This is a genomic window from Pseudomonas sp. B21-053, from assembly GCF_026016365.1.
Lineage (GTDB): Bacteria > Pseudomonadota > Gammaproteobacteria > Pseudomonadales > Pseudomonadaceae > Aquipseudomonas > Aquipseudomonas nunensis.
This window is the reverse complement of sequence record NZ_CP087205.1, coordinates 971,820-1,087,162: the sequence shown is the minus strand read 5'-3', so window position 1 is coordinate 1,087,162 and position 115,343 is coordinate 971,820. Positions and strand designations below refer to the sequence as shown.

Annotated in this window: 103 protein-coding genes and 1 pseudogene (1 of these 104 only partly in view); 52 read left to right on the top strand and 52 right to left on the bottom strand. The window is 59.8% G+C overall.

Annotated features, from left to right (window positions below; all coding sequences use genetic code 11):
* Positions 1-929, bottom strand: partial view of a MerR family transcriptional regulator gene (locus LOY68_RS04900; protein ID WP_163908466.1) — the 5' portion only. It extends 31 nt beyond the left edge of the window; 929 of the gene's 960 nt are visible here — the first part of the coding sequence; it begins with the start codon at positions 927-929; its stop codon lies off the left edge, out of view.
* Between the two features lie 234 nt (positions 930-1,163).
* Between LOY68_RS04900 and LOY68_RS04895 the strand changes: the two genes are divergently transcribed.
* The 7 genes from LOY68_RS04895 (at position 1,164) to LOY68_RS04865 (ending at position 5,735) form a co-directional block, all read left to right on the top strand.
* Complete coding sequence (locus tag LOY68_RS04895) at positions 1,164-1,733, top strand: antibiotic biosynthesis monooxygenase (protein WP_163908464.1); 570 nt, start codon at positions 1,164-1,166, stop codon at positions 1,731-1,733.
* Positions 1,734-1,892: 159 nt separating this feature from the next.
* Positions 1,893-2,603 (top strand): dihydromonapterin reductase, encoded by a 711-nt coding sequence (gene folM / locus LOY68_RS04890; protein WP_265043278.1) that lies wholly within the window; start codon positions 1,893-1,895, stop codon positions 2,601-2,603.
* A gap of 21 nt (positions 2,604-2,624) precedes the next feature.
* Positions 2,625-3,200, top strand: a complete 576-nt coding sequence (gene folE / locus LOY68_RS04885) for a GTP cyclohydrolase I FolE (protein WP_265043276.1) — start codon at positions 2,625-2,627, stop codon at positions 3,198-3,200.
* A gap of 2 nt (positions 3,201-3,202) precedes the next feature.
* Positions 3,203-3,574 carry a dihydroneopterin triphosphate 2'-epimerase gene (folX, locus tag LOY68_RS04880; protein WP_054049847.1) on the top strand — a complete coding sequence of 124 codons (372 nt, stop codon included), beginning with the start codon at positions 3,203-3,205 and terminating at the stop codon, positions 3,572-3,574.
* A 68-nt stretch (positions 3,575-3,642) separates the two neighbouring features.
* On the top strand, positions 3,643-3,939 hold the full coding sequence (locus LOY68_RS04875; protein ID WP_054049849.1) for a DUF1244 domain-containing protein: 297 nt from the start codon (positions 3,643-3,645) through the stop codon (positions 3,937-3,939).
* Positions 3,932-4,270: a HopJ type III effector protein gene (locus LOY68_RS04870; protein WP_163908458.1), complete on the top strand. Its 339-nt coding sequence runs from the start codon at positions 3,932-3,934 to the stop codon at positions 4,268-4,270. Before LOY68_RS04875 ends, LOY68_RS04870 begins: the two co-directional genes overlap by 8 nt.
* A 214-nt stretch (positions 4,271-4,484) precedes the next feature.
* Positions 4,485-5,735, top strand: a complete 1,251-nt coding sequence (locus LOY68_RS04865; RefSeq protein ID WP_265043271.1) for an aspartate aminotransferase family protein — start codon at positions 4,485-4,487, stop codon at positions 5,733-5,735.
* Between the two features lie 164 nt (positions 5,736-5,899).
* Here the strand turns inward: LOY68_RS04865 and trxB are convergent, their stop codons facing one another.
* On the bottom strand, positions 5,900-6,862 hold the full coding sequence (gene trxB / locus LOY68_RS04860) for a thioredoxin-disulfide reductase (protein ID WP_054049855.1): 963 nt from the start codon (positions 6,860-6,862) through the stop codon (positions 5,900-5,902).
* A 315-nt stretch (positions 6,863-7,177) separates the two neighbouring features.
* Between trxB and cysZ the strand changes: the two genes are divergently transcribed.
* Both cysZ and LOY68_RS04850 read left to right on the top strand, forming a co-directional pair.
* Complete coding sequence (gene cysZ / locus LOY68_RS04855; RefSeq protein WP_163908454.1) at positions 7,178-7,939, top strand: sulfate transporter CysZ; 762 nt, start codon at positions 7,178-7,180, stop codon at positions 7,937-7,939.
* Positions 7,940-7,968: 29 nt separating this feature from the next.
* Positions 7,969-9,168, top strand: a complete 1,200-nt coding sequence (locus LOY68_RS04850) for a glycosyltransferase family 4 protein (RefSeq protein ID WP_265043269.1) — start codon at positions 7,969-7,971, stop codon at positions 9,166-9,168.
* 101 nt (positions 9,169-9,269) lie between these two features.
* Here LOY68_RS04850 and LOY68_RS04845 read toward each other — a convergent pair whose 3' ends face one another.
* The 3 genes from LOY68_RS04845 to LOY68_RS04835 all read right to left on the bottom strand — a co-directional run bounded on the left by LOY68_RS04845 (position 9,270) and on the right by LOY68_RS04835 (position 11,663).
* A complete protein-coding gene (locus LOY68_RS04845; protein WP_163908450.1) occupies positions 9,270-10,373 on the bottom strand; it encodes an NADH:flavin oxidoreductase in 1,104 nt (367 codons plus the stop codon).
* Positions 10,374-10,573: 200 nt separating this feature from the next.
* Positions 10,574-11,056, bottom strand: a complete 483-nt coding sequence (locus LOY68_RS04840) for a glutathione peroxidase (protein WP_265043268.1) — start codon at positions 11,054-11,056, stop codon at positions 10,574-10,576.
* A gap of 121 nt (positions 11,057-11,177) precedes the next feature.
* Positions 11,178-11,663, bottom strand: coding sequence for an FKBP-type peptidyl-prolyl cis-trans isomerase (locus tag LOY68_RS04835; protein ID WP_145252538.1), 486 nt, complete (start codon positions 11,661-11,663; stop codon positions 11,178-11,180).
* Between LOY68_RS04835 and LOY68_RS04830 the strand changes: the two genes are divergently transcribed.
* Genes LOY68_RS04830 through LOY68_RS04820 form a run of 3 tightly spaced genes read left to right on the top strand, consistent with a single transcriptional unit; the run spans position 11,632 to position 15,036 of the window.
* The gene (locus LOY68_RS04830; protein WP_083471363.1) at positions 11,632-11,970 is read left to right on the top strand and encodes a DUF3565 domain-containing protein; all 339 of its coding nucleotides are present in this window, start codon (positions 11,632-11,634) and stop codon (positions 11,968-11,970) included. The genes LOY68_RS04835 and LOY68_RS04830 overlap by 32 nt on opposite strands.
* A 60-nt stretch (positions 11,971-12,030) precedes the next feature.
* Positions 12,031-14,130, top strand: coding sequence for a phosphate acetyltransferase (gene pta, locus LOY68_RS04825; protein WP_265043262.1), 2,100 nt, complete (start codon positions 12,031-12,033; stop codon positions 14,128-14,130).
* The gene (locus LOY68_RS04820) at positions 14,131-15,036 is read left to right on the top strand and encodes an acyltransferase (RefSeq protein WP_265043259.1); all 906 of its coding nucleotides are present in this window, start codon (positions 14,131-14,133) and stop codon (positions 15,034-15,036) included.
* 155 nt (positions 15,037-15,191) lie between these two features.
* On the opposite strand, the gene cysN is transcribed toward LOY68_RS04820, so the two are convergent.
* The 3 genes from cysN to LOY68_RS04805 form a co-directional block, all read right to left on the bottom strand.
* Positions 15,192-17,090: a sulfate adenylyltransferase subunit CysN gene (gene cysN, locus LOY68_RS04815; protein WP_265043257.1), complete on the bottom strand. Its 1,899-nt coding sequence runs from the start codon at positions 17,088-17,090 to the stop codon at positions 15,192-15,194.
* Between the two features lie 9 nt (positions 17,091-17,099).
* On the bottom strand, positions 17,100-18,017 hold the full coding sequence (gene cysD, locus LOY68_RS04810) for a sulfate adenylyltransferase subunit CysD (protein ID WP_054049875.1): 918 nt from the start codon (positions 18,015-18,017) through the stop codon (positions 17,100-17,102).
* A gap of 248 nt (positions 18,018-18,265) precedes the next feature.
* A complete protein-coding gene (locus LOY68_RS04805; RefSeq protein ID WP_054616127.1) occupies positions 18,266-19,024 on the bottom strand; it encodes a Nif3-like dinuclear metal center hexameric protein in 759 nt (252 codons plus the stop codon).
* 102 nt (positions 19,025-19,126) lie between these two features.
* Between LOY68_RS04805 and algW the strand changes: the two genes are divergently transcribed.
* Together algW and LOY68_RS04795 are read left to right on the top strand one after the other, a co-directional pair.
* A complete protein-coding gene (gene algW, locus LOY68_RS04800) occupies positions 19,127-20,281 on the top strand; it encodes a Do family serine endopeptidase AlgW (protein ID WP_265043255.1) in 1,155 nt (384 codons plus the stop codon).
* A 183-nt stretch (positions 20,282-20,464) separates the two neighbouring features.
* The gene (locus LOY68_RS04795; protein WP_265043253.1) at positions 20,465-20,854 is read left to right on the top strand and encodes a hypothetical protein; all 390 of its coding nucleotides are present in this window, start codon (positions 20,465-20,467) and stop codon (positions 20,852-20,854) included.
* Positions 20,855-20,981: 127 nt separating this feature from the next.
* On the opposite strand, the gene hisC is transcribed toward LOY68_RS04795, so the two are convergent.
* The 10 genes from hisC to LOY68_RS04745 form a co-directional block, all read right to left on the bottom strand.
* Complete coding sequence (gene hisC, locus LOY68_RS04790) at positions 20,982-22,034, bottom strand: histidinol-phosphate transaminase (protein ID WP_265043251.1); 1,053 nt, start codon at positions 22,032-22,034, stop codon at positions 20,982-20,984.
* Between the two features lie 2 nt (positions 22,035-22,036).
* Entirely contained in the window at positions 22,037-23,362 is a 1,326-nt protein-coding gene (gene hisD, locus LOY68_RS04785; RefSeq protein ID WP_054049882.1) for a histidinol dehydrogenase, read from the bottom strand.
* A gap of 126 nt (positions 23,363-23,488) precedes the next feature.
* The gene (gene hisG, locus LOY68_RS04780) at positions 23,489-24,124 is read right to left on the bottom strand and encodes an ATP phosphoribosyltransferase (protein ID WP_054049885.1); all 636 of its coding nucleotides are present in this window, start codon (positions 24,122-24,124) and stop codon (positions 23,489-23,491) included.
* A gap of 211 nt (positions 24,125-24,335) precedes the next feature.
* Positions 24,336-25,601, bottom strand: coding sequence for a UDP-N-acetylglucosamine 1-carboxyvinyltransferase (murA, locus tag LOY68_RS04775; protein ID WP_054049887.1), 1,266 nt, complete (start codon positions 25,599-25,601; stop codon positions 24,336-24,338).
* Positions 25,602-25,623: 22 nt separating this feature from the next.
* On the bottom strand, positions 25,624-25,863 hold the full coding sequence (locus LOY68_RS04770) for a BolA family protein (protein WP_046052891.1): 240 nt from the start codon (positions 25,861-25,863) through the stop codon (positions 25,624-25,626).
* A 115-nt stretch (positions 25,864-25,978) separates the two neighbouring features.
* Positions 25,979-26,284: a lipid asymmetry maintenance protein MlaB gene (locus LOY68_RS04765; protein WP_054049889.1), complete on the bottom strand. Its 306-nt coding sequence runs from the start codon at positions 26,282-26,284 to the stop codon at positions 25,979-25,981.
* Positions 26,281-26,922 (bottom strand): phospholipid-binding protein MlaC, encoded by a 642-nt coding sequence (locus tag LOY68_RS04760; RefSeq protein ID WP_054049891.1) that lies wholly within the window; start codon positions 26,920-26,922, stop codon positions 26,281-26,283. The genes LOY68_RS04765 and LOY68_RS04760 overlap by 4 nt, the downstream gene beginning before the upstream one ends.
* Positions 26,923-26,933: 11 nt before the next feature.
* Complete coding sequence (gene mlaD / locus LOY68_RS04755) at positions 26,934-27,401, bottom strand: outer membrane lipid asymmetry maintenance protein MlaD (protein WP_054049893.1); 468 nt, start codon at positions 27,399-27,401, stop codon at positions 26,934-26,936.
* Positions 27,401-28,198: a lipid asymmetry maintenance ABC transporter permease subunit MlaE gene (gene mlaE, locus LOY68_RS04750; protein WP_133838548.1), complete on the bottom strand. Its 798-nt coding sequence runs from the start codon at positions 28,196-28,198 to the stop codon at positions 27,401-27,403. Before mlaE ends, mlaD begins: the two co-directional genes overlap by 1 nt.
* Complete coding sequence (locus LOY68_RS04745; RefSeq protein ID WP_054049897.1) at positions 28,198-29,007, bottom strand: ATP-binding cassette domain-containing protein; 810 nt, start codon at positions 29,005-29,007, stop codon at positions 28,198-28,200. The genes mlaE and LOY68_RS04745 overlap by 1 nt, the downstream gene beginning before the upstream one ends.
* 275 nt (positions 29,008-29,282) lie before the next feature.
* Here LOY68_RS04745 and LOY68_RS04740 point away from each other — a divergent pair, with 275 nt between their 5' ends.
* The 10 genes from LOY68_RS04740 to LOY68_RS04695 all read left to right on the top strand — a co-directional run bounded on the left by LOY68_RS04740 (position 29,283) and on the right by LOY68_RS04695 (position 36,315).
* Positions 29,283-30,257, top strand: coding sequence for a KpsF/GutQ family sugar-phosphate isomerase (locus LOY68_RS04740; RefSeq protein ID WP_163908436.1), 975 nt, complete (start codon positions 29,283-29,285; stop codon positions 30,255-30,257).
* Positions 30,257-30,781, top strand: a complete 525-nt coding sequence (locus LOY68_RS04735) for a KdsC family phosphatase (RefSeq protein WP_265043238.1) — start codon at positions 30,257-30,259, stop codon at positions 30,779-30,781. The genes LOY68_RS04740 and LOY68_RS04735 overlap by 1 nt, the downstream gene beginning before the upstream one ends.
* Before the next feature lie 13 nt (positions 30,782-30,794).
* Positions 30,795-31,367: an LPS export ABC transporter periplasmic protein LptC gene (gene lptC / locus LOY68_RS04730; RefSeq protein ID WP_265045748.1), complete on the top strand. Its 573-nt coding sequence runs from the start codon at positions 30,795-30,797 to the stop codon at positions 31,365-31,367.
* Positions 31,354-31,902 (top strand): lipopolysaccharide transport periplasmic protein LptA, encoded by a 549-nt coding sequence (lptA, locus tag LOY68_RS04725; protein WP_163908432.1) that lies wholly within the window; start codon positions 31,354-31,356, stop codon positions 31,900-31,902. The genes lptC and lptA overlap by 14 nt, the downstream gene beginning before the upstream one ends.
* Positions 31,902-32,627: an LPS export ABC transporter ATP-binding protein gene (gene lptB, locus LOY68_RS04720; RefSeq protein ID WP_054049904.1), complete on the top strand. Its 726-nt coding sequence runs from the start codon at positions 31,902-31,904 to the stop codon at positions 32,625-32,627. The genes lptA and lptB overlap by 1 nt, the downstream gene beginning before the upstream one ends.
* Positions 32,628-32,811: 184 nt before the next feature.
* Positions 32,812-34,305 carry an RNA polymerase factor sigma-54 gene (locus LOY68_RS04715; protein ID WP_054616129.1) on the top strand — a complete coding sequence of 498 codons (1,494 nt, stop codon included), beginning with the start codon at positions 32,812-32,814 and terminating at the stop codon, positions 34,303-34,305.
* 73 nt (positions 34,306-34,378) lie between these two features.
* Positions 34,379-34,687: a ribosome hibernation-promoting factor, HPF/YfiA family gene (gene hpf / locus LOY68_RS04710; protein WP_054049907.1), complete on the top strand. Its 309-nt coding sequence runs from the start codon at positions 34,379-34,381 to the stop codon at positions 34,685-34,687.
* Between the two features lie 12 nt (positions 34,688-34,699).
* Positions 34,700-35,164 (top strand): PTS IIA-like nitrogen regulatory protein PtsN, encoded by a 465-nt coding sequence (ptsN, locus tag LOY68_RS04705; RefSeq protein WP_054049909.1) that lies wholly within the window; start codon positions 34,700-34,702, stop codon positions 35,162-35,164.
* A gap of 2 nt (positions 35,165-35,166) precedes the next feature.
* Complete coding sequence (rapZ, locus tag LOY68_RS04700; RefSeq protein WP_054616130.1) at positions 35,167-36,024, top strand: RNase adapter RapZ; 858 nt, start codon at positions 35,167-35,169, stop codon at positions 36,022-36,024.
* A gap of 15 nt (positions 36,025-36,039) precedes the next feature.
* Positions 36,040-36,315, top strand: a complete 276-nt coding sequence (locus LOY68_RS04695) for an HPr family phosphocarrier protein (protein WP_163908428.1) — start codon at positions 36,040-36,042, stop codon at positions 36,313-36,315.
* Positions 36,316-36,412: 97 nt separating this feature from the next.
* Here LOY68_RS04695 and LOY68_RS04690 read toward each other — a convergent pair whose 3' ends face one another.
* The 6 genes from LOY68_RS04690 to pmbA form a co-directional block, all read right to left on the bottom strand.
* Positions 36,413-37,306, bottom strand: a complete 894-nt coding sequence (locus LOY68_RS04690; RefSeq protein WP_054049914.1) for a ZIP family metal transporter — start codon at positions 37,304-37,306, stop codon at positions 36,413-36,415.
* Positions 37,307-37,336: 30 nt separating this feature from the next.
* Positions 37,337-37,948: a superoxide dismutase gene (locus LOY68_RS04685; RefSeq protein WP_054049917.1), complete on the bottom strand. Its 612-nt coding sequence runs from the start codon at positions 37,946-37,948 to the stop codon at positions 37,337-37,339.
* Position 37,949: 1 nt separating this feature from the next.
* Positions 37,950-38,390, bottom strand: coding sequence for a hypothetical protein (locus tag LOY68_RS04680; protein WP_163908422.1), 441 nt, complete (start codon positions 38,388-38,390; stop codon positions 37,950-37,952).
* Between the two features lie 27 nt (positions 38,391-38,417).
* Positions 38,418-39,794 (bottom strand): class II fumarate hydratase, encoded by a 1,377-nt coding sequence (locus tag LOY68_RS04675; RefSeq protein WP_265043223.1) that lies wholly within the window; start codon positions 39,792-39,794, stop codon positions 38,418-38,420.
* On the bottom strand, positions 39,787-40,182 hold the full coding sequence (locus LOY68_RS04670; RefSeq protein ID WP_163908419.1) for a FagA protein: 396 nt from the start codon (positions 40,180-40,182) through the stop codon (positions 39,787-39,789). The genes LOY68_RS04675 and LOY68_RS04670 overlap by 8 nt, the downstream gene beginning before the upstream one ends.
* Positions 40,183-40,429: 247 nt before the next feature.
* On the bottom strand, positions 40,430-41,776 hold the full coding sequence (gene pmbA, locus LOY68_RS04665) for a metalloprotease PmbA (protein ID WP_163908417.1): 1,347 nt from the start codon (positions 41,774-41,776) through the stop codon (positions 40,430-40,432).
* A gap of 108 nt (positions 41,777-41,884) precedes the next feature.
* On the opposite strand from pmbA, the gene yjgA reads away from it, so the two are divergent.
* Positions 41,885-42,409, top strand: coding sequence for a ribosome biogenesis factor YjgA (yjgA, locus tag LOY68_RS04660; protein ID WP_054049927.1), 525 nt, complete (start codon positions 41,885-41,887; stop codon positions 42,407-42,409).
* A 126-nt stretch (positions 42,410-42,535) separates the two neighbouring features.
* On the opposite strand, the gene tldD is transcribed toward yjgA, so the two are convergent.
* The 8 genes from tldD to mreB all read right to left on the bottom strand — a co-directional run bounded on the left by tldD (position 42,536) and on the right by mreB (position 54,003).
* Positions 42,536-43,978, bottom strand: a complete 1,443-nt coding sequence (gene tldD, locus LOY68_RS04655) for a metalloprotease TldD (RefSeq protein WP_163908415.1) — start codon at positions 43,976-43,978, stop codon at positions 42,536-42,538.
* Positions 43,979-43,996: 18 nt separating this feature from the next.
* A complete protein-coding gene (locus LOY68_RS04650; protein WP_265043217.1) occupies positions 43,997-44,845 on the bottom strand; it encodes a carbon-nitrogen hydrolase family protein in 849 nt (282 codons plus the stop codon).
* Positions 44,846-45,036: 191 nt separating this feature from the next.
* Positions 45,037-48,840: a YhdP family protein gene (locus tag LOY68_RS04645; protein WP_265043215.1), complete on the bottom strand. Its 3,804-nt coding sequence runs from the start codon at positions 48,838-48,840 to the stop codon at positions 45,037-45,039.
* Between the two features lie 75 nt (positions 48,841-48,915).
* On the bottom strand, positions 48,916-50,373 hold the full coding sequence (rng, locus tag LOY68_RS04640) for a ribonuclease G (RefSeq protein ID WP_163908409.1): 1,458 nt from the start codon (positions 50,371-50,373) through the stop codon (positions 48,916-48,918).
* A 57-nt stretch (positions 50,374-50,430) separates the two neighbouring features.
* On the bottom strand, positions 50,431-51,027 hold the full coding sequence (locus LOY68_RS04635; RefSeq protein WP_265043212.1) for a Maf family protein: 597 nt from the start codon (positions 51,025-51,027) through the stop codon (positions 50,431-50,433).
* A gap of 202 nt (positions 51,028-51,229) precedes the next feature.
* Complete coding sequence (mreD, locus tag LOY68_RS04630; protein WP_054049939.1) at positions 51,230-51,721, bottom strand: rod shape-determining protein MreD; 492 nt, start codon at positions 51,719-51,721, stop codon at positions 51,230-51,232.
* Complete coding sequence (gene mreC, locus LOY68_RS04625; protein WP_413787188.1) at positions 51,721-52,776, bottom strand: rod shape-determining protein MreC; 1,056 nt, start codon at positions 52,774-52,776, stop codon at positions 51,721-51,723. The genes mreD and mreC overlap by 1 nt, the downstream gene beginning before the upstream one ends.
* Positions 52,777-52,965: 189 nt before the next feature.
* Positions 52,966-54,003, bottom strand: a complete 1,038-nt coding sequence (gene mreB / locus LOY68_RS04620) for a rod shape-determining protein MreB (protein WP_002555108.1) — start codon at positions 54,001-54,003, stop codon at positions 52,966-52,968.
* A gap of 211 nt (positions 54,004-54,214) precedes the next feature.
* On the opposite strand from mreB, the gene gatC reads away from it, so the two are divergent.
* The 6 genes from gatC to LOY68_RS04590 all read left to right on the top strand — a co-directional run bounded on the left by gatC (position 54,215) and on the right by LOY68_RS04590 (position 59,445).
* Positions 54,215-54,502: an Asp-tRNA(Asn)/Glu-tRNA(Gln) amidotransferase subunit GatC gene (gatC, locus tag LOY68_RS04615; protein ID WP_007901429.1), complete on the top strand. Its 288-nt coding sequence runs from the start codon at positions 54,215-54,217 to the stop codon at positions 54,500-54,502.
* 16 nt (positions 54,503-54,518) lie between these two features.
* A complete protein-coding gene (gatA, locus tag LOY68_RS04610; RefSeq protein ID WP_265043191.1) occupies positions 54,519-55,970 on the top strand; it encodes an Asp-tRNA(Asn)/Glu-tRNA(Gln) amidotransferase subunit GatA in 1,452 nt (483 codons plus the stop codon).
* Positions 55,971-55,980: 10 nt separating this feature from the next.
* Positions 55,981-57,426 carry an Asp-tRNA(Asn)/Glu-tRNA(Gln) amidotransferase subunit GatB gene (gene gatB, locus LOY68_RS04605; protein ID WP_054049945.1) on the top strand — a complete coding sequence of 482 codons (1,446 nt, stop codon included), beginning with the start codon at positions 55,981-55,983 and terminating at the stop codon, positions 57,424-57,426.
* Positions 57,427-57,574: 148 nt separating this feature from the next.
* A complete protein-coding gene (locus LOY68_RS04600) occupies positions 57,575-57,949 on the top strand; it encodes a septal ring lytic transglycosylase RlpA family protein (protein ID WP_163908404.1) in 375 nt (124 codons plus the stop codon).
* A 57-nt stretch (positions 57,950-58,006) separates the two neighbouring features.
* Positions 58,007-59,068, top strand: coding sequence for a calcium/sodium antiporter (locus LOY68_RS04595; protein ID WP_265043187.1), 1,062 nt, complete (start codon positions 58,007-58,009; stop codon positions 59,066-59,068).
* Positions 59,065-59,445: a carboxymuconolactone decarboxylase family protein gene (locus LOY68_RS04590; protein WP_054049951.1), complete on the top strand. Its 381-nt coding sequence runs from the start codon at positions 59,065-59,067 to the stop codon at positions 59,443-59,445. Before LOY68_RS04595 ends, LOY68_RS04590 begins: the two co-directional genes overlap by 4 nt.
* Positions 59,446-59,601: 156 nt before the next feature.
* On the opposite strand, the gene LOY68_RS04585 is transcribed toward LOY68_RS04590, so the two are convergent.
* The 5 genes from LOY68_RS04585 to kdgD all read right to left on the bottom strand — a co-directional run bounded on the left by LOY68_RS04585 (position 59,602) and on the right by kdgD (position 66,167).
* Entirely contained in the window at positions 59,602-60,543 is a 942-nt protein-coding gene (locus LOY68_RS04585) for an AEC family transporter (protein WP_163908400.1), read from the bottom strand.
* Positions 60,544-60,702: 159 nt separating this feature from the next.
* Positions 60,703-62,256 carry a galactarate dehydratase gene (gene garD / locus LOY68_RS04580; protein ID WP_054049954.1) on the bottom strand — a complete coding sequence of 518 codons (1,554 nt, stop codon included), beginning with the start codon at positions 62,254-62,256 and terminating at the stop codon, positions 60,703-60,705.
* Between the two features lie 11 nt (positions 62,257-62,267).
* Positions 62,268-63,635, bottom strand: a complete 1,368-nt coding sequence (locus LOY68_RS04575) for an MFS transporter (RefSeq protein ID WP_163908398.1) — start codon at positions 63,633-63,635, stop codon at positions 62,268-62,270.
* A gap of 115 nt (positions 63,636-63,750) precedes the next feature.
* Positions 63,751-65,196, bottom strand: a complete 1,446-nt coding sequence (locus LOY68_RS04570) for an aldehyde dehydrogenase family protein (protein ID WP_054616142.1) — start codon at positions 65,194-65,196, stop codon at positions 63,751-63,753.
* A 59-nt stretch (positions 65,197-65,255) separates the two neighbouring features.
* The gene (gene kdgD, locus LOY68_RS04565; RefSeq protein ID WP_054049959.1) at positions 65,256-66,167 is read right to left on the bottom strand and encodes a 5-dehydro-4-deoxyglucarate dehydratase; all 912 of its coding nucleotides are present in this window, start codon (positions 66,165-66,167) and stop codon (positions 65,256-65,258) included.
* Positions 66,168-66,405: 238 nt separating this feature from the next.
* On the opposite strand from kdgD, the pseudogene LOY68_RS04560 reads away from it, so the two are divergent.
* Positions 66,406-67,705 (top strand): annotated as a pseudogene (locus tag LOY68_RS04560) (phospholipase).
* 15 nt (positions 67,706-67,720) lie between these two features.
* Positions 67,721-67,912: a hypothetical protein gene (locus tag LOY68_RS04555; protein ID WP_265043178.1), complete on the top strand. Its 192-nt coding sequence runs from the start codon at positions 67,721-67,723 to the stop codon at positions 67,910-67,912.
* Between the two features lie 127 nt (positions 67,913-68,039).
* Here the strand turns inward: LOY68_RS04555 and LOY68_RS04550 are convergent, their stop codons facing one another.
* The 4 genes from LOY68_RS04550 to LOY68_RS04535 form a co-directional block, all read right to left on the bottom strand.
* Entirely contained in the window at positions 68,040-68,789 is a 750-nt protein-coding gene (locus LOY68_RS04550) for a FadR/GntR family transcriptional regulator (protein ID WP_054616145.1), read from the bottom strand.
* A gap of 187 nt (positions 68,790-68,976) precedes the next feature.
* The gene (locus LOY68_RS04545; protein ID WP_265043174.1) at positions 68,977-70,704 is read right to left on the bottom strand and encodes an ABC transporter ATP-binding protein/permease; all 1,728 of its coding nucleotides are present in this window, start codon (positions 70,702-70,704) and stop codon (positions 68,977-68,979) included.
* Positions 70,705-70,801: 97 nt separating this feature from the next.
* Positions 70,802-71,362: a response regulator transcription factor gene (locus LOY68_RS04540; RefSeq protein ID WP_265043171.1), complete on the bottom strand. Its 561-nt coding sequence runs from the start codon at positions 71,360-71,362 to the stop codon at positions 70,802-70,804.
* Positions 71,355-72,617 (bottom strand): ATP-binding protein, encoded by a 1,263-nt coding sequence (locus tag LOY68_RS04535; protein WP_054049967.1) that lies wholly within the window; start codon positions 72,615-72,617, stop codon positions 71,355-71,357. Before LOY68_RS04535 ends, LOY68_RS04540 begins: the two co-directional genes overlap by 8 nt.
* Before the next feature lie 404 nt (positions 72,618-73,021).
* On the opposite strand from LOY68_RS04535, the gene LOY68_RS04530 reads away from it, so the two are divergent.
* From LOY68_RS04530 to LOY68_RS04485, 10 genes are all read left to right on the top strand, one after another.
* The gene (locus LOY68_RS04530; protein ID WP_054049968.1) at positions 73,022-73,741 is read left to right on the top strand and encodes an SIMPL domain-containing protein; all 720 of its coding nucleotides are present in this window, start codon (positions 73,022-73,024) and stop codon (positions 73,739-73,741) included.
* Between the two features lie 842 nt (positions 73,742-74,583).
* Positions 74,584-76,185 carry an ABC transporter substrate-binding protein gene (locus LOY68_RS04525; protein WP_265043168.1) on the top strand — a complete coding sequence of 534 codons (1,602 nt, stop codon included), beginning with the start codon at positions 74,584-74,586 and terminating at the stop codon, positions 76,183-76,185.
* 259 nt (positions 76,186-76,444) lie between these two features.
* Positions 76,445-78,070, top strand: coding sequence for an ABC transporter substrate-binding protein (locus tag LOY68_RS04520; RefSeq protein ID WP_054049975.1), 1,626 nt, complete (start codon positions 76,445-76,447; stop codon positions 78,068-78,070).
* Positions 78,071-78,372: 302 nt separating this feature from the next.
* A complete protein-coding gene (locus tag LOY68_RS04515; RefSeq protein ID WP_054049977.1) occupies positions 78,373-79,974 on the top strand; it encodes an ABC transporter substrate-binding protein in 1,602 nt (533 codons plus the stop codon).
* Positions 79,975-80,146: 172 nt separating this feature from the next.
* The gene (locus LOY68_RS04510; protein ID WP_163908383.1) at positions 80,147-81,559 is read left to right on the top strand and encodes an OprD family porin; all 1,413 of its coding nucleotides are present in this window, start codon (positions 80,147-80,149) and stop codon (positions 81,557-81,559) included.
* A gap of 79 nt (positions 81,560-81,638) precedes the next feature.
* Entirely contained in the window at positions 81,639-83,234 is a 1,596-nt protein-coding gene (locus LOY68_RS04505) for an ABC transporter substrate-binding protein (RefSeq protein ID WP_054049980.1), read from the top strand.
* Positions 83,235-83,308: 74 nt separating this feature from the next.
* Positions 83,309-84,319 carry an ABC transporter permease subunit gene (locus LOY68_RS04500; protein WP_054049982.1) on the top strand — a complete coding sequence of 337 codons (1,011 nt, stop codon included), beginning with the start codon at positions 83,309-83,311 and terminating at the stop codon, positions 84,317-84,319.
* Between the two features lie 13 nt (positions 84,320-84,332).
* Positions 84,333-85,244 (top strand): ABC transporter permease subunit, encoded by a 912-nt coding sequence (locus LOY68_RS04495; RefSeq protein ID WP_054050199.1) that lies wholly within the window; start codon positions 84,333-84,335, stop codon positions 85,242-85,244.
* A 10-nt stretch (positions 85,245-85,254) separates the two neighbouring features.
* Positions 85,255-86,223 (top strand): ABC transporter ATP-binding protein, encoded by a 969-nt coding sequence (locus LOY68_RS04490; RefSeq protein WP_054049984.1) that lies wholly within the window; start codon positions 85,255-85,257, stop codon positions 86,221-86,223.
* A complete protein-coding gene (locus tag LOY68_RS04485) occupies positions 86,223-87,203 on the top strand; it encodes a peptide ABC transporter ATP-binding protein (protein WP_222589761.1) in 981 nt (326 codons plus the stop codon). The genes LOY68_RS04490 and LOY68_RS04485 overlap by 1 nt, the downstream gene beginning before the upstream one ends.
* A 186-nt stretch (positions 87,204-87,389) precedes the next feature.
* Here the strand turns inward: LOY68_RS04485 and LOY68_RS04480 are convergent, their stop codons facing one another.
* Together LOY68_RS04480 and LOY68_RS04475 are read right to left on the bottom strand one after the other, a co-directional pair.
* Complete coding sequence (locus LOY68_RS04480; protein WP_054049986.1) at positions 87,390-87,644, bottom strand: hypothetical protein; 255 nt, start codon at positions 87,642-87,644, stop codon at positions 87,390-87,392.
* Positions 87,645-88,017: 373 nt separating this feature from the next.
* Positions 88,018-89,601, bottom strand: a complete 1,584-nt coding sequence (locus LOY68_RS04475; protein WP_054049990.1) for a peptide chain release factor 3 — start codon at positions 89,599-89,601, stop codon at positions 88,018-88,020.
* A 490-nt stretch (positions 89,602-90,091) separates the two neighbouring features.
* On the opposite strand from LOY68_RS04475, the gene LOY68_RS04470 reads away from it, so the two are divergent.
* From LOY68_RS04470 to LOY68_RS04450, 5 genes are all read left to right on the top strand, one after another.
* Entirely contained in the window at positions 90,092-90,808 is a 717-nt protein-coding gene (locus LOY68_RS04470; RefSeq protein WP_054049992.1) for an ABC transporter permease, read from the top strand.
* Between the two features lie 20 nt (positions 90,809-90,828).
* Positions 90,829-91,722: a glycine betaine ABC transporter substrate-binding protein gene (locus LOY68_RS04465; RefSeq protein ID WP_265043158.1), complete on the top strand. Its 894-nt coding sequence runs from the start codon at positions 90,829-90,831 to the stop codon at positions 91,720-91,722.
* A gap of 9 nt (positions 91,723-91,731) precedes the next feature.
* Positions 91,732-92,385, top strand: coding sequence for an ABC transporter permease (locus tag LOY68_RS04460; RefSeq protein WP_054049996.1), 654 nt, complete (start codon positions 91,732-91,734; stop codon positions 92,383-92,385).
* Complete coding sequence (locus LOY68_RS04455; protein WP_010463440.1) at positions 92,382-93,539, top strand: betaine/proline/choline family ABC transporter ATP-binding protein; 1,158 nt, start codon at positions 92,382-92,384, stop codon at positions 93,537-93,539. The genes LOY68_RS04460 and LOY68_RS04455 overlap by 4 nt, the downstream gene beginning before the upstream one ends.
* A 464-nt stretch (positions 93,540-94,003) precedes the next feature.
* Positions 94,004-95,167 (top strand): type III PLP-dependent enzyme, encoded by a 1,164-nt coding sequence (locus LOY68_RS04450; RefSeq protein ID WP_054049998.1) that lies wholly within the window; start codon positions 94,004-94,006, stop codon positions 95,165-95,167.
* A gap of 52 nt (positions 95,168-95,219) precedes the next feature.
* Here the strand turns inward: LOY68_RS04450 and LOY68_RS04445 are convergent, their stop codons facing one another.
* The 4 genes from LOY68_RS04445 to LOY68_RS04430 form a co-directional block, all read right to left on the bottom strand.
* A complete protein-coding gene (locus LOY68_RS04445) occupies positions 95,220-96,113 on the bottom strand; it encodes a hypothetical protein (RefSeq protein ID WP_265043151.1) in 894 nt (297 codons plus the stop codon).
* A gap of 120 nt (positions 96,114-96,233) precedes the next feature.
* On the bottom strand, positions 96,234-98,498 hold the full coding sequence (locus LOY68_RS04440) for an alpha-xenorhabdolysin family binary toxin subunit A (RefSeq protein ID WP_265043149.1): 2,265 nt from the start codon (positions 98,496-98,498) through the stop codon (positions 96,234-96,236).
* Positions 98,499-98,725: 227 nt separating this feature from the next.
* The gene (locus LOY68_RS04435) at positions 98,726-99,478 is read right to left on the bottom strand and encodes a tetratricopeptide repeat protein (RefSeq protein ID WP_265043147.1); all 753 of its coding nucleotides are present in this window, start codon (positions 99,476-99,478) and stop codon (positions 98,726-98,728) included.
* Positions 99,475-100,155, bottom strand: a complete 681-nt coding sequence (locus LOY68_RS04430; protein WP_054050003.1) for a Fe2+-dependent dioxygenase — start codon at positions 100,153-100,155, stop codon at positions 99,475-99,477. The genes LOY68_RS04435 and LOY68_RS04430 overlap by 4 nt, the downstream gene beginning before the upstream one ends.
* Before the next feature lie 207 nt (positions 100,156-100,362).
* Between LOY68_RS04430 and LOY68_RS04425 the strand changes: the two genes are divergently transcribed.
* Together LOY68_RS04425 and LOY68_RS04420 are read left to right on the top strand one after the other, a co-directional pair.
* Positions 100,363-102,621 carry a TonB-dependent receptor gene (locus LOY68_RS04425; protein ID WP_054050004.1) on the top strand — a complete coding sequence of 753 codons (2,259 nt, stop codon included), beginning with the start codon at positions 100,363-100,365 and terminating at the stop codon, positions 102,619-102,621.
* Positions 102,622-102,876: 255 nt separating this feature from the next.
* Complete coding sequence (locus LOY68_RS04420) at positions 102,877-105,402, top strand: sulfite reductase flavoprotein subunit alpha (protein WP_265043144.1); 2,526 nt, start codon at positions 102,877-102,879, stop codon at positions 105,400-105,402.
* A gap of 151 nt (positions 105,403-105,553) precedes the next feature.
* Here LOY68_RS04420 and LOY68_RS04415 read toward each other — a convergent pair whose 3' ends face one another.
* The 4 genes from LOY68_RS04415 to ptsP form a co-directional block, all read right to left on the bottom strand.
* Positions 105,554-107,095 (bottom strand): alkaline phosphatase D family protein, encoded by a 1,542-nt coding sequence (locus LOY68_RS04415; protein WP_265043142.1) that lies wholly within the window; start codon positions 107,093-107,095, stop codon positions 105,554-105,556.
* Between the two features lie 164 nt (positions 107,096-107,259).
* Positions 107,260-108,999 carry a PTS fructose-like transporter subunit IIB gene (locus LOY68_RS04410; protein ID WP_265043140.1) on the bottom strand — a complete coding sequence of 580 codons (1,740 nt, stop codon included), beginning with the start codon at positions 108,997-108,999 and terminating at the stop codon, positions 107,260-107,262.
* A gap of 11 nt (positions 109,000-109,010) precedes the next feature.
* Positions 109,011-109,952, bottom strand: a complete 942-nt coding sequence (pfkB, locus tag LOY68_RS04405) for a 1-phosphofructokinase (protein WP_265043138.1) — start codon at positions 109,950-109,952, stop codon at positions 109,011-109,013.
* Positions 109,952-112,813 carry a phosphoenolpyruvate--protein phosphotransferase gene (gene ptsP / locus LOY68_RS04400; protein WP_265043136.1) on the bottom strand — a complete coding sequence of 954 codons (2,862 nt, stop codon included), beginning with the start codon at positions 112,811-112,813 and terminating at the stop codon, positions 109,952-109,954. Before ptsP ends, pfkB begins: the two co-directional genes overlap by 1 nt.
* A gap of 290 nt (positions 112,814-113,103) precedes the next feature.
* On the opposite strand from ptsP, the gene cra reads away from it, so the two are divergent.
* A complete protein-coding gene (gene cra, locus LOY68_RS04395) occupies positions 113,104-114,099 on the top strand; it encodes a catabolite repressor/activator (protein ID WP_054616158.1) in 996 nt (331 codons plus the stop codon).
* Positions 114,100-114,102: 3 nt separating this feature from the next.
* On the top strand, positions 114,103-114,879 hold the full coding sequence (locus LOY68_RS04390; protein WP_265043134.1) for a TatD family hydrolase: 777 nt from the start codon (positions 114,103-114,105) through the stop codon (positions 114,877-114,879).
* On the opposite strand, the gene LOY68_RS04385 is transcribed toward LOY68_RS04390, so the two are convergent.
* The gene (locus LOY68_RS04385) at positions 114,880-115,275 is read right to left on the bottom strand and encodes a hypothetical protein (protein ID WP_265043132.1); all 396 of its coding nucleotides are present in this window, start codon (positions 115,273-115,275) and stop codon (positions 114,880-114,882) included.
* Positions 115,276-115,343 lie beyond the last annotated feature (68 nt).

Genomic DNA, 115,343 nt, shown 5'->3' with positions numbered 1-115,343 from the left:
TTCAGACGCTGGCGCATCAACAAACCTTCGTTACCCAGACAGCCGATCGACGACCCGGCCAGGTGCTCCTGTGCCAGGTCGGACGCATCACCGGCGAGCATCAGTTGGCAATCCAGGCTCATGGCCAGGCGATTCAAGCGTCTCGGCAATTCAGGGGCAGGCACATGATTGGAAAACAGCACCAGCGCCTGGGGTTTGATTCTTTCGCAGACCAGGGTCAGCTCATCGAATGGCTGGCCGATCGTCAGCACACGCACACCCGAATCCGCCCCGCTCAAAAACAGCGCCGCCACCAGCAATTCCAGTTCATGACACTCACCAGCCAGCGCGCTGACAACTACCCGGCGCGGTGACGTGTCTCGAATCAGCAACAGTCGTTGCGCCACTCGTGATCGCAGGAACGCATCGAAGAACAACCATTCGCTGGTCTGGCCGAACGCTTCCTGACGCTGCAACAGTTGCTTCCAGAGCGGCATCAGAATGTCCTGGAACACCACCGGCAGTGAGTAACTGGAAAAAATCTGCCCGTAGACCCGCTCCAGCTGCACGTCGTCAAACGCACTGACCGCTGCCTCGACCTGTTGCCGCCATTGGTGGTAGTCGGCAAGCACCAGTTCATCGGGAAAGATGTGCGAGAGCACTTTGAGCGGTTCGGTCTTGGCCAGTATCTTGCCAACCTTGCTGACCGCCACACCACGATCGATCCAGCCCAGAATGCTGCGAACCGTCTCGATATCGACCATCGAGTACAGCCGATGCCCACTTTCGGTGCGCGTCGGCTGAATCAGGCCATAACGACGCTCCCAGGCGCGCAGGGTCACCGGGTTGATACCGGTCAAGCGAGCCACTTCTCGAATCGGGAAAAGTTCTTCCCGTTCAAGGGAAGCCGCTGGCAGCAAGCCAGGGCCAAAGTCAGTCAGGGCCGGCATTTGGGGGAGATCATCCGTGGTCAAATTGGATCCTATACTAGCGCTTATTTTTCTCACTCATTCAAGCCATTGATGGATAACACACAAGAAATTGATGAGTCGACAAACGCCACTGGTTTAATTTTCATATTCGGGAATAATCCTTGCTTGTCTCAGGACGCAGCCCATCACCCCGGCGCTGTGTCTGGCGAAACTCCTACCCGGAGCGACGCAACTGCCTTACGGAGATACACAATGTCTACCTCACCCGTCACGCTGATGGTGGCGCGTCGCGTTGCCGATGGTCGTTATCAGGACCTGATCGCCTGGTTGCGTGAAGGCGAACAATTGGCCACCGACTTCCCTGGTTATCTTGGTTCAGGCGTGCTCGCTCCGCCACCCGATGATGACGAATTCCAGATTATCTTCCGCTTTGCCGACGAGCAAACCCTGCACGCCTGGGAACATTCCGTCTCGCGCACTGCCTGGTTGGGCCGTGGCAGCGACTTGTTCGCGCATCCGACGGAACATCGGGTCAGCGGCATCGAAGGCTGGTTCGGCGCAGTTGGTCAACGCCCGCCCCGCTGGAAACAGGCCGTGGCGATCTGGCTGGCATTCTTCCCGGTTTCGCTGTTGTTCAATTTTGTCCTTGGGCCGTTGCTGGGCGAAATGAGCCTGCTGCCGCGCGTGCTCATCAGCACGTTGTGCCTGACGCCATTGATGGTCTATTTGTTTATTCCCTTGTCGACCCGTTTGCTGGCCAACTGGCTGCACAGCACGCCGGCGCGGCCGTTGCCTGCGGCGCCCACCACCCAGAATCACTGATCCCCCCTGTAGGAGCGAGGCTTGCCCGCGAAGGCCGCGACACAGTCGACATCACGGTTGTCTGACACAACGCCTTCGCGGGCAAGCCTCGCTCCTACAAAAGCCACCTCACGCTTCGTCGCTGGTATAGTTTTGCTCTAACCGCGACGCGAGCCGTTCATGACCTCTTCCGCAGCCCCAATCCTCATTACCGGTGCCGGCCAGCGTGTCGGCCTGCATTGCGCACAGCGTTTGCTCGAAGACGGCCATCGGGTGATCTTCAGCTACCGCAGCGAACGCCCCGGGGTGCAAGCGTTGCGCGATCTGGGCGCGACGGCGGTGTTCGGGGACTTCTCCAGCGAAGCCGGCATCCTCGCGTTCATCAGCGAACTCAAGACCCACACCGACAGCCTGCGGGCGATTATCCACAACGCCTCCGAATGGCTGGCCGAAACGCCGGACAGCGACGCCCAGGCTTTTACCCGAATGTTCAGTGTGCACATGCTCGCGCCCTACCTGATCAACCTGCATTGCGCCGACTTGCTCGAACGCTCTAGCCCCGCAGACATCGTGCACATCAGCGACGACGTGACCCGCAAGGGCAGCAGCCAGCACATCGGCTACTGCGCCAGCAAAGCCGGACTCGACAGCCTGACCCTGTCCTTCGCCGCGAAATATGCACCAACGATCAAGGTCAACGGCATCGCGCCAGCCCTGCTATTGTTCAATCCCGACGACAACGCGGCGTACCGCGCCAAGGCTTTGGCCAAGTCCGCGCTGGGCATCGAGCCCGGCAGCGAAGTGATCTATCAGAGCCTGCGGTATCTGCTCGACAACCCTTATGTCACCGGCACGACCCTGACCGTCAACGGCGGACGGCACGTCAAATAAGCCGCCCCGCGAGGATGTTTCATGACGTTATCCCTGCCCCAGAACGACTTGTCCCAGAGCTATCGTGAAATCCTCATTAGGCTGGGTGAAAACCCCGACCGCGAAGGCCTGCAAGACACACCGATGCGCGCCGCCAAGGCCATGCAGTACCTGTGTCATGGCTACGAGCAAAGCGTCGAGGAAATCGTCAACGGTGCGTTGTTTTCATCGGATACCGACGAGATGATCATCGTCGCCGACATCGAGCTCTATTCGTTGTGCGAGCACCACATGCTGCCCTTCATCGGCAAGGCGCATGTGGCTTATATTCCGACGGGCAAGGTGCTGGGCCTGTCGAAAATTGCGCGACTGGTGGACATGTTCGCCCGTCGCCTGCAAATTCAGGAAAACCTCACCCGGCAGATCGCTGAAGCGGTGCAAACTGTGACAGACGCCGCCGGTGTCGCCGTGGTGATCGAGGCCAAGCACATGTGCATGATGATGCGCGGCGTCGAGAAACAGAATTCGACCATGAACACCTCAGTGATGCTCGGCGCCTTCCGCGAGTCGAGCAATACCCGCCAGGAGTTCCTGCAATTGATTGGACGGAGCAAGTAGCAATGCCACAACTTCAACCAGGAATGGCGCGCATTCGGGTCAAGGACCTGTGCCTGCGCACCTTCATCGGCATCAACGAGGACGAAATCCTCAACAAGCAGGACGTGTTGATCAACCTCACCATCCTGTACGCGGCGCAAGAAGCGGTGCGCGACAACGACATCGATCACGCGCTGAACTACCGCACCATCACCAAGGCGATCATCGCCCACGTGGAAGGTAATCGCTTTGCCTTGCTCGAACGCCTGACCCAGGAAATTCTCGATCTGGTCATGGTCAACGAATCGGTGTTGTACGCCGAAGTGGAAGTCGACAAACCCCATGCGCTGCGATTTGCCGAGTCGGTGTCGATTACCCTGGCCGCGAGCCGCTAAGCGCGTCTGGCGCATTAACCGTCAGGCTTTTATCATCCGCGTCACGATTTGATTGCACAGAGCCCGCCATGACCGATCAACAACGCCTGGAACTTGAAGCCGCCGCCTTTCGCCGGCTGGTCGCCCATCTGGACAGCCGCAAGGATGTGCAGAACATCGACCTGATGAACCTCTCGGGTTTCTGCCGCAACTGCCTGTCCAAGTGGTACAAGGCCGCCGCTGACGAACGCCAGATCGAAGTCACCCTCGACGACGCCCGTGAAGTGGTTTACGGCATGCCTTACGCCGAGTGGAAAGCCCAATACCAGCAAGAAGCCAGCGCCGAACAACAAGCGGCGTTCGCCAAAGGAAAACCCAATGAGTGATTTGAACACCCTGCGCGCCAGCCTCAACAGCGGCGAACACGCTTTCGCCGACACCCTGGCCTTCATCGCCGCCGGTTACGACTATCAGCCGCAAGCCTTCAACAACGGTGGCGTGGAAAACGCCGCCGGGCAGAACGAGGGTTCGTGCAAGACGCTGGGTCTGGCGTTGCTGGAAGGCTTGAGCGATGAAGAAGCGCTGCTGGCGTTTGGCGAACATTATCGTTCGGTGGTGGCCACGCCTGAGGGCAGCGACCACGGCAATATCCGCGCGCTGATCGCGCATGGTCTGGCCGGCGTGAAATTCACTCAGCAACCACTGACCCGCCGCTGATTCACGAAAGATCAAAATCAAAAGATCGCAGGCTTCGCCAGCTCCTACAGGGTGTACGTCTTCCCATGTAGGAGCTGCCGAAGCCTGCGATCTTTTCGCTTCTACAACACATCCCGACTTTTAAGATTGACCCGGCGACTTTATTTCGTTTGCCGGTGCCCCCTGCTCACGGCTTAGATAAAAAGAAGCATCCCTTCTTCTGAGTCAGGTATCCATGAGCAGCGAAACCATCAGCCAGTCGATCAACGTCGTGCATCCCGTCACGCTCAGCCACGGCAAAAACGCCGAGGTCTGGGACACCGAGGGCAAACGCTACATCGACTTTGTCGGCGGCATCGGCGTGCTGAACCTCGGCCATTGTCACCCGCGCATCGTTGAAGCCATTCGCGAACAAGCCACCCGGCTGACCCACTACGCGTTCAACGCGGCCCCGCATACGCCCTACCTCGAACTGATGGATCGTCTGACGGCGTTCATTCCGGTGAGCTATCCGGTCAGCGGCATGCTCACTAACAGTGGCGCAGAAGCGGCGGAAAACGCCCTGAAGATCGTGCGTGGTGCCACCGGCCGCACGGCTGTCATCGCGTTTGATGGCGCCTTCCATGGCCGCACGCTGGCCACCCTCAACCTCAATGGCAAAGTCGCGCCCTACAAACAGAAAGTCGGCGTGCTGCCGGGCCCGGTGTATCACCTGCCCTTCCCGAGCAAGGACAACGACGTGACCTGCGCCGAAGCCTTGAAGGCGATGGATCGGCTGTTCAGCGTCGAGATCGACGTCAATGACGTGGCGTGTTTTATCGTCGAGCCGGTGCAGGGCGAAGCGGGTTTCCTGGCGCTGGACGTGGAATTCGCCCAGGCGTTGCGGCGCTTCTGTGATGAGAAAAACATCCTGCTGATCGCTGATGAAATCCAGTCAGGATTCGGCCGTACCGGTGAACGTTTTGCCTTCTCGCGCCTGGGCATCGAACCCGACCTGATCCTGCTCGCTAAAAGCATCGCCGGCGGCGTGCCACTGGGTGCGGTGGTCGGGCGCAAGTCCTTGCTCGACACCTTGCCCAAGGGCGGACTCGGTGGCACCTATTCAGGCAACCCGATTGCCTGCGCGGCAGCACTGGCAACCCTGGACGAGATGACCGATGCGAACCTACGTACCTGGGGTTCGCAGCAGGAAGAGGCCATCGTCAGCCGCTACGAGTCTTGGCGCGCCAGTAAGCTTTCGCCTTACCTGGGGCGCCTGACCGGCGTTGGCGCCATGCGCGGCATCGAGTTGAGCAACGCCGATGGTTCACCGGCCTCAGCGCAATTAACGCAGTTGCTGGCCCTGGCCCGGGATGCGGGTTTGCTGCTGATGCCCAGCGGCAAGTCGCGAAACATCATTCGGCTGTTGGCACCGCTGACCACCGAGGCCAGTGTGTTGGAGGAAGGCCTGGACATCTTCGAGGCGTGCCTGAAAAAACTGACCTGACCACACATCCCCCTGTAGGAGCTGCCGCAGGCTGCGATCTTTTGACTTTGCTCTATAAGGTCAAGGTCAAAAGATCGCAGCCTGCGGCAGCTCCTACAGGGTTCAGCGTATTTGTCGCGGACACAAAAAAACCGGCCGAGGCCGGTTTTTTCATTGCTGCGAAATCAGAACTTAACGTTCTGCAGATCGTCGAGGTAACGCTCGGCGTCCAGTGCGGCCATGCAGCCTGCGCCAGCGGAGGTGATCGCTTGACGGTAAACGTGGTCAGCCACGTCACCGGCGGCGAAGATGCCTTCCAGGTTGGTTGCAGTCGCGTTGCCTTCACGGCCGCCGTGCACTACCAGGTAGCCATCTTTCAACGTCAGTTGGCCTTCGAACAGCGAAGTGTTCGGGGTGTGGCCGATGGCGATGAACACGCCGTCAACTTTCAGCTCGTCGAAGCTGCCGTCGTTGTTCTTCAGGCGAGCACCGGTCACGCCCATGTTGTCGCCCAGGACTTCGTCCAGGTTCGAGTTCAACTTGAGGATGATCTTGCCTTCAGCCACACGGGCATTCAGCTTGTCGATCAGGATCTTCTCGGCGCGGAAGGTTTCGCGACGGTGGATCAGGGTCACGGTGCTGGCGATGTTGGCCAGGTACAGCGCTTCTTCCACAGCGGTGTTACCGCCACCGACCACAGCCACTGGCTTGTTGCGGTAGAAGAAACCGTCGCAGGTTGCGCAGGCCGAAACGCCTTTGCCCATGAACGCTTCTTCCGACGGCAGGCCCAGGTAACGAGCGCTGGCGCCGGTGGCGATGATCAGGGCGTCGCAGGTGTAAGTCGCGCTGTCACCGGTCAGGGTGTACGGCTTGGCAGCGAAGTCCACGGCATTGATGTGATCGAAGACGATCTCGGTTTCAAAGCGTTCAGCGTGCTCTTTCATCCGCTCCATCAGCGCCGGGCCGGTCAGGCCGTGGACGTCGCCCGGCCAGTTGTCGACTTCGGTGGTGGTGGTCAGTTGACCGCCAGCCTGCATGCCAGTGATCAGCAGAGGCTTGAGGTTGGCGCGGGCGGCATACACCGCAGCGCTGTAACCGGCAGGGCCGGAACCGAGAATAATCACTCGCGAATGACGGACTTCAGACATGACCTGCTCCTGTTAACCGGCCCGAATATCTGGCGCGGAACGCCGGGTTTGCCGGCGGGAATAAAAAAGGACTGTTGAAAGCACTTGGGGAAGGCTTGAGCTCGACAGTCCTGTAAAAAGAATGGGTGCAGCGTATCGAGGGGGCGAAGATTAAGGAAATACGGTTTAACAATCCAGCTCATAGGCGGTCTCTATCCCGTTACCGTGATTTTATAGACGCCTTTGTTACAGTGAATGTCGACGCCGATGCCGCGCTTTCACCCGCCCGGCAAAGTCGGTAAGGTCGGCGCGTTTACCCTCTGCTCGGAGCACCCTATGCCCGCCCCTGTTCTGTCCGGCCCGCAATACCTGCGCGAAGGCCTCAAGCTGGTCCTGAGCCCGGGCCTGCGTTTGTTCGTGTTGTTGCCGCTGATGATCAACCTGGTGCTGTTCGTCGGATTGATTTATCTCGCTGGCCATCAATTCAGTCTGTGGGTCGACACACTGATGCCGTCCCTGCCCGACTGGCTGAGTTTCCTCAGTTACATCCTCTGGCCGATTTTCGTGGTGCTGGTGGCGCTGATGGTGTTCTTCACCTTCACCATGCTGGCCAACGTCATCGCCGCACCATTCAACGGCTTCCTCGCGGAGAAAGTCGAAGTGGTGGTGCGCGGCACCGACGACTTCCCTGCTTTCAGCTGGGGCGAATTGATCGAAATGATCCCGCGCACCCTCGCTCGGGAAATGCGCAAGCTCGGCTACTTCCTGCCGCGTGCCATCGGGCTGTTCATCCTCTCGTTCATCCCGGTAGTGAACATCATCGCCGCGCCGCTATGGCTGCTGTTCGGCGTATGGATGATGGCGATCCAGTACATCGACTACCCGGCGGATAACCACAAGCTCGGCTGGAACGAGATGCTCGCCTGGTTGCGTGAGAAGCGCTGGCAGAGCATGAGTTTTGGCGGGAGCGTGTACCTGGTGTTGCTGATTCCAGTGGTCAACATCCTGATGATGCCGGCGGCCGTCGCCGGGGCGACATTGTTCTGGGTGCGTGAGCGTGGCGCTGAAAATCTGGTGCCCCAGCGTACGACGTCATAAATCCATCATCGCAATGACACAATGACGACATGGCCTCAGCCGACACTGAGGCCATGACGACAGCTCTGCATATCACTCTGATCACCGAAACCTTCCCTCCGGAAATCAACGGCGTGGCCAATACCCTTGGCCGCTTGTGCGATGGTTTGCGCGCGCGCGGGCATCAGGTCGAGCTGGTGCGACCGCGCCAGGGCTGTGATCGCCAGATGGGCAGTGACGATGAGTTGCTGCTGTGTCGCGGCTGGCCGCTGCCGGGTTATCCGGGGTTGCAGTGGGGTCAGTCGTCGATGCACAAGTTGCTGCGCCGCTGGAAACGCCATCGCCCCGATGTGCTGTACATCGCCACTGAAGGGCCGCTGGGTTTGTCGGCCTTGCGTGCGGCGCGACGCCTGGGGATTTCGGTGGTCAGCGGTTTTCACACCAACTTCCAGCAGTACTCGAGTCAGTACGGGCTCGGCCTGCTGACGCGGCTGCTGACCCACTACCTGCGTTGGTTTCACAACCGCTCGACCCTGACCCTGGTGCCCAGCGTCAGCCAACGGCTGGAACTGGAACGTCGGCAGTTTGAACGCCTGGCGCTGTTGTCCCGAGGCGTTGACAGCCAACTGTTTCACCCGGCCAAACGCCTGAATGCGCTACGTGAGCAATGGGGATTGGCGGACGATGACGTTGCTGTGATCCATGTCGGTCGCCTGGCACCGGAAAAGAATCTGGGATTGCTCAAACGCAGCTTCGAAACGTTGAAGGAGACTTATCCACAGCGAAACCTGAAGCTGATCGTGGTCGGCGACGGTCCGTTGCGGATAACCCTGGAGAAGGAATTGCCGGAGGCGATTTTCTGCGGCTCACAGCGCGGTGAAGCCTTGGCCAGTCACTACGCGTCAGGGGATGTTTTTCTGTTTCCGAGCATGACCGAAACCTTCGGCAATGTGGTACTGGAAGCGCTGGCCTCGGGGCTGGGTGTGGTGGCGTACGATATGGCGGCGGCGGGTCAGCACATTCGCCACGGCTATAACGGCGTGTTGGCCATGCCCGGGGATGAAGAGGCGTTCTGCGATGCGGCACGCTGGTTGCTGGAGGAACGGGAAACCTTGCGCTGCGTGCGTTTGAATGCGCGCCAGCATGCGAGTCGCCAAGGGTGGCCGGCGATTATCGAGCAGTTTGAGGGGCAGTTGCGCGGGGCTTGCGTGGGAGAGCAGGTAGTGCCGAATGCGCCGACCTTGCCTTGATTTTTGGTGACTGTCAGTAAGCCTTCGCGAGCAAGCCCGCTCCCACATGGGATCAACTGTGGGAGCGGGCTTGCTCGCGAAGGGGCCCTTCAGATCGCGGCTTAAACCAACGTCATCAACGCCTCACGGCTGAACGGCAGGATGTCTTCCTCACGACCATCACGCACCTTCTGCGCCCAGTCCGGGTCCACCAACAGCGCACGACCGACAGCCACCAGATCAAACTCATCGTTGTTCAAACGCTCCAGCAGTTTTTCCAGGCTGGCTGGTTGGGCGATCTTGTCGGTGTTGACCATGAATTGCAGGAACTCGCCATCCAGGCCAACGCTGCCCACGGTGATCGTCGGTTTGCCAGTCAGTTTGCGGGTCCAGCCAGCCAGGTTCAGTTCGGAACCGTCGAACTCCGGCTCCCAGAAACGTCGCGTCGAGCAGTGGAAAATATCCACGCCAGCGTCGGACAACGGCTTGAGGAATTCACCCAAGGCTTCCGGGGTTTGCACCAGGCGTGCGGTGTAATCCTGCTGCTTCCACTGCGAGAAACGGAAGATGATCGGAAAACCTTCGCCCACCGCCGCGCGCACGGCTTGAATCAATTCGATGGCGAAGCGCGAACGGTTGGCCAGGCTGCCGCCGTATTCGTCGGTGCGCTGGTTGGTGCCTTCCCAGAAAAACTGATCCACCAGATAGCCGTGGGCGCCGTGGATTTCCACGCCGTCCATGCCGATGCTTTGCGCGTCTTTGGCAGACTGGGCGAACGCGGCGATCACGTCCTGGATATCTTGTTTCGTCATGCCGTGAACCACGACCTGACCGTCCTTGAGCTTTTCCGACGGGCCGTAACCTGGAACGCTCGCATCCGGCTCGGTGCCGATACGACGCACACTGCCCACATGCCACAGTTGCGGAACGATCTTGCCGCCTTCGGCGTGCACGGCATCAACGACTTTCTTCCAGCCGGCCAACGCAGCGTCACCATAGAAGTGCGGCACGTTCGGGTAGCCGTTCGAGGCTTTGTGGCCGACGGTGGTGCCTTCGGTGATGATCAGGCCCACACCCGCAGCGGCGCGGCGACGGTAGTACTCGATCACTTTGGAATTGGGAACGCCACCCGGGGAAAAGGAGCGGGTCATCGGCGCCATGACGACGCGGGTCGGCAATTCGAGGGTGCCGAGGTGGAACGGTTTGAACAAGGCTTTGACGGGCATGGGACGCTCCACGGGGAAATGACTTTATGACGGCGATAATATGGAGAGTTGCCAGCCTTGAACAGCACTATTGATTTAAGTGATTAAGGATTAGAAACGAAAAGATCGCAGCCTTCGGCAGCTCCTACATGGGAATGTGAACACCCGTAGGAGCTGCCGAAGGCTGCGATCTTTTGATCGTGTTTTTTATTTGCGAACTATCAGCTCAGTGCTTTCTCGATCGCATGGATGATCGTCGGATCATCCGGTGCCGTGCGTGGCGAAAACCGCGCCAGGACACGCCCGTCTTTGCCGAGGAGGAATTTTTCGAAGTTCCAGGTGATGTCGCCTGGAAACTCCGCGCCCTCGCCCGCCAGCAAACGGTACAACTGATGACGCTCATGACCGTTGACTTCCAGCTTGCTGGACAACGGAAAAGTCACGCCATAGTTGAGGCTGCAGAATTCCTGGATCTCTTGCTCGGAGCCCGGTTCCTGTCCTGCAAACTGGTTGCACGGCAAGCCCAGCACGCTGAAGCCTTTACCTTTGTATTGCTGGTAGAGGTTTTCCAGCGCCGCGTACTGTGGGGTCAAACCACATTTGGAGGCAACGTTGACCACCAGCACGACGTGCCCCTTGAAGGGCGCCAGAGGTAGCTCCTGACCATCCAGGGCTGTCAATTTAAGGTCGTGAAAAGCACTCATGACGAACTCCAAATTCCCGTGTTCTTCTCGAAACAGCCACTTGGCGGCGCCGCCTGGGTCAGCCGCGGACTAAAAAGGCGCCCTCGGGCGCCTCTCCAGTTCTCTGAGCTTAGCGCAGAAATCAGTGGTGATGGCCACCTTCGCCATGGACGTGACCATGAGCGATTTCTTCCTGGCTGGCATCACGGATGTCGACGATCTTGACCTGGAAATTCAGGCGTTGACCGGCCAACGGGTGGTTGCCGTCGACGGTGACATCGTCGCCGTCCAGGTCACGGATGGTGACAATTTGCATCTGGCCGTCCGGAGCGGAAGCGTGGAACTGCATGCCCACTTCCAGTTCGTCGACGCCTTCGAACATGCTGCGGCTCAGGGTGCTGACCAGTTCAGCAGCGTATTCGCCGTAGGCATCTTCAGGTTCTACGGCAACGGTCAGTTCGTCACCGACGGTTTTGCCTTCCAGGGCTTTTTCCAGGCCCGGGATAATGTTACCTGCGCCTTGCAGGTAGACCAGCGGCGCGCCGCCGGCGGAGCTGTCGATGACCTCACCAGCGTCGTTGGTCAGGGTATAGTCGATGGAGACAGCCTTATTGGCGGCGATCAGCATGGGGCGAGACCTTTTGCAGAAGAATATAGAAAGAACGAGTTTAGCGAAGCAATCGCCCGAAAGCGAACACAACCCGGACAGACGGATCGCCATGAAACCCTCAACGGTCACAGGCTTTCATCAAGACGAGGATGGACATTGGGTGGCCGAGCTTTCCTGCGGCCACACCCAACACCTGCGCCATCAGCCGCCCTGGCAGTCCCGGGCCTGGGTCCTCGACCCGGCACAACGTATTGAAAAAATAGGCCAACCCTTTGCTTGCGGTTGGTGCGCACAAGGCTCGGTTAGCGATAACCTTGGCGACTGAATTTCGGTAGACGGCCAGCCATAGGCCGCAGCCATTGCCATGCACCTCCAGAGAATCCGCATGCAAACTTTTTTTATCGCGCCCACCGATTTTGGTGTGGGTCTGACCTCCATCAGCCTCGGGCTGGTGCGTACCCTTGAGCGAGCCGGGCTGAAAGTCGGCTTTTTCAAACCGATCGCCCAGCCGCATCCGGGCGACACCGGCCCTGAGCGTTCCACCGAACTGGTGGCGCGCACCCACGGCCTCAAACCGCCGCAACCGCTGGGCCTGGCCCATGTCGAGCGCATGCTCGGCGACGGTCAGCTGGATGAGTTGCTCGAAGAAATCATCACCCTGTATCAGCAGGCGGCCATCGGCAAAGACGTGCTGATCGTCGAAGGCATGGTGCCGACCCGCAGCGCGAGTTACGCCGCGCGAGTCAATCTGCACTTGGCCAAGAGCCTCGACGCCGAAGTGATCCTGGTCTCGGCACCGGAAAACGAAGTGCTGACCGAGTTGTCCGGCCGGGTGGAATTGCAGGCGCAATTGTTCGGCGGGCCGAAAGACCCGAAAGTCCTCGGCGTGATCCTCAACAAGGTCAAGACCGATGAAAGCATGGAAGCCTTCGCCTCGCGCTTGAAGGAACACTCGCCGTTGCTGCGCAGTGGCGACTTCCGCTTGCTCGGCTGCATTCCGTTCCAGCCGGAACTGAACGCCCCGCGCACCCGCGATGTGGCCGACCTGATGGGTGCGCAGATTCTCAATGCCGGCGACTACGAAACCCGGCGCATGACCAAAATCATCATCTGCGCCCGCACCATGCGCAACACCGTGGAGCTGCTCAAGCCCGGTGTACTGGTGGTGACGCCGGGCGATCGCGACGACATCATCCTCGCGGTCAGCCTCGCCGCCATGAACGGCGTGCCCCTGGCCGGCCTGTTGCTGACCAGCGACACCCTGCCCGACCCTCGGATCATGGACCTGTGTCGCGGCGCCTTGCAGGCTGGCCTGCCAGTGTTGTCGGTGAGCACCGGCTCGTATGACACCGCCAACCAGTTGAACGGCCTGAACAAGGAAATCCCGATCGACGACCGCGAGCGTGCGGAGATTATTACCGACTTTGTCGCCAGCCACCTCGACGCCAAGTGGCTGCATCAGCGTTGCGGCACGCCACGGGAAATGCGCCTGTCGCCCGCCGTGTTCCGTTATCAATTGATCCAACGCGCCCAGGCCGCCAACAAGCGCATCGTGTTGCCCGAAGGCAGCGAGCCGCTGACCGTACAAGCCGCCGCGATCTGCCAGGCCCGCGGCATCGCCCGTTGCGTATTGCTGGCGAAACCGGAAGATGTTGAAGCCGTGGCACGCGCCCAAGGCATCGAGTTGCCGCCGGGGCTGGAGATTCTCGACCCGGACCTGATTCGCGGCAATTACATCGAACCGATGGTGGCCCTGCGCAAAAGCAAAAGCCTCAACGCACCGATGGCCGAGCAGCAACTGGAAGACACCGTGGTGATCGGCACCATGATGCTGGCGCTGGATGAAGTCGATGGCCTGGTGTCCGGGGTCATTCACTCCACCGCCAATACCATTCGCCCGGCCCTGCAATTGATCAAGACTGCGCCGGGCTGCACGCTGGTGTCGTCGGTGTTCTTTATGCTGTTCCCGGAAGAAGTGCTGGTCTACGGCGACTGCGTGATGAACCCGCACCCGAGCGCCAGCGAACTGGCCGAGATCGCGTTGCAAAGCGCCGACTCGGCAGCGGCGTTCGGCATCATTCCACGGGTGGCGATGATCAGCTATTCCAGCGGTGAATCCGCCAGCGGCGAAGAAGTCGAGAAGGTCCGTGAAGCAACGTTGCTCGCCCACGAACAACAAAACTCACTGCTGATCGACGGCCCGTTGCAGTACGACGCCGCCGCCAACGAAACCGTCGCGAGGCAATTGGCGCCGAACAGTCAGGTGGCCGGTCGCGCCACGGTGTTCGTGTTCCCCGACCTCAACACCGGCAACACCACTCACAAAGCCGTGCAACGCAGCGCCGATTGCGTGAGCCTCGGCCCGATGCTGCAAGGCCTGCGCAAACCGGTGAACGACCTGCCGCGCGGCGCGCAAGTCGATGACATCGTCTACACCATCGCGTTGACCGCGATTCAAGCTGCCAACCGACCTATGGATCTTTAAATGCTGGATTTCCTGCCTGCCGCCGTGCGCGGTGTGATTGCCTCTTTGTTGTTGGCGCTGAACACCATTCTGCTGTGCTCGTTTCTGTTCATCGTGGCGCTGTTCAAAGTGCTGCCCTTCGCCCTCACCCAGCGCTTCACGCGTTGGCTGATGAGCCACACCCACGAAGCCTGGATCAGCAATAACAAAGCGTGGATGAACCTGGTCTGCCGCACCCGCTGGCACCTCAGTGGTCTTGAAGGGCTGGACTATCAGCACTCGTACCTGATCACCAGCAACCACCAGAGCTGGGTCGACATCATGGTGCTGCAATACGTGCTCAACCGACGCATCCAGCCGCTGAAGTTCTTTCTTAAACAAGAGCTGATCTGGGTCCCGGTGATAGGCCTGGCGTGGTGGGCGCTCGGCTTCCCGTTCATGAAACGCTACACCAAGGCCTACCTGGAAAAGCACCCGGAGAAGAAAGGCAAAGACCTGGAAACCACCCGCAAGACCTGCGACAAATTCCGCAACAACCCGGTGGGGATCTTCAACTTCGTCGAAGGCACGCGCTTCACCGAGGGCAAGCACGCCCAACAGAAATCGCCGTTCAAGTACCTGCTCAAGCCCAAGGCCGGTGGCATTGCGTTTGTGCTGGATGCGATGGGTGAACAGCTGGAGTCGATCGTCAACGTGACCATTCACTACCCTGCTGGTCGTCCCGGGTATTGGGATTTGCTCTGCGGGAACGTGAAAGACGTGGTGGTGCATTTCCAGGAGCTGAAGATACCGCCGCAGTTCATTGGCAAGAATTACGATCAGGACGGCGAGTACCGATTGCAGTTCCAGGGCTGGATCAATCAGCTGTGGGAAGACAAGGATGCGTTGCTGGGGCAGATGCATCGCGAGTTCCCAGCCAAGTCTTGAGTCGCCTGTTCTGGCCTCTTCGCGGGCAAGCCTCGCTCCTACAAGGACATCACCGATCCCGTAGGAGCGAGGCTTGCCCGCGAAGGCTATTTCAGAGACACAAAAAAACCCGCCGATGATCACTCATCGGCGGGTTTTTCATTGGCGGCTAACGCTTAGATCGCGCCACGCTGACGCAGCAGATCCAGCACTTGCTTGACGCTTTCTTCCAGCGACAGCGACTGGGTGTCGACCACAAGGTCGGCGTCCAGCGGCACGTCGTACGGGAAGGAGTCGCCCGGAATGTTGTCGCCACCGGCGGCATACAGCCCTTGCGGATCACGCTCGGCACAGACCGCCGGCGAGGCCTGGACGTAGACCGTCAGCAGACGCTCCTTGCCGATCAGGTCCTTGGCCTGCTCGCGACCTTCGGCACTCGGCGCAACGAATGCCGCCAGCGTCAGCAAACCGGCTTCGTTGAACTGACGCGCAACGTGCGCCGCACGACGCCAGTTCTCGGTACGCCCGGAACGATCATGCGGCAGACCTTTGTTCAGGTCGTGACGCAGGTTCTGGCCATCCAGTACAAACACCGCACGCCCCATGTCGAACAACTTGCGTTCAACCGCATAAGCCAGGGTGCTTTTGCCCGCGCCGGACAAACCGCTGAACAACACGGTGGCCGGTTGCTGGCCGAAGCGCTGGGCACGCTCTTCGGTCGCTACATGGGCCGTCTTGCCATGGTGAGTGCTGCTGCCATGGGCCAACGGCTGAGCGATGATCATGCCAGCGGCGACGGTGCCATTGGTCAAGCGATCGATGACGATGAACGAACCGGTGGTGCGGTTGCTCGCGTAGCCGTCCAGTGCGATGGCAGCGTCGAGGCTGACCTTGACCCGACCGATTTCGTTCAGGTTCAACGAACTCGCCGGACCTTCTTCCAGCGTGTTCACGTCAACGCGGTTGACGATGCTGGTGATCGAACCCGGCACGTAGGACGTGGCGCGCTTGATGTCGTATTTCTTGCCCGGCAGCATCGGTTCTTCGGCCATCCACACCAGCATGGCGTCGAAGGCGTCAGTCACTTGCGGCAGGTTGTCGGCGTGCACCAGCAAATCGCCGCGAGAGATATCGATCTCGTCTTCCATGGTCAGCGTTACCGCCTGACCCGGACCTGCGTGCTCCAGCTCACCTTCGAAAGTGACGATGGATTTCACGCGGCTGCTCTTGCCCGACGGCAGCACCACGACTTCGTCGCCCTTGTGCACGATGCCGCTGGCCAGGGTGCCGGCGAAACCACGGAAGTTCAGGTTCGGACGGTTGACGTACTGCACCGGGAAACGCAGGTCGGTGTAGTTGCGGTCGTTGGCGATCTCGACGGTCTCGAGAATTTCCATCAGCGACTGGCCGGTGTACCACGGCGAGCGCTCGGACTTGTTCACCACGTTGTCGCCCTTCAGCGCCGACATCGGCACGAACGCCATGGTGGTCGGCTTGAATGCGATGCCTTCGGCGAACTTCAGGTAATCGGCCTTGATCGACTCGAACACGCTTTCATCGAAGCCGTTGATGTCCATCTTGTTGACGGCAATCACGATGTGCTTGATGCCCAGCAACGAGGCGATAAAGCTGTGGCGACGGGTCTGGGTCTGCACACCGTAGCGGGCGTCGATCAGGATGATCGCCAGGTCACAGGTGGAGGCACCGGTGGCCATGTTGCGGGTGTACTGCTCATGGCCGGGGGTGTCGGCGATGATGAATTTACGCTTGGCGGTGGAGAAGTAGCGGTAGGCAACATCAATGGTGATGCCCTGCTCACGCTCAGCCTGCAGGCCGTCGACCAGCAAGGCCAGGTCGATGTCGTCGCCGGTGGTGCCGGACTTTTTCGAGTCGCGGGTGATGGCTTCCAGATGATCTTCGTAGATCATCTTGGAGTCGTGCAGCAAGCGCCCGATCAGGGTGCTCTTGCCGTCGTCGACGTTGCCACAGGTCAGAAAGCGCAGCATTTCCTTGCGTTCGTGCTGGCCCAGGTAGGCGAGGATGTCCTCGCTGATCAAATCAGATACGTGCGACATGACAACCCCTTAGAAATAACCCTGACGTTTCTTTTCTTCCATCGAGCCTGCGCCATCGTGGTCGATGACCCGGCCCTGGCGTTCGGAAGTTCGCGTCAGGAGCATTTCCTGAATGATGTCGGTCAGGCTGGTGGCCTCGGACTCGACCGCACCGGTCAACGGGTAGTCGCCCAGCGTACGGAAACGCACCTTTTTCTTGACGATGCGCGCCTTGTCTTCATCGCTCAAGTGATTGAGCAGGCGTTCGTCGTCGATCATGATCCAGGTGCCATTCATCTCGATAACGTCGCGCTCGGCGGCGAAATACAGCGGCACAATCGGGATGCCTTCGAGGTAGATGTACTGCCAGATGTCCAGTTCGGTCCAGTTCGACAATGGGAACACACGAATGGATTCGCCCTTGTTGACGTTGCCGTTGTAGACGTTCCACAACTCTGGACGCTGGTTTTTCGGGTCCCAGCGGTGCTTGGTGTCGCGGAAGGAATACACGCGCTCTTTGGCACGGGACTTTTCTTCATCGCGGCGGGCACCACCGAAAGCGGCGTCGAAACCATACTTGTCGAGGGCCTGTTTCAGGCCTTCGGTTTTCATGATGTCGGTGTGTTTGGCACTGCCGTGGGTCAGCGGGTTGATGCCCTGCGCGACGCCATCGGGGTTGACGTGGACGATCAGGTCCAGGCCCAGTTCTTCGACCATGCGATCGCGGAACGCGTACATTTCCTGGAACTTCCACCGGGTGTCGACGTGCATCACCGGGAACGGCAACTTGCCTGGGAAGAATGCCTTGCGCGCAAGGTGCAGCATCACGGCGGAGTCTTTACCGACGGAGTACAGCATCACCGGGTTATCGAACTCGGCGGCGACCTCGCGGATGATGTGGATGCTTTCGGCCTCCAGCTGTTTCAGATGCGTCAGTTTGTCGACCATGGCTACTCACGAAAACGATCTTATGGACGGCCAGCGGGCCGTGTTCGAGCGGGGAATCCTAGCACAGCGGCCCCCTTCTAATCAGGACGCCAACTAGATCGAAAGGGTATATGAATATACCCCCTCGTTTGGGCTACGGCCCTTGTAGGAGCGAGGCTCGCCCGCGAAGAATGATAACGCGGTTTACCTGAGGCACCGTGTAATCGTTCTTCGCGGGCAAGCCTCGCTCCTACAGGGGGACGGTGATGTCAGATCGGGTTCGGGCAGTCGATGAAGATGTGCTCCAGCGCAAACCGTCGTGCGAGGTAATCGCCCAAGGCCTGAACCCCGTAGCGCTCGGTGGCGTGATGCCCGGCGGCGATGAAGCTGATGTCGTTTTCCCGGGCGCTGTGGAACGTCTGTTCGGACGCTTCACCGCTGAGGTACAGATCGACCCCCGCCAAAACAGCCTGATCGATATAGCCCTGACCGCCGCCCGTGCACCAGCCGACCCTACGAATCATTTCGCTGCCTTCAATCAGCAACGGTTCGCGCCCCATGACTTCCTGCACGCGACGGGCAAAGTCGCGGGGGCTCATCGGTTCGCTCAGCGAGCCGACCAGTCCGACGACTTTCAGGTTGTCGGGGTCCAGCGGGCCTTCGACGGTGATGTCCAACTGACGCGCAAGCTGTACGTTGTTGCCGACGTCCGGGTGCAGATCCAGCGGCAAGTGATAAGACAGCAGACTGATGTCGTGCTTGAGCAGGGTTTTCAAGCGGCGCTGCTTCATGCCGGTGATGCACGGGTTCTCGCCCTTCCAGAAATAGCCGTGATGCACCAGCACCAGATCGGCCTTGGCCTCGACGGCCGCGTCCAAAAGCGCCTGGCTGGCAGTGACGCCGCTGACGATGCGCATCACCTGCGGACGGCCCTCGACCTGCAAGCCATTCGGGCAGTAGTCGGCAATCTTTGAACTGTTAAGGTAACGGTCGGCTTCTTCGACCAGGGTGCTCAGGGCGACGGCCATAAAAGACTCCTAAATATCCCGTTCAGAGGCGCGCTCGCCTCGTATAATGCGCGACATTATGGGCGGTCTCATACCACCTGCAACCTTTCCAGGACTTGCTTAATGCTTAAGGCGCTGCGTTTTTCCGGCTGGCCGCTGTTGGCCGGCGTGCTTATCGCTCTGTTGATAATCCAGCGTTACCCGCAGTGGGTCGGGCTTCCGAGCCTTGATGTCAATCTTCAACAAGCACCGCAAACCAACAGTGTGCAACAGGGCCCGGTGTCTTATGCCGATGCCGTGGTCATTGCCGCGCCGGCGGTGGTCAACCTGTACACCACCAAAGTCATCAATAAACCGAATCATCCGTTGTTCGAAGACCCGCAATTTCGCCGCTTCTTCGGCGACAACTCGCCCAAACAGAAGCGCATGGAGTCGAGCCTGGGTTCCGGCGTGATCATGAGCCCGGAAGGCTACATCCTGACCAACAACCACGTGACCACCGGCGCCGACCAGATTGTGGTCGCGCTCAAGGATGGCCGTGAGACTTTGGCGCGGGTGATCGGCAGCGACCCGGAAACCGATCTCGCGGTTCTGAAAATAGACCTGAAAACCCTGCCGGCGATCACCATCGGCCGTTCCGACAACATTCGCATCGGTGACGTCGCGCTGGCCATCGGCAACCCGTTCGGCGTCGGCCAGACCGTAACCATGGGCATCATCAGCGCCACCGGGCGTAACCAGCTGGGCCTGAACAACTACGAAGATTTCATCCAGACCGACGCCGCGATCAACCCCGGCAACTCCGGCGGCGCGCTGGTGGATGCCAATGGCAACCTGACTGGCATCAACACTGCGATCTTCTCCAAATCCGGCGGCTCCCAAGGCATCGGCTTCGCGATCCCGGTCAAACTGGCGATGGAAGTGATGAAGTCGATCATCGAGCATGGCCAGGTGATTCGTGGCTGGCTCGGGATTGAAGTGCAGCCGCTGACCCAGGAACTGGCGGAATCGTTTGGCCTGTCCGGGCGTCCGGGGATTGTGGTGGCGGGGATTTTCCGTGACGGTCCGGCACAGAAGGCCGGTCTGCAACTGGGTGACGTGATCCTCAGCATCGACGGCGAACCGGCTGGTGATGGCCGCCGCTCGATGAACCAGGTGGCGCGGATCAAACCGACCGACAAGGTCACGATCCAGGTGATGCGTAACGGCAAGGAAATCAAGCTGGTCGCCGAGATTGGCTTGCGTCCACCGCCGGCGCCGGTCAAGGAAGAGGAATAAGTTCGTCTCCGGCAGGCCTGGCCCTTGGGCTTGCCGGACTCATCCTGATTTTTCTCGATAACATGACGCTGAATGCTGCAAAAAAGATCTTGAAGACTGGTATTTCTGACAGTCGTTATTGCGCACTGAAAAACCTAGGCTGACTCCGACTTATTGAAATCAAACTTCTCGGAGGAGTCAGTCATGAGTATCGATAACGCCAGTTCTGAGTACTACTTAACGTTTGGGCGGAAGGGGCAAGAAGCGCTCACCGCGGTCGACCCTGGGTTCATGAATGGTCTTAACGGATTGATGATCGCAGGCAGTGTCGGTGGAAGTAATCGGGCAGGCGTTGCTTTCGGGTTTCCAAGGCAAGATGAAGACGGCAAAGAAAAGATAATTAATTACGCTCCTGCAACATGGGAGCAGATGAGATGGCAATTCACAGAACCAGACGGTCAGTTTTTTGAAGTCCAGAGCGGGCATCTGGTAATAAAACTTGAAAACAAGATGACACTTATCACTGGCTCGCTTTACTTCAAGCTTCAGGATGAATCAGAGGTTGAAGGGACGTTCCGCCTGCTCAAACGTTAGTGACATACACACCCTAAGTTCCTGTAGGAGCAAGGCTTGCCCGCGAAGAACGATGACTCGGTGTGACAGATACACCGTGTGATCGTTCTTCGCGGGCAAGCCTCGCTCCTACAGGAGGTTGCGCTGTTTAGAGGTCGCCGAGGCCGTCGATCAGCGCCTGGTTCTGCTCTGGCGTGCCGATGGAGATTCGCAGGAACTGGGCAATCCGCTCCTGCTTGAAGTGCCGGACAATCACACCCTGCTCACGCAACTTCGCCGCCAAACCCGCCGCATCGTGCTGCGGATGCCGGGCGAAAATGAAATTGGCCGCTGACGGCAGCACTTCAAAACCCTTCGCTTCCAGCTGCGCGACCACCTTCTCGCGATTCTCGATGACCAAGCGGCAAGTCTTGTCGAAATACTCGCGATCCTCGAACGCCGCCGCTGCCCCGACATTCGCCAGGCGATCCAGCGGGTAGGAGTTGAAGCTGTTCTTGATCCGCTCCAGCGCTTCGATCAGGTCCGGATGCCCTACCGCCAGACCGACCCGCAGGCCCGCCAGGGAACGGGACTTGGACAGGGTCTGGGTCACCAGCAGGTTCGGGTAACGGTCCACCAGGCTGATCGCGGTTTCGCCGCCGAAGTCGATATACGCTTCATCAACCACCACCACCGAATCCGGGCTGGCCTTGAGGATTTGCTCGACGGCGTCCAGCGCCAACAGGCAACCGGTCGGCGCGTTCGGATTCGGGAAAATGATCCCGCCATTCGGCTTGGCGTAGTCGGCCGGGTTGATCTGGAACTGCGCGTCCAGCGGCACCGCGTCGAAGGCAATGCCGTACAACCCGCAGTAGACCGGATAGAAGCTGTAGCTGATGTCCGGGAACAACACTGGATTGTCGTGCTGCAACAAGCCGTGAAAGATGTGCGCCAGGACTTCATCGGAACCGTTACCGAGGAACACCTGATTGCTCTGTACGCCGTAGTACTTGGCCACCGCGCTCTTCAGCAGATCGCTGTTCGGGTCCGGGTACAGGCGCAGGTTGTCGTTCAGTTCGGTCTGCATCGCGGCCAAGGCTTTGGGCGATGGGCCGTACGGGTTTTCGTTGGTGTTGAGCTTCACCAGTTTCGCCAGTTTCGGCTGCTCACCTGGCACGTAAGGCACCAGACTCTTGACGAAGGGGCTCCAGAATTTACTCATAATCAGTCAACCTTCTTATCGTCAACGATGCGGTATTCGGCGCTGCGGGCGTGGGCGGTCAGCGACTCGCCACGCGCCAGCACGGAAGCGGTCTTGCCCAGTTCGGAAGCACCCTGCTCAGAGCAGAAGATGATCGAAGAGCGTTTCTGGAAGTCATACACACCCAGCGGCGAAGAGAAACGCGCGGTGCCGGAGGTTGGCAACACGTGGTTCGGCCCGGCGCAGTAATCGCCCAAGGCTTCGGAGGTGTGGCGGCCCATGAAAATCGCACCAGCGTGACGAATCTGCGGCAACCAGGCTTGCGGATCAGCGACCGACAACTCCAGGTGCTCCGGCGCGATGCGGTTGGCCACTTCGATGGCTTGTTCCATGTCGCGCACGAGGATCAAGGCACCACGGCCGTTGATCGAGGTTTCGATGATCTCGGCGCGCTCCATGGTCGGCAGCAGCTTGGCGATGCTCGCCGCGACCTTGTCGAGGAACTCGGCGTCCGGGCTGACCAGGATTGCCTGCGCATCTTCGTCGTGCTCAGCCTGGGAGAACAGGTCCATGGCGATCCAGTCCGGATCGGTCTGGCCGTCGCAGACGACGAGAATTTCCGACGGACCGGCGATCATGTCGATGCCGACCTGGCCGAACACGTGGCGCTTGGCGGTGGCAACATAGATGTTGCCTGGGCCGACCACCTTGTCGACCTTCGGCACGCTTTCGGTGCCATAGGCCAACGCCGCTACCGCTTGGGCGCCGCCGATGGTGAACACCCGGTCCACGCCAGCGATGCAGGCTGCGGCCAGCACCAGTTCATTGAGTTCACCGCGCGGGGTCGGCACGACCATGACCACTTCGGTCACGCCAGCGACCTTGGCCGGAATCGCATTCATCAGTACCGACGATGGGTACGACGCCTTGCCGCCCGGCACGTACAGGCCAGCGCGATCCAGCGGCGTGACCTTTTGGCCGAGCACCGTGCCATCGGCTTCGGTGTAGCTCCAGGAGTCCTGTTTCTGTTTTTCGTGGTAGCTGCGCACCCGCGCCGCGGCTTTTTCCAACGCTTCGCGCTGGGGCACGGTGATGCGGGTCAGGGCCAGTTCCAGGCGTTCGCGCGGCAAGATCAGGTCGGCCATGGACGCAACTTGCAAGCCGTCGAACTTCTGGGTGAATTCCACCAGCGCCGCATCGCCGCGCTCGCGCACAGCCTTGATGATGTCCAGCACCCGCTGATTGACCGAGTCGTCAGACACACTTTCCCAGCTCAGCAGATGATCCAGATGATGCGCGAAATCCGGGTCAGCAGCGTTGAGTCGGCGAATTGCAGTCGGTGCGGTCATAGCGAGAGCCTCATAGGAATGGCAAAAACTCAGGCGCCCTAACTTAGCAGTCGTTTCCGCTTGGGCACCTGAGAATTCTGGCTATGAGGCGGATAGACGGGCGCGACTTAACGTCGCGCAGGTGAATCAGCCGCGGTGTCGAGACTCCACTGCCTTGCGCAGGGTGTCGATCAACGCCTGGATACGGGCGTGCTGCATTTTCATCGAAGCCTTGTTGACGATCAGCCGGGAGCTGATGTCAGCGATGAATTCCTGTGGCTCCAGGCCATTGGCCCGCAGCGTGTTGCCGGTGTCGACCACGTCGATGATCTTGTCGGCCAGGCCAATCAGCGGTGCCAGTTCCATCGAGCCGTAAAGCTTGATGATGTCGACCTGACGACCCTGCTCGGCGTAGTAGCGCTTGGCAACGTTGACGAATTTGGTGGCGACGCGCAGACGGCCCTTGGGCTCGATGGCGCCGACCTTGCCGGCGGTCATCAGTTTGCACAGGGCAATCCGCAGGTCCAGTGGCTCATAGAGGCCCTGGCCGCCGTATTCCATCAACACATCTTTACCGGCGACGCCCAGGTCCGCGGCACCATGCTCGACATAGGTCGGCACGTCGGTGGCGCGCACGATCAGCAGACGGACGTCCGGCTGGGTCGTGGGGATGATCAGCTTGCGGCTCTTGTCCGGATTCTCGGTCGGCACGATGCCCGCTTCAGCCAGAAGCGGCAAGGTGTCGTCAAGGATGCGGCCCTTGGACAGTGCGATGGTCAACATGGGAAACGTCAGTCCTTATCAAGGTACTCATGCCCGGTCGCAAATGGCGCCGGACACACATCGAGGCCATCACAGCCTCGATGAAGCAAATCAGTTAACGGCAAACTGTGGCGAGGGAGCTTGCTCCCGCTGGGTCGCGAAGCGGCCCCAACAGCGGGACTGCTGCGCAGTCCAACGGGAGCAAGCTCCCTCACCACAATTGCAGCAGAAACTAGCCTGGTACGCGGCGGATCTTGGCGCCGAGCATCTGCAGTTTCTCTTCGATGCACTCGTAACCACGGTCGATGTGGTAGATGCGATCGATCAGGGTGTCGCCTTCAGCGATCAGCGCCGAGATCACCAGGCTGGCCGAAGCACGCAGGTCGGTGGCCATGACTGGCGCGCCCTTGAGCTTCTCGGTGCCGGTAACGATGGCAGTGTTGCCCTCGACCTGGATCTTGGCGCCCATGCGGTGCAGTTCATACACGTGCATGAAACGGTTTTCGAAAATCGTCTCGATCACCGCACCGGTGCCTTCGGCAATGGCGTTGAGGGAGATGAACTGCGCCTGCATGTCGGTCGGGAACGCCGGGTACGGAGCGGTCCGCACGTTGACGGCTTTTGGCCGCTTGCCGTGCATGTTCAGCTCGATCCAGTCGTCGCCGCAGGTGATTTCGGCACCCGACTCACGAAGTTTTTCCAGAACGGCTTCGAGGATGGTCGGATCAGTGTCCTTGACCTTCACACGACCGCCGGTCACGGCAGCCGCGACCAGGTAGGTGCCGGTTTCGATCCGGTCCGGCATCACTTTGTAAGTGGCCGGGTGCAGACGCTCAACGCCATCGATGGTGATGGTGTCAGTGCCGGCGCCGGTGATCTTGGCACCCATGGCGATCAGGAAGTTCGCCAGGTCGATGACTTCAGGCTCGCGCGCGGCGTTAGCCAGGACGCTGCGGCCCTTGGCCAGTGCAGCGGCCATCATGATGTTTTCGGTGCCGGTCACGCTGACGGTGTCGAAGAAGAAGTGCGCACCGCGCAAACCACCTTCCGGCGCCTTGGCCTTGATGTAGCCGCCTTCAACGTCGATGACCGCGCCCATGGCTTCAAGACCACGGATGTGCAGGTCAACCGGACGCGAACCGATGGCGCAACCGCCAGGCAGTGCGACTTCGGCTTCACCGAAACGGGCAACCATCGGGCCCAATACCAGGATCGAGGCACGCATGGTTTTCACCAATTCGTACGGCGCGATCAGGGTCTTGATGGTGCGCGGGTCGATTTCAACGCTCAGCTTCTCGTCGATCACCGGCTCGATGCCCATGCGACCGAACAGCTCGATCATGGTGGTGATGTCGTGCAGGTGCGGCAGGTTGGCCACGGTGACCGGGCCGTCGCACAGCAAGGTGGCGGCGAGGATCGGCAGGGCAGAGTTCTTTGCCCCGGAGATGCGGATTTCGCCATCAAGACGAACGCCGCCAGTAATAATCAATTTATCCATAAGAATCTCGACGCCCTTGGGCTCAGGTGCGCTCGGCCCAGGCCGCGCTGCTGAAAAATTTCATAGTGACCGCATGGATGCTGCCATCGGTGATCCATGGGTTCAAATGGGCATAGATCTGCTGCTGACGCTTCACCGGGCTTAACGCCGCCAGTTCATCGCTAATCACGTTCAGCTGAAAGTTGCAGCCTTCGCCTTCAACTTCGACTTGAGTTCCCGGCAGCTTTCCTTCGAGAAAGCTCTTCACTTCTACGGCCTGCATGCTCAACCTCAATCGGCGCCCTGTGCGCGCGGGTCGGACATCATACAAAAAAGCCCCGCGCCTGCGAACCCCGCATTCACAGGACTCTGACGGGGGGCTTCTTTAATGGATGTCGTTAGGGGTGCGCCAACAGCTCGGTCAATTCGCTGACCTGAGCGATTTCACGCATGTCTTCGGGCATTGCGCGGATGCTCAGGGCCTTGCCGGCCGCCTGGGCATCGCGCATGAAGCACAGCAGCAGCGACAAGCCGACACTGCTGGACTTCACCACTGCCGAACAATCAACCACCACGGCTGCGGCATTGCTGGACTTGATCAGCGCCTGGCCCTGCTTGCGCAAGTCAGGGCCGGTGCGGTAATCCAGCACGCCGCTGAGCAGCAACTCGCCGGTTTCGCTCATGCGAACGGCCGACTCGCTCATTGTGCTTTCTTCTCGGTGGCTTCCTTGGCTTTAGCGACTTCCCCGGCCCAATTGTTGATGGTCTTGTCCAGGTCGTTGCCATTGCGCTGCATCGCGTCAGCGAACTGATCGCGGAACAGCTTGCCAATGTTGATGCCGTTGATGATCACGTTGCGCAGTTTCCACTCGCCATTGATCTTCTCGAGCGTGTACTGCACAGGATAAACCGCGCCATTGCTGCCCTTGACCGTCATGCCAACGCTGGTGCGGTCGCCCGACTCGTCCTTGGCAGGTTCAACGGTGATGCCCTGGTTGTTGTACTCAAGCAAGGCGTTGCCATAGAACTGGAACAGGCCTTTCTTGAAGTTTTCCTGGAACGTCTGCATCTGCGCTGGTGTGGCTTTGCGCGAATACTTGACCGTCATGATGCTCTTGGAAATACCTTCGGCATCCACCACAGGCCCGACGATGGTGTTCAGCGCCGTGTAAAAGTCTGCGGGATCCTGCTTGTACTTCTCTTTATTGGCCGACAGGTCGGCGAGCATCCGGGTCGTGGTGTCCTGAACCAGATCGTGCGCCGAAGGCGCCGCCACGGCGTTAGCCATCAACGGCAGGGCCGCCAGTACAACCAACAGGCCACGTCGCAAGGTAGAGATCATTCAAAAGCTCCTCATTTGGCGTCTTTGCTAACGGTATTGAGCAGGAATTTACCGATCAGGTCCTCGAGCACCAGCGATGACTGGGTGTCATGGATAGTCCCGCCATCCTTGAGCAAGGCTTGTTCCCCGCCCACGCTGATACCGATGTACTTCTCGCCCAACAGGCCAGCCGTCAGGATAGATGCAGTGGAGTCAGTCGGCAGATTATCTACGCGCTTTTCCAGTTGCATGGTCACCCGGCCGGTGAAACTGTCGCGGTCCAGATCGATTGCCGTGACCTTGCCGATGGTCACACCGGCCATGGTCACTTTAGCTCTGACAGTCAAACCGGCGATATTGTCGAAGTACGCATAAAGTTTATACGTTTCGGCGTTTGCAGTCGGGGACAGGCCACTGACTCGCAGCGCAAGCAGCAGCAAAGCCAGGATGCCAGCCAGCAAGAAAAGGCCGACACCGATTTCCAGGGTGCGGTTTTGCATCAGAAATCTCCAAACATCAAGGCGGTCAGAATAAAGTCCAGGCCGAGCACTGCCAAAGAGGCATACACCACGGTCTTGGTTGTGGCACGACTGATCCCCTCGGAAGTGGGCTCGCAGTCATAGCCTTGGAATACGGCAATCCAGGTCACGACAAACCCGAAAACGATGCTTTTGATGATGCCGTTGAGCACGTCGCCATTGAACGTCACGCTGTTTTGCATGTTCGCCCAGTAGGAGCCGTCATAGACGCCCAGCCAGTCGACTGCCACCCACGAACCGCCCCAGATCCCGACGACGCTGAAAATCATCGCCAGCACCGGCAGGGAAATGAAACCGGCCCACAGGCGCGGGGCAACGATGTACTTGAGCGGGTCGACGCCAATCATTTCCAGACTGGACAACTGCTCGGTGGACTTCATGTTGCCGATTTCGGCAGTCAGGGCCGAACCGGCACGCCCGGCGAACAGCAATGCCGTCACCACCGGTCCCAGTTCACGCAGCAATGTCAGGGCAACCATCTGCCCGACAGCCTGCTCCGAACCGTAGCTGGACAGGATGTTGAAGCCTTGCAGCGCCAACACCATGCCGATGAACACCCCGGAAACCACGATGATCACCAGGGACATCACGCCGATCGAATGCAGCTGTTTGATCAGCAAGCCGAAACCGCCGCCAATACCGCCGCGCCCCAGCAACGCATGAAACAGGAAAATCGCCGCACGCCCGAACACCCCGACGGCATCGATCGCCGCCCGGCCGAACCGGCGCACTCTTTCTATTAGTGAAATCTTGCGCATCAGCGCTTCCCCAGAAGATCTGCGCGGTAATCCGTCGCTGGAAAGTGATAAGCGACCGGACCATCGGGTTCACCTGTCATGAATTGACGGATTCGCGGTTCTTGCGAGTTCATCAGTTCTTCAGGCGTGCCCTGCCCCAACACTTGGCCCTCGCCCACCACATAGATGTAGTCGGCAATGCTCGCGGTCTCCGCCAGATCGTGGGAAACCACGATACTGGTGATGCCCAGCGCGTCGTTGAGCAGGCGGATCAGGCGCACCAGCACGCCCATGGCGATCGGGTCCTGCCCCACAAAGGGCTCGTCATACATGAGGATCTGCGGATCAAGGGCAATGGCCCGGGCCAGCGCGACACGACGTTTCATGCCGCCGGACAATTCGTCCGGCATCAAGTCGATGGCGCCACGCAAACCCACGGCCTGCAATTTGAGCAGGACGATGTCGCGGATCATTTCTTCCGGCAGCTCGGTATGAACGCGCAGCGGAAAGGCAACGTTCTCGAACACATCGAGATCGGTAAACAGCGCGCCGCTCTGAAACAGCACGCCCATGTGCTTGCGCGCATCGAACAGGTCGCTGCGAGACAATTTGGGTAAATTTTGGCCGTTGACCCAGACTTCGCCGCTGGTAGGTCGCAACTGTGCGCCCATCAGCCGTAACAGCGTGGTCTTGCCACACCCGGAAGGACCCATGATGCCGGTGACCTTGCCGCGCGGGATGCGGATATCGACGTTATTGAAAATGCTGCGCGTACCGCGCTTGAAGGTCAGTCCCTTCAGCTCGACCGCGTAGGCGTTATCGGCACTCATCTAAACTCCTTGCGATGCAGCCTCTCACTCGGACGCCTGACTTTCTGACGAAAGCACATACCTCCCCGGGCAGGCCGAACTGGCGGCGAACTATATCACTGCAACGGGCAAGCGCCAAAGGCCCAAGCCGGCGCATGTTCAGCAACATGACAGGCGAAAACGCTTATTTGGAGGGTTTCCGTAACAGGGATTTACAAAGCACGACGAACTAGCGTGAGGGTTTCGATCATTACCGCTATAATCGCCGCCTTTTCATCGGGCTATACGATTCTGACATGAGCCAATCCAGCGAGCTGATTCAATCGGCACAACGCACTATCCGCCTCGAAGTGGAAGCCGTAAAAGGCTTGTTGCCCCATATCGACGCAGATTTCGTACGCGCTTGCGAGATGATTCTGGCCAGCAAAGGCCGCGTGGTCGTGCTGGGCATGGGTAAATCCGGGCACATCGGCAACAAGATTGCCGCCACCCTGGCCAGCACCGGCACCACGGCTTTCTTCGTTCACCCGGCCGAAGCCAGCCACGGCGACATGGGCATGATCACCCGCGACGACATCATCCTGGCGCTGTCGAACTCCGGCTCCACCAATGAAATCGTCACCCTGCTGCCGCTGATCAAGCGCCAGGGCATCAAGCTGATCAGCATGACCGGCAATCCAGACTCACCGCTGTCCAAGGCTGCCGAGATCAATCTCAACGTTCACGTGGAGCACGAAGCCTGCCCGCTGAACCTGGCGCCGACCTCCTCGACTACCGCCGCACTGGTGATGGGCGATGCCCTGGCCGTTGCGCTGCTGGAGGCGCGTGGCTTTACCGCTGAAGACTTCGCGTTTTCGCATCCGGGAGGCGCGCTTGGCCGACGCCTGCTGCTGAAAGTCGAAACCGTCATGCACGCCGGCGCAGAATTGCCCCAGGTGCAACGCGGCACGCTGCTCAAGGACGCCTTGATGGAAATGACCCGCAAGGGCCTGGGCATGACCGCGATTGTGGAGGCCGACGGTAAACTGGCCGGGATCTTCACCGACGGCGATTTGCGCCGCACCCTCGACCGGACCATCGACATCCACCACACGACCATCGACGAAGTCATGACTGTTCATGGCAAGACCGCACGGCCCGACATGCTGGCAGCCGAAGCCCTGAAAATCATGGAAGACCATCGAATCAACGCACTGGTAGTCGTCGACAAGGAAGACCGCCCGGTAGGCGCGTTCAACCTCTCCGATCTTCTGCGTGCAGGAGTAATGTAATGAGCGACGACCTGCTGCAACGCGGCAAGAACATCAAGCTGGCGGTTTTCGACGTCGACGGCGTCCTCACCGACGGGCGCCTGTACTTCCTCGAAGACGGCAGTGAATTCAAGACTTTCAGCACCCTCGACGGCCAGGGCATCAAGATGTTGATGGCAGCCGGCGTGCAGACCGCTATCATCAGCGGCCGTAAAACCCCGGTAGTCGAACGTCGAGCGAAAAACCTCGGCATTCCACATCTTTACCAGGGTCGCGAAGACAAACTCGTTGTACTTGACGAGCTTCTTGGCCAACTCAACCTAAGCTATGAACAGGTTGCCTACCTCGGTGACGATCTGCCGGACCTGCCGGTGATTCGCCGCGTCGGCCTGGGCATGGCGGTGGCCAATGCCGCCAGTTTTGTGCGCGAACACGCCCACGGTGTCACCCAGGCCCGTGGCGGCGAAGGTGCCGCCCGCGAATTCTGCGAACTGATCCTTCGCGCCCAAGGTCGCCTGGATGCGGCCAACGCCGCGTATTTGTGAGCCAATTATGTTTATTCTGAGCAAAAAGTTTCGCAGGTTCATGCTCTTCGGTTGCATCGCTGCGATATTCGCCGCGGTCGGCTACTGGAACATCAGCCCGGAACGCTTCCTCGACCAGCCGGTGGCAAAAGTCGATGAAACCGCAATCGACTATTACGCAGTAAACGCTCACAGCGTTCAGTACCTGCCCGACGGCGGCTTGCAGTACGACCTGACGTCCGACAAGGTCGAGCACCTCAAGGCGACCGACGTGTCGCTGCTGACCAACCCGGACTTGAACATGTATCGCGGCACCGAATTCCCGTGGCATGTCACGAGTTTGCGTGGCGAAGTGAATGCCGACGGCACCCAGGTAGAGCTGATCGACTCGGTCCGTATTGCACGCACCGATGAACAGAAGCGTGAATTGATTGTTACCAGCACCCGTATGACAGTGTTCCCGCAACAGCAATATGCGCAGACCGACCAACCCGTTAGAATCGACGGCGCTGGCGGTGTATCGACTGGCAACGGAATGAAAGCGTATTTGAAAGAAAGCAGGATACACCTGCTATCGAACGTAAGAGGACAGTATGAGGCTCGTTAAAACTCTCCCTATTTTGCTCAGTCTGGGCGCAGCACTGGGAAGCGTGAGCGCCTGGGCTCTGCCGAACGATCAAGAGCAGCCTATCCGCATTCAGGCCGACGATGCCCAGCTGGACGACAAGAACGGCGTTGCCACCTATAAAGGCGACGTGATCATTACCCAGGGCTCGATGAAGGTTACCGGCAACACCGTGACCATCACCCGCACCCCGGCCGGTGACATCGACGTGGTGACCTCGGTGGGCAACCTTGCCTACTTCGAGCAGCTGCAGACCGCTGGCGACACCAAGCCTGTGCAGGGCTGGGGCGTGACCATCCAGTACCACGCCGCGCAAAACCGCGTCGTGCTGATCGATAAGGCCAAGGTTGTCGACAAGGACAACAACACCACCCAGGGCGAGAAAATCGTCTACGACACGGTCAAGAAACTGGCGAGCGCCGGCCGTGCCACGGGTAACAAGGTCACCGAGTCGCGTCCGCGCATTGACATGGTGATCCAGCCGAAGCCGAAAACCGACCAGAAAAAGGCCAATTAATGGCAACCCTGAAAGCTCAGCATCTGGCCAAGAGCTACAAGAGCCGCCAGGTCGTGCGTGATGTCAGCCTGTCCATCGACAGCGGTCAGATCGTCGGCCTGCTGGGCCCGAACGGCGCCGGCAAGACCACCTGTTTCTACATGATCGTCGGCCTGGTACAGGCTGATCAGGGTCGCGTACTGATCGACGACCTGGACGTCAGCCACCAGCCGATGCACGGTCGTGCAAAGGCCGGTATCGGCTATCTTCCGCAGGAAGCGTCGATCTTCCGCAAACTGTCGGTGGCCGACAACATCATGGCCATCCTCGAGACCCGCAAGGAACTCGACAAGGCCGGTCGCCGCAAAGAGCTGGAAAGCCTGCTGCAGGAATTCCACATCAGCCATATCCGCGACAACCTGGGCATGAGCCTGTCCGGTGGTGAACGCCGCCGGGTAGAAATCGCCCGCGCGCTGGCCACCAACCCGAAATTCATCCTGCTCGACGAACCTTTCGCCGGCGTGGACCCGATTTCGGTAGGCGACATCAAACAGATCATCCATCACCTCAAGGCCAAGGGCATTGGCGTGCTGATCACTGACCACAACGTCCGTGAAACCCTGGATATCTGCGAAACCGCGTACATCGTCAACGATGGCCAACTGATCGCCGAAGGTGACTCCGCCACCATCCTGGCCAACGAACTGGTCAAGGAAGTGTACCTGGGCCATGAGTTCCGCCTTTAAGCACTGAGGTGTCTGGCTGGTTGTCCAAGCGCTTGTATCGATAAAAAATCAACATTTTTTTATTGTTACAGCGCTCTAGGCAAACCCTGCAGTATCGGGCATATAATTTGCTTAAGTTTGGCGCTCCGGCGCCCTGTAGTGGATGGCGCATGCGCGCCGGCGAATAAGGTGTTAAGCCCCTGCCATGAAACCATCGCTAGTCTTGAGAATGGGCCAGCAGCTGACGATGACACCTCAGCTGCAACAGGCCATCCGCCTGCTCCAATTGTCGACCCTGGACCTGCAACAGGAAATCCAGGAGGCCCTGGAGTCCAATCCGATGCTCGAACGCCAGGAAGAAGGCGACGACTTCGATAACGCCGACCCCTTGGCCGACAAAGCCGAACAGCAACCCAACGCCGATGTTTCGGAACCCTCCTACCAGGAAACCGCCCCGACGGTGGATAACCTCGAGGAAGGCGACTGGAACGAGCGCATTCCCAACGAGCTGCCCGTCGACACCGCGTGGGAAGACGTCTACCAGACCAGCGCCAGCAGCCTGCCGAGCAACGATGACGACGAGTGGGATTTCACCACCCGCACATCCGCCGGCGAAAGCCTGCAAAGCCACCTGCTCTGGCAACTCAACCTGGCACCGATGTCCGACACCGATCGCCTGATCGCCGTGACCCTGATCGATTGCATCAACAATCAGGGCTATCTGGACGAAACCCTCGAGGAAATTCTCGAAGCCTTCGATCCGGAACTGGACATCGAACTGGACGAAATCGAAGCCGTCCTGCACCGCATCCAGCAATTCGAACCGGCCGGCATCGGCGCCCGCAACCTGGGCGAATGCCTGTTGCTGCAATTGCGCCAACTGGCCGCCAAGACGCCCTGGCTGGCCGAGGCCAAGCGCCTGGTCACCGATTACATCGACCTGCTCGGCAGCCGCGACTACAGCCAGTTGATGCGCCGCATGAAGCTCAAGGAAGATGAACTGCGCCAGGTCATCGAACTGGTCCAGAGCCTGAACCCGCGTCCGGGCTCGCAAATCGAGTCCAGCGAAGCCGAATACGTCGTTCCCGACGTGATCGTGCGCAAGGACAACGAGCGCTGGCTGGTGGAGTTGAACCAGGAGTCGGTGCCACGGCTGCGGGTCAACGCCCAGTACGCCGGTTTCGTACGCCGCGCCGACACCAGTGCCGACAACACCTTCATGCGCAATCAGTTGCAGGAAGCCCGCTGGTTCATCAAGAGCCTGCAAAGCCGCAACGAAACCCTGATGAAAGTGGCCACCCAGATCGTCGAGCACCAGCGCGGCTTCCTGGAATACGGCGACGAAGCCATGAAACCGCTGGTCCTGCATGACATTGCCGAAGCAGTGGGCATGCACGAATCGACGATTTCACGGGTAACCACCCAGAAGTTCATGCATACCCCTCGGGGCATATATGAGCTGAAATACTTTTTCTCCAGCCATGTCAGCACCTCTGAAGGCGGTGAATGCTCGTCCACAGCGATCCGCGCGATCATCAAAAAACTGGTTGCCGCGGAAAATCAGAAAAAGCCGTTGAGTGACAGCAAGATCGCTGGTTTACTGGAGGCACAAGGCATTCAGGTGGCTCGCCGCACCGTCGCCAAGTACCGCGAGTCCCTCGGGATCGCGCCTTCGAGCGAACGCAAGCGGTTGATGTAAGCCACAGCACAGCGTTCCAGTGGCAGGTACCTCTACCTGCCGCTTTATGCACTGGCAACGAAGGAGAAGCTGTATGCAAGTCAACATCAGTGGACACCAATTGGAAGTGACCGAACCCCTGCGCGCCTACATCGGCGAAAAACTCGAACGATTAGAGCGGCATTTCGACAAGATCACCAACGTGCAGGTGACGATGACGGTCGAGAAGCTGAAGCAGAAAATCGAAGCCACCCTGCATATTCCCGGCAGTGAAGTGGTCGCCAACGCGGAACATACCGATATGTACGCGGCGATCGACTCACTTACCGACAAGCTGGATAAACAACTCAAAAAGCATAAGGAAAAGACCCAGAGCCTCCTCCAGGGCGCGACCGGTCGTTAACACTCCCTACCCATGATCCGACTTGAAAATATCCTGACCCCCGGCCGTTCCCTCGTGAACGTGCCGGGCGGCAGTAAAAAGAAAGCCCTCGAGCAAATTGCCAACCTGATCGCCCGGGAAGTGCCGGATCTGGAGATGCAAGATGTCTTCGAGGCTCTGATTGCCCGTGAAAAACTCGGTTCGACCGGTTTTGGCAACGGCATCGCCATCCCCCACTGTCGCCTCAAGGGTTGCAACTCACCCATCAGCGCCCTGATGCACCTTGATGCACCTATCGATTTCGACGCCATCGATGGCGCCCCGGTTGACTTGCTGTTTGTCCTGCTCGTCCCGCAAGCCGCCACCGATGCGCACCTGGAGTTGCTGCGCCAGATCGCCAGCATGCTCGATCGCAAGGAAGTACGCGAAAAACTGCGCAGTGCCCCGAGCAACGAAGCCTTGTATCAGGTTGTCCTGGACGAGCAAAACGGTCACTAATCATGCGCCTGATCATTGTCAGTGGCCGTTCCGGCTCCGGTAAAAGTACCGCGCTCAATGTCCTTGAGGACAACGGCTACTACTGCATCGACAACCTGCCCGCCGGTCTGCTGCCGGAACTGGCCGAACGCGCCCTGATTCATACCGAGCTGGCACAGCCGCTGGTCGCCGTGTCCATCGACGCGCGCAACCTGCCCAGCCACCTCTCGCGTTTTCCCGAATTACTTGAAGAAGTTCGCAGCAGGCATATCCAGTGCGATGTGCTGTACCTGGACGCCGATGAAGAAACCCTGCTCAAGCGTTTCTCGGAAACCCGTCGCCGTCATCCGCTGAGCAACGCCAATCGCTCACTGGCCGAGGCGATCGAAGACGAGACTCAGTTGTTGGGGCCGATCGCCGACCTGGCCGACCTCAAGATCAACACCACCAGCCTGAATCTGTACCAGTTGCGCGACACCATCAAATTGCGCCTGCTGAACCAGCCGGAGCCCGGCACGGCGTTCCTGGTGGAGTCTTTCGGGTTCAAGCGTGGCATGCCGGTAGATGCCGACGTGGTGTTCGACGTGCGCTGCCTGCCCAACCCGTACTGGAAACCGGAACTGCGAGCGCAATCCGGGCTCGATCAACCGGTGGCCGAGTACCTGGCGGCGCAGCCGGACGTCGAAGAGATGTTCCAGGATATCTACGGTTACCTGTTCAAGTGGCTGCCGCGATTTGCCGCCAGCAACCGCGCCTACGTCACCATTGCCATTGGCTGCACCGGCGGTCATCACCGCTCCGTCTACCTGACCGAACGTCTGGGTCAGGCCCTGCAACAATCCCTGAAGAACGTCCAGGTTCGCCACCGCGACCTCAGCTAAAGGATTCACAACGCGATGCCTGCTCTGGAAATTGAAATCATCAACAAGCTGGGCCTGCACGCCCGCGCTTCTGCAAAATTCGTTGGCGTTGCCGGTGAGTTCAAGGATTGCTCGATCAGAGTAGGACGCACGCCGGAATCCACAGTCGACGGTAAAAGCATCATGGCCATGATGATGTTGGCGGCTGGCAAAGGCACAAAAATCCACCTGAGCACTGAAGGCGAACAGGCTGAAGAGGCGTTGCAGGCATTGGTAGCACTGATCAACGACTACTTCGGCGAAGGTGAGTAAAGATCAAGTTCAAGATCAAAAGATCGCAGCCTTCGGCAGCTCCTACAGAGGAACACGATCCATGTAGGAGCTGCCGAAGGCTGCGATCTTTTGATGTTCAGGCGAGTGCCGTATCCATCACCATCATCAAGCAAAACCCCATCAACAATCCCAGGCTAGCCAGTTTGTCGTGACCATTGCGGCGCGACTCCGGGATGACTTCATGGGTCACCACCAGCAGCATTGCCCCGGCCGCCAGCGCCAGACCCAACGGCAATAGCAACTCCGCAAGGCTGACCAGCCACGCACACAACAATGCGAACACCGGTTCGACCAACCCTGATGCGGCACCGATCAGGAACGCCTTGACCCGCGACATCCCCGCCCCGGCCAACACCAATGCAATCACCAGTCCTTCGGGAACATCCTGCAAAGCGATGCCCATGGCCAGGCTGTCGGCATCGGGCATTCCGCCTCCGGCCGAGACCCCAACCGCCATGCCTTCGGGAATGTTGTGGGCAATGATGGCAAACACAAACAGCCAGATTCGCGGCGGGATCACCGGTCGCTCCAATGTACCGACAAGCATTTCCGGGCTGGCACCGGAGACTTTGCGGTCCACCAGAAACAACCCGAATGCGCCAAGCATGATGCCGAAGCTGATCAGGCCGCTGGCCGCCCAAGGTGTCAGCCCCAGGCTTTCGGCCGCGGAAATGCCCGGCACGATCAGCGAAAACGCCGTCGCCGCGAGCATCACCCCGGCACCGAAACCAAGCAAGGTATCGCTGAGCGCTTGAGGCATGCGCCGAATCACCAGGACCGGCACCGCTCCCAACGCAGTGCCCAAGGCGCAAATCGCCCCGCCCTGCAAGGCGCGTAGCAGTTTCGGCTCAAGGTCCAGCCATGCCAATCCCTGGGCACCCAACAACGTCATACCCGCCAGCAGTAACAGCGATCCCAACGCGTAACGAAACATTCGTCCGCTGCCAATCGCCAGTGTTTCAGTGCCCATAGTCAGCCTTGGATTGTTTTTATAGATGACTTAAACCAGCGCAGCCTGATAGCGCGCTGCGACTTCAGGCCAATTGATCACGTTGTAGAACGCGTTGATGTATTCCGGACGACGGTTTTGATAACGCAGGTAATAGGCGTGTTCCCAGACGTCCAGACCGAGGATCGGCGTGTTGCCGTTCATCAGCGGACTGTCCTGGTTGCCACTGCTTTCCACGACCAGAGTCTTTTGCGGCGTGACGCTCAACCACGCCCAGCCGCTGCCGAAGCGAGTCAGCGCGGCTTTGGTGAAGGCGTCCTTGAAACTGTCGAGGCCGCCCAGTTGTTCATCGATGGCCGTGGCCAGCGCACCGTCAGGTTTGCCGCCGGCGTTGGGCGCCATGACTTCCCAGAACAGCGAATGGTTGGCGTGGCCGCCGCCCTGGTTGATCACTGCAGCGCGCAGTTTTTCCGGGAGTTGCTCGACGCTTGCCACCAGTTTCTCCACCGACCACTCGGCAAACTCGGTGCCTTCGACCGCAGCGTTGAGGTTGTTGATATAGGTCTGGTGGTGCTTGGTGTAGTGGATTTCCATGGTTTGCGCATCGATATGCGGTTCCAGGGCGTCGTAGGCATACGGCAAGGCAGGCAGGGTAAAAGCCATTTCAATGGACTCCATGTTGAAGGGGGACAGGCTGATGCCGGGGCGACGCAGCATCCATGTGCAGCAAACGATGGGTGCGCGGGTATTCGCCGTGTTCACTGATGAAATTCAGCAATTCGACGTAGGTTTTGCTGCTCTGGCGCAATGCGGCCTCGCGCAGGGCCGGTGCCAGTCGCGGGTCCTGCATGGTCTGCAACAGCCGTTGATGGATCGCGCACAGGTACTCGGCGCTCTCCTCCGGCTGGTTCAGACGCAAATGCAGGTCCGCCAGGTTGTGGTGGGAAATCACGCAAGCGGCCACCGCTTCGTCGGCATCCGCCCAGCGCTCGAACAACACCTGGGCCAGCGCCAGTGCCTGCAAGTAAGCCTCGCGGGCATCGACAAACTCGCCCTGCATGAAATGGCGATTGGCCCTTTCGATCGTGCGTTTCCAGTGCTCCATGGTGTGCCTCCAAAGCGGTAGCGGTGATTACACGCCGCCTGCGGTGAGCTTCTCTGGGTTGAGTAATTCTTCCAGTTGGCTGCGCGACAGGTCGGTGTGTTCCAGGGCGACATCAATCACCGGACGGCCCTGCTGATACGCCTTCTTGGCGATCTCCGCGGCTTTTTGGTAACCGATGATCGGGTTGAGTGCGGTGACCAGAATCGGATTGCGTGCCAGCGCTTCCTTGATCCGGGCCTCGTTGACCTTGAAGCTGGCGATGGCTTTGTCACCCAGCAGGCGGCTGGAGTTGGCCAGCAGCTCGATGCTGCTCAGCAGGTTCTGGGCGATGATCGGCAGCATCACGTTCAGTTCGAAGTTGCCCGACTGACCGGCGATCGTGATCACGGTGTCGTTGCCGATCACCTGAGCGGCGACCATTGCCGTGGCTTCCGGGATCACCGGGTTGACCTTTCCCGGCATGATCGACGAGCCCGGCTGCAAGGCTTCGAGTTCGATTTCGCCGAGGCCGGCCAATGGCCCGGAGTTCATCCAGCGCAGGTCGTTGGCGATTTTCATCAGCGACACGGCGGTGGCCTTGAGCTGACCGGACACCGCGACCGCCGTGTCCTGGGAGCCGATCAGCGCAAACAGGTCCTTGCCTGGCTGGAATTGCACCTGGGTCAGTTTGCTCAGTTGCTGACTGAACAGCGCCGCGAACTGCGGATGCGCGTTGATCCCGGTGCCGACTGCGGTGCCGCCCTGGGCAAGGGATTGCAGGCTCGGCAGCAGGTCTTGCAGATGGCCAATATTCGCCTTGAGCTGTTGCGCCCAGCCATTCAGCACCTGGCTCATGCGCACAGGCATGGCGTCCATCAGGTGCGTACGGCCGGTTTTGACATGGTGATGGACCTGCTCGGCCTTGTGCTCAATCACTTGCACCAGGTGCACCAGCGCCGGCAGCAATTGTTCATGCAAGGCCAGCGCGGCACTGACGTGGATGGTGGTCGGGATGATGTCGTTGCTGCTTTGGCCACAGTTGACGTGATCGTTAGGGTTCACCGGCTCGCCGAGCAAACGGCTGGACAGGGTGGCGATCACTTCGTTGGCGTTCATGTTGGAACTGGTGCCGGAACCGGTCTGGAAGATATCCACCGGGAAATGCTGCATGAAGTCGCCTTCGAGCAAGCCTTGCGCCGCATCGACGATGGCTTTGCCTTGGGACTCGCTGATCTGCTTGAGCTCGACGTTGGCCCGGGCAGCGGCGGCCTTGGCCAGGATCAATGCGCGAATGAACTGCACCGGCATCGGTTGGCCGCTGATCGGGAAGTTATCCACCGCACGTTGGGTTTGCGCGCCGTAGAGGGCGACCTCCGGGACTTGCAGCTCGCCCATGCTGTCGCGTTCGATACGAGTGTTACTCATCGGGAAATCCTTGCACCAGTTCTATGAGGGGAATCGAGGGCTGCAACTCGCAGGTCGCCAGTTGCCAGGTGTAGCTCTGCCAGCGTTTGAGCCGGCATTTACACAGGGAGAGACGTTCAAGTTCGCGCAACGGGCGCCAGGCCTGGTCGAGACAATAAGTGCGCCAGTGCCACGGCAGCGCGACATCGGCGGCGGTGTCGAGCAGCAAACGGAAGGAAGTTTCAGCGATGGTCCAGGGCGAGGTTGCCGTACAACAGGCCAGATACCGGCCTTCGGCCAAGTAATGTTCGATCAGGCGCGGCTCATCGGGATCCATCGCGCAACGGATCTGGCGACTCATCCAGCGCCAGCTTTCGAGGTACGGCTGCTCGTGCAAGGCAGAACTCATAATCCGGGCTCATTCGGTAATGAGATTTATTATTAGATGATAATGAGAACCAAAACAACCCCGAAGACATACACAGATCCATGTGGGAGCGGGCTTGCTCGCGAAGGCGGTGTGTCAGTCACCATCATTTGCGGCTGACCCGCCGCCTTCGCGAGCAAGCCCGCTCCCACATGGGGACTCGTGTATGGCCCATAAAAAAGGCGCGCCATCCGATGGGATGGCGCGCCTTTTGTGTAACGGTCGGGGCTTAGCTACCCGCCACCGTCATCCGCTCGATCAACACCGAACCGGTGCGAATGTTGCTGCGCAGTTCCAGATCATTGCCCACCGCAACAATCTGCTTGAACATGTCGCGCATGTTGCCGGCGATGGTCACTTCCTGGACCGCGAACTGGATTTCGCCGTTCTCGACCCAGAAACCCGCCGCGCCACGGGAGTAATCGCCCGTGACCATGTTCAGGCCCTGGCCCATCAGTTCGGTGACCAGCAAGCCACGGCCCATGCGGCGCAGCAGCGCGGCCTGGTCTTCGTCGCCATGGGTGACGAACAGGTTGTGCACGCCGCCGGCGTTGGCGGTGCTCGGCATACCCAGTTTGCGACCGGAATAGGTGCCGAGGATGTACGACACCAGCACACCATTTTCGACGAATGGTTTGGCGTAGGTCGCCAGGCCATCGCCATCGAACGCCGAGCTGCCCATCGCGCGCATCAAGTGCGGACGCTCATCGAGGGTCAGCCATTCCGGGAACAGTTTCTGCCCAAGGGTGCCTTCAAGGAACGACGATTTGCGGTACAGGCTGCCGCCGGACACCGCCGACAGGAAGCTGCCGAACAAACCACCGGCCAGTTCCGCCGAAAACAGCACCGGCACTTCGCAAGTAGGCACTGGACGCGCGCCCAGACGGCTCGCCGCTCGTTGTGCGGCGCGTTGACCGATGCTCACCGGGTCGGCCAGCAAGCTGCCCTGACGGCTCACGTCGTACCAATAATCGCGCTGCATCTGGCCTTCGGCCTCGGCGATCATCACGCAACTCAAGCTATGGCGGGTCGACGCGTAACCGCCGATAAACCCGTGGCTGTTGCCGTAGACGCGGCAACCCTGATGCGTGCTGAGGGTGGTGCCGTCAGCGTTCTTGATCCGGCTGTCGGTGGCAAACGCCGCCGCTTCACAGCTCAGGGCCATCTCGATGGCTTGCTCGGGAGTGATATCCCACTCGTGGAACAGGTCGAAATCCTGCAGATCCTTGGCCATCAGCGCGGCGTCTGCCAGGCCCGAAGCTTCGTCTTCAGAGGTGTGCTTGGCGATGGCGAGCGCGGCGGCCACGGTTTCGCGAATCGCGTCGGGACCGCTGGCCGAGGTACTGGCCGAACCTTTGCGCTGGCCGACGTACAAGGTGATGCCAAAGCCCTGGTCACGGTTGAATTCGACGGTTTCGACTTCCCGCTGACGCACCGACGTGGACAGGCCCTGCTCCAGCGACACCGCGACTTCACAGGCACTGGCACCCTGGCGCTTGGCTTCAGCGATGATCTGCTCGACTTGCTCTTGCAGTGCCGGCAACGCTTGTGGGCCGACGCTTTCAACTGCACTCATGCTGTTCTCCACTCAAATTCTGCTTTCGGCTGGGGCCTTCGAGCGACCGGGCCGGACAAGCGGCCCCCGACTGGTTATCATGGCGGCGTTTCTTTGCGGACGGCCACCATGGTTGATTCTTACGACGACTCCCTCGATACGGGAGAAAAAAGCAAATCCCAGGTTAAACGCGAGCTGCATGCTCTGGTTGACCTCGGCGAACGCCTTACAACGCTCAAGCCTGACTTGCTGGCAAAACTGCCGTTGACCGACGCTATGCGCCGGGCCCTGGCCGATGCGCCCAAGCACACCGCGAATATCGCGCGTAAACGGCACCTTATGTTCATCGGCAAGCTGATGCGCGATCAGGACACTGACGCCATTCTGATGTTGCTCGATCAACTCGATGCCTCCACCCGGCAGTACAACGAACGTTTCCATGGCCTGGAACGCTGGCGCGATCGCTTGATCGCGGGCGACGATGCAGTCCTGGAGAAGTTCGTGCTCGACTACCCGGAGGCTGATCGTCAACAGTTGCGCTCCCTGATCCGTCAGGCCCAGCACGAACTGGCGACCAACAAGCCACCGGCATCGAGCCGTAAAATCTTCAAGTACATCCGTGAGCTGGACGAGACTCAACGCGGTCTTCGTTAACGTCCGACGGCATCTCGTGTAGGAGCTGCCGCAGGCTGCGATCTTTTGATCTTGCTTTTGATTTTGCAAAGATCAAAGTCAAAAGATCGCAGCCTGCGGCAGCTCCTACATGGGATACGTATTTCTTCATGCGCCTGTGCCACCCACAGTAATCGCATCGATTTTCAGCGTTGGCTGGCCGACACCCACCGGCACCGACTGCCCATCCTTCCCGCATGTCCCCACACCGCTGTCCAGCGACAGATCGTTACCGACCATCGACACCTTGCTCATGGCTTCCGGCCCGTTGCCGATCAACGTCGCGCCTTTGACCGGGGCGGTGATCTTGCCGTCTTCGATCAGGTACGCCTCGCTGGTGGAGAACACGAATTTGCCGCTGGTGATGTCCACCTGACCACCGCCGAGGTTGGCGCAGTAGATGCCACGTTTCACCGAAGCGATGATTTCTTCCGGGTCGCTTTCGCCCGCCAGCATGTAGGTGTTGGTCATCCGTGGCATCGGCAGGTGCGCGTAGGATTCACGACGACCGTTACCGGTGCGGGCCACGCCCATCAGGCGCGCGTTGAGCTTGTCCTGCATATAGCCCTTGAGTACGCCGTTTTCGATCAGCGTGGTGCACTCGGTCGGGGTGCCTTCGTCATCGACGCTCAGCGAACCACGGCGACCGGCCAGGGTGCCGTCATCGACGATGGTGCACAGCTTGGACGCAACCATCTCACCCATGCGCCCGCTATACGCGGAGCTGCCCTTGCGGTTGAAGTCGCCTTCCAGGCCATGGCCAACCGCTTCGTGCAGCAGCACACCAGACCAGCCCGAACCCAATACCACCGGCAACGTACCGGCCGGCGCCGGAATCGCTTCCAGGTTCACCAGCGCCTGACGCAAGGCTTCACGGGCATAACCCATGGCGCGGTCATCGCTGAGGAAATAACGGTAATCGGTACGCCCGCCGCCGCCATGACCACCGCGCTCGCGACGGCCATTCTGCTCGACGATCACGCTGACGTTGAAGCGCACCAGCGGTCGCACATCCGCCGCCAGGCTGCCGTCGGTGGACGCGACAAGAATGCGTTCCCAGACCCCAGCCATGCTCACGGTGACTTGCTGGATACGCGGGTCGAGGGCGCGGGTCGCGACGTCGATGCGCTTGAGCAGGTCGACTTTCTCGGCGCGGGTCATCACTTCCAATGGGTTGTCCGGCCCGTACAACTGGGCGACATCCTGTGTGGTGAACGCTTGCACCGTGCCGTTCTGCCCGGCACGAGAAATCGAACGGGCCGCACGCGCCGCCGCGCCGAGCGCTTCGAGGGTGATGGCATTGCTGTAGGCAAAACCGGTTTTCTCACCCGATTGCGCGCGCACGCCGACGCCTTGGTCGAGGTTGAAGCTGCCTTCCTTGACGATCCCGTCTTCCAGCGCCCAGGACTCGGAAATCTGGCCCTGGAAATACAGGTCGGCAGCATCGATACCCGGGCCGGCCAGATCACCGAGCACACTTTGCAGGCTCTCGATGGTCACGCCGCCGGGCGCTAACAGGTGGTCACTGACTGAGGACAACAACTCGCTCATATGCTTTACGCCTTAAATTCATCGTTCTGAGGCAGGTCGCTGGGCGCCCTGCGAGAAAAAGCGCCGGTGACTGGACACCGGCATCCGCGCCCTGATCGACGCCTGTTCGCTGCTATCGCGTTCGGCCAGCAGCACGGCCTCGCCTTGATCCTGTTGCGCCACCACGCGACCCCACGGGTCGACAATGGCAGCGTGTCCATAAGTTTCACGCGGCCCCGGATGGGTACCACCCTGGGCGGCCGCGAGTACATAACACTGGGTTTCGATGGCCCGTGCGCGGATCAGCACATCCCAATGGGCCGCGCCGGTCACGGCGGTGAAGGCCGACGGCGCGGTGATCAGCTCCGCTCCGGCGGCACGCAATTCGCTGTACAGCTCAGGGAAGCGCAGGTCATAACACACCGTCAGGCCGACCCGACCGACGGGCGTGTCTGCCACCACCACGCCACTGCCATAAGCATAGTCATCGGATTCACGGTAACGCCCGCGATTGTCCGCTACGTCCACGTCGAACAGGTGCAACTTGTCATACCGTGCAACGGTTTCGCCCTGGTCATTCACCAGCAGCGAGCAGGCATGCACTTTCGCCATCGGTTGATCCACCGGCGGCAACGGCAAAGTGCCGGCGACTATCCATAACTTGAGGGCGCGGGCGGTCTGTTTCAACCACGGCAGGATCGGACCTTCACCCAACGCCTCGGCGCGGCCAATATCGGCGATGTCGCGACGGCCCATGGCCGCGAAGTTTTCCGGCAGCACCGCGAGCCTCGCGCCAGCGTTCGCCGCTTGTTCAAGCAGACGACGGGCCTGGGCCAGATTAGCCAGCACATCGCTCTGGCTGACCATTTGAATCACCGCTACAGACATGGCCATTTCCCTATTCGAATCAACACAAGACCTGTAGGAGCGAGGCTTGCCCGCGAAGGCGTCTTGCCTGATACACCGCAGTGCATCGATTCGCGGGCAAGCCTCGCTCCTACAGGGGTTAGCGTTGGAGCATTAGAATCTTACGGCCATGCTACTCCATAGCCCCGGAGAGTGGCTTTTGAAAAAGAGCATCAAAAAGGCTTGTCCAGGGTGATCTTCGGTTCTTTCCATGGGCCTTTGACGGTGTATTTGACGCTGGCAAAACGCGCCACGCGGTCGCCAATCAGCTTGTCGATCAGGAACAGCGCGCCACCAATGGCCGGCGCGCCGACAATCAGCGCGGCAATCGGCAGGTTGTTGGTCAGTGGCAAGGTCACCAGCAACTTGGCATCGACCTGATCGCCGACCAGATCGAGCGTGCCATTGAGCTCAAGGTTGCTCGACGGGCCAGTCAACAGGATCGGCTCACGGGTCACGTAAACCCCGTTGCTCGCCACTAGCAGGCCTTTGACCCGGTCGTAACTCAGGCCCTTGCCAAACAGGTCGGAGAAGTCCAGACGCAGGCGGCGGCCGATGGAATTAAAGTTGAGCAGGCCAAACACCCGCAACGCCTGGGCGCTGCCCTCGACTTCAACGAACTGACCTTTGTTCAGCGAAGCGTCGAGGCTGCCGGAGAAACGCTTGGTGGCCAGCCACGCCGGCGAACCGGGCCAGCGACCGTCGACGTCCATGTGAAACTCTTCACTGGTCACGCTCGGCGCAAAGCCCCAGCCCTTGAGCACGTCGGCCAGGTTTTTGCCGCTGATCCGGCCCTTATACCAACTGCTGGTGGCGCCCGGCGTGCCTTCCCAACCACCGCTGCCCTGCAACAGGATGCCTTTGAGGCCCATGTCCAGCGTATTAAGCGCGATGCCCTTGGCGGTCGGCCGGACTTTCAGCGACCAGCCGCCCATCAGGTCAGTGCCCTGGAACAGCTGATTGATCGTGATATCCAGCGCCGGGATCTTGCTCGGGTCCACGGACGCCAAGGGGTCTGGCGAGTTTTCGTCGGCCAGCACGGTCGGATCGGGCGCCGGCAACCGCACGTATTGCAGATTGATCGCAATCGGCGCGGCTTTCGCGTCGGGGATGTTCACATTGCCCTTGGCCTGCTGACTGTCGAGTTGCAAAGCCCAGGCTGACGGCTTGCGGGTCAACTGCACCGAGGCTTGATCGAGGGTTGTACCGAAGCCGCTGAGCTTATCGACCTTGAAGTCCGCGCCGCTGAGCAACTGCTTGGCACTGCCGCCCGGATCCTGGCCGGCATACTTGTCCGCCAGATCCTTCCACGGGCCGACATCCAGCTCCGACAGCACACCACTGACGCGCAGGCCTTTGTTCGCCGGCAACACGGCATTGCCGCCACCGAGGAACAATTCGCCGCGACCGTCGGCAAAATTACCGGCAGGTGCTGCGAACGTGAAGTTCGCCAAGTCGCCATACGTGACCCAATAACGCCGCTCCGGCCCTTGCAGGGTCATGCGGAACACCGTGTCACGGCCCACGTCCGCCGCCATGCCGAACGGCGCAGGCAAATCGACGGCGACGCCTTTGAGGTTAGAGCTGACGATCAATTGACTGTCGGCGCCATTGAGGTTCAGTTGCATCTGGTAAGGAACGACGCCGGATACCGGTAACGGCTGAGTCACGTTCAACCAGTCGGTGAGTTTCTTCACCTCGACCTGACCGGAGGCGGTGACCCGGGTATCGAGCTTGCCCGGACTGCCATCGGCGAAAATTTGCGCGGTGACCGGTTTGTCGAACGCCTTCGCAGTGATGTTCTGCCCGCTCAGGCCCTTGCTGCTGTCGAAGCGGAAATCGCCCTTGAGCTGCGTCAGTTCCAACGTCGGTTCGGCCAGTTTCAGCCGCGCCTTGTTGGTCTTGAAGTCGACAATAATCTTGGGCTGATCGCCCTTGGCCAGCGGGATATCGAGCTTGAGTTTGCCCTGCAAATCGCCCTCACCTTCCCAACCGGCGAAGGTGTCGGCGGTGCCGATTGGCGCTTGCTGCAGAATCTTCAGGCCATCGCCCAAGCCGCCGGCAAACCCGCCATCGAGGAACATGTGGACGTTCTGCCCGGCCGGCGCGTGTGGAATATTGACGTAGACATCGCTGACCTGGGTGTCGAGCAACTGGCCTTTGCTGGCCAGAATGCGCACGCCGCTGTCTTCGATAAACACATCGCCACTGACCTTGCTGACATGCGGCCAACCCGGCTGGAACGCCAGTTCGGCGTCGTGCACCTTGAAGAAGAGGCTGATGCTGCGCGCGGTATCTTCGGCGCCATGGTTCAGCGAACCCTGGTACTGGAAGAAACCCTGATCCACCGCGCCTTTGAGGATTGCCGTGCGCAGCCATTCGTCCAGCGCCGGGCTGAGCACGGTCGGCAGGTACTTGGCGGTGTATTTGCCGTCGCCGTCCACCAGGCCGACCCGCAGGTCCATGTAGTCTTCCTGGGTGTGGTCGAAATGCAGGCGGATCAGGAAGTCGCCGGCAATCTTGCCCTCTTCGCCCAACACCTTCAGGTACGGCGCGATCAGGGTGAAGCCTTCTTTATCAAGCTTCCAGGTCAGCCGGGCATTGGCCTGAATGTATTGCCATGGCTTGGCGAAAATCGGGTCCAGGTGCAGGGAAAAATCCTTGCTGTCCATGCGCAACTCGCCGTGACCAAGGTCGCCGCTGATGCTGCCACTGACATTCCGCGCCGCCGGTGCGCCGTGATAGGCGTTGAAACCGACCCGCTCCAGGTTGGCGGCGAAACTGAATTTGCTGTCGTCAGTGGCGTTGGGCCGCATGTCGATCAGCACGTTGCGCAATGCACCGGTGACCTTGAGTTTATCCACTGCGGTGGCAACGCCTTCAGGCAACGGTCCCAGTGCATTGAGCAGCGGCGTGAGCGGCGTAAGGTCCAATCGATCGGCTTGCAGGTGCCAGAGTTCTTCGGTTTTGTCGGTAGCGACGCTTTGCTTGAGTTGCAGATGGGTTTCCCAGCGGGTGTCGCCAAAATTCATCGACAGGGAATCGAGGGTCACCAGAGCGCCTTCGTCGCTGCGCTGGAAGTAAGCATTGAGCGCGAGGTTGTTGAGCTGGATTGGCTTGCGCTCGGCGTAGGCACCCTTGATTTGCGGAGCATTCAGGCGAATCGCCGCGCTTTGCACAGCACCTTTGTCCCAGTTCAGCCACAGCTCGCCACCGGCCTTGATCTCGGAGAAATTCCATTGCCGGGTCAGGCGTGCGGGCAACCATTTCGACCAATCGCTTTGCGGCAGGCTCAGGTAAGCCTCCGCCGCACCGTCCTTCCAGGCGCTGGCCCGCACGCGGGTGCGCAGGCTCATGGCCACGGGTTGACCGTCGGGCAGGGTCAGGCGCGCATCGAGGCGTTGACGAGAGGCGCCGGTTTTCAAATTGATGCCAACGTAGGTCAACGTCAGCGGAGGATGATCCACCGGTTGCAAGGTGATCTGGCTATCGAGAATCGACAGCTGTTCGACCATCTGCATGCGATTGAGCAACTGCTCCGGGTCCATTGGCTGGTCTTGCTGCACCGGCAGACCTTCCAGCGCCCATTTACCATCCTCGCCTTCCTTGAGGCTGATCTTCAGGCCATTGAGCTCCAGGTGAGCAATGCGCACTTCACGGGCCAACAAACTGGCCCAAAGGTCGGGCACGGCACGCACGTTATCCAGGCGCAGGGCATTGGTGCCCGCACCGACCGTCACGTCGTGGGCCAGCAGAATGGGTGCAAAACCGCTCCAGTTGCCCTCAAGCTTGCCGATTTGCAGCGGCATGCCCAGCGCGGCACTGGCCTTGGTCTCGACGTCGGCGCGGTATTCGGCCACCAGCGGCGTCAGTTCCCGACCGAGGCTGACGTACAACGCCATCAGCACCAGAACCAACGCACACAGGCCCAGTCCCCAGCGGGTCAGTGCGGCCAAAATGCGTGTCAGACGGTCCATGTCAGGTGGCTCCCATGGCAAAAATACTGCAAAAAGCTGAGGCCAGCCGTTCTAGTCGCGGTGAAACCTGGAGATTCAGAGCAGCACCACGTCGTATTGTTCCTGGGAATACATGGTTTCGACCTGAAAACGAATGGTGCGACCGATGAACCCTTCCAGTTCGGCAACGTTGCCCGACTCTTCGTCGAGCAAGCGATCCACTACTTTCTGATTCGCCAATACACGATAGCCTTCCGCCTGATAGGCGCGGGCTTCGCGGAGGATTTCGCGGAAAATTTCGTAGCAGACCGTTTCCGGTGTCTTCAGCTTGCCGCGCCCCTGGCAACTGCTGCACGGTTCGCACAACACTTGCTCAAGACTTTCGCGGGTGCGCTTGCGGGTCATCTGTACCAGGCCCAACTCGGTGATGCCGATGATGTTGGTCTTGGCGTGATCGCGTTCCAGTTGCTTCTCGAGCGTGCGTAATACCTGGCGCTGGTGCTCTTCGTCTTCCATGTCGATGAAGTCGATGATGATGATCCCGCCGAGGTTGCGCAGGCGCAGCTGACGAGCGATGGCGGTGGCAGCTTCGAGGTTGGTCTTGAAGATGGTTTCTTCGAGATTGCGATGGCCGACGAACGCCCCGGTGTTGACGTCGATGGTGCTCATGGCTTCCGCCGGGTCCACCACCAGATAGCCGCCAGACTTGAGCGGCACTTTGCGCTCCAGGGCTTTCTGGATTTCGTCTTCGACGCCGTACAGGTCGAAAATCGGCCGCTCGCCCGGATAATGCTCAAGGCGATCAGCGATTTCCGGCATCAGTTCGGCGACGAACTGTGTGGTTTTCTGGAAGGTTTCCCGGGAGTCGATACGGATCTTCTCGATCTTCGGGCTCACCAGGTCACGCAAGGTACGCAGGGCCAGGCCGAGGTCTTCGTAGATCACGCTCGGCGCGCTGATGGTTTGGATCTGGGCGTTGATCTGGTCCCACAGACGGCGCAGGTAGCGAATGTCCATGAGGATTTCATCGGCACCGGCACCTTCTGCGGCAGTGCGCAGAATGAAGCCGCCGGCTTCCTTGATGCCCTCTTTGGCCACGCAGTCGGTGACCACTTGTTTGAGGCGTTCGCGCTCGGCTTCGTCTTCGATTTTCAGGGAAATGCCGACGTGCGCCGTGCGCGGCATGTACACCAGATAGCGCGACGGAATCGACAGCTGCGTGGTCAACCGCGCACCTTTGGAGCCGATCGGGTCCTTGGTGACTTGCACCACCAGGCTCTGGCCTTCGTGCACCAGGCTGCTGATGCTTTCCACCGCAGGGCCTTCACGCAGGGAGATTTCCGAAGCATGAATGAACGCGGCACGGTCCAGGCCGATGTCGACGAAAGCCGCCTGCATGCCCGGCAATACCCGCACAACCTTGCCTTTATAAATGTTGCCGACGATGCCGCGCTTTTGTGTGCGCTCGACGTGAACTTCTTGCAGGACACCGTTTTCAACCACCGCCACGCGCGATTCCATCGGCGTGATGTTGATCAGGATCTCTTCACTCATGGCAGGGTCTCGTTCAGGCATGTTCACGATAATGGCCGCATCTAGTCAGTACGACGCTCAGCGCGCGTTAAGGGTTTGCCAACAGGGTATGCCGAAATGGCCGAGCAGTTCTGCGCTTTCGCACAGCGGCAATCCAACCACCGCCGAATAGCTGCCATCGAGCCCGGCGACAAACACTGCGCCCAACCCTTGAATGCCATAGCCGCCGGCCTTGTCCCGGGGTTCGCCGCTGGCCCAGTAGGCCGCCGCTTCCTCGCGACTGATGCTGCGAAAACGCACCAGGCTGCGCACCACACGCGATTCGCAACGCTCGCCGTCAAGCACGGCAATCGCCGTCAGGACTTCGTGCTCCTGCCCCGACAACATCATAAGCATGGCGCACGCATCGGCTTCGTCCACTGGCTTGCCGAGAATTTTCCCGTCCAGCACCACGGCGGTATCCGCACCCAATACGCAAAATGCTGTGTCGGACGCGACCGTAAGGCGCCCGGCCTCGGCCTTGCCGCGCGCCAGACGCTCGACATAGGCCGATGGGGTTTCGTTGTGCAAAGGGGTTTCATCGATGTCCGCACTGATGGCGGAGAACGGCACGCCGATCTGCGTGAGCAGTTCACGTCGACGCGGCGAGCCTGAGGCGAGGTACAGCAATTTCATCCAGACATCTCCCTGTTTAGTGCCCTGCCTCACAAGTACTGTTCCTTTTTGGCGGCGTCTGTTGTTGCCATACTGCGTTGCCGCTCCTCGCCATAGCCAGCTATGACTCGTCGCGGCGCCTTGTTTGGCAACAACAGCCACTCGCCAAAAAAGGAACGTACTTGCGAGGCAAGGCACCGGTACGGGCACATGCCTGACCGAATTAGTTGATCTTGTAGCGCCGACGCAAGCCACGCAAACCGAAGCTGATCCACGGCCAGAGCAGTGCGCTCACCAACGCTGGCAGCACCAAAGCCAAGGTTGGCTGGCGGTTGCCGGTCAGGGCGCTGAGCCACAACTGGACCAGTTGGGCCAGGCCGAAGATCACCAGAAGCACCAGGCACTGCTGCCACATCGGGAACATCCGCAGGCGCTGTTGCAACGCCAGCACCAGATAGGTGATGAGCGTCAGGATCAACGCGTTCTGGCCAAGCAAGGTGCCATAGAGCACATCTTCAGCCAGCCCCAGGCAAAACGCGGTGACCATGCCGACTTTCTGCGGCAGGGCCAACGCCCAGAATGCCAGCAGCAACGCCAGCCACAGGGGACGCAGGATTTCCATGAATTGGGGCAACGGCGAAACGCTGAGCAGCAGGCCGATGGCGAAGGTCAGCCAGACGATCCAGCCGTTCCGGGATGAAGTAGCACCCGCCATTATTCTCTTCCCCCAGTGGTGGCCGGTGCAGAGACAGGCGGTTTGGCAGCGGGCTTCGCAGCAGCCGGTTTGGCGACAGGCTTGGCCGGATGAGTAGGCTTGGCCGGTGTCGTTGCCGCAGGTGGCGTGGCTGCTGGCGCGGTGGCCGGCGCAGCAACGGCCGGGGTCGGCACGACCGCAGGAATCGGTTTAGGCACCGTGGCCGGAATGATCGGCCCGCCACCGTGCTGATCCAGCGCTTCCTGAGCCTGGGCGGCGTCATTGGCGCGTTCTTCTGCAGTGCGCCCATCGCTGAACACCAGCAGCAGATAACGGCTGCGGTTCAAAGCGGCGGTCGGCACGGCGCGGACGATAGCAAATGGCTGGCCGGAATCGTGGATCACTTCCTTGACCGTCGCCACCGGGTAACCCGCCGGGAAGCGCTGGCCGAGGCCGGAGCTGACCAGCAGATCGCCTTCTTTGATGTCGGCGGTGTCGGCCACGTGACGCAGTTCGAGGCGCTCAGGATTACCGGTGCCGCTGGCAATCGCCCGCAGACCGTTGCGGTTCACCTGCACAGGAATGCTGTGAGTCGTATCCGTCAGCAACAGCACGCGGGAGGTGTACGGCATCAACTCGACCACTTGGCCCATCAGGCCACGGGCGTCGAGCACCGGCTGACCGAGGATCACACCGTCGCGCTCACCTTTGTTGATGATGATGCGATGCGTGAAGGGGTTGGGGTCCATGCCGATCAACTCGGCCACTTCGACCTTCTCGTTGACCAGCGCGGAGGAATTGAGCAACTCGCGCAGCCGGACGTTCTGCTCGGTGAGGGCGGCAAGCTTTTGCATGCGACCCTGCAACAGCAGGTTTTCGGTCTTGAGTTTTTCGTTCTCGGCAACCAGTTCGGTACGGCTGCCAAATTGGCTGGCCACACCTTGCCATAGCCGCTGCGGCAGGTCGGTGATCCAGTAAGACTGCATCAGCACCAGCGACATCTGACTACGCACTGGCTTGAGCAGTGTGAAGCGGGCATCGACGACCATCAGCGCGACCGATAGCACGACCAGCACCAACAAGCGCACGCCCAGTGAGGGGCCCTTGGCGAAAAGCGGTTTAATAAGCCGCTCCTCCCAGGCAAATGTTCTCTTTATTCATACGGCATCAAACCGGCCTGGATGCAGACTGACAGAAGATAAACGCAACAGGCAGCACTGCAAAGTGCTGCCTGCGCGCTCACAGCATAGATGCAACCCAACGACTTATTCGCTGGAGAGCAGGTCCATGGTGTGTTTATCCATCATTTCCAGGGCACGACCACCGCCGCGAGCCACACAGGTCAGCGGGTCTTCGGCAACGATCACCGGCAGACCGGTTTCCTGGGCCAGCAACTTGTCGAGGTCGCGCAACAAGGCGCCACCACCGGTCAGTACCAGGCCACGCTCGGCGATATCGGAAGCCAGTTCCGGCGGCGATTGCTCCAGGGCACTTTTCACAGCCTGAACGATGGTGGCCAAAGACTCTTGCAGAGCTTCCAGCACTTCATTGGAGTTCAGGGTGAATGCGCGTGGAACGCCTTCGGCCAGGTTACGACCACGTACGTCGACTTCACGTACTTCGCCGCCCGGGTAGGCCGTACCGATTTCCTGCTTGATGCGCTCGGCGGTGGATTCGCCGATCAGGCTGCCGTAGTTGCGACGCACGTAGGTGATGATCGCTTCGTCGAAGCGGTCGCCGCCAACGCGTACGGATTCGGCGTAAACCACACCGTTCAGGGAGATCAGCGCGATTTCAGTGGTACCGCCACCGATATCGACAACCATCGAACCGCGTGCTTCTTCAACCGGCAGGCCGGCACCGATCGCAGCAGCCATCGGCTCTTCGATCAGGAACACTTCACGCGCACCGGCACCAAGGGCCGATTCACGGATGGCACGACGCTCCACCTGGGTGGATTTGCATGGAACGCAGATCAGCACACGAGGGCTAGGCTGCAGGAAGCTGTTTTCGTGAACCTTGTTGATAAAGTACTGCAGCATCTTTTCGCAAACGCTGAAGTCGGCGATAACGCCGTCTTTCATCGGACGAATGGCTGCAATGTTGCCCGGCGTACGGCCGAGCATGCGCTTGGCCTCGGTGCCGACAGCAACGACACTTTTCTGGTTACCGTGTGTCCGAATAGCCACAACCGATGGCTCATTCAGGACGATTCCGCGCTCGCGCACGTAAATAAGGGTGTTGGCAGTGCCCAGGTCAATGGAAAGATCGCTGGAAAACATGCCACGCAGTTTCTTGAACATGGGAAAGGGACCCTAGGCAACGCGTGGGTAAAAAAGTGCGGCAAACTCTAACAACGACAGGGATTTTGGGCAAGGCGCCAATATGTTAAATTGGCCGCTTTTCTGTGCACCAACCCCCACAATCGCGGCCTTATGACCGTAGAAATGCGGTAGTGTTCCGACAATCTAACACACGGACGCCGTCCGTTCTGTTTTCCACTGGAGAATCGCAATGGCGCTTGAACGCTCCGACGTGGAAAAAATCGCTCATCTGGCCTGCCTTGGCCTGAATGATGCCGATCTTCCACACATCACTTCGGCCCTGAACAGCATTCTCGGGCTGGTCGACGAAATGCAGGCAGTCAATACCGATGGTATCGAGCCGCTGGCCCACCCACTGGAAGCCAGCCAGCGCCTGCGCGCAGACGTCGTGACCGAGACCAATCATCGCGAGGCCTATCAGTCCATCGCACCAGCGGTCGAAAACGGCCTGTACCTGGTTCCGAAAGTCATCGACTAAAGGGAAAGAGCCTGCAATGCATCAAATGACTCTGGCCGAGATCGCCCGCGGACTCGCCGATAAAAAGTTTTCTTCCGAAGAGCTGACCAAAGTCCTGCTGGCGCGCATCGCCCAGCTCGATCCGCAGCTCAACAGTTTCATCAGCCTCACCGAAGACCTGGCGCTCCAGCAGGCGAAAGCCGCTGACGCACGCCGGGCCAATGGTGAGAGCGGCGCCCTGCTCGGCGCGCCGATCGCCCATAAAGACCTGTTCTGCACCCAGGGCATCCGCACCAGCTGCGGCTCGAAAATGCTCGACAACTTTAAAGCACCGTACGACGCCACCGTGGTTGCCAAACTGGCCGCCGCCGGTGCCGTGACCCTTGGCAAGACCAACATGGACGAATTCGCCATGGGTTCGGCCAACGAGTCGAGCTACTACGGCGCGGTGAAAAACCCGTGGAACCTGGAGCACGTGCCGGGCGGTTCGTCCGGTGGTTCGGCAGCCGCTGTTGCCGCTCGTCTGTTGCCAGCCGCGACCGCCACCGACACCGGCGGCTCGATCCGCCAACCGGCTGCGTTCACCAACCTTACCGGCCTGAAACCGACGTACGGTCGTGTTTCGCGCTGGGGCATGATCGCTTACGCCTCCAGCCTTGATCAGGGCGGCCCATTGGCGCGCACCGCCGAAGACTGCGCGATCCTGCTGCAAGGCATGGCCGGTTTCGATGCGAATGACTCCACCAGCATCGACGAACCCGTGCCGGATTACAGCGCCAGCCTCAATGGCTCGCTGCAAGGCCTGCGCATCGGCGTGCCGAAGGAATACTTCAGCGCCGGTCTCGATCCGCGCATTGCCGAGCTGATCCACAACAGCGTCAAGGAGCTGGAAAAGCTCGGCGCCGTGATCAAGGAAATCAGCCTGCCGAACATGCAGCACGCGATCCCTGCGTACTACGTGATCGCCCCGGCCGAAGCTTCTTCCAACCTGTCGCGTTTCGACGGCGTACGTTTCGGCCATCGCTGCGAAGACCCGAAAAGTCTGGAAGACCTGTACAAGCGTTCCCGTGGTGAAGGTTTCGGCGCGGAAGTGCAACGCCGGATCATGGTCGGTGCCTACGCGCTGTCCGCCGGTTACTACGACGCCTACTACCTGAAGGCGCAGAAAATCCGTCGCCTGGTGAAGAACGATTTCATGGCCGCTTTCAATGAGGTCGACATCATCCTCGGCCCAACCACGCCGAACCCGGCCTGGAAGCTCGGCGCCAAGAACAGCGACCCGGTCGCTGCCTATCTGGAAGACGTCTACACCATCACCGCCAACCTCGCCGGTCTGCCGGGCTTGTCCATGCCAGCCGGTTTTGTCGATGGTCTGCCGGTCGGCGTGCAATTGCTCGCCCCGTATTTCCAGGAAGGCCGTTTGCTCAACGTTGCGCACCAGTATCAGTTGAACACTGACTGGCACACCCGCACCCCAACCGGCTTCTGAGGAGAAACACATGCAATGGGAAGTCGTGATCGGGCTGGAGATTCATACCCAGCTCACCACCCGGTCGAAAATCTTTTCCGGTAGTTCCACCACGTTCGGCTCCGAGCCGAACACCCAGGCCAGCCTGGTAGACCTGGGCATGCCCGGCGTACTGCCGGTGCTGAACCAGGAAGCGGTGCGCATGGCGGTGATGTTCGGCCTGGCCATCGATGCCGAGATCGGCCAGCACAACGTGTTCGCCCGCAAAAACTATTTCTACCCGGACCTGCCGAAGGGTTACCAGATCAGCCAGATGGAATTGCCGATTGTCGGCAAGGGCCACCTGGACATCGCCATGGAAGACGGCACGATCAAACGTGTCGGCGTAACCCGTGCGCACCTGGAAGAAGACGCCGGTAAAAGCCTGCACGAAGAGTTCAACGGCGCCACCGGCATCGACCTGAACCGAGCCGGCACGCCGCTGCTGGAAATCGTTTCCGAGCCGGACATGCGCAGCGCCAAGGAAGCCGTGGCCTACGTCAAGACGGTCCACGCGCTGGTGCGTTACCTGGGCATCTGCGACGGCAACATGGCCGAGGGTTCGCTGCGTTGCGACTGCAACGTGTCGATCCGTCCGAAAGGCCAGGTTGAATTCGGCACTCGCTGCGAGATCAAGAACGTCAACTCGTTCCGTTTCATCGAGAAGGCGATCAACAGTGAGGTGCGTCGCCAGATCGAGCTGATCGAAGACGGCGGCAAAGTGATCCAGCAGACCCGTCTGTACGATCCGAACAAGGACGAAACCCGTCCGATGCGCAGCAAAGAGGAAGCCAACGACTACCGTTACTTCCCGGATCCGGACCTGTTGCCCGTGGTCATCGAGAACTCGTTCCTCGACGACGTGCGCGCCACCCTGCCGGAATTGCCACCGCAGAAGCGCGAGCGCTTCCAGGCGCAGTTCGGTCTGTCGGTGTATGACGCGAGCGTCCTGGCCACCAGCCGCGAGCAAGCCGATTACTTCGAGAAAGTTGCGAGCATTGGCGGCGACGCCAAACTGGCAGCCAACTGGGTCATGGTTGAACTGGGCAGCCTGTTGAACAAACAGGGCCTGGACATCGACCAGTCGCCGGTTTCCGCCGAGCAACTGGGCGGCATGCTGCTGCGCATCACCGACAACACCATCTCCGGCAAAATCGCCAAGGTTGTGTTCGAAGCGATGGCCAACGGCGAAGGCAACGCGGACGAGATCATCGAAAAACGTGGCCTCAAGCAAGTGACCGACAGCGGCGCGATCTCTGCGGTGCTCGACGAGATGCTCGCGGCCAACGCCGAACAGGTTGAACAGTACCGCGCGGCAGACGAAGCCAAACGCGGCAAGATGTTCGGCTTCTTCGTCGGCCAGGCCATGAAAGCCTCCAAAGGCAAGGCCAACCCGCAACAGGTCAACGAACTGCTGAAAAGCAAGCTCGAAGGCTGATTGCAATGGAGCCAGATCTCAAGCCTGGCTCCATTCCCTGTGGGAGCGGGCTTGCTCGCGAATGCGGTTCGGCACTCAATACAGAGTTGACTGTCAGAATGCATTCGCGAGCAAGCCCGCTCCCACATTTGTTTTTGGAAGCTTTCAAATGAAGCGTCTACTCGGCGCCTGCGCCCTACTCTCTTTACTGGCCGGTTGCGCCAGCAACGACATCATCGATCCACACGGTTACGACAAGACCGGCACGGCGTCCTATTACGGCGCCAAACACCAAGGCAAACGCACCGCCAGCGGCGAGCGTTTCGACAAGAATTCCCTGACCGCCGCGCACCGCCAGTTACCGTTCGGCACGCGGGTGAAGGTCACCAATCTGAATAACGACAAATCCTGCGTGGTGCGGATCAACGACCGTGGGCCGCATACCCGTGGGCGCCTGATCGACGTGTCCCATGCCGCTGCAGTGCGGCTCGGCATGATCGGCAGCGGCACCGCCAAGGTTCGCGTGCAGGCCCTCGATGACTGACCCCCGTCACCACGGAGCCCGACCATTTACGGCCTAGAAGACATCCCCCTGCTGAGCGTGATCGAACTGCTCAGCGGCCTGTTTCTGCTGATCGCCGGCGCCGAGCTGATGGTGCGCGCCGCCGTGCGCCTGGCCGCGCGCCTGCATGTGCGGCCGCTGATCATCGGCCTGACCATCGTCGCCCTCGGCAGCAGCGCCCCGCAAATGGCCGTCAGCCTGCAAGCGATGCTCGCGCAAAACGCTGACATTGCCGTCGGCAGCGTAATCGGCAGCAGCATCTTCAACATCCTCGTCACCCTCGGCCTGTCGGCGCTGATCATTCCGTTGCGCGTGTCGCGGCAGTTGGTGCGTCTGGACATCCCGCTGATGATCGGCGCCAGCCTGCTGGTCTGCGTATTGGCCTGGAACGAAGAACTGACCCGCACCGACGGCGTGATCCTGTTGGGAGCACTGGTGTTGTACTTGGGTTTGCTGCTGCGCCAGTCGCGGCACTCGGCCCGGCCGCCATCGAGCGATGAATCGAAGGCGCAGGCGCCGTGGGTCAGCAGTCTGTTGATGATCGTCGCCGGGCTGGCGATGCTGGTGTATGCCGGGCATTTGTTGCTAGGGGCCGCGGTATCGGTCGCCACCGACCTGGGGCTGTCGGAGCGCATCATCGGTCTGACCATCGTCGCCATCAGCACGTCCCTGCCGGAACTGGCCACCTCGTTGATCGCCGCCTTGCGCGGTCAGCGCGAGATCGCCGTGGGCAACGTCATCGGCAGCAATCTGTTCAACCTGCTGGGCGTGCTCGGCTTTACTGCGCTGGTGGCGCCGTCGCCGCTGTCGGTGTCGCCTAACGCCCTGGCTTTCGACTTGCCGGTGATGCTCGGCGTCGCCGTGCTGTGCCTGCCGGTGTTCTATTCCGGTTATCGGGTGACCCGCGCCGAGGGCCTGCTGTTTCTCGGTTTGTACCTCGCGTACGGGCTGCATGTGGTGTCGTTCACTACTGGCATGCCGCTGGCCGGCAAGCTTGAACACTTGATGCTGATTTTCGTCCTGCCGGCGCTGGTGGCGTTCTTGCTGTTTACGTCGCTGCGCGCCTGGCGTCGCCAACACCACAAGAGGGATGTGCCATGACCGAAAACAAAAAGCCCGGCGTTGAAGTCCGCCGCCAAGTGATGGGCGATGCCTTCGTCGACCGCGCGCTGGGCAATGCCACCGAGTTCAGTCAGCCGCTACAGGATTTCGTCAACGAACACGCCTGGGGCAGCGTCTGGAATCGCGAAGGCCTGCCGCTGAAAACCCGCAGCCTGATCACCCTCGCCGCGCTGACCGCGTTGAAGTGCCCGCAGGAGTTGAAAGGTCATGTGCGCGGTGCGCTGAACAACGGTTGCACCGTGGAAGAGATTCGCGAGGCGTTGTTGCATTGCGCGGTGTATGCCGGTGTGCCAGCGGCGATTGATGCATTTCGCGCGGCGCAGGAAGTGATCGATAGTTATCAGAAGCCTGAGTAAATCGCAGGCATTTGTGGTGACTGTTCCGCCGTCTTCGCGAGCAAGCCCGCTCCCACAGTAGATCGAACCGAACACAAATTTTGTGTCCACTGGAGATCCACTGTGGGAGCGAGCTTGCTCGCGAAGAGGCCCTAAAGAACACCAAAGATTCTGAAGCTAGATCCACCCACCCCACTGCAACACAAAGATCCCGATATTGGTGGTGATCGCCGCCATCAATGTGGTGATCACAATGATCGCCGCCGCCAGTTCATGGTTGCCGTTAGCCTGGCGCGCCATGACAAAGCTCGCCGCCGCCGTCGGGCTGCCGAAGTACAGAAACAGAATCCCCAATTCTGCCCCGCGAAAGCCCCACAACCACGCGCCGACGGTCGCGAATACCGGCAGGCCGATCATCTTCACCAGACTGGAACTCAGCGCCATGCTGCCGCTCTTGCGCAATGCCGCGAGCGACAAGGTGCCGCCGATACAGATCAGCGCCAATGGCAAGGTGGTTTGCGCCAGGTACTGGCCGGACGTTTCCAGCCACCCCGGCAAACCGATTTTGAAATAGGCAAACGGCGCCGCCGCAAACACGCTGATGATCAACGGGTTGCTGAACACGCTTTTGCAGATGCTCCACGGATCGGACTTGATCACCGGGCTGTACACCGCCAGCACGATGGTCGAGAGGGTGTTGTAGAACAGGATCACCAGCGCCGCGAGAATCGCCCCGAGGGAAATCCCGTAGTCGCCGTACATGCTTGCCGCCAGCGCCAGGCCGATCACGCCGTTGTTGCCGCGAAACGCGCCCTGGGTGTAGATGCCGCGATCTTCGCGCGGGCACTTCCAGATCGCCCAGCCCCAGGCGCCGGCAAAACTCACCAGCGTGGCCAACGAGAAATAGATCAGCAGCGCCGGTTGCAACGCGGCGTGCAGGTCGGCATGCAGGATGCCCAGAAACAGCAACGCCGGCATGGTGACGTTGAACACCAGGGCCGACGCGGTGTGGATGAAGTTGTCGTTGATCCAGTCGATGCGCTTGAGCAGCACACCCAGAAACAGCATGGCAAACACCGGCGCGGTGATGTTCAGGGTTTCGAGGAAGATTGCCAGCATGCCGGGGAGAACCTTGGGTGGGTGTCGTTAGTGGGCTAATGATAAGCCACCGAGGACTTCGGCGTCTGGTCGGCCGCCTTCGCGAGCAAGCCCGCTCCCACAGGGGAATGCATTTCAAATGTGGGAGCGGGCTTGCTCGCGAAGAACGATAACGCGGTCTCAGGTAATCGGCGCCGGGTTAAACAACGTGATGTCGTTATGCAGTTTGTGCTGCTCGGCCCACGTTTGTTTCTTGCCGCTGGCCACGTCCAGGTAGTAGTGGAACAACTCCCAGCCCAGATCCTCAATCGAAGCCCGGCCAGTCGCAATCCGCCCGGCATCGATATCGATCAGGTCCGGCCAGCGCTGCGCCAGTTCGGTTCGGGTCGAGACCTTCACCACCGGCGCCATCGCCAGACCATACGGCGTACCGCGCCCGGTGGTGAACACGTGCAGGTTCATCCCCGCCGCCAGTTGCAACGTCCCGCAGACAAAATCACTGGCCGGGGTCGCGCAGAAAATCAGCCCTTTGCGCTTGAAGCGCTCGCCAGGGCCGAGCACGCCATTGATCGCGCTGCTGCCGGATTTGACGATCGAGCCCAGGGACTTCTCGACAATGTTCGACAACCCGCCCTTCTTGTTCCCCGGCGTAGTGTTGGCGCTGCGGTCCGCTTCGCCCTTGGCCAGGTAACGGTCGTACCAGTCCATTTCCCGCACCAGTTCCTCGGCGACTTCCTTGGTTTCGGCACGCGAGGTCAGCAGGTAAATCGCATCGCGCACTTCGGTGACTTCGGAAAACATCACCGTCGCACCGGCCCGCAGCAACAGGTCCGAGGCATAGCCCAGCGCCGGGTTGGCGGTGATGCCGGAAAACGCATCACTGCCGCCGCACTGCATGCCGAGGATCAACTCGGACGCCGGCACGGTTTCCCGGCGACGTTGATCGAGCTTCTTCAGACGGGTTTCGGCCAGCGCCATGATCTGTTCGATCATCTCGGTAAAACCGTGACTCGAATCCTGCAAGCGATACAGCCACGGCTCGCTCAAATCCACCGAGCTGTCGTTGTCGTGCATCACCTGCCCGGCCTGCAACTTCTCGCAACCGAGGCTGATCACCAAGGCTTCGCCGCCCAGGTTCGGGTTGCGCGCCAGGTTACGCACGGTGCGGATCGGGATGTAAGCGTCGGTGGCCGTGATCGCCACGCCACAGCCGTAACTGTGGGTCAGCGCCACCACGTCATCGACGTTCGGGTACAGCGGCAGCAACTCGTCCTTGATGCGCTTGACCGCATGATCGAGCACACCAGTGACGCACTGCACGGTCGTGGTAATCCCCAGAATGTTGCGCGTGCCGACGGTGCCGTCGGCGTTGCGATAACCCTCGAAGGTGAAGCCTTCCAGCGGTGCCTGGCTCGCCGGCACATCGGTGGACAGCGGCAAGCTGTCCAGCGGTGGCGCGGTGGGCATGCGCAGTTGATCTTCCTTGACCCAACTGCCGCGCGGAATCGGCTGCAAGGCGTAGCCGATGGTCTGGCCGTAACGAATCACCTGACCGCCCTCGGGAATATCCTCGAGGGTGACCTTATGGCTCTGCGGCACAAAATCCACCGTCACCAGGCCATCGGGAAATTCGGTGCCGGCCGGCACGCCCTGGTCGTTGACCACGATCACCACATTGTCCCGCTCGTGCAGGCGGATGTAGCGCGGCGAGTCGGAATGTTCAATCAACTGCATGACGCCGCTCCTCAGGAATGCGCTTGAGACAATTTGTTGGTCACTTCAGGACCATTGACGGGTGGCTCTTTCAACACCACGCGTTTGATCGGGCCAACGATCACCAGGTAGCTGAACACTGCGACCAGTGCGTTGCAACCGACAAACACCAGCGCCCATTTGAACGAACCGGTGGAGCTGATGATGTAGCCGATGACGATCGGCGTGGTGATCGAAGCGATGTTGCCGAAGGTGTTGAACAAGCCACCGCTGAGACCGGCGATCTGTTTTGGCGAGGTGTCGGACACCACCGCCCAACCCAGCGCACCCACGCCTTTGCCGAAGAATGCGAGGGCCATGAAGCCAACGACCATCCATTCAACATCGACATAGTTGCACGCCACGATGCTGCTGGAGACCAGCAGGCCGGCGATGATCGGCGCCTTGCGGGCGAAGGTCAGGGAATGGCCCTTGCGCAGCAGGTAATCGGAAATCACTCCGCCGAGCACCCCGCCAATAAAGCCGCAGATCGCCGGCAACGAGGCAATGAAACCAGCCTTGAGGATGGTCATTCCGCGTTCTTGAACGAGGTACACCGGGAACCAGGTGAGGAAGAAGTAGGTGATGCCGTTGATGCAGTACTGGCCCAGATACACGCCGAGCATCATGCGGTTGGTCAGCAACTGGCGGATGTAGTCCCACTTCGGACCGTCAGCCTTTGTACCTTTGCCCTTGTCCTGGTCCATATCGACCATGCCGCCGTTATCAGCGATGTGCTTGAACTCGGCTTCGTTGATCATCGGGTGCTGGCGCGGGCTGTGGATAACTTTCAGCCAGATCAGCGAGAACACGATGCCGATGACACCCATCACGATGAACACGTGCTGCCAGCCGAAGCTGTAGACGATCCAGCCCATCAGCGGTGCGAACAACACGGTGGCAAAGTATTGCGCCGAGTTGAAGATCGCCGAGGCGGTGCCGCGTTCAGCGGTCGGGAACCAGGCGGCCACGATACGTGCGTTACCCGGGAAGGATGGCGCCTCGGCCAGGCCCACCAGGAAGCGCAGCATGAACAGCGCAACGATGGCCGTGGACATGCCGAATTCACCGACATAACCCTGCAACACGGTGAACAGCGACCAGGTGAAGATGCTCAGTGCGTAGACTTTTTTCGAGCCAAAACGGTCGAGGAGCCAGCCACCGGGAATTTGCCCGGCCACGTAGGCCCAACCGAATGCAGAGAAGATGTAACCGAGGGTGACCGCGTCGATGCCGAGGTCTTTTTGCAGGCTGGAGCCCGCGATGGCGATAGTAGCCCGGTCGGCGTAGTTGATCGTGGTCACCAGGAAAAGCATGAGCAAAATCAAATAGCGGACGTGGGTCGGCTTGGTCGCTTGCATGTAGATGTACTCCCACTGATTATTTTTATGCGCGGGTGAAACTTGGTGTGTTCCCTGCCGGACCTACGGTCCTATAGGCCAGCAGGGTTGCGGTATCCGGGGATACCGCGATGTATCAGGAGCCGATGTAGCTGGTTTTCACGACCGTGTAGAACTCTTGCGCGTAGCGACCTTGCTCGCGGGAACCATAGGATGAACCTTTACGCCCACCGAACGGAACGTGGTAATCCACGCCGGCGGTCGGCAGGTTGACCATCACCATCCCGGCCTGGGAGTGGCGTTTGAAGTGGTTGGCGTATTTCAGCGAGGTGGTGGCGATGCCCGCCGACAGACCGAATTCGGTGTCGTTGGCCATGGCCAGTGCCGCTTCGTAATCCGCCACACGAACCACGTTAGCCACCGGGCCGAAGATTTCTTCACGGCTGATGCGCATCGCGGCTTCGCTGTCGGCAAACAGCGTTGGCGCGAGGTAGTAGCCTTCGGTGTCGCAGGTGACCAAGCCACCGCCGCTGACCAGACGTGCACCTTCGGACTGGCCGATGTCGATGTACTTCAGATCCTGCTCAAGCTGAGCTTGCGAGACGACCGGACCAATGTCAGTGCCGGTTTTCAGCGCGTGGCCGACCTTGATCGACTTCATGCGCTCGGCCACGGCTTCGACGAATTTGTCGTGGATACCGGCGGTAACGATGAAGCGGCTCGAGGCGGTGCAACGCTGGCCGGTGGAGTAGAACGCGCTCTGTACCGACAGCTCGACCGCTTGCTTCAGGTCGGCGTCGTCAAGAATGATCTGCGGGTTCTTGCCGCCCATTTCCAGCTGGACTTTCGCTTGGCGCGACACGCAGCTGACGGCGATCTGACGACCCACACCGACGGAACCGGTGAAGCTGATGCCGTCGACTTTCGGGCTCTGCACCAGTGCATCGCCAACCACACGACCGCTGCCCATCACCAGGTTGAACACGCCGGCCGGGAAGCCTGCGCGGGAGATGATTTCTGCCAGCGCCCAAGCGCAACCCGGCACCAGATCGGCAGGTTTCAATACCACGCAGTTGCCGTAGGCCAGGGCCGGGGCGATTTTCCATGCAGGGATCGCAATCGGGAAGTTCCACGGGGTGATCAAGCCAACCACGCCCAGGGCTTCGCGAGTGACTTCGACGTTGACGCCCGGACGTACCGACGGCAGGTAATCGCCGGACAGACGCAGGGTTTCACCGGCGAAGAACTTGAAGATGTTGCCGGCGCGGGTCACTTCGCCGATGGCTTCCGGCAGGGTCTTGCCCTCTTCCCGGGCCAGCAAAGTGCCGAGTTCTTCGCGACGGGCGAGGATTTCAGTGCCAACTTTATCCAACGAATCGTGGCGAGCCTGAATGCCCGACGTCGACCAGGCCGGGAATGCGGCACGGGCGGCGTCGATGGCGGCGTGGACCTGGGCCAGGTCAGCCTTGGCGTATTCACCGATGGTATCGGTCAGCTCGGACGGGTTGATGTTGGCGCAGTATTCACCGCCTGCAACCCATTCACCGTTGATGTAGTTATCAAAACGCTTTGCATCTGCCACAGAATTTCTCCTACGCAAAAGGCCGCTGATCACTCAGCGGCCTTATTTAATCGGTTGTGTTACTGAGCACCTTGCTTGTCGATCAGTGCGGCGAGCATTTCGTACTCTGCGCCGGTCAGATCGGTCAGCGGTGCACGCACAGGACCTGCGTCGTAGCCGGCAATTTTTGCCCCGGCCTTGACGATGCTCACTGCGTAACCGGCTTTGCGGTTACGGATGTCCAGGTACGGCAGGAAGAAGTCGTCGATGATCTTGCCGACGGTGGCGTGATCTTCGCGGGCGATTGCGTGGTAGAAATCCATCGCGGTTTTCGGGATGAAGTTGAACACCGCCGAGGAGTAAACCGGCACGCCCAGTGCCTTATAAGCAGCGGCGTAGACTTCAGCGGTCGGCAAACCGCCGAGGTAGCTGAAGCGATCGCCGAGGCGACGACGGATCGACACCATCAATTCGATATCGCCCAGGCCATCCTTGTAACCGATCAGGTTCGGGCAGCGCTCGGCCAGGCGTTCCAGCAATGGCGCGGTCAGGCGGCACACGTTGCGGTTGTAGACCACCACGCCGATTTTTACCGATTTGCACACGGCTTCAACGTGGGCGGCAACGCCGTCCTGGCTGGCTTCGGTCAGGTAGTGCGGCAGCAGCAACAGGCCTTTGGCGCCCAGGCGCTCGGCTTCTTGAGCGTATTCGATGGCTTGACGGGTCGAACCGCCAACACCCGCCAGGATCGGCACGCTGGTTTCGCAAGTGTCGACGGCAGTCTTGATGATTTCCGAGTATTCGCTGGCCGCCAGAGAGAAGAACTCACCGGTGCCGCCTGCGGCGAACAGTGCCGTGGCGCCGTATGGGGCCAGCCATTCGAGACGTTTGATATAGCCAGCGCGATGGAAATCGCCCTGAGCATTGAAGTCGGTGACCGGGAAAGACAGCAGACCGGAAGAGAGGATGGACTTCAGTTCTTGTGGATTCATTATTCGAACACCCTGGGTTGCGACGTTTGTGTGTGAGAAAACAGTTCAGCCTTGGCCGAAGTTGTAAGTCATCGTACAACTTAAAATACAACCGTCAACTGCATTTCATCGCCGACAGCAAAATTTGAGTCAGAACAGGTGATTTCTTGACGTAGGAAGATTCTCGACTAGGCTCGATTTTACTGTATATACATACAGCACATTAAGAACCTACCTACGACATATCAAGGAGCTAGAAATGTCAGGTCTACACACTCAAACCCAGGAAAAACCGAAACCGGTGATTGCCCGTTTCGATGATCTTTTTTCTGAACACGGCATCGCCATTGCCGGGGACAACGATCACCTGGTGCTGCACATTGCCGAGCATCACAGTCATCAACCCACCTCACTTCCCGGTAAAGCCCTGAAAGGCAAACCGGTGCTGAAGTTCGAGGGCGGCGAACACACCGCTATTGGCGACCAAACCTTGCTGCGCTTCGTCGAAAACGCCGCGCCGATCCTCGCCCATGATGTGCAATTGCACCTGCCCAATGGGCTCGCGCCAACTTACGGCCAGGTGCTGGCATTGGGCGGTGATTTCTACGGTATTCCTGATCGGCCAGTGAGCGACGGCGCCACGCCGGCGGATCGTCTGAATCGCTTTATCGCGGCTTTCGACACGCTGGCGGTGTTGTCCGCATCAAAGGTCGAGGCAGTGAAAATCCTCGCGGTGATGCAAAAAGAGATCGACGCGGTTAAACAGGCGATCAAGGACGGTAAACAACCCCACGAAGCCTATGACGCCCTTGGTGATACGTTGTCGGAAGAGTGGAACAAGATCACCGGCGGCGGCAGTTTTGTCTCGGCGCTGTTCCCGTTGGGGCGTTATCTGAAACTGGCGGCGAACAACGCCGACCACTTTGGCGAATGGGCGCAACAGGCTTACATCGCCGGTCACATCGCGGCGCTGCAACACGCAGCGGCGGCCCACGCCAGTCGTGACGAAAAACAGCTGGAAGTCGCCTACGCGATGAATGCGTTTGCCGATCACTTCCTCACCGACCTGTTTTCCGCCGGCCACCTGCGAGTGCCGCGCAAGGCGTTGGCAGCCGCGGTCACGCCGAGTGATCTAGGCTCGCTGATCACCCCGTTTCATGCACGACGAAGACAGCAAGTTCGGCCTGAACGTGCGTAATGGCAACGGCGAGCAATGGCGCGCCTATGGGGACAAGCGCTACTTCGACGCCATCGACAGCGCCAATCGCTTGCACGTCAACGCAGCGGTTCAGTTGTCGGCGGATGAAGTGTTCGCGGCTTATCTCAGCGGCACGGTGCCGGCGCCCAGCAGTTTTGCGGCGCTGAAACAGTTGCCCGACCTGCAAGCGGTGCTGAACCTGGCGAGCAATTTCTCGCCATTGTTCCGCATTGAGGGCAGCAAGGTTCTGCGGCGCAAGGATGTGAACAACTTAAATGACACCGCCACCGTGGATGACTGGTGGGGCTGGAGCACTTATTTGCTGCTCAAGGACTACCACCCGACTGGCAATGTCGCCTGATAAGGAAATCTGAATATGACGATTAAATTGAAACTGGAACTGGCTTCGGGCCAATCATTGAAAGGTGCGCCGTTGGAGTTGCTGTCCAAGGGGCTGCCGATTGCGCGAGGGGTTGTGGATGCTCAGGGGCTGGTGGCTTTTGAGGCCAAGGCTGGGGCTGCTGAGTTGGCGGTGCGGGTGGATCGGTCGATTTTGAAGACCATCTAGAAAAGATGCGGCGAGGCTACTGCCCTCTTCGCGAGCAGGCTCGCTCCCACACTGGATGTGTGTCGATCACACAATCAATGTGGGAGCGAGCCTGCTCGCGAAGGGGTCTTGTCAGTCGACGAAAATCTCAGCCGCGCTGCGCCTCTGCCTCTTCATGCGCATGGCGCAGCCGCTCGCGGCTATTCGTCAAATGCAAACGCATCGCCGCCCGCGCCGCATCGGAATCCTGACGGGCGATCGCGTCGTAGATTTCTTCGTGTTCACGGCTCAGTCGATTCATGTAGTGCTGCTGGTCGTCATGGGCCAGGCGCGCCGAGTTCAACCGCGTGCGCGGAATGATGCTGGTGCCCAGGTGGGTCATGATGTCGGTGAAGTAGCGGTTGCCGGTGGCCAGGGCGATTTGCAGGTGGAACTGGAAGTCCGAGGCCACGGCATCGCTGGCGTGGGACGCACTTTCGTTGAGGGCGTCCAGCGCCGCACGCATCAGGCCCAACTGCTCGGCGCTACGGCGCTGGGCGGCGAGGCCGGCGGATTCCACTTCCAGGCTGATGCGCAGTTCGAGAATCGCCAGCACATCACGCAGGGTGACGACGGTCGCCGGGTCGATACGGAAACCGCTCGGGCTCGGCGTGTCGAGCACGAAGGTGCCGATGCCATGACGGGTTTCAACCTGCCCGGCAGCCTGCAAACGGGAAATCGCTTCGCGCACCACCGTACGGCTGACGCCATGGGCGTCCATGATCGCCGACTCGGTGGGCAACTTGTCGCCACGCTTGAGCTGACCGTCGCGGATCTGCTCGGACAGCACCGTCACCAGTTCCTGAGCGAGACTGCGGCGCTTGCGAGGGAGGCGAGGTGCGTCGATCGGGTTTTCCATGGTGAACGTCTGTCTCGAAAAATTCGGCTGAAAGCGCATCATAGCGCAAGCGGGTTGTACGATCACCGTTGACCTGCGGGATACGCTTAACCCCTGTAGGAGCTGCCGCAGGCTGCGATCTTTTGACTTTGATTTTTAAGATCAAAAGATCGCAGCCTGCGGCAGCTCCTACGGGGGACTGTGCTTATCAGGCGGTCACGGCTTGATCCACCAGATGCCCGTTGTCGATACGGATATGTCGTGGATGGAAACGCTTCAGGCTGCTGCGATGCCCGACGCTGACAATGCTCAGCCCCGGCAACTCATCGATCAACGCTTGATACAGCGACGCCTCGTCTTCTTCATCCATCGCCGACGTGGCTTCGTCCATGTACAGCCATTGCGGTGCATACAACAGCGCGCGGGCGAAGGCCAAGCGTTGCTGTTCACCCGGCGACAACATGCGCTGCCAGTGATTGGCCTCGTCCAGTCGCGCCACCAGATGCGGCAAGCGGCAGGTTTCCAGCACTTCCACGTAACGCTCAGGCGGATAGGTGTCGCCGGGCTGTGGATAACTCAGCGCTTCACGCAAGGTGCCAATCGGCAGATACGGCTTCTGCGGCAGGAACAGGTAACGCGCGGCCGGCAGTCGAATGTTGCCGTGGCCCGCCGGCCACAAATGGCCCATCGCCCGCAGCAACGTCGATTTACCGCTGCCGGAACGACCGCTGAGCATGACGCGGTCACCCTCTTCCACGGTCATGTCGGCGTTGGTCAGCAAGTGACGACCGTCGGCAAGGTCCAGACCGAGGTTGTGGATTTTCAGCGCCGAGCCCTGGTTCTGCACGTCGATGGCGGGCGCACGCTCTTCGTTATCGCGCATGGCCTGATGGAAACTCAGCAGACGATCACAGGTGGCACGCCACGCCGCCAGGTTCTGATAGGCACTGATGAACCAGCTGAAACTTTCCTGCACGTTGCCGAACGCTGAACTGATTTGCATCAGTTCGCCAAGTTCGATCTTGCCCGCGAAATAGCGGGGCGCGGCGACCATGAACGGAAAGATGATGGCGGCCTGGCTGTAACCGGCGGTAAAGAAAGTCAGGCGTTTGGACACCTTCATGATGTCCCAGAAATTGTGCCAGACCAGGCCGAAGCGGCTGCTCAAGCGCCGGTTTTCATTCGGCTCGCCGTTGTACAAGGCGATGCTTTCAGCATTTTCGCGAACCCGGACCATGGAGAAACGCAGGTCGGCTTCGAAGCGTTGTTGTTGGTTGTTGAGGCCGATCAAACGACGACCGATCAAATGGGTCAGCCAGCTACCAATCACTGCGTAGACCAGCACGCACCAGAACATATAGCCGGGAATAGTGAAACCGAGCACTTCAATACTGCCCGACACGCCCCACAGAATGATCGAGAACGACACCAGACTGACAATGTTGCGCAGTAAACCGATGCCCAGTTCCAGCGTATTGGAGGTGAAGTTGTTGAGGTCTTCGGAAATCCGCTGGTCCGGGTTATCGGTGTAACCGCCCTGCTCCAGCTGGTAGTAATTCTTGTTGCCGAGCCAGCGGGCGAAGTGCTTTTCGGTGAGCCAGGCCCGCCAGCGGATGGTCAGCATCTGCGTCAGGTAGAGCCGGTATACCGCGCCGACAATCGCCACCGCCGCGATCCCGCAGAAATACAGAATCAGCTTCCAGAAGGCCGCTTCATCTTTCTTTTGCAGGGCGTTGTAAAAATCCTTGTACCAGGTGTTGAACCACACCGAGATCCCCACGCTGAGCAGCGACAACGCAATCACCGCGATCAACAGCGTCCAGGCCTTGACCTTCTCCTCGCTGGACCAATACGGCGTGATCATCGCCCAGACTTTGCGGAAAAACTGCCCGCGCACCGCATCATTGACCGCGGAATATTCAGCGTTCTGATTCATGGATAAGGCTCGATAGAGAAAAGAACACACACGAACCGATCATAGATGATCGGTTCGGTTCCCCGCGAGGAGCGGCATGCATTCATTCAGCGCAGGTTCAGCGACGAACGGGACGCTTCTGCAGTTTGCGCTGCAGCGTGCGGCGGTGCATGCCCAGGGCGCGGGCCGTGGCGGAGATGTTGCCTTCGTGCTCGGTCAACACCCGCTGGATGTGCTCCCACTGCAGGCGGTCCACCGACATCGGGTTTTCCGGCACCAAGGTGTCGAGATCGGCGTGCTCGGACAGCAGCGCCGCCAGCACGTCATCGGCATCGGCCGGCTTGCATAGATAGTTGCAGGCGCCGCGCTTGATTGCCTCGACGGCGGTGGCGATGCTCGAATAACCGGTGAGAATCACCACGCGCATTTCCGGATCGAGCTCGAGCAACTTGGGCAGCAGCACCAGGCCCGAATCGCCGTCCATTTTCAGGTCGAGCGCGGCGTAGTCCGGCAGGTCGGCCTGGGCGATGGCCAGGCCTTCTTCGGCGGAACCGGCGGTGCTGACGCGAAAACCCCGGCGGGCCATGGCACGGGCCATCACGCGGGTGAAAGTGGCGTCGTCATCGACCAGCAACAAATGCGGCAGTTCTTCGCCTTCTACTTGGATCTCGTCACTCATGTTCGTCTCCTCGGGCGACACGGGGCAGGCGCAGCTCGGTGAGCGTGCCGCCTTCCTCATGACTGTAGAGTTTCACTGAGCCGCCGGCGCGTGTCACGCTGGCCTTGCTCAAAAACAGGCCCAGGCCGAAACCTTTGCCCTTGGTGGTAAAAAACGGTTTGCCAATCTGCTCGGCGATGGCCAGCGGCACACCGGCGCCGTGGTCGCGAATGCTGATCGTCAGATCTTCGGCATTCCAGTCCAGGGTCACTTGCAACCCTTCGGGACAGGCGTCAGCGGCGTTGTTGAGCAAATTCAGCAATGCCTGGGTCAAGTCTGGTGGCGGCGCCATGCGCGGCACCGTGCCCTGGCCGAGACGCTGGAAGCGGTAACTGGCTTCCGGGCGCATCAGGTGCCAGCGGTTCAGGGCTTCGTCGAGCCAGTCGGTGACGTCCTGCATCTCCACAGCCAAGCGGCGATTGGCCTCGGCGGCGCGCACCAGTTGTTGCAGGGTTTCTTTGCAGAGTTTGACCTGATCCTGCAACACCTTCAGATCGTCCTGCAACATCGGGTCGGGATGATCCTGCTGCATCTCTTTGAGCAGCACGCTCATGGTCGCCAGTGGCGTCCCCAATTCATGAGCAGCACCGGCGGCTTGCGTCGCCACGGCCAACAACTGCTGATCACGCAGGCCTTCTTCACGGCGAATGGCGCGCAGCTCTTCCTGACGGCGCAACTCTTCGGCCATGCGCGCGGCGAAGAAGGTGATGACGGCCGCAGCGAGTGCGAAACTCAGCCACATCCCGTACACCTGCAGGTTTTCCCGGGCGATCGGGAAGGTTTGCAGCGGGTAGAAGCGCGCCAGCAGCAAGGTGTACATGGCCAGGGCGATGCCGGACAGGATCAGCGAAAAGCGCCAAGGCAAGGTCACGGCAGCGATGGTCAGCGGCACCAGGTAATAAGAGACGAACGGGTTGGTAGAACCGCCGGAGAAATACAGCAAGGCACTGTGGATAAACAGGTCACAGGCCAGTTGCACGGCGTATTCGAGCTCGGTGACTGGCCACGAGGTGCGCAAGCGAATGGCCGTGAAGGCACACAGCAGCATCGAACAGCCGAGGGTCATCGCCAGTTGAAACCAGGGCAATGGCAGCAAATCGAACCAGTAGGCCAGGCCCACGGAACCGGCCTGGGCGGCCAGCACCAAAGTGCGGATGAACGTCAGCCGCCAGAGATTCTGGCGAGTCGCGGAAGTGATTTGAACGGCGGCGAGCATGAGCTCTCCTGATGAGCGCTCCAGGCGGATCGCACGGAGTATAACCAAGCACAGGGGCTGACAGGCAAAAGTGCGGCAAACGGCCACATGGCAGTGGTCAACTTCATACCTTTGTAGCAGCTGCCGAGGCACGAGGCTGCGTTCGGCTGCGAAGCAGCCGTTAAATCAGGCAACACGGTGTTTCAGTAAAACCGCGAGCTCAGGTTTTACGACTGCTACGCAGCCGAACGCAGCCTCGTACCTCGACAGCTGCTACACGCGAACGCAAGCTCGGCAGCTGCTACACCGGATCGCGTTTATCTGTATAGAAGTTGTAACTGGGCGAACCGGATCATAAAAGCTAGAGTCTGATGGTTTCACGCAGGCTCGGACCTTAACCCCTGCGCCCCTTCAAGGAGCTTTCCATGCACACACTTCGCCGCAGCGCCGCCCTCCTCGCCCTTAGCGTTGGCACCATCGCCAGCCTCCCGGCCCTGGCCGCCGACGAACTTCACTACAACCAGATTGCCCTGCGCGCCGAAGTCAGTCAGGAAGTGGCCCGCGACCTGATGATCGTGACCCTCTATACCGAAGAACAAAACACCGACCCGGCCAAACTCGCCGCCGACGTCAGCACCACCATGAACAAGGCCCTGGCCCAGGCCAAACAAGTCAAAGACATCACCCTGCGCCAAGGCAGCCGCAACAGCTACCCGATCTACGACACCAAGGGCCAGAAAATCACCGGCTGGCGTGAACGCGCCGAACTGCGCCTGGAAAGCTCCGACTTCGCCGCCCTGTCGAAACTGACCGGCGAACTGCTCACCGACCTGAAAATGGGCGGCATGGACTTCGCCATCGCCACCCCAACCCGCAAAGCCAGCGAAGACGCACTGCTCAAAGACGCCGTCACCGCCTTCAAGGCCCGCGCGCAACTGGCTACCGACGCGCTGGGTGGCAAGGGCTACAAAATCGTCAACCTGAACCTGAACAGCAACGGCTACCCACAACCCTACATGCGCGCGCCGATGATGATGAAAGCCGCGGGAATGGACTCGGCACCGGTCACACCAGAAGTTGAGGCCGGCACCAGCCAGGTCAGCATGACAGCGGATGGATCGATTGAAGTGTTGATGACACCTTGAATCGATAAACCCGAACATAAGAACGGCGATCACAGAAGTGATCGCCGTTTTTTATTGCCCATAGTTTCTGTGGTGAATGAACTGCCGCTTTCGCGAGCAGGCTCGCTCCCACAGTTGGATCGAGGGCAGTCGGGAGAGATTGGTCGGCTGACAGGCCGCCTTCGCGGGCAAGCCAGCTCCCACAGTTTTGACCGAGTACAGCCGGGAGAGATTGGTCGTCTGTCAGGACGCCTTCGCGGGCAAGCCTCGCTCCTACAGTTTTGATCGAGTACAGCTGGGAGAAATGGGTCGGCTGGCAGGACGCCTTCGCGGGCAAGCCTCGCTCCTACAGAAGCAGAAGCAGCCCAGCGCACACCGCCCCGCTTCTAACCACTCAAGGCCGAGCGTTAGCTCGCCTGCCCTTGATCTTGCCCTACCCGCCCCTTCGGGAGGCTGAGTGGAGGTGTTCATCTGGGGGGAAGGCGCGTAGCGCCGTGCGGCGAAGCCGCACACATCGAGAGGAGGTCGAAGCGAAGCCGACCGTAGGCGATGCCCCCAGATGAACACCGGAACGAAGGCACGCCGAGCCTAAGCGAGGGGCCGGACGCCGGGGCGAGACCTTTTGGTTCCTTTTGGGGCGTCTGCCAAAAGGGACTCGCCGTAAGGGCGAAACCGCCAGCCGCCCTAACCGCAGAAACGGATATACCCCCAAACCACCAACAACATGGTCGGCCCAAAGGCCGCCACCACCCCCCGGGCTATTCCAAGAACCAGGGGTCCCCCTGAAAAAACGATATTTCCGCCCAACCGCTCAACAACGCTACTCTCAGCGTATACCGCTACCCAAATCCCCCGGGGACTCCATGGAAAGAACCACCGTCAAACCTCTCCTGCTCGCAATCGCCCTAGCCACCGCAGCCCCCTTCGCCCAAGCCGCCACAACATTGGTCTACTGCTCCGAAGCCAGCCCCGCCGGCTTCGACCCCAGCCAATACACCAGCGGCACCGACTTCGACGCCTCGGCCGAAACCGTCTTCAACCGCCTCACCCAATTCAAACGCGGCGGCACCGAAGTCGAACCCGGCCTTGCGACAAACTGGGACGTAAGCCAGGACGGCCTCAGCTACACCTTCCATCTGCGTGACGGCGTGAAATTCCACACCACTGACTATTTCACCCCGACCCGAGACTTCAACGCCGACGACGTGCTGTTCACCTTCCAGCGCCTGCTCGACCCTGAGAACGCGTTCCGCAAGGCCTACCCCGCCGAGTCGCCGTACTTCACCGACATGGACCTGAACAAAACCATCAAGAGTGTCGACAAGCTCGACGAGCACACCGTGCGCTTCAGCCTGAACAACGTCGATGCCGCCTTCATCCAGAACCTGGCCATGAGCTTCGCTTCAGTGCAATCCGCCGAGTACGGCGCGCAGCTATTAAAGGAAGGCAAAGCCGCAGACATCAACCAGAAGCCGGTCGGCACCGGGCCGTTCGTGTTCAAGCGTTATCAGAAGGACTCGCAGATCCGCTACACCGGCAACAAGGCGTACTGGAAACCCGAGGACGTGAAGATCGACAACCTGGTGTTCTCGATCACCCCCGACGCCGCCGTACGTTTGCAGAAGCTCAAGGCCGGCGAATGCCAGGTCAGCGGCTACCCGCGCCCGGCGGACATCGAAGTCATGGAGAAAGACCCGAACCTGACCGTGCTCAAACAGGCCGGTTTCAACCTCGGTTTCCTGGCTTACAACGTGACCCACCCGCCGCTGGATCAGCTCAAGGTCCGCCAGGCCCTGGACATGGCCATCGACAAACCGGCGATCATCAAAGCCGTCTACCAGAGCGCCGGCCAACTCGCGCAGAACGCCCTGCCACCGGCGCAATGGTCGTTTGATCCGAACATAAAGGACGCGCCCCACGACCCGACCAAAGCCAAGGCGCTACTGAAGGAAGCAGGGGTTGCGCCGGGTACCACCATTAATTTGTGGGCCATGACCGTGCAACGCGCCTCCAACCCGAATGCGCGGATGTCGGCGCAGATGATCCAGCAGGATTGGGAGAAGGTCGGGATCAAGGCCAACATCGTCAGCTATGAGTGGGGCGAGTACATCAAGCGCGCCAAGAACGGCGAACACGACGCGATGATCTACGGCTGGACCGGCGACAACGGTGACCCGGATAACTGGCTCGGTGTGCTGTACAGCTGTGCAGCCGTGAAAGGGAGCAACTACGCTAAGTGGTGCGACCCGGCGTACGACAAACTGGTCCAGCAGGCCAAGGTGTCGACCGACCGTGACGAGCGGGTCAAGTTGTACCAGCAGGCGCAGAAAATCCTCAAGGAGCAAGTGCCTATTACACCGATCGCCAACTCGACGGTGTTCCAGCCACTGCGCAAGGAAGTGACCGACTTCAAGATCAGCCCGTTTGGCCTCACGCCCTTCTATGGCGTGGGTATAAATAAGTAACACCACGCGCCAACCGGGTGCGCCATACGCCCCGGTTGCCCTGTCGTGGGGCGCCTTTTGCACCGTAAAAAACGTGCGCAAACGGTCAAATGCGTCAATATTTATACATATGCGACATTAAGGTACGTTCGTGCCACTGTTTAAGACTTGTGGCCGTTCTGGATCTTGCAATGGGTATGGCCCCTGCATAAGTATCCGCAGGCACGACTCACGAGGTCGTCCTCTAATTCCAAAAATGACAACAAATCATGAGGCCACCATGCTTAAACACGCGGTCATTCCGTTTTTAGTCGGCGCCAGCTTATTAGCTGCCGCACCTTTCGCCCAAGCGGCGACTAACCTGGTGTTTTGCTCCGAAGGGAGCCCGGCCGGTTTTGATCCTGGTCAGTACACCACCGGAACCGACTTCGACGCCTCTGCAGAAACCATGTTCAACCGCTTGACTCAATTCGAGCGCGGCGGCACCGCTGTTATTCCAGGTTTGGCGACCAGCTGGGACATCTCCACCGATGGCCTGACGTACACCTTCCACCTGCGTGAAGGCGTCAAGTTCCACACCACCCCGTACTTCAAGCCTACTCGTGAGTTCAACGCCGACGACGTGCTGTTCACCTTTAATCGCATGATTAACAAGGATGATCCGTTCCGCAAAGCGTACCCGACTGAATTCCCGTACTTCACCGATATGGGGATGGATACCAACATCACCAAAATCGATAAAGTCGACGACAAAACCGTCAAGTTCACTCTGAAAGAAGTTGATGCCGCGTTCATCCAGAACATGGCCATGAGCTTCGCGTCCGTGCAATCCGCCGAGTACGCTGCCCAGCTGCTCAAGGAAGGCAAAGCCGCCGACATCAACCAGAAGCCGGTCGGCACTGGTCCGTTCGTGTTCAAGAGCTACCAGAAAGACTCCAACATCCGCTACACCGGGAACAAGGACTACTGGAAGCCTGACGACGTGAAGATCGACAACCTGATCTTCGCCATCACCACCGACCCGTCGGTACGTATTCAGAAGCTGAAAAAGAACGAGTGCCAAATCACTCTGTTCCCACGTCCGGCCGACCTGAAGGCGCTGCAAGAAGACAAGACACTGAAAGTGCCTAACCAGGCTGGTTTCAACCTGGGTTACATCGCCTACAACGTGATGGACAAGATCAAGGGCAGCGATCAGCCGAACCCGATGGCCCAACTGAAAGTGCGTCAAGCACTGGACATGGCCGTCAACAAGCAGCAGATCATCGACTCCGTTTACCAAGGTGCTGGTCAACTGGCCGTCAACGCCATGCCGCCAACCCAATGGTCCTACGACACCACCATCAAGGATGCGCCGTACAACCCTGAGAAAGCCAAAGAGCTGCTCAAGGAAGCGGGCATCAAGGAAGGTACCGAGATCAACCTGTGGGCCATGCCGGTTCAGCGTCCGTACAACCCGAACGCCAAACTGATGGCTGAAATGCTGCAGTCCGACTGGGCCAAGATCGGTATCAAGGCCAAGATCGTGACCTACGAGTGGGGCGAGTACATCAAGCGCTCCAAAGGCGGCGAAAACGGCGCGATGCTGATTGGCTGGAGCGGCGACAACGGTGACCCGGACAACTGGCTCAACGTGCTGTTCGGCTGCGACTCGCTGCAGGGCAACAACTTCTCCAAGTGGTGTGACAAGAAGTTCGACGGCATCGTAAAAGAAGCCAAGCGCACGACCGACCAGGGCAAGCGCACCGAACTGTACAAACAGGCGCAACACGTCCTCAAAGACGCTGTTCCGATGACACCTATCGCTCACTCGACGGTGTTCCAACCCATGCGCGACAACGTGCAGGACTTCAAGATCAGCCCATTCGGCTTGAACTCCTTCTACGGCGTCAGCGTCAGCAAATAAGATTTGGCAACGGCGGCGTATTTAACGTCGCCGTTGCTTTATCTGCCGGGAATGTAGGAATTCTCTGACAGCCAAAACCACTGCGGACTACCGCAGACGTTTAGGACGTGTCGGCTTTTCCTACGAGTTTTTCAGGCTTTTCCGCATTTACTGCCAGACCCACGGCCCATACCGTCGGGTTCTGACCAGTTTATGCGTGGGCCTTCGGTTTGCTGCGTGCATTGGTTTGAGATCAATGAAGCCTCCACGTCTCAGGACGGGACGGCGGCTCATTGTTAAACACTAAAAAAAGAGGGAGCGTTATGCGCCATACCTTGGTTTTATCCGCATTGCTGGGCACCGGCCTGTTGGCCGCCACTTCCATCAGCCAGGCCGCCAATAACAGCCTGGTCTTCTGCTCTGAAGGCAGCCCCGCCGGTTTCGACACGGCGCAGTACACCACTGCGACCGATAACGACGCCGCCGAGCCGCTATACAACCGGTTGGCAGAATTTGAAAAGGGCGCGACCAACGTCGTACCGGGCCTTGCAACGAGCTGGGATATTTCCGAAGACGGCCTCACGTACACCTTCCACCTGCGCGAAGGAGTGAAATTCCACACCACGCCCTACTTCACGCCGACCCGCGATTTCAATGCCGACGACGTGCTGTTCACGTTCAATCGCATGCTCGATCCGCAACAACCTTTTCGTAAGGCTTATCCAACCGAGTTCCCGTATTTCAACGGGATGAGCCTGAACAAGAACATCGCCAAGGTCGAAAAGACCGGGCCGCTGACCGTGGTCATGACGCTCAACAGCGTGGACGCCGCGTTCATCCAGAACATCGCCATGAGCTTCGCCGCCATTCTGTCCGCCGAATACGCCGACAAGCTGCTGGCCGAAGGCAAACCGAGCGAGATCAACCAGAAGCCGATCGGCACCGGGCCGTTCGTGTTCAAGAGCTACCAGAAAGATTCCAACATCCGCTACACCGGCAACAAGCAGTACTGGGACCCAAGCCGGGTCAAGCTCGACAACTTGATTTTCGCCATCAACACCGACGCTTCGGTGCGGGTGCAGAAGCTCAAGGCCAACGAATGCCAGATCACCCTGCATCCGCGCCCTGCCGATGTCACGGCACTGAAGAACGACCCGAAACTCAAGCTCATCGAGAAGCCTGGTTTCAACCTCGGCTACATCGCCTATAACGTGCGGCACAAACCGTTCGACCAGCTCGAAGTGCGTCAGGCGCTGGACATGGCGGTGAATAAACAAAGCATTCTCAACGCCGTGTATCAGGGCGCCGGGCAGTTGGCGGTCAACGCCATGCCGCCGACCCAATGGTCCTACGACACCAGCATCAAAGATGCCGCCTACAACCCGGAAAAAGCCAAGGAACTGCTCAAGGCTGCCGGCGTGAAGGAAGGCACCGAAATCACCCTCTGGGCCATGCCGGTCCAGCGCCCGTACAACCCCAACGCCAAATTGATGGCCGAAATGCTCCAGGCTGACTGGGCGAAAATCGGCCTCAAAGTGAAGATCGTCAGCTACGAATGGGGCGAGTACATCAAGCGCACCAAGAATGGCGAGCACGACATCAGCCTGATCGGCTGGACCGGTGACAACGGGGACCCGGACAACTGGCTGGGCACGCTTTACAGCTGCGACGCCATTGGCGGCAACAACTACTCCATGTGGTGTGATCCGGCTTACGACAAGCTGATCAAGCAGGCCAAGATCGTCACCGATCGTGACCAGCGCACCGTGCTTTACCAACAGGCGCAGCAATTGCTCAAGCAGCAAGTGCCGATCACGCCAGTCGCTCACTCGACGGTAAACCAGCCGTTAAGCGCCAAAATCGACGGGTTCAAGGTGAGCCCGTTTGGTCGCAACGTGTTCTCGGGTGTCAGCATAGAAAAATAACCGACTAGCCAGAAACGCTGAGGGCGGATTCCGTCCTCACGCAAGCGTATTGCCGTAATTCGCCGATCCGGCCTACAGCAAACGTTTGCGATGCTTCAAATGAGTTCTAACCAAATAGCCGGATCACCAAAAAAGACCGGCATTAAAAAAAAGAAAGAAAGGAGCTTCACCCATGAAACTGAGCAATACCGCGATCCTGGCCTTGGCCATCAGTAGCATCACCGCCACGGCGTACGCGGAAACCCAGAGCCAGGAATACACCCCGGTGACGGTCAATACCTCCAGCGCCCAAGCCGATGCGACCGGCTTCCTCGAAGGCTCCACCGTTAAAGGCACGACCCGTAACTGGTACGCCAACGAGCAACTGAAACGTGGCGGCACTTTCACCTACCGCAAGGACGGTGTAGCAACGCCGACTGATCGCCGGATCAACTGGGTGCAAGGCACCATCGTCAACTTCACCTCTGGCTTCACCCAGGGCACCGTGGGTGTCAGCACTGAAGTTGCAGCCTATAACGCCATCGCGCTGGATCGCGACCGCAAGGACCTGGCGTCCAACAACGGTGGCGCACCGGGCACCCGTCCAGGCGCCGGTAACAACCGTACCCTGACCAAAGAAGGCGGCGACGCTCAAGGTCAGTGGAGCAAAATCGGCCTGGCCAACGTCAAGTTCCGCGTATCGAACACCACCCTGACCGCGGGTCGCCAGAACTTCAGCACCCCGATCGTCGACACCATCGGCAACCGTCCGCTGCCGTCGAGCTTTGAAGGTGTGAGCATTCACAGCGAAGAGCTGAACAACCTGTCGTTCGACGCTGGCACCTTTGATCGCGTATCCCCGCGTACCGAAGAGAGCCTGTCGAAATTCCGCTCCGAGTACACCAACAACAACGCTGAAACCGACCACGTCAACATCGTCGGCCTGAACTACCAGCCGTTGAAAAGCCTGAAGACCAGCCTCTACGCTTCCCAGGTTGAAGACTTCTGGAACCAGTACTACTTCGGCGCTACCCACGAACTGGGTGACAGCCAGGTTCTGAGCCTGACCACCGGCCTGAACTACTACAAAACTGTCGATGCCGGCAAAAAAGAGATGGGCGAAATCGACAACGACACCTACTCCCTGTCGTTGGGCCTGACTCACCAGGCTCACAGCCTGACCTTCTCGTACCAGGAAGTTAACGGTAACGAGTACTTCGACTACCTGCACGAAACCAACGGCATCTACCTGGCCAACTCCCTGCTGTCCGACTTCAACGGCCCGAACGAAAAATCGTTCCAGATCGCTTACGGTCTGAACATGGCTGAATACGGCGTGCCAGGCCTGAAGTTCAACATCTACCAGGCTCGCGGCTGGGGCATCGACGGTACTCACTACACCGGCACCGCCTACGACGTACGCAACATGGACGGCGAACACCATTACGAATACGGCATCGGTACTTCGTACGCCGTACAGAGCGGCCCACTCAAGGCCACCACTGTTCGTGCGACCTACACCACTCACCGTGCCAGCGAAAACCAGGCTGACGGCAGCATCAACGAGTTCCGTCTCGTGACCACCGTTCCATTCAACATTCTGTAAAAAACACCAGCCAACGGCTGACTCATGACGAGTCGGCCGTTTGGCTTTTATCTGTTCAACCGATTGCAGAGGGTTCTTGATGAAAATGCTTCCCCTACGTGCGGCCATCGCTGCCGCGTTGCTGAGTGTCGCTGTTGGCGTCTCGGCGAAACCCCTGGTGGTCTGCACCGAAGCCAGTCCGGAAGGCTTCGATATGGTCCAGTACACGACTGCAGTCACAGCCGATGCGGTGGCCGAAACCATCTTCAATCGTCTGGCGGACTTCAAGCCCGGTACCACTGAAGTGATTCCGGCACTGGCCGACTCCTGGGACATCAGCGAGGACGGTCTGACCTACACGTTCCACCTGCGCAAAGGCGTCAAGTTCCACACCACCGATTACTTCAAGCCGACCCGCGACATGAACGCCGACGACGTGGTCTGGAGCTTCCAGCGCCAGCTGGACCCGAATCACCCGTGGCACAAACTGTCGAGCGTGGGCTTCCCGTACTTTGAAAGCATGGGCTTCAAGGAACTGCTCAAAAGCGTCGAGAAGATTGACGACAACACCGTCACGTTCACGCTGACCCGTCGCGAAGCACCGTTCCTGGCCGACATCGCCATGGCGTTTTCCTCGATCTACTCCGCCGAGTACGCCGACCAGTTGCTCAAGGCCAACAAGACCGGCGACCTGAACAACAAGCCAATCGGTACCGGCCCGTTCATCTTCCAGCGTTACGCCAAAGATGCTCAGGTGCGGTTCAAGGCCAACCCGGAGTATTTCCGTGGCAAGCCACCGGCTGAGGCGTTGATCCTGGCTATCGCTACCGACAACAACGTGCGCCTGCAAAAGCTCAAGGCCAACGAGTGCCAGATCGCGCTGTATCCGAAGCCGGATGACATCCCGAGCATCAAGAAAGACCCGAACCTGAAGGTCGATGAACTGAACGCGATGACTGTTTCGTACATCGCCATGAACACCACCCACAAGTACATGAGCGACGTTCGGGTGCGTAAAGCCATCGACATCGCCTTCGACAAAGCCGCCTACGTCAATGCGCTGTTCGGCAAAGGCAACGCGACCGTCGCGGTCAACCCGTACCCGGACACCCTGTTGGGCTACAACCACAAGCTGACCAATCCGCCTCGTGACCTGGACAAGGCTCGCGCCCTGCTCAAGGAAGCCGGCGTACCGGAAGGCACCACGTTTACTCTGTTCACCCGTAACGGCGGTGGCCCGACCAACCCTAACCCGATGCTCGGCGCGCAGATGATGCAGGCTGACCTGGCCAAGGTCGGGATCAAGATCGACATCCGCGTCATGGAATGGGGCGAAATGCTCAAGCGCGCCAAAAATGGCGAGCACGACATGGTTTCTGCCGGATGGGCGGGCGATAACGGCGACCCGGATAACTTCCTGACGCCTATGCTCAGTTGCGAGGCGGCCAAAAACGGCGAAAACTACGCGCGCTGGTGCAGCGAGAAATTCCAGACGCTGATCGACGAAGCCCGCGCTAAAGTGAACCCGGCCGAACGAGCAGCGCTCTATGAACAAGCCCAGGAGGTCTTTAACCAGGACCAACCCTGGATCAGCATGGCTCACACCCGTATGTTCACCGCAATGCGCAACAACGTAGAGGGCTACCACATTAGCCCCCTCACCACTAATAACTTCGCCACCACCCAGGTGAAGTAGATAAGAAAACTCCCGGCGTCCCTGACACCCGGGACGCCAGGCACGCCTAACCGGCTGATGAGGTAGCACACAAGATGTTTAGTTTTATTGCCCGCCGACTGGGGTTACTGATCCCCACGTTTTTCGGCATCACCCTGCTGACTTTCGCGTTGATTCGCATGATTCCGGGCGACCCCGTGGAAGTAATGATGGGCGAACGTCGGGTCGACCCCGAAATGCACGCTCAGGCAATGGAACGCCTAGGTCTGAACAAACCCCTGTATGCCCAATACCTGGATTACATCGGCAAGTTGGCCCACGGCGACCTTGGTGAATCCCTGCGTACCCGTGAAAGTGTCTGGACCGAGTTCAGCTCTCTATTCCCCGCGACCCTGGAACTGTCCATGGCCGCACTATTGTTCGCCGGCATCCTGGGCCTGTTGGCCGGGGTGATTGCGGCACTCAAGCGAGGATCCCTGTTCGACCATGGGGTGATGGGCATCTCCCTGGCGGGATATTCGATGCCGATCTTCTGGTGGGGCCTGATCCTGATCATGTTCTTCTCGGTGTCCCTGGGCTGGACCCCGGTGTCCGGGCGGATCGACCTGCTCTATGACATCGAGCCGCGCACCGGTTTCATGCTGATCGACACCTTGCTGGCCGATGACGTCGGCGCGTTCTTCGACGCCCTGCATCACCTGATCCTGCCGGCCATCGTGCTCGGCACCATCCCGCTGGCCGTTATTGCGCGGATGACCCGTTCTTCGATGCTCGAAGTGCTGCGTGAAGACTACATCCGTACTGCCCGTGCCAAAGGCCTGTCGCCAGCGCGCGTGGTGTTCGTGCACGGCCTGCGCAACGCGCTGATTCCGGTACTGACCGTGGTCGGCCTGCAAGTCGGCACGTTGCTGGCCGGTGCGGTCCTGACCGAAACCATCTTCTCCTGGCCCGGCATCGGCAAATGGCTGATCGAAGCCATTGGCGCACGGGACTATCCCGTGGTGCAAAACGGCATCCTGTTAATCGCCTGCCTGGTGATTCTGGTCAACTTCGTGGTGGACATCCTCTACGGCTTTGCCAACCCACGCATTCGTCACCAGCGCTGAGATCATCATGACCATGACCACTCCAATTCCAGCGGTAGCAGTCGATCAAAGCCTGCTGTACCCGTCTCCGTACAAAGAATTCTGGCAAGCATTCTCCAAGAACAAAGGCGCCGTCGCCGGCCTGCTGTTCATGCTGCTGGTGATTTTCTGCGCAATCTTCGCGCCGTGGGTTGCCCCGCATAACCCGAGCGAGCAATACCGTGACTTCCTGCTGACCCCGCCGTCCTGGCTGGAAGGCGGGCAGATCCAGTTCCTGCTCGGCACCGATGAACTGGGTCGCGACCTGTTGTCGCGCTTGATCAACGGTTCGCGCTTGTCCCTGCTGATCGGCTTGTCGTCGGTAGTGATGTCGCTGATTCCGGGCATCCTGTTGGGTCTGTTCGCCGGGTTCTTCCCGCGCGTGCTCGGCCCGACCATCATGCGCCTGATGGACATCATGCTGGCCCTGCCATCCCTGCTGCTGGCCGTGGCGATTGTCGCCATCCTCGGCCCTGGCCTGATCAACACCATCATCGCCATCGCCGTGGTTTCGTTGCCGTCCTATGTTCGTCTGACCCGCGCCGCGGTGATGGGTGAACTGAACCGCGACTACGTGACCGCCGCGCGCCTCGCCGGCGCCGGCCTGCCACGCCTGATGTTCGTCACCGTGCTGCCGAACTGCATGGCACCGTTGATCGTTCAAGCGACCTTGAGCTTCTCCTCGGCGATTCTCGATGCCGCCGCCCTGGGCTTCCTGGGCCTTGGCGTACAACCGCCAACCCCTGAGTGGGGCACCATGCTGGCTTCGGCTCGCGACTACATCGAACGCGCCTGGTGGGTGGTAAGTCTGCCTGGCTTGACCATTTTGCTCAGCGTGCTGGCAATCAACTTGATGGGCGACGGTCTGCGCGATGCGCTGGACCCGAAACTCAAGAACGCCGCCTGAGGAGATTCAAATGTCACTGTTAGAAATCAAGAATCTCAACGTTCGCTTTGGCGACAAGAACGCCGTCCCGGTGGTCGATGGCCTCGACATCACTGTGGATAAAGGCGAAGTCCTGGCCATCGTTGGCGAGTCGGGTTCCGGTAAATCCGTGACCATGATGGCGCTGATGGGCCTGATCGAGCATCCGGGGATCGTCACTGCCGACGCCCTGAATTTCGACGGCAAGAACATGCTCAAACTCAGCAGCCGTCAGCGTCGACAAATCGTCGGCAAAGACCTGGCCATGGTCTTCCAGGACCCGATGACCGCGCTGAACCCGAGCTACACCGTCGGTTTCCAGATCGAAGAAGTGCTGCGCCTGCACCTGAAAATGTCCGGCAAGCAAGCGCGCAAGCGTGCCATCGAACTGTTGGAAAAAGTTGAAATCCCGGGCGCCGCCAGCCGTATGGAGGCCTACCCGCATCAACTCTCCGGCGGTATGAGCCAACGCGTTGCGATCGCCATGGCGATTGCCGGTGAACCGAAACTGCTGATCGCCGACGAACCGACCACGGCCCTCGACGTGACCATCCAGGCCCAGATCATGGACCTGCTGCTGGCCTTGCAGAAAGAGCAGAACATGGGCCTGGTGCTGATCACTCACGACCTTGCGGTCGTGGCTGAAACCGCCCAGCGCGTGTGCGTGATGTACGCCGGTCAAGCGGTGGAAGTGGGTCAAGTGCCGCAACTGTTCGACATTCCGGCGCACCCGTACAGCGAAGCACTGCTCAAGGCGATTCCTGAACACAGCCTCGGCGCTACGCGTCTGGCCACGTTGCCGGGCATCGTTCCCGGTCGCTACGACCGTCCGCAGGGTTGCCTGCTGTCGCCGCGTTGCCCATACGTGCAGGACTCCTGCCGTCAGCAACGTCCTGGCCTTGACCCGAAAAGCAACAGCCTCGCCCGCTGCTTCTACCCGCTGAACCAGGAGGTGGCGTAATGGCCGTCGTACTTACCGCCCGCGACCTGACCCGTCACTACGAAGTGTCCCGTGGCCTGTTCAAGGGCCATGCGACCGTACGCGCCTTGAACGGTGTGTCGTTTGAACTGGAAGCCGGCAAAACCCTCGCTGTCGTTGGCGAATCGGGTTGCGGCAAATCCACCCTGGCCCGCGCCCTGACGCTGATCGAAGAGCCGTCCTCCGGTTCCTTGAAAATCGCCGGGCAAGAAGTCGCCGGCGCCGACAAGGCCCAGCGCAAGCAACTGCGCAAAGACGTGCAGATGGTGTTCCAGAGCCCGTACGCATCGTTGAACCCACGGCAGAAAGTCGGTGACCAGCTCGGCGAACCGCTGCTGATCAACACCAACCTGTCGGCGGCTGAACGTCGCGAGAAAGTCCAGGCGATGATGAAGCAGGTGGGCTTGCGTCCTGAGCACTACCAGCGTTATCCGCACATGTTCTCCGGCGGTCAGCGCCAGCGGATCGCCCTGGCTCGCGCCATGATGCTGCAACCGAAGGTGCTGGTGGCGGATGAACCGACCTCGGCGCTGGACGTGTCGATCCAGGCGCAGGTGCTGAACCTGTTCATGGATCTGCAGCAAGAGTTCAACACCGCCTACGTGTTCATCTCGCACAACCTGGCGGTGGTTCAACACGTCGCCGATGACGTGATGGTGATGTACCTTGGTCGCCCGGTGGAAATGGGCCCGAAGAACGACATCTACGAGCGCCCGCTGCACCCGTACACCCAGGCGTTGCTGTCGGCCACCCCGACCATTCACCCGGACCCGAACAAGCCGAAAATCAAGATTGTCGGCGAGTTGCCTAACCCGTTGAACCCGCCATCCGGCTGCGCTTTCCACAAGCGTTGCCCGTACGCCACCGAGCGTTGCAGCACTGAAGAGCCGGCCCTGCGCCTGCTCGACAGTCGACAGGTGGCTTGCCACTACGCCGAACAGTTTCTCGACGGCGCGGCATAAAAAAATGTGGGAGCGGGCTTGCTCGCGAAGAGGGAATATCAATCGACATCACTGCTGAATGACACACCGCTTTCGCGAGCAGGCTCGCTCCCACAGGGATTACAGCTTTACCGGTTAACCAAACCCCTTTTCCTGGACTGCGCATCAGTTCGGTAGAAGGGGTTTTCTTTTGTCTGCGATTTAGGTTTACGTCTGGCTGTCGCCTTCATCGTCGTCGCTGTCAGGTTCGTCCGTGGTCGAGTCGTCATCGTCGGCGCTACCGCCCTGCCCCTGATCACCGGCCTCCGATTCAGACTTGGCGATCATCATCCCCGTGTGCACCGCCTGCCCACTGGACGCCTGCTCGCCATGCTCCGGGCATTCGGCCCACGCCGCCGACATACCCACGGACAGCATCACCAAAACCTTAAGCAACAGCACAATGCGTTGAAAAATGCTCATAGCCGATTCCATCCTTTCTGAGATGCAGCATGGGTGCCTGACGGCGCATGACCCGATTGCCGTGGCGCTGACTGAAATCTAGTTCCGATCGGCAGGGTTCACCAGATAGGACGCTAACGAAGGGCGGGAATTGCCGTGAATGGGCAGATTGGTTTGGAATAAAGGTTATGCCCAAAATTTCTAACACTGATGCACCTTTGTGGGAGCGAGCTTGCTCGCGATGAGGCCATCAAGGCCGATATTGTTGTCGCATGATCAAACGCCATCGCGAGCAAGCTCGCTCCCACAGGGTTCGCTTCAATGGCCAAAAAATCGGGGCAATAAAAAACCCCGCAGCTTTCGCAACGGGGTTTTTGGTGTAGCCGGTCAGCGCTTAGTGATGTTCACGGGTCGCACGGAATTTCACGTCCGGCCAGCGCTCTTCCATCAACGCCAGGTTAACCCGGGTCGGCGCCAGGTAGGTCAGGTGGCCGCCGCCGTCGATGGCGAGGTTTTCCACTGCCTTGACCTTGAACTCTTCGAGCTTCTTCTTATCGTCGCAATCGATCCAGCGCGCGGAGTACACGGTGATCGGCTCGTAGGAGCACTCGACCTTGTATTCCTCTTTCAAGCGGCTGGCGACCACATCGAACTGCAGCACACCGACGGCGCCGAGGATGATGTCGTTGCTGCGCTCGGGGAAGAACACTTGGGTCGCGCCCTCTTCCGCCAATTGCTGCAAGCCTTGGCGCAGTTGCTTGGATTTCAGCGGATCACGCAGACGCACGCGGCGGAACAGTTCCGGGGCGAAGTGCGGAATGCCGGTAAACCCGAGCACTTCGCCTTCGGTGAAGGTGTCGCCGATCTGGATGGTGCCGTGGTTGTGCAGGCCGATGATGTCGCCGGCAAACGCTTCTTCCAGTTGCTCACGCTCGGAGGAGAAGAACGTCAGCGCATCGCCGATCCGCACGTCTTTGCCGGTGCGCACGTGGCGCATCTTCATGCCTTTTTCGTACTTGCCGGAGCAGATACGCATGAAGGCGATGCGGTCGCGGTGTTTCGGGTCCATGTTCGCCTGGATCTTGAACACGAAACCGGCGAATTTCTCTTCGACCGGCTCAACGGTGCGCTCGTTGGCGACACGGGCCAGCGGTTTCGGCGCCCAGTTGACCACGGCGTCGAGCACGTGATCGACACCGAAGTTACCCAAAGCAGTACCGAAGAACACCGGGGTCAGTTGGCCGTCGAGGAATTCCTGTTGATTGAATTCGTGACAGGCGCCCTGCACCAGTTCCAGTTGATCGACAAAACGGTCGTACTCGTCGCCCAAATGCGCGCGGGCTTCATCGGAGTCGAGCTTCTCGATGATTTTCACATCGGTGCGCTCGTGGCCGTGACCGGCGGTGTACACGATGATGTAGTCGTCGGCCAGGTGGTAAACGCCTTTGAAGTCGCGGTAGCAACCGATCGGCCAGGTGATCGGCGCAGCCTTGATCTTCAGGACCGCTTCGATTTCGTCGAGCAGTTCGATCGGGTCGCGGATGTCACGGTCGAGTTTGTTGATGAAGCTGACAATCGGCGTGTCACGCAGACGGCAGACGTCCATCAGCGCGATGGTCCGAGGCTCAACACCTTTACCGCCGTCGAGGACCATCAAGGCCGAGTCCACTGCCGTCAGGGTACGGTAGGTATCTTCGGAGAAGTCTTCGTGGCCCGGGGTGTCGAGCAGGTTGATCATGTGATCGCGATACGGGAACTGCATGACCGACGTGGTAATCGAGATACCACGCTGCTTTTCCATTTCCATCCAGTCGGAGGTGGCATGGCGGTCGGACTTGCGGGACTTCACCGTGCCCGCAATCGCAATCGCCTTGCCCATCAGCAAGAGCTTCTCGGTGATGGTGGTTTTACCGGCATCGGGGTGGGAAATAATGGCGAAAGTGCGGCGTTTCGCGACTTCGGCGGCCTGTTTGGTCATGGGAAATCGCCTGGCAGGTGATTCAAAAAAGGGCGGCGAGTATAGCCCAAAACGTTACCTCCGAACCACCGTTCGCCCTGTAGCAGCTGCCGAGCCTGCGAGGCTGCGTCCGGCGACGAAGTCGTCGTAAAACCAGACGCACGGTGTATCAGGCAGACCGCGACAGGTGACTTGACGACGACTTCGTCGCCGGACGCAGCCTCGCGGGCTCGACAGCTGCTACATCGGGTAATCGAGATCAAAGGTGGCTAAATGCTGTTAATTATGGAACCTTTTAAAAGGTGGAGGCGTCCACTCCCCTGTTACAGCTCTCGTAGCAGGGTTTGCAAAACCTGCAAGTTAGCCTGACGAGGCTGCGCTTATGGCTCGATCTCATGCGGTTGCATCAGCATGAAGAGCTGCTTCTCGCGAACGTTGATATCCCGGCAGCCAGTGATGGCATTGCCACACGGGACTGCGTTCGCCGACCAAGAAAAAAAGGAGTCCGCCTGTGGCTATTCGCTATGGCAAGGGGCTTATTGGAGGTGCGGTTGTCGTCGCACTCCTGGCCCTGCTGGTCCACTGGATTGGCATCAACACGATCGAACATTACCGCGACGATTTGTTGTTCTACCTGCAAGCTCACTTGATTCTCGTCCTTGTTTCCATGCTGGCCGCCCTCGTTGTGGGCATCCCTGCCGGTATCTTCCTCAGCCGCCCGACCATGGTGGGCCGCGCTGAACGCTTCATGCAGATCTTCAACATCGGCAACACCGTGCCGCCTCTCGCCGTACTGGCCATCGCCCTGGGGATTCTGGGCATCGGCAGCGGCCCCGCGATCTTCGCCCTGTTCCTCGCCTCGCTGTTGCCGATCGTGCGCAATACCTATGAAGGCCTGAAAAACGTCCAGGGTTCGCTGAAGGAAGCGGCGGTCGGTATCGGCATGACCCCGACGCAAGTGCTGTGGCGGGTCGAACTGCCGAACGCGGTACCGATCATCATCGGTGGCGTGCGCGTGGCCCTGGCGATCAACGTCGGTACTGCACCGCTGGCGTTCCTGATCGGTGCCAACAGCCTGGGCAGCCTGATTTTCCCTGGCATCGCCCTGAACAATCAGCCGCAACTGCTGCTCGGCGCGGCTTGTACCGCCCTGCTGGCCTTGCTGCTCGACGGTCTGGTGACACTCGCCAGTCGCCTCTGGCTCGAACGCGGCCTACGCCCGTCTTAAGCCTCGGCAAAGGAATAATCATGAAGAAATTAAGCTTTCTAATAGGCTGCGTTCTGCTGTTCTCGGGAATCGCTCAAGCCGCTGAAAAACCGGTTATCCGCATCGGCGCCCGGGTGTTCACCGAACAAACCCTGCTCGCCGAAATCACGTCCCAGTACCTGCGCACCAAGGGTTACGACACCCAGGTGACCGGCGGTCTGGGCAGCAACCTGGCCCGCAGCGCCCACGAAAGTGGTCAGCTGGATTTGATGTGGGAATACACCGGCGTGTCGCTGGTGGCTTACAACCACGTTACTGACAAGCTCGACAGCGCTCAGTCCTACGCCCGGGTGAAAGAACTCGACGCGAAAAAAGGCCTGGTCTGGCTCACGCCGTCGAAATTCAGCAACACCTACGCCCTGGCCCTGCCGGAAGCCACCGCGAAGGCTTATCCGCAGATCAACACCATCAGCGAGCTGAACACGGTGCTGCAGGCCGAGAAGAAAGATAACCACCTCGTCGCGCTGGACACCGAGTTCGCCAACCGTTCCGACGGTCTGGACGGCATGGTCGATCTCTACGGGATGAACCTGACCCGCAAGAACATCCGGCAGATGGATGCGGGCCTGGTCTACACCGCGCTGCGTAACGGCCAGGTGTTTGCCGGTCTGGTCTACACCACCGACGGTCGCTTGAACGCTTTCAAACTCAAGCTGCTCGAAGACGACAAGCATTACTTCCCGGACTACACCGCAGCCCCGGTCGTGCGTCAGGTTTACCTCGACGCCCATCCAAAGCTTGCCGAAGAACTCAAGCCACTGGCTGAACTGTTCGACGACGCGACCATGCGCCAGCTGAATGCGCGGGTCGATGTCGATCACGAAAGCCCTTCATCCGTTGCCGCAGATTTCCTGCGCCAGCATCCACTGAACTGAGGAGAAGACATGGAATTTCTGAACGCCTTTTCCCATCTCGATTGGCCGCTGGTGCTGCACCTGACCTTGCAGCACATCACCCTGGTCGGCATCGCGGTGACGCTGGCGATCCTTGTTGGCGTGCCGCTGGGCGTGCTGATGACGCGCTTCCCGACGCTCGCCGGCCCCTTGCAAGCCAGCGCCACGGTGCTGCTGACCGTGCCGTCGATTGCGCTGTTCGGCCTGCTGCTGCCGTTCTACTCCAAATTCGGCCAGGGCCTGGGCCCGATGCCGGCGATCACCGCAGTGTTTCTGTATTCGCTGCTGCCGATCATGCGTAACACCTACCTGGCGCTGACCGGCGTCGAACCCGGCATTCGCGAAGCCGCCCGCGGCATCGGCATGACCTTCGGCCAGCGCCTGCGCATGGTTGAACTGCCAATCGCCGTGCCGGTGATCCTCGCCGGCGTACGCACCGCCGTGGTCATGAACATTGGTGTCATGACCATCGCCGCGACCATCGGTGCCGGTGGCCTCGGTGTACTTATTCTCGCTTCAATCAGCCGCAGCGACATGTCGATGCTGATCGTCGGCGCCGTGCTGGTCAGTCTCCTGGCCATCTTCGCCGACCTGCTTCTGCAATGGCTGCAACGCACGCTGACTCCAAAAGGACTGCTCAAATGATCGAACTTCAAAACCTCAGCAAGACCTTCCAAAGCAACGGCAAAGATGTGAAAGCCGTGGACTCGGTAAGCCTGACCGTCAATGAAGGCGAAATCTGTGTGTTCCTCGGGCCATCGGGTTGCGGCAAAAGCACCACGCTGAAGATGATCAACCGCCTGATCAAGCCGACCTCCGGCAAGATCCTGATCAACGGCGAAGACACCACCGACCTCGACGCCGTGACCCTGCGCCGCAACATCGGTTATGTGATCCAGCAGATCGGTCTGTTCCCGAACATGACCATCGAAGAAAACATCACCATCGTTCCGCGCCTGCTCGGCTGGGACAAGCAGAAATGCCACGACCGCGCCCGCGAGTTGATGAGCATGATCAAGCTCGAGCCCAAGCAATACCTGAATCGCTACCCGCGTGAATTGTCCGGCGGCCAGCAGCAGCGGATCGGCGTGATTCGCGCACTGGCGGCGGATGCGCCACTGTTGTTGATGGATGAACCGTTCGGTGCAGTCGATCCGATCAACCGCGAGATGATCCAGAACGAGTTCTTCGAGATGCAGCGCGCGCTGAACAAGACCGTGATCATGGTCAGCCACGACATCGACGAAGCGATCAAGCTGGGTGACAAGATTGCAATCTTCCGCGCCGGCAAGCTGTTGCAGATCGATCACCCGGACACCCTGCTCGCGCACCCGGCGGACGACTTTGTCAGCAACTTCGTCGGCCAGGACAGCACGCTCAAGCGTCTGTTGCTGGTGAAAGCCGAAGACGCGGCGGACAACGCGCCGTCGGTAAGCCCGGAAACCCCGGTGGCCGAGGCCCTGGAGTTGATGGATGAACTCGACCGTCGTTACGTGGTGGTCACGGACGGTGAGAACAAGGCGCTCGGTTATGTACGCCGTCGCGACCTGCACCGTCAGACCGGCACTTGCGCGCAATACCTGCGCGAGTTCAACGCCACGGCGGCGTTCGACGAGCATTTGCGCATCCTGCTGTCGCGCATGTACGAGTTCAACCGCTCGTGGCTGCCGGTGATGGATGCCGAGCGGGTGTTCCTCGGTGAAGTGACCCAGGAATCGATTGCCGAGTACCTGAGCTCCGGCAAGTCCCGTGGCGGCAAGACCAGCATTGTTTCGCCAGCCGAGACTGCGTTGGCCTGATCTGACGCCTTCGCGGGCAAGCCTCGCTCCTACAGGTGCAGTGTCGTACGCAACATCACGGCATGCAGTAACCCTGTAGGAGCGAGGCTTGCCCGCGAATGGGCCAACTCGATTTATCTGAATCCCGCCAAAATCCCCTCATCCGGGGAACATCACACTGTCATGCAGGTCGGTTACATCAGTAGCTGTCAGGGACCGCACGACGGAAGCGTGCAAAAACGCGACATTTTTTGTTGATCTCAAGCCCCTCACGCCCTAAAGTTCGCGCCGAACGTCCATGCTGGAAACGATCCATCCGGCTCAAGTACTGACGACGAGACAGCAAGGCCAAGGGAAGCAGCATTTCCCATGGCCTTTTTGCTTTCGGCGACATGCCTTGGGAAGTAGGCGAACCAAAGTGGGGATACGGAGGACGTTCATTTGCGCCCATTGATTAATTTAGTTTGCCAGTAGGAGATCCCAGCATGTCGATCAACGTCGAAGACTATTACGCGCGCGAAACCTTCCAGAGATTGAAGGCCTTCGCCGACACCCAAGAAACCCCGTTCGTGGTGATCGACACCGCGATGATCAGCCAGGCCTATGACGACCTGCGCGCCGGTTTCGAATTCGCCAAAGTCTATTACGCAGTCAAGGCCAACCCGGCCGTTGAAATCATCGACCTGCTCAAAGAGAAAGGCTCGAGCTTCGACATCGCGTCGATCTATGAGCTGGACAAAGTGATGGACCGCGGCGTCAGCCCGGACCGCATCAGCTACGGCAACACCATCAAGAAATCCAAGGACATCCGCTACTTCTACGACAAGGGCGTGCGCCTGTTCTCCACCGACTCCGAAGCCGACCTGCGCAACATCGCCAAGGCTGCACCGGGTTCGAAAGTCTACGTGCGCATCCTCACCGAAGGCTCGACCACTGCCGATTGGCCTTTGTCGCGCAAATTCGGCTGCCAGACCGACATGGCCATGGACCTGCTGATCCTCGCCCGCGACCTGGGCCTGGTGCCTTACGGCATCTCGTTCCACGTCGGCTCGCAACAGCGCGACATCAGCGTCTGGGACGCAGCGATCGCCAAGGTCAAAGTGATCTTCGAGCGCCTGAAAGAAGAAGACGGCATCCACCTGAAGCTGATCAACATGGGCGGCGGCTTCCCGGCCAACTACATCACCCGCACCAACAGCCTGGAAACCTACGCTGAAGAAATCATCCGTTTCCTCAAGGAAGATTTCGGTGACGATCTGCCGGAAATTATCCTGGAACCGGGCCGTTCGTTGATCGCCAACGCCGGCATCCTGGTCAGCGAAGTGGTATTGGTCGCGCGCAAATCCCGCACTGCGGTAGAGCGCTGGGTGTACACGGATGTGGGCAAGTTCTCCGGCCTGATCGAAACCATGGACGAAGCCATCAAGTTCCCGATCTGGACCGAGAAGAAAGGCGAGATGGAAGAAGTCGTCATCGCCGGCCCGACTTGCGACAGCGCCGACATCATGTACGAAAACTACAAATACGGTTTGCCGCTGAACCTGGCCATTGGTGATCGTTTGTACTGGTTGTCCACCGGTGCCTACACCACCAGTTACAGCGCGGTTGAATTCAACGGCTTCCCGCCGCTGAAGTCGTTCTACGTGTAAACGCCGTACGCGAAACCTAAAAAGCCCATGACGTGTCATGGGCTTTTTTTTATTAGAACATCCTGGCCATTCGAACCAATTGTTCGGACATGTTACTGACCTCTTCAAGCGAACCAGTAACCAGCGGCAACGACGCCTTGGCACGTGACATTGTCTGATGCGCATGATGGGTTGCCAGCGCTCGCTTCGCCTCATCCAGCATGTAGACCCAGCGGTAGCAGAAGTCGCCGAGATTGCTCACAGCCACACTCGTGCGCCGGTGCAGCTCGAACAACCGCGAGATATGCGCTCGGGCAAACGCCAGTCGTTGTGCCTCTGAGTGCGACTGACCTGGATCGTAACCCATGTCCGGCAAACCGATCCGCCCCAAGGTGTAGTAGGCCTCAATCTTGGACATTGGCCCATCGGTACTTAGTGGCAGTGTCAACGACTCGATGAAACGAACAAAAATGCCATGGATCGCCCCGGCTAGATTCGTCAGGTGCGACTTGAAGGCTGACACTGCTTCCTGGCAACGCTCCAACCGGGCATAGAGTTCATGCAGGACATCGATGATGTCATTGCACGGGGCATTGCCCCAACCGACAGACTTCAAAACAGTGAACTGCCGGGGATCAATCACAGAAATCGGCAATCGACGATTCTGAGTCACGGAGACAATCGCCTGAAACTCCTGGAGAAATCCGCCGGTGTCGCTTAACACTTGGGCCGATAGTCTTCCCAGACTAGGCACTGCGACACCTATCTCTCGCCAGGATTGTGCGTTGGCGCGGGCGACCTGGATCAATGCCTGAGCATTTGGGCGAGGCAGCAGGATGTAGCCAGCCCGGGCGATGGAATCGGAGAAGCCGTTGATCTCGTCCAGCGTCTTGGGCAGCCCGTTCAAAAAATCGACGTATTGTTTCAAGGTGGCAAAGTTCTTTTCTGCCAATAAATAATCAAGCATCAGCCTTTCCTTAGCCTGACAAATCCTCCCTGCCAGTGGACAGACGCCCACAGGCAGGTCACCACCGCATCGGCTCAATCACCAACGGATGGCGACGGCAGTGGAAGAGTGAACGGGAACCTAGCGCTGTGGCAACGACACAGGCGCGAGGAAGGTGATGAACAGTGCCGCTTGCTCCTTGAACGCCGCACTGAGTGCGTCGTCATCGGCAAATTTCGACGCCGCCGTGGCCGCGAGAAACTTCTCGAAAGCTGAAACGGCGGCGCCGTATTCCACGGCGTACTCCTGCCGCAGATTTTCCGTGGAGTGGATAGCCCGAAGGTAAGTCACCTTGCCGATCGATGCCTGAGTGATAGCGTGTTCACGATCAATCTCATTGGCCAGGGTTTCGATTTTCCGCTGCAGCTTGTCGCTCTCGCGGAGCATGTCCACGAAGCGAATCGTGTTACCTGCATCGATCAGGGTTTTCTTCAGTTGATCGATTGCCATCATGACCAGTTTGATTTCGGGCGGTGCCAGGCCCAGTTCGGTGACTTTGCCGAGGGTCATTTCAATGTCCTTGCCCAGCGCTTCAATACCATTTTGTTCCAGAGTCTGGACCGCATCGACAATGACCTTGCGCTCCTGGCCGAGCGCCGCCAGCTTGGCTTGTAGTGCAACGATTTCAGCTTTGGCCAGGCGCTCCTCGCGCTCGAAATCAAGGATATAAGCCTGTGTCAGGCGGCGATCAAACGGATCGTTAATGTTGTTGAAGCATCGACGAACCTGCGCCGTCTGTTCAGTGATAGCACGGGTCGCGCTATTCAACAGATGCTGGCGCTCGGCCCGGATCTCTTCAATAACATCGCGGTCGGTTTCGCTGCGCAGCTCCTTTTCGTTGCGGGCAAGTCGGCGCAAGGTGTTTTCAAGCTCAAACCCACTCTCCAAGGCCGAACTCTGCAATTGATTCGCGCCTTGCCCCACGCTGATCACCATCCGATTGAAGCGGTCGAACAAGTCAGGCAGGTAACCGAGCTTGACCTGCCAGACGTGCGCTTGCGTGCGGGCATCGCGCATCTGCTCATGAGTGGACTTCAGCGCCGACAGATTCAACGGCGGATAGGCCGGGCTGAAGAGGCTGACCATTTTCATCGCGCGCGGTGCCAGCGAATAGTTGCGCTCATATTCTTCGTCAGCTTCTTTAAATACTTGGATGAGTGCGTCCGAATCCGTTTCAATCTGCTTCCACGGGTTAACCACTTCTTCGAATTCCGTCATGAAGATCCTCAGGCTCAAGGCATCATTGATTTGATTAACCGCAGCGGCCGAGTTTTTGACACACAGGTGCATGACATTCCACACATGCATAAGGTTTTGCGTGGCCACATCAGCGTCGATTGCAACGATCATCAATCTTTGCAGATCAAGCTTCACACGGGCCAGAGCGCCCAGCGTCTGATTCTTGCTGGCCAGCAGCTGAATATCCCGCTCTTGTTCGGTGTATAACCTTTCACGCGCCACACGAATATTTTCAGCTTCGACGCCCATGTAGATGGCCATTGCCAAACCCACAATGTTCATCCCCGCTGCTGCCTTCAACGCCTCCTGAACGGCCGCTTTATACTCAGTGTTTTTGATGTCGATTTCTTTCGAACGCTCATCAACAATCACTTTCAGTTGCTTGATATCTGCAGACAAGCTACTGCTGTCAATCAAACCAACTCTCAACTTGATATCGGGTAAAACATGTTCCCGCAGATCATAACCAAATAAGTCCAGATCTTTTTTTATGCCGGCAACAACCCTGAGATTGCTATCAATTTTTTCAAAGATCCGATTGAGGTAGTAACCCAGCGTACTGACGGTATCGGACTCAAGTTCAATCCCCGGAAACCTGTCCCCCCACTCCAGTTCCAGCGCCTTGAGTTGCGCGAGGTTTCTGACATTGTGTTTATCCAGTAAACCCGAGGCCCTGACTTCGCTATACACCTCTTTCATCGAGGCCCCGTAGGTGAGCATGCTAATGGCGAAATCCTTGAGCCCGCGGCCTGTCATCATGATCCGCTCGCGCAATGGCGACCAACGTCGGGCATGGTTGCGGGTGTTCTGGAAGGTGGTCAGGAAATCAGCAGGGCGCAGGCCGGAACCGCCGTCCTGGCCGGCGCCAAAGCGTAGATAATCTTCGACGTCTTTCAAATTATGAGGAAGTGCTAGTCCCGCCGACTCGTACTTTCGCAAATCAATGATCTGCTTCTTGGTGAGCAACAGTCCCGCATCACGAACGACACCATAGGAGTCCGAGGTGGAGGCATTGCTCAACTTCTTCGGCGCTTCGGCTGCAAAATCCATGATTTGCTGAGGTGTCGCATTCTTCAGGGCATCGCCCCACAAATTATTACCGGACATAATTATTCCTTTAATTAGTCAATATAAAACTCTGTCGCCATCGAAGTGGCCGGGCATGTAAAACGATCAACTCATTAAAAACCCGAGAACAACTAAAACACAAAAGAAGTTCGTACAAAAGCACAAACCCATACGAGATATGTATACAAAAATCCCGAATCATACATCCATGAATAAAGTGACAACTTGCTGCAAAACTGCAGGCCCGATTTAATTACAAACAATCGTCATTCGTTTAATAGCACTGCGCGCAACTCATACTCACGGGCCATTGATTGAATATCAACACTGGGTACTTTCGACAAGGTTCGAGCGCTGACCGTCAGAAAGGCTGAATGCCCTCCAAGCATTGCCTCGCGATACCAGAAGAGTGCCTCTTCAATTTGCGAGCGCTCTACCAAAACACTGGCATAACTGAATTGACCACGAAAATCCCCGCACTGGGCCGAACGGCGATACCAGTCAAACGCTGCCGAGAGATCGGCGGCGCAATGAAGACCCTCTTCCAGATAACGCCCCAGCAGGTTCATCGATTTCGCGTGGCCCACTTCAGCGGCACGACGATAAAGACCCAGCGCTTGCACCTGGTCCTCAACCACGCCACGACCGGTCGCCAGCAGATTGGCATAGTTGTACATCGCCCAATCCAGCCCTTTCTCGGCCGCCAGTCGATAATGCCCCGCCGCCACTGCTGCATCAGCGGCGCAACCCCAGCCATGCTCATGACAACGACCGAGCATGTTGCGCGCCATCAAGTGTCCGCCATTGGCGGCAATCCCGAACCAACGCACCGCCAGCGGCTGATCCTGCTCAATGCCCTGCCCATCCAGCAAAATCTGCCCGAGCAAGGCCTGGGCATCGAGTACGCCTTCGCGAGCAGCGATCAGAATCGCCTGGGCCGCCCGCGCCGGACTTTCCTCAAGCATGGCTTTGAGCCGGTCACCGTCGAGGACTTCCTCGCGGCGCAGTTGATAACTCATACCTCGACCCAGCGGCGCAGCAGGTTGTGATAAGTGCCGGTGAGGCGGATCAGCGACGGGTGATCGGGCATGTCCTGGGTCAGTTGCTGGATCGCGCCGTCCATCTCGAACAGCAAGGCGCGCTGGCTGTCTTCACGGACCAGGCTTTGGGTCCAGAAGAACGAGGCATAGCGCGTACCGCGAGTGACGGCGTTGACCTTGTGCAGGCTGCTGCCGGGGTACAGGACCATGTCGCCGGCGGGCAACTTGACCCGTTGGGTGCCGAAGGTGTCCTGGATTTCCAGCTCGCCGCCGTCGTAATCCTCCGGCTCGCTGAAGAACAGCGTCGCCGACAGGTCGGTGCGCACCCGCTCGATGCTGCCCTTGGGCTGGCGCACGGCGTTGTCGATGTGGAAGTCGAAACTGCCGCCCGCCGTGTAGCAGTTCAGCAACGGCGGAAAGACTTTGTGTGGTAACGCGGCTGACATGAACTGCGGATTTTTCCAAAGGCGTTCGAGCATCGCCGCGCCGACTTCCTTGGCCAACGGATGCCCTTCCGGCAGTTGCAGATTGTGCTTGGCCTTGGCCGACTGGAAGCCGGCGGTGATCTTGCCGTCGGCCCAATCCGCCTGTTCCAGGGCTTCGCGAATGCGCTGCACTTCTTCTTTCGCGAACACGCCGGGAATGTGCAGCAGCATGAGACGACACCTGGTGGTCAAAGGGGCGCCAATGGTATTGATTCTTATTGACTGTGTAAAACCCCACAGACGAACGAGACAGCAAAAACCGTAAGGTTAAATTGTAAAGAATGTAAATTCGTCGCGAATAGTAACGTTTCGCAATTGATACAAATACCTGTTTACCCTATATTCCGCGACCTCAAATCCTTGGGGAGGGGAATTCACATGTCACGCCAATTACAACAATCGCCGGTCAGTTCACCACGTTTGCTCGCCTCTGCCATTGGCATGGCGATCACTGCCGGCTCCGCTGGGCACATGGTGTTCGCTGCCGAGAAGACTGACGAAAAAGCCTCGGGCAATGCGATTTCCCTGGACGCCACCAGCGTGGTTGGCGAGGAACAAGACACCTCCTACAAGACCGACACCTCGGCTTCGAAAAAATACACCGCACCGCTGCGCGAGACGCCGAAAAGCGTCACCGTGATTCCGCAACAAGTGATCCGCGACACCGGCGCCACCAGCCTGGTCGACGCATTGCGCACCACGCCGGGCATCACCTTCGGTGCCGGTGAAGGCGGCAACCCGGCCGGCGACCGTCCGATCATTCGCGGCTTCAACGCTGAAAGCGATGTGTTCGTCGACGGCATGCGCGACCCGGCGTCCCAGAGCCGTGAAATATTCGACGTTGAATCCGTCGAAATCAGCAAAGGCCCGGGCTCGGCCTTCACCGGCGCCGGTTCCACCGGTGGCAGCCTGAACCTGGTGAGCAAGACCGCCAAACTGGGCAACTTCTACAATGGCGGCTTCACTTGGGGTTCGGACCAGACCAAGCGCACCACCCTCGACCTGAACCAACAGATCAACGACACCTCGGCCTTCCGTTTGAACCTGATGAAGCACGAAGCCAACGTCGCCGGGCGTGACGGCGTGGACGTCAGCCGCTGGGGCGTGGCGCCGACCTTCTCCTTCGGCCTGGGCACCGACACCCGAGTGACCGTCGGTTACTACCACGTCGAAACCGACGACATGCCGGACTACGGCGTGCCGCTGACCTTGAGCCCGAACCGCAGCAAGTACCACGTCGACAAACCGGCCAACGTCAATAAAGACAATTTCTACGGCCTCACCGGTCGCGATTATCGCCAGACCGAAAACGACAGCGGCACGATCAAGATCGAACACGATCTGAATGAAGACCTGACCGTTTCCAACAGCTTCCGCATGTCCCGTTCGACCCTCGACTACATCGTCACCAACCCCGACGACAGCAAGGGCAACGTGGCCAACGGCAGCGTTTACCGTGGCTCGAAAAGCCGTAACTCGACGTCCAGCGGCTGGGTCAACCAGACCGACCTGAGCGCCAAGTTCAACACCGGCGCGATCGAACACAGCCTGGTCACTGGCCTGGAGTTTTCCTATCAGGACACTCACAACCGCCCGTATATCCTGACCTCCACGGCTGCCGGCACCACTTGCAACCGCGCGTTGTTCAACTCCGGCGACTGCACCAACCTGTACAAGCCGACGCCTGGGGATAACTGGTCGGGCTCCATCAAAGACAGCAATGCCTTCACCGACACCGACACCAAGACCGCTGCGGCTTATGTGTTCGATACGCTGAAGTTCAACGAGCAATGGTCCCTGAACCTGGGCCTGCGTTACGACAACTACCAGACCGAATCCAGCGGCTACGCCAATGCCGGTCGTACCACCCCGGCGGGCAGTTTCTCCCGGGAGAACACCACCGACCTGGTCAACTACCAGATCGGCGTGGTCTACAACCCGCTGCCTAACGGTAGCGTGTACGCGGCCTACTCCACTTCCAGCAACCCGGCCGGTGAAACCAGCGGTAACGGCAGCCTGGAACTGGCAGCGAACAACAGCGACCTGGACCCGGAAAAGAACCGCAACTACGAGATCGGCACCAAGTGGGACTTCTTCGGCGACGACCTGTCGCTGACCGCCGCACTGTTCCGCACCGAGAAAACCAACGCCCGTATCGACGATCCGGACGGCGCCACCACCCAAGTGCTGGACGGCGAACAAACCGTCAACGGTCTGGAGCTGACCTACACCGGCAAACTGACCCGTAACTGGAAAGTCTTCGGCGGCTATACCTACATGGAAAGCGAAGTGGTCAAGACCACCCTCGCCGCCGACAAAGGCAACCATATGCCGAGCACGCCACGGAACAACTTCACCCTGTGGTCGACCTACGACCTGATCCCGGAAAAGTTGACCATTGGCGGCGGCGCGACCTTCGTCGATTCGCAGTTCGGCAACGTCGCCAACTCGGTGGAGATCCCGTCCTACTGGCGCTACGACGCCATGGCCAGCTACGCGCTGACCAAGAACGTCGACCTGCAACTCAACGTACAGAACCTGACCGACAAGCGTTATTTCGACCAGGTGTTCCAGACGCACTACGCCCACGTGGCGGCGGGCCGTACCGCCCTGCTGAGTGCGAACTTCCACTTCTGATTGCCAGCCACACCGCAATCCCCCTGTGGGAGCGAAGCTTGCTCGCGAAGGCGTCGTGTCAGTCGACATCGAAACTGCCTGACACACCGCTTTCGCGAACAAGCTTCGCTCCTACAGGGAATGCGGCGGACATCAGGACCAGGCCCCGTTCATTCAATTGAACGGGGCTTTTGTACGTAATAAAGAATGTTTCTCGACAACCCACGGCATAATGCGCGCCGTGATGATTACTTTCGAACGAACAAGGCGAGCGACGTGTTGAAGAAAACCCTGTTCCAGTTGCACTGGTTTTTTGGCATCAGTGCCGGACTGGTCCTGGCCCTGATGGGCATAACCGGTGCGGCCTATTCGTTCCAGGATGAAATCCTGCGGGCGCTGAATCCCTCTGTGTTGCAGGTGGAGAAGCAGGTCGCCGGTGTCTTGCCACCCGCCGAGTTGGTTGAGCGCATCGAAGCCACCTCCGGCAAGAAAGTCTCGATGCTCTGGGTCGAGACCGACAGCGGCAACGCCGCGCGCGTGATCTTCACCCCGCCACCGGGCGAACGTCGCGGTGAGATGCGCTACTTCGACCCGTACACCGCCGAATTCCTCGGTGACGCCACCGGCCAGGACTTCTTCGGCCTGATGCTGCAACTGCACCGGTTCCTCGCCATGGGCGACACCGGTCGGCAGATCACCGGCGCCTGCACGCTCATCCTGGTGTTCTTCTGCCTGTCCGGCCTATACCTGCGCTGGCCGCGCCAATGGAACAAGTGGCGCGCCTGGCTGACCCTGGACTGGAAGAAAAAAGGCCGCAGCTTCAATTGGGATCTGCACTCGGTGGCGGGCACCTGGTGCCTGGTGTTTTACCTGTTGGCCGCGCTGACCGGGTTGTCCTGGTCCTACGAGTGGTACAACAAGGGACTGACCAAGTTGCTGTCCGACGCGCCGCAGAACGAGCGGGTTCGCAATCGAGGCCCGGCGCCGAGCGGTCCTGCGCCGAGCGCCGATTACGCAGCAATGTGGAGCAGCATCTACAGCGCCGCCGGCCCTAACCTGTCCGCCTACAACATCCGCATGCCGCCCCTGGCCGGCCAACCGGCGACCGTGTTCTACCTGTTGAACACCTCGCCCCATGACCGCGCATTGAACGAGATCAGCCTCGATCCGGCGACCGGCATCGTCAAACGCCACGACCGCTACAGCGACAAGAGCTTCAAGGCGCAGCTGCTGACCAGTATCTACGCGCTGCACACCGGCAGTTATTTCGGCATCGTCGGTCGGGTCATCCTGACCGTCACAGCGCTGACCATGCCGCTGTTTTTCGTCACGGGCTGGCTGCTGTACCTGGATCGTCGGCGCAAGAAACGCCAGATCAAGGACGCGCGTAAAGGCCTCGTGCAACCGGGCAGTGATGCGCCGGCGTGGCTGATCGGTTTCGCCAGTCAAAGCGGGTTCGCCGAGCAACTCGCGTGGCAGACCGCCGGGCAATTGCAGGCCGCCGGGTTGCCGGTGAAGGTGCAGCCACTGGCGAGTGTCAGCGAGCAGGATTTGCGCGATTCGAGCAATGCGCTGTTCGTGGTCAGTACCTTTGGCGACGGTGAAGCGCCGGACAGTGCCCGGGGTTTCGAACGCAAAGTGCTGAGCCAGGCGTCGAGCCTGGAAAGCCTGAACTATGCGGTGCTCGGTCTGGGTGACCGCCAGTATCAACACTTCTGCGGTTTCGCCCGACGCTTGCACACCTGGCTCGGCGAACACGGCGGCAAGACCCTGTTTGCCCCGGTGGAAGTCGACAGCGGCGACCCCTACGCCTTGCGTCACTGGCAGCAGCAACTCGGCCTGGTGACCGGACAGGCGCCGGTAGACACCTGGCAAGCGCCCAGCTACGACAACTGGACGCTGACCCGTCGCGAACTGATGAACCCCGACAGCTGCGGCTCGCCGGTGTACAAGATCGGCCTCAGCGCCCCGAACACCAGCAGTTGGCTGGCCGGGGACCTGGTGGAAGTCATGCCGCGCAATTGTCCGTGGGCGATCGAGCACTTCCTCGATGGCTTGGGGATTGATGGCCGCGCCATGGTTGAGCTCGATGGTCTGTCGCAACCTTTGGACCAGGCCCTCGCCAGTCGGCAAATGCCGGAGAACCGCGCGCACCTGGTCGGCCTGCATGCCCAGGCGCTGGTGCAGGCCTTGGTGCCGCTGGCGATGCGCGAATATTCCATCGCCTCGATCGCCGCCGACGGCATTCTGGAACTGATCGTCCGCCAGGAAGTGCACCCCGATGGCAGCCTCGGCATCGGCTCCGGCTGGCTCACCGAACATGCGCCCGTGGGCGGCAGCATCAGCCTGCGAGTGCGGCGTAACAGCGGTTTCCATCTGCCGACCGAACCCGTGCCGATGATCCTGCTGGGCAACGGCACCGGTTTGGCCGGGCTGCGCAGTTTGCTCAAGGCACGCATTGCCGACGGGCAACAACGGCATTGGCTGCTGTTTGGCGAGCGCCAGCGCGAGCACGATTATTTATGCCGCGATGAGCTGGAAGGATGGTTGATCGAGGGCGATCTGGAGCGACTGGACCTGGCGTTCTCCCGGGATCAGGCCGAGAAGGTCTACGTCCAGGACCGCCTGCGCGAATCCGCCACCGAGCTGAAGAAGTGGCTGGCCGAGGGTGCCGTGATCTACATCTGCGGCAGCTTGCAGGGCATGGCCTCAGGCGTGGACCACGCGCTCAACGAAATACTCGGGATCGAAGAAGTAGACCGGTTGATCGAACAAGGCCGCTACCGCCGCGACGTCTACTGACACCCACAAATCAGATCCGGCCCTGATCCCTGTAGGAGCGAGGCTTGCCCGCGAAGGCGGTGTGTCATTCAACGGAGATGTTGAATGTTAAGCCGCCTTCGCGGGCAAGCCTCGCTCCTACATTATTGGTTTTGTTGCAGGCGGAAATGAGTCAAACCGGCTGTAACTTCTGCTCAAACACCCCCACCCCATCCAGATCCCGCAGCACAACACTCATCTCCCCGCTTTGCCCATCAATATTCACCTCACCAAAAAACTGAAACCCGGCAAACGGCGAGGTGTTCTGCGCCGGCGGTGCTTTTTCGAATACCACCTCCGGCCCAAAGGTTTTATCCAACGGATTCGGCCCGAAGCTGCCGGCATTCAACGGCCCGGCGACGAACTCCCAGAACGGTTCGAAATCCTGGAACGCCGCGCGATCCGGGTGGTAGTGATGCGCCGCGCAGTAGTGCACGTCCGCCGTCAAAAACACGAAGTTGCGCACCTGCTGCGCGCGCAGGTATCCGAGTAATTCTGCGATTTCCAACTCTCGACCCTGCGCCGTTCCCGGATCACCGTTGGCCACCGCTTCCCAACGCGCCACACCCGGACTGACTTCACCGTCGGGCACGCCGAGGCCAATCGGCATGTCGGCCGCGATGACTTTCCATTGCGCATTCGAGGCTTTCAACGAGGCCTTCAGCCAGTCCAGTTGCTCACGCCCGAGGAACGGTTTTTCACCGCCCAAATTGTCGTCGTTCGCCCCGCGATAACTGCGCATATCCAGCACAAACACATCGAGCATCGGCCCATAGCTGAGCTGGCGATAAATCCGCCCGCCGTTGTCGGCGCTCTGCAATCGCATGGGCGCGTATTCGAGCCAGGCTTGGCGCGCACGGCCGACGAGGCTGTGGATATCTTTGCTCTTGTAGCGCTCGTCCAGCTGCTTGCCCGGCGACCAGTTGTTCACCACTTCGTGGTCGTCCCACTGCCAGATCTGCGGTACTTCGGCGTTGAAGCGGCGGATGTTTTCGTCCATCAGGTTGTAACGATAATTGCCGCGGTATTCGTCGAGGGTTTCGGCGACTTTGCTCTTGGCTTCGCTGGTGATGTTGCGCCACACCCGACCGCTCTCGGTGGTCAGTTGCGCCGGCACCGGGCCGTCAGCGTAGATGGTGTCGCCGCTGTGGATAAAGAAGTCCGGCAGACGCAGGCGCATGGCTTCGTAGATGCGCATGCCGCCGATGTCCGGGTTGATGCCGAAGCCCTGGCCGACGGTGTCGCCGCTCCAGACGAAACGCAGATCGCGCCGGGTCGTCGGTACGCTGCGCAGGTGGCCGAACCAGGGTTCGCTGCTCGTTCCGTTTTGGGCGTCTTCGAAGTGCACACGATAAAAGATCGCCTGATCGGCGGGCAGGCCAGTGAGTTCGACACGAGCGGTAAAGTCAGTGCGCGAATCCGCCAGGGGCGAAACGAAACGACGGGGGTTGGTGAACAGGCTGCGGGTGTCCCACTCCACCACCATCCGCGCGGGACGGTCGCTGCGGCTCCAGACCATCGCACGGTCGCCCAGCAAGTCGCCGGACTGCACGCCGTCGGTGAGTTGCGGCCGATCCTTGACCGAGGCGATCACCGCCGGGGCCAGGCCGGGCAGCAACAAACCGGCGCCGACGGCTTGCATGACACGCCGGCGGCCGAGGTTGAATTCGCTCATGGTGTTCTCCCTGAAAAAAGGGAAACTTAAGCATGTGCGCATGACGCCCGTGTGAAAACACAGTTCCCTTGTGGGAGCGGGCTTGCTCGCGAAGGCGTCGTGTCAGTCAACATCCTTCCCAACTGACAGACAGCCTTCGCGAGCAAGCCCGCTCCCACAGGGGGTTAAGCGTTGACCGGCTCTACCGCCAACTCCACCACTTCCGGCCGCTTGAGCACCGCGTACACCACCGCCGTCAGCAAACTCCCGGCGACAATCGCCAGCAAATAAAGCAGCGCATGGTTGATCGCATTCGGGATCAGCAGCACGAACAATCCACCGTGCGGCGCCATCAGCTTGCAGCCGAAATACATCGACAACGCACCGGTCAGCGCGCCACCCGCGATGCTCGCCGGGATCACTCGCAACGGGTCTTTCGCAGCAAACGGAATCGCGCCTTCAGAGATGAAACACAGACCCAGCACAAACGCCGCTTTGCCGGCCTCGCGCTCGGTCTGGGCGAACTTGCGCCGAGCAATAAACGTAGCGATGCCCAGGCCAATCGGCGGCACCATCCCGGCGGCCATGGTCGCGGCCATCGGTGCATAACTCTGCGACGCCAGCAGCCCTACCGAGAACGCATAAGCCGCCTTGTTGATCGGCCCGCCAAGGTCGACGCACATCATGCCGCCGAGCAGCACACCGAGCAGAATCGCGTTGGTGGTGCCCATGCTGTCGAGGAAGTGCGTGAGCGCTAAAAGCATCTCCGCCACGGGTTTGCCGACCACGTAAATCATCACCAGGCCAGTGAACAGACTCGCGAACAGCGGGATGATCAGGATCGGTTTCAGCGCCTCAAGACTCTGCGGCAACCGCGCATAACGATTGATCGCCTGGGCCGCGTACCCGGCGATAAAACCGGCAATGATCCCGCCGATAAAACCGGCGCCCAAGGTGCTCGCCAGCAGACCACCGATCATCCCCGGCGCCAGGCCCGGACGGTCGGCAATCGAGTAGGCGATGTACCCCGCCAGCAACGGCACCATCAACTTGAACGCGGTCTCGCCGCCGATCTGCATCAGCGCCGCCGCCAGCGTGCCCGGCTCCTTGAACGCGGTGATGCCGAACACAAACGACAGCGCAATCATCAGGCCGCCCGCCACCACCATCGGCAGCATGAACGACACACCGGTCAGCAGGTGTTTGTAGACGCCAGTCTTCTCTTGTTTGGCCGGGCCTTTCGAACCGCTTGAAGCGGTTTCCTGCTTGCCTTCAGCCAAGGCTTTGTTGAGCGTGGCTTCGGCCTGCTTCAACGCGATGCCGGTGCCGCAACGGTAAATCTTCTTGCCGGCGAAACGCTCGGTGGCGACTTCGATATCGCAGGCCAGCAGCACCACGTCAGCGTCGGCAATCGCCGCCGCGCTCAGGGGGTTGCGTGCACCGACCGAGCCTTGGGTTTCGATCTGCAAGTCGTAGCCCAGACGCTTGGCCGCTTGCTGCAAGGCTTCGGCGGCCATGAAGGTGTGGGCAACACCGGTCGGGCACGCGGTGATCGCGACCAGACGCGGGGCGTTTTTAGCGACCTCGGCAGGCTCGGCGACCGCTTCGGTGGCGACGTAGACTTCGGCCTCTTCCGCACCACGGCGCAGTACCGCTTCAACATCTTGCAGGGCCTGGGCCGGGGTGCTGCGGAACACCCGTTTGCCGACGAATCGAGACATATCCACAGGTGCGCTGGTCACCAGCAACACCCACTCGGCGGACTCAATGGTGGCCGCCGACAACTGACGTTCCGGGTGCGCGGCGTCGTTGACTTCGACGCACGTGCTCCAGCCCTGGCGCTGGGCGGCGGCATCGAGCAGCCGAGCGCACAGCACACTGGTGACCATGCCGTTCGGGCAGGCCGTAACAATGGCTAACTTCATGACAACCCCTCTTATTGTTCTGTCAGGAGGCGCACGCGCACGCCCTGTTCGAGTTGCGTCAACTGCGCGGCATCATTGATGCCGAAACCGATTTGCGTGACCGCCATCGCGGCAATCGCCGTGGCGGTGCGCAGGGTTTGTTCAGGCGTATCGGCGCTGAGCAAACCGTGGAGCATTCCCGCCAGCAGCGAATCGCCGGCGCCCACCGTGCTGACCACGCTGACCCTCGGCGGCGTGGCATGCATCGCCGCGCCGACACTGAACCAGTTCACGCCATCGGCGCCGTGGGAAATCACCACGTGCTCGATGCCTTGGGCGTGCAAGCGGCTCGCTGCTTCCGCCTGGGCCGCCACCGACACCACGTCGCAATCGAGCGCGTCCGCGAGTTCCTCGGTGTTCGGTTTGATCAACCACGGCCCCGCCGCCAGCCCTGCACGCAAGGCTTCACCGCTAGTGTCCAAGGCCACGTTCAAACCGAGGTTTTTCAGGCGCACGATCAGCGCCTGCAACCACTGCGGACTGACGCCGCGCGGCAAGCTACCGGCGACCACAACCGCATCATGCCCCGGCGCAATCTGGTCCAACCGATCAAGCAACGCTTGCTGCGCCGCTTCATCGACCTGCGGACCCGGGCCGTTGATGTCGGTAATGCGCCCACTGCTTTCCGCCAGTTTGATATTGCTGCGAGTCTCGCCGGGAACACGGATGAACGCGTCGACAAAACCACGCTTGGCGAACAGCGTTTCGAACGCCTGGAGATTGTCTTCACCGAGAAAGCCACTGACCGTCAGTTGATGCCCGAGATCGGCCAGCACCTGCGCCACGTTCACGCCTTTGCCGGCGGCGTGGGTGTGCATCTCGTCGCTGCGGTTGACCTGACCGGGGGCAAGCACTGGCAACTGGACGGTGAGGTCCAGCGCCGGGTTGAGGGTCAGGGTTAAAATCTTGGCCATTACAGGGCCTCCACTAATGCGCGCACTTCATTGGCGCTGCCCACGGCCAGGGCCTGTTGGGCGAGAATTTGAGTCTGGGCCAGGCTGAGTTCGCGGACGCGTGCCTTGACCTCGGCGATGCTGCGGCCGGACACGCTGAGTTCATCGACACCGAGGCCGACCAGCACCGGCACCGCCAGCGGATCCGCCGCCAGTTCGCCGCACACGCCGACCCATTTGCCATGGGCATGGGCCGCGCGCACGGTGATGTCGATCAGTTGCAGCACGGCTGGATGCAAGCCGTCAGCCTGGGCCGACAGGGTCGGGTGACCACGGTCGATGGCCAGGGTGTATTGGGTCAGGTCGTTGGTGCCGACGCTGAAGAAATCGACTTCCTTGGCCAGCACGGGAGCGAGCAACGCCGCCGACGGCACTTCAATCATGATCCCCAGTTGCAGGTCTGCAACCGGAATTTCCAGACGCAGACGCTCGGTCATGTCCCGGGCCTGGCGCCACTCATCGACGCTGCCGACCATCGGGAACATGATGCGCAACGGACGGTTGTCGGCTGCCCGCAGCAAGGCGCGCAATTGCGCTTCCATGATCTGTGGACGTTGCAGGGTCAGGCGAATGCCGCGCACACCGAGGAACGGGTTTTCTTCCTTGGCGATCGGCCAATACGGCAGTGGTTTGTCCCCGCCAACATCAAGGGTGCGCACCACCAACGGGCGACCGGCCAGGCCATCGAGGACACGACGGTATTCGACTTCCTGGGTGGCCTCGTCCGGCGCTTGCGAGTGCGCCATGAAAATCAGTTCGGTGCGCAGCAGACCAATACCTTCGGCGCCCTGCTCCACCGCGCTGGTGACACCGGCGCTTTCGCCGATGTTGGCGAACACTTCCACGGCGTGGCCGTCGGTGGTCAGCGCCGGTTGATGGCGTTGCTCAGCCGCCGCTTTCAGCCGCAGTTCGCGGGTGTCGCGTTCTTCGGTGGCGCGCTGCAAGGTCGCGGCATCGGCGTCCACGTGCAGGCGACCGCGTTGGCCATCGATCAGCAACGGCGTGCCCGGTGCCAGCAGCAACACCGCTGCACCGGCACCGACCAGCGCAGGAATCCCCAGCGCACGGGCGACGATGGCGCTGTGGGCGGTGGCACCGCCACGTGCGGTGAGGATGCCGGCAACACGCGCCGGGTCGAGACGCGCGACGTCGGACGGACCGACTTCGTCCATCACCAGAATGTACGGTTGCTCCGGTTCGCTCGGGGTTTCGACGCCACACAACTGCGCCAACACCCGGCGACCGATATCGCGCAAGTCAGCGGCGCGTTCGGCGAGCAAAGCGTCTTGCAGGGATTCCTGTTGTTTGGCGGCGGCTTCGATCACCGTCATCCACGCCGCTTCGGCGCTCTCGCCTTGCTTGAGGCGGGTGTCGACTTCGTCGGTCAATTCCGGGTCGTCGAGCATTTCCTGGTGGGTGATGAAGATTTCGCGAATCGCCTTGGATTTGCTGCGCTCGATCAAGCCTTCGATGTCGCGACGGACATCCACCAGCGCTTGTTTCAGGCGTTCGCGCTCGATGGCGGCAGACTCACCGCGCAGCGGATAATCGATGGCTTGCAGCACTTGAATATGCGCCGGGCCGATGGCGATGCCCGGGGCGGCGGCGATGGCCTGGATCAGGCTGCCGGACTTCGGCGCGAGTAGCACTTCGGCGATATCGGCCATCACTTCGCGCTGCTGACTGACTGCCGGCAGCGGCTCGACTTCTTCACCGAGGCCCTCTTCAATGGCCGCCAGCAATGCCGGCAACGCATCGGCGGAGATGCTCGGTTCGGCGATGAATTCCAGCACCTGACCGCGACGTGCGCCGAGGCTCAGCAGTTTGCTCAGGCTCTTCACCGACACCGCGCTGTCCTGGCCATCGACGATGCGCACGCGAATCTCGCCTTCAAAGCTTTTCGCCAATTGCGCGAGGATCTTCGCCGGGCGCGCATGCAAACCGTGGGCGTTTGCCAGGGCGATGCGTGCGCTCGGCCAGTCGGCTGGCACTTCACCGCCGAGTACTTCGAGGACTTTGCGGCTGCTGGTGGCACGGCCCAATTCGTGGCCGCGACCTTCGATCAGCAAGGCGCACAGGCGTTCGAGCAGGGCTTGGTGCGCTTCGCCGAGACTGGCCAGGCAGAACAGACCGCTCAATGGCTGACCGAGGTAACGCATCGGTTTGTCCGGGGTGACGAAGGCCAGGCCCGGACGCTTAACGGTTTGTTCGCTGTGCAGCCACCACAAACCATCGCCCAGCGGCAGCGCTTCGACCTGTTGCAATACGGCGGAGAAACCATTGCTCACGCAATCGGCCTGACGCAGCAAACGCGCACCACGCCAGACCAGTTCTTCGAAATCATCGGCAGACACACCGAGGCCGATCATCTGTGCATCCAGCGCCAGTTCTTGCGGCGCGCCTTGCAGCAGCTTCAGCAGCGCTTCGGCGGAACTGGCGCGACGCAGGGCCTGGCCCAGGTCGGTTTCGCCAAGGGCGCGGGTCAGTAGTTGCAGCAGACGCAGGTGCTCATCGGATTTGGCCGCGATACCGATCGCCAAATAAACGATCTGCCCGTCGCCCCAATCCACGCCTTCAGGAAATTGCATCAGCCGCACGCCAGTGGAAAACACCTGGTCGCGGGTTTCCGGAGTACCGTGGGGGATGGCAATACCTTGACCGAGAAAGGTCGAGCCCTGGGCTTCGCGCGCCTGCAAACCGGCGAGATAACCTTCTGCTACCAGACCATCGGCAACCAGATGCTGGGCCAGCAAGTGCAACGCGGCTGACTTATCCACAGCCGACTGGCCCATGGATATCTGCTCTATGGTGAGCTCGAGCATGCTTTCTCCTTTTTGGCGCCTTGGGACGCCAGGTATTGTTTTGAATGATTCAGCTTAGGCTCTTCGTGATCACATTTGGCGGTTTCGCGGCAGAACCGGTCAAAGGAACCTATAACGCAGAAAATACGCTTGCTGAAACGTTTAATCTAGAATGATTGGCACGTTACTCGATAATGCACCATCCTTGAAGTCCAACTTGTCGGAAGCGTTGCGACATTGGTCGCCTGCTCGAATCGGGTAGGATTGGCGAAAATGTCGGGGCAAGCTCGAAAAAACAAGGAAATCCCGAGTTGAAACTCAGTGATATCGCACAGTTGGCCGGTGTGTCCGTTACCACCGCCAGTTATGTCATCAATGGCAAGGCCACACAGCAACGTATCAGCAGCGCTACCGTCGAGCGTGTGCGTGCCGTGGTCGAGCAACATGGCTTTACACCCAATCCCCAAGCGGCCGGGCTGCGCAGTCGGCACACCCGCACCTTGGGCTTCATCCTGCCGGACCTGGAAAACCCCAGTTACGCACGGATCGCCAAACTCCTGGAGCAAGGTGCCCGGGCGCGCGGCTATCAGTTGCTGATCGCCAGTTCCGACGATGCGCCGGACAGCGAACGGCAATTGCTCAAACTGTTCCGTGCCCGGCGCTGCGACGCGCTGATCGTCGCCAGTTGCCTGCCAACAGACGATGACAGCTATCGTCAGTTGCAGGCCAAAGGCATTCCGATCATCGCCATCGACCGGGTCATGGAGCCCGAGCATTTCTGCTCGGTGATCAGTGACGACCGCGAGGCCAGCCTGCAACTGACCCGCAGCCTGCTCGAACCGTTGCCCAAGCAAATCGCGCTGATCGGCGCCCGCCCGGAACTGAGCATCAGCCAGGAACGGGCCGCCGGTTTCAAAGAAGCGCTGAGCGGGTTCAAAGGTGAAATCCTGATCGAGCACGGCGAGTCGTTCAGCCGCGAGTGCGGCAAGCAGTTGATGGACGAATTGCTCCAGCGCCTGGGGCATTTGCCGGATGCGCTGGTGACCACGTCCTACGTGCTGCTGCAGGGTGTGTTCGACGCCTTGCATGACTTCCCGCTCAAGTCTCGCCCGCTGCGCCTCGGCACGTTCGGCGATACTCAGTTGTTGGATTTCCTGCCGTTGCCGGTCAACGCCATGGCTCAGCAACATCAGTTGATCGCCGACAAAGCGCTGGAACTGGCACTGGCGGCCATCGAACAATCGGATTATCAACCCGGCGTTCAGGCCATCGCGCGGACCTTCAAGCAACGCATCCTTCAGGACTGAGCCGTGGAGCTGATCGACAGCCACACGCATCTGGATTTTCCGGATTTCGACGCCGATCGCTCGGCGTTGTTGGCCGAAAGCCGCGCCCTCGGGGTGCGGCGGATGGTGGTGCTGGGGGTTTATCAGGGCAATTGGCAGCGAGTCTGGGATTTGGTGCAGCGCGATCCGGATCTGCACGCTGCGTTCGGCTTGCATCCGGTGTATCTGGAGGATCATCGCCCCGAAGACCTGACGGCGCTCGGCGACTGGCTGACCCGGCTGGCAGGCCATCGACAGGTGTGCGCGGTGGGCGAGATCGGCCTGGATTACTTTATCGAAACCCTTGATCGCGAACGCCAGCAGTTGTTGTTCGATGCGCAACTGCAACTGGCGGTGGATTTCAATCTGCCGGCGCTGATCCATGTGCGGCGCAGCCATGCGGCGGTGATCGCCACGCTCAAGCGCTTTCGCTTGAAACGCGCGGGCATCATCCATGCCTTCGCTGGCAGCAAGGAAGAGGCGCGGGAATACATCAAACTCGGTTTTAAACTGGGTCTCGGCGGCGCGGCGACCTGGCCTCAGGCGTTGCGCATGCACCGTGTACTCGCCGAGCTGCCACTGGAATCGGTGGTGCTGGAAACCGACTCCCCGGACATGGCGCCCGCCATGTTCCCCGGCCAACGCAACAGCCCGGCGCACCTGCCAGCGATCTGCTCGGCACTGGCCGAGATCATGGTGATCAGCCCCGAACAACTGGCCGCGGTCAGCACGGCCAATGCCTGCGAGTTGTTCAACTGGTAATCAGTCGACGTGGGCCTTGGCCGCCTCAAGCGTGAGGGTGATGTGTTGCCGGTGCCGGTGCCGGGCAAATCGAACCACGGCGAAGTAGACGAAAATCGCCAGCAGCGAAAAATTCAGCTGCTCCATCACACTCAGCAGCCCAACCCACTCCATCACCAACGCCACCAGTAATGCGGTGCAGACCATCACCAGCGTGCTCGCCCTTAACAATGCCAGGGAGTCGAGGGATTTGAAGCGCCTGATCTGCTTGGGATCGTTCAGCTGCAGGGCGTTTTCACAGTGGGAACAGGTAAACGGCTCGTTGATCGCGATGGCGTTGAGTTGCCAGGGCTCCAGCAACAATGTGCGCTGGCAATGGGCGCAGCGACCCAGAATTCCAATCGTAGCGGCAGACATAACCGGGCCTCCTCAGGGCAAGTCGAAGAGATGGATCTTGCTTCATTGAAGACCAAAAACCAGAGCGC

Bases quoted from the DNA above. Each gene is read 5' to 3' on its own strand.
- mreD (WP_054049939.1), bottom strand. From the start codon at position 51,721: ATGGCGGGTGCTACTTCATCCCGGAACGGCTGGATCGTCTGGCTGACC.
- LOY68_RS04690 (WP_054049914.1), bottom strand. From the start codon at position 37,306: ATGGGCACTGAAACACTGGCGATTGGCAGCGGACGAATGTTTCGTTAC.
- LOY68_RS04850 (WP_265043269.1), top strand. From the start codon at position 7,969: ATGGCCTCAGCCGACACTGAGGCCATGACGACAGCTCTGCATATCACT.
- LOY68_RS04795 (WP_265043253.1), top strand. From the start codon at position 20,465: ATGAGTATCGATAACGCCAGTTCTGAGTACTACTTAACGTTTGGGCGG.
- gatB (WP_054049945.1), top strand. From the start codon at position 55,981: ATGCAATGGGAAGTCGTGATCGGGCTGGAGATTCATACCCAGCTCACC.
- LOY68_RS04650 (WP_265043217.1), bottom strand. From the start codon at position 44,845: ATGTCTGTAGCGGTGATTCAAATGGTCAGCCAGAGCGATGTGCTGGCT.
- folE (WP_265043276.1), top strand. From the start codon at position 2,625: ATGACGTTATCCCTGCCCCAGAACGACTTGTCCCAGAGCTATCGTGAA.
- LOY68_RS04575 (WP_163908398.1), bottom strand. From the start codon at position 63,635: ATGCAAGCGACCAAGCCGACCCACGTCCGCTATTTGATTTTGCTCATG.
- LOY68_RS04680 (WP_163908422.1), bottom strand. From the start codon at position 38,390: ATGGAGCACTGGAAACGCACGATCGAAAGGGCCAATCGCCATTTCATG.
- cysN (WP_265043257.1), bottom strand. From the start codon at position 17,090: ATGTCGCACGTATCTGATTTGATCAGCGAGGACATCCTCGCCTACCTG.
- LOY68_RS04485 (WP_222589761.1), top strand. From the start codon at position 86,223: ATGGCCGTCGTACTTACCGCCCGCGACCTGACCCGTCACTACGAAGTG.
- LOY68_RS04865 (WP_265043271.1), top strand. From the start codon at position 4,485: ATGAGCAGCGAAACCATCAGCCAGTCGATCAACGTCGTGCATCCCGTC.
- LOY68_RS04740 (WP_163908436.1), top strand. From the start codon at position 29,283: ATGAGCCAATCCAGCGAGCTGATTCAATCGGCACAACGCACTATCCGC.
- LOY68_RS04430 (WP_054050003.1), bottom strand. From the start codon at position 100,155: ATGCTGCTGCACATTCCCGGCGTGTTCGCGAAAGAAGAAGTGCAGCGC.
- LOY68_RS04445 (WP_265043151.1), bottom strand. From the start codon at position 96,113: ATGCTTGATTATTTATTGGCAGAAAAGAACTTTGCCACCTTGAAACAA.
- LOY68_RS04715 (WP_054616129.1), top strand. From the start codon at position 32,812: ATGAAACCATCGCTAGTCTTGAGAATGGGCCAGCAGCTGACGATGACA.
- LOY68_RS04585 (WP_163908400.1), bottom strand. From the start codon at position 60,543: ATGCTGGCAATCTTCCTCGAAACCCTGAACATCACCGCGCCGGTGTTT.
- LOY68_RS04495 (WP_054050199.1), top strand. From the start codon at position 84,333: ATGACCACTCCAATTCCAGCGGTAGCAGTCGATCAAAGCCTGCTGTAC.
- cysD (WP_054049875.1), bottom strand. From the start codon at position 18,017: ATGGTCGACAAACTGACGCATCTGAAACAGCTGGAGGCCGAAAGCATC.
- murA (WP_054049887.1), bottom strand. From the start codon at position 25,601: ATGGATAAATTGATTATTACTGGCGGCGTTCGTCTTGATGGCGAAATC.
- rapZ (WP_054616130.1), top strand. From the start codon at position 35,167: ATGCGCCTGATCATTGTCAGTGGCCGTTCCGGCTCCGGTAAAAGTACC.
- LOY68_RS04465 (WP_265043158.1), top strand. From the start codon at position 90,829: ATGAAGAAATTAAGCTTTCTAATAGGCTGCGTTCTGCTGTTCTCGGGA.
- LOY68_RS04875 (WP_054049849.1), top strand. From the start codon at position 3,643: ATGACCGATCAACAACGCCTGGAACTTGAAGCCGCCGCCTTTCGCCGG.
- LOY68_RS04835 (WP_145252538.1), bottom strand. From the start codon at position 11,663: ATGCTGATCGCCGCCAATAAGGCTGTCTCCATCGACTATACCCTGACC.
- pmbA (WP_163908417.1), bottom strand. From the start codon at position 41,776: ATGAGTGCAGTTGAAAGCGTCGGCCCACAAGCGTTGCCGGCACTGCAA.
- pfkB (WP_265043138.1), bottom strand. From the start codon at position 109,952: ATGGCCAAGATTTTAACCCTGACCCTCAACCCGGCGCTGGACCTCACC.
- algW (WP_265043255.1), top strand. From the start codon at position 19,127: ATGCTTAAGGCGCTGCGTTTTTCCGGCTGGCCGCTGTTGGCCGGCGTG.
- LOY68_RS04765 (WP_054049889.1), bottom strand. From the start codon at position 26,284: ATGAGCGAGTCGGCCGTTCGCATGAGCGAAACCGGCGAGTTGCTGCTC.
- LOY68_RS04450 (WP_054049998.1), top strand. From the start codon at position 94,004: ATGTCGATCAACGTCGAAGACTATTACGCGCGCGAAACCTTCCAGAGA.
- LOY68_RS04645 (WP_265043215.1), bottom strand. From the start codon at position 48,840: ATGGACCGTCTGACACGCATTTTGGCCGCACTGACCCGCTGGGGACTG.
- hisD (WP_054049882.1), bottom strand. From the start codon at position 23,362: ATGACCGCACCGACTGCAATTCGCCGACTCAACGCTGCTGACCCGGAT.
- rng (WP_163908409.1), bottom strand. From the start codon at position 50,373: ATGAGTGAAGAGATCCTGATCAACATCACGCCGATGGAATCGCGCGTG.
- LOY68_RS04460 (WP_054049996.1), top strand. From the start codon at position 91,732: ATGGAATTTCTGAACGCCTTTTCCCATCTCGATTGGCCGCTGGTGCTG.
- LOY68_RS04440 (WP_265043149.1), bottom strand. From the start codon at position 98,498: ATGTCCGGTAATAATTTGTGGGGCGATGCCCTGAAGAATGCGACACCT.
- LOY68_RS04675 (WP_265043223.1), bottom strand. From the start codon at position 39,794: ATGAGTAACACTCGTATCGAACGCGACAGCATGGGCGAGCTGCAAGTC.
- ptsN (WP_054049909.1), top strand. From the start codon at position 34,700: ATGATCCGACTTGAAAATATCCTGACCCCCGGCCGTTCCCTCGTGAAC.
- LOY68_RS04540 (WP_265043171.1), bottom strand. From the start codon at position 71,362: ATGAGTGACGAGATCCAAGTAGAAGGCGAAGAACTGCCGCATTTGTTG.
- LOY68_RS04520 (WP_054049975.1), top strand. From the start codon at position 76,445: ATGCTTAAACACGCGGTCATTCCGTTTTTAGTCGGCGCCAGCTTATTA.
- hisG (WP_054049885.1), bottom strand. From the start codon at position 24,124: ATGTTGACCATCGCACTGTCCAAGGGCCGCATCCTTGACGACACCTTG.
- kdgD (WP_054049959.1), bottom strand. From the start codon at position 66,167: ATGAATCCACAAGAACTGAAGTCCATCCTCTCTTCCGGTCTGCTGTCT.
- LOY68_RS04845 (WP_163908450.1), bottom strand. From the start codon at position 10,373: ATGCCCGTCAAAGCCTTGTTCAAACCGTTCCACCTCGGCACCCTCGAA.
- hpf (WP_054049907.1), top strand. From the start codon at position 34,379: ATGCAAGTCAACATCAGTGGACACCAATTGGAAGTGACCGAACCCCTG.
- LOY68_RS04895 (WP_163908464.1), top strand. From the start codon at position 1,164: ATGTCTACCTCACCCGTCACGCTGATGGTGGCGCGTCGCGTTGCCGAT.
- LOY68_RS04545 (WP_265043174.1), bottom strand. From the start codon at position 70,704: ATGAATCAGAACGCTGAATATTCCGCGGTCAATGATGCGGTGCGCGGG.
- LOY68_RS04455 (WP_010463440.1), top strand. From the start codon at position 92,382: ATGATCGAACTTCAAAACCTCAGCAAGACCTTCCAAAGCAACGGCAAA.
- LOY68_RS04385 (WP_265043132.1), bottom strand. From the start codon at position 115,275: ATGTCTGCCGCTACGATTGGAATTCTGGGTCGCTGCGCCCATTGCCAG.
- LOY68_RS04770 (WP_046052891.1), bottom strand. From the start codon at position 25,863: ATGCAGGCCGTAGAAGTGAAGAGCTTTCTCGAAGGAAAGCTGCCGGGA.
- LOY68_RS04695 (WP_163908428.1), top strand. From the start codon at position 36,040: ATGCCTGCTCTGGAAATTGAAATCATCAACAAGCTGGGCCTGCACGCC.
- mlaD (WP_054049893.1), bottom strand. From the start codon at position 27,401: ATGCAAAACCGCACCCTGGAAATCGGTGTCGGCCTTTTCTTGCTGGCT.
- LOY68_RS04820 (WP_265043259.1), top strand. From the start codon at position 14,131: ATGCTGGATTTCCTGCCTGCCGCCGTGCGCGGTGTGATTGCCTCTTTG.
- LOY68_RS04760 (WP_054049891.1), bottom strand. From the start codon at position 26,922: ATGATCTCTACCTTGCGACGTGGCCTGTTGGTTGTACTGGCGGCCCTG.
- LOY68_RS04735 (WP_265043238.1), top strand. From the start codon at position 30,257: ATGAGCGACGACCTGCTGCAACGCGGCAAGAACATCAAGCTGGCGGTT.
- mreB (WP_002555108.1), bottom strand. From the start codon at position 54,003: ATGTTCAAGAAACTGCGTGGCATGTTTTCCAGCGATCTTTCCATTGAC.
- folM (WP_265043278.1), top strand. From the start codon at position 1,893: ATGACCTCTTCCGCAGCCCCAATCCTCATTACCGGTGCCGGCCAGCGT.
- LOY68_RS04830 (WP_083471363.1), top strand. From the start codon at position 11,632: ATGGAGACAGCCTTATTGGCGGCGATCAGCATGGGGCGAGACCTTTTG.
- ptsP (WP_265043136.1), bottom strand. From the start codon at position 112,813: ATGCTCGAGCTCACCATAGAGCAGATATCCATGGGCCAGTCGGCTGTG.
- LOY68_RS04500 (WP_054049982.1), top strand. From the start codon at position 83,309: ATGTTTAGTTTTATTGCCCGCCGACTGGGGTTACTGATCCCCACGTTT.
- LOY68_RS04590 (WP_054049951.1), top strand. From the start codon at position 59,065: ATGACCGAAAACAAAAAGCCCGGCGTTGAAGTCCGCCGCCAAGTGATG.
- LOY68_RS04685 (WP_054049917.1), bottom strand. From the start codon at position 37,948: ATGGCTTTTACCCTGCCTGCCTTGCCGTATGCCTACGACGCCCTGGAA.
- pta (WP_265043262.1), top strand. From the start codon at position 12,031: ATGCAAACTTTTTTTATCGCGCCCACCGATTTTGGTGTGGGTCTGACC.
- LOY68_RS04530 (WP_054049968.1), top strand. From the start codon at position 73,022: ATGCACACACTTCGCCGCAGCGCCGCCCTCCTCGCCCTTAGCGTTGGC.
- LOY68_RS04410 (WP_265043140.1), bottom strand. From the start codon at position 108,999: ATGAAGTTAGCCATTGTTACGGCCTGCCCGAACGGCATGGTCACCAGT.
- LOY68_RS04415 (WP_265043142.1), bottom strand. From the start codon at position 107,095: ATGAGCGAATTCAACCTCGGCCGCCGGCGTGTCATGCAAGCCGTCGGC.
- garD (WP_054049954.1), bottom strand. From the start codon at position 62,256: ATGCAGTTGATTGAACATTCCGACTCGCCGCGCTACATCCGCCTGCAC.
- trxB (WP_054049855.1), bottom strand. From the start codon at position 6,862: ATGTCTGAAGTCCGTCATTCGCGAGTGATTATTCTCGGTTCCGGCCCT.
- LOY68_RS04840 (WP_265043268.1), bottom strand. From the start codon at position 11,056: ATGAGTGCTTTTCACGACCTTAAATTGACAGCCCTGGATGGTCAGGAG.
- LOY68_RS04805 (WP_054616127.1), bottom strand. From the start codon at position 19,024: ATGGCCGTCGCCCTGAGCACCCTGGTCGAAGAAGCCGACCGTTACCTT.
- LOY68_RS04525 (WP_265043168.1), top strand. From the start codon at position 74,584: ATGGAAAGAACCACCGTCAAACCTCTCCTGCTCGCAATCGCCCTAGCC.
- LOY68_RS04555 (WP_265043178.1), top strand. From the start codon at position 67,721: ATGACGATTAAATTGAAACTGGAACTGGCTTCGGGCCAATCATTGAAA.
- LOY68_RS04600 (WP_163908404.1), top strand. From the start codon at position 57,575: ATGAAGCGTCTACTCGGCGCCTGCGCCCTACTCTCTTTACTGGCCGGT.
- gatC (WP_007901429.1), top strand. From the start codon at position 54,215: ATGGCGCTTGAACGCTCCGACGTGGAAAAAATCGCTCATCTGGCCTGC.
- LOY68_RS04435 (WP_265043147.1), bottom strand. From the start codon at position 99,478: ATGAGTTATCAACTGCGCCGCGAGGAAGTCCTCGACGGTGACCGGCTC.
- LOY68_RS04870 (WP_163908458.1), top strand. From the start codon at position 3,932: ATGAGTGATTTGAACACCCTGCGCGCCAGCCTCAACAGCGGCGAACAC.
- LOY68_RS04635 (WP_265043212.1), bottom strand. From the start codon at position 51,027: ATGAAATTGCTGTACCTCGCCTCAGGCTCGCCGCGTCGACGTGAACTG.
- yjgA (WP_054049927.1), top strand. From the start codon at position 41,885: ATGGTTGATTCTTACGACGACTCCCTCGATACGGGAGAAAAAAGCAAA.
- lptB (WP_054049904.1), top strand. From the start codon at position 31,902: ATGGCAACCCTGAAAGCTCAGCATCTGGCCAAGAGCTACAAGAGCCGC.
- hisC (WP_265043251.1), bottom strand. From the start codon at position 22,034: ATGAGTAAATTCTGGAGCCCCTTCGTCAAGAGTCTGGTGCCTTACGTG.
- LOY68_RS04475 (WP_054049990.1), bottom strand. From the start codon at position 89,601: ATGACCAAACAGGCCGCCGAAGTCGCGAAACGCCGCACTTTCGCCATT.
- LOY68_RS04670 (WP_163908419.1), bottom strand. From the start codon at position 40,182: ATGAGTTCTGCCTTGCACGAGCAGCCGTACCTCGAAAGCTGGCGCTGG.
- gatA (WP_265043191.1), top strand. From the start codon at position 54,519: ATGCATCAAATGACTCTGGCCGAGATCGCCCGCGGACTCGCCGATAAA.
- LOY68_RS04510 (WP_163908383.1), top strand. From the start codon at position 80,147: ATGAAACTGAGCAATACCGCGATCCTGGCCTTGGCCATCAGTAGCATC.
- LOY68_RS04535 (WP_054049967.1), bottom strand. From the start codon at position 72,617: ATGCTCGCCGCCGTTCAAATCACTTCCGCGACTCGCCAGAATCTCTGG.
- lptA (WP_163908432.1), top strand. From the start codon at position 31,354: ATGAGGCTCGTTAAAACTCTCCCTATTTTGCTCAGTCTGGGCGCAGCA.
- LOY68_RS04550 (WP_054616145.1), bottom strand. From the start codon at position 68,789: ATGGAAAACCCGATCGACGCACCTCGCCTCCCTCGCAAGCGCCGCAGT.
- LOY68_RS04515 (WP_054049977.1), top strand. From the start codon at position 78,373: ATGCGCCATACCTTGGTTTTATCCGCATTGCTGGGCACCGGCCTGTTG.
- tldD (WP_163908415.1), bottom strand. From the start codon at position 43,978: ATGAGCGAGTTGTTGTCCTCAGTCAGTGACCACCTGTTAGCGCCCGGC.
- LOY68_RS04490 (WP_054049984.1), top strand. From the start codon at position 85,255: ATGTCACTGTTAGAAATCAAGAATCTCAACGTTCGCTTTGGCGACAAG.
- LOY68_RS04505 (WP_054049980.1), top strand. From the start codon at position 81,639: ATGAAAATGCTTCCCCTACGTGCGGCCATCGCTGCCGCGTTGCTGAGT.
- folX (WP_054049847.1), top strand. From the start codon at position 3,203: ATGCCACAACTTCAACCAGGAATGGCGCGCATTCGGGTCAAGGACCTG.
- mlaE (WP_133838548.1), bottom strand. From the start codon at position 28,198: ATGCGCAAGATTTCACTAATAGAAAGAGTGCGCCGGTTCGGCCGGGCG.
- LOY68_RS04745 (WP_054049897.1), bottom strand. From the start codon at position 29,007: ATGAGTGCCGATAACGCCTACGCGGTCGAGCTGAAGGGACTGACCTTC.
- LOY68_RS04480 (WP_054049986.1), bottom strand. From the start codon at position 87,644: ATGAGCATTTTTCAACGCATTGTGCTGTTGCTTAAGGTTTTGGTGATG.
- cysZ (WP_163908454.1), top strand. From the start codon at position 7,178: ATGCCCGCCCCTGTTCTGTCCGGCCCGCAATACCTGCGCGAAGGCCTC.
- LOY68_RS04425 (WP_054050004.1), top strand. From the start codon at position 100,363: ATGTCACGCCAATTACAACAATCGCCGGTCAGTTCACCACGTTTGCTC.